The following is a 114,036-nucleotide window of genomic DNA, read 5'->3' as shown; positions in this document are numbered from 1 at the left end:
CCGACCAGCGACAGCGTCTCGCCGCGCGCGACGTCGAAGGAGACGCCGTTCACCGCCTGGATCGACGGCCTGGCCGGCCGCAGCCAGCGCTTGGGCGTGGTGTAGTGCTTGCGCAGGTCACGCACTTTCAGCAAGGGCGTTGCAGCGGTTGTCGTCATGCGGCGATCTCCTCGGCACCGGCCCAGTTCTCCTCGACGGCGAAGCAGGCCACCACGTGGTCGCCGCCTTGCTGCGTCAGCCGCGGCGTTTCGGCGCGGCAGCGTTCGCGCGCCTGGCTGCAGCGTGCCGCGAAGGCGCAGCCTCGGCCCAGCTCGTGCGCGGCCGGCACCAGCCCCGGAATCTCGGTGAGCCGCGTGCTCGCGGTATTCATGGCGGGCATCGAGGCCATCAGTGCACGGGTGTAGGGGTGCAGCGGGCGGTCGAACAGATCGACCACGTCGGCTTCCTCGACCTTCTTCCCGGCGTACATGACGACCACGCGGTCGCAGCTCTCGGCGACCACGCCGAGGTCGTGCGTGATCATCACCACGCCCATGCCCAGCTCCTTCTGCAGCCGCTTGATGAGGTCGAGGATCTGGGCCTGGATGGTCACGTCCAGCGCGGTCGTCGGCTCGTCGGCGATCAGCACCTCGGGGTTGCAGGCCAGGGCCAGCGCGATCATCACGCGCTGGCGCATGCCGCCGGAGAGCTGGTGCGGGTACTCGTTCACGCGGCGCTCGGGCTCGGGAATCTGCACCACCCGCAGCATCTCGACCGCGCGCTTCATCGCGTCGGCGCGGTTGGCCTTCTGGTGCAGCTGCACTGTCTCCGCGATCTGCCGGCCCACGGTGAGCACCGGGTTCAGCGAGGTCATCGGCTCCTGGAAGATCATCGAGATGCGGTTGCCGCGGATCTGGCGCATCTCGCGCTCGCTCAGCCGCATCAGGTCGGTGCCGCGCAGCCGCACGGCGCCCATGTGACGGCCGGGCGGCGTGGGCACCAGCCGCAGGATCGACAGGGCGGTGACGCTCTTGCCGCAGCCCGACTCGCCGACCACGCCGAGCGTGCGGCCAGCGCGCACCGTATAGGAAACGCCGTCGACCGAGCGCACCACGCCCGCGAGAGTGTGGAAGTGCGTGCGCAGGTTGTCGACTTCGAGCAGCGGCTCGCCGGGTGCGAGCGCGATGTGGGACATGGGGATCGTCATGGCCTGCCGTCCTTCACAGTTGCCGTGCCAGGCGCGGGTCCAGCGCGTCGCGCAGGCCGTCGCCCAGCAGGTTGATGGCCAGCACCGTGGCCGCCAGCAGCAGGCCCGGGTACAGGATGATGTGGAACGCCACCGCCACGAAGTTGCGGCCCTCGGCCATCATGTTGCCCCAGCTCGGCGTCTGCGAAGGCACGCCCACGCCGAGGAAGGACAGCGCAGCCTCCGTCAGCACGGCGGCGGCGGCCACGAAGGTGGCCTGCACGATCAGCGGCGCTACGGTGTTCGGCAGCACGTGGCGCACCAGGATCACCGGAAGGCGCGTGCCCACCGCGTGCGCGGCCTCCACGAAGAGCTGCTCGCGCAGGGTGAGCGCCAGCGAGCGCACCAGCCGCACCACGCGCGGTATCTCCGGCACCGTGATGGCGACGATCACCGTCGTCAGGCTGGCGCGGGTCACGGCCATCAGCGCGATCGCCAGCAGGATGCCCGGGATGGCCATGAGCCCGTCCATCACCCGCATGATCGGCCCGTCCGCCCATCGCACGAAGCCCGCCACCAGCCCCAGCGCGACGCCGAAGAAGGTGGCCAGCAGCGCCACCGAGGCGCCGACGATCATCGACACCCGTCCACCCCACACGGCGCGGCTGAACACGTCGCGCCCCAGCGCGTCGGTGCCGAACCAGTGCTCGGCCGAGGGCAGCTGCATGCGCGCGAGCGGGTCGATGTCCTGCGGGTCGTGCGTTGCGATCCACGGCGCGGCGATGGAAAGCGCCGCCACCGCGATCAGCAGCAGCGCGCCGACGATCAGCGTCGGGTGCTTGCGCAGCCAGCGCAGGCGCGGCGGAACGAAGGGGGCCTCGGCCGGCGGCGCGACTTCGGCTTGGGCAGGCGTCGCGGGCACGTCGATGTCGCTCATGGGAAGTACGGAGGACATTGCGGGTTCAGTACTGGATTCGCGGATCGAAGAGCCGGTAGCTCAGGTCGATCAGCAGGTTGATCAGCACGTACACGCCCGCCGACAGCAGCAGCACGCTCTGGATCACGGGGTAGTCGTGCCGCTGCACCGAGTCGATCACCAGCCGGCCCACGCCGGGAATGGCGAACACCGTCTCGGTGACCACCACGCCGCCGATCAGCAGCGCGATGCCCGCGCCCACGGTGGTGGCGATGGGAATGGCCGCGTTGCGCAGCGCATGCCCCAGCACCGGCAGCACGCCCAGGCCCTTGGCGCGCGCGGTGCGGATGTAGTCCTCGTGCAGCACTTCGAGCACGGTGGCGCGCGTCATGCGCGTCACCAGCGCGATGTAGACCAGGGCCAGGTTCACGCAGGGCAGCACCAGCGAGCGCAGCCACTCGCCCGGGCCCTCTGCGAAGCGCACGTAGCCCTGCACCGGAAACCACGGCAGCTGGATCGCGAAGCTGTAGACCAGCAGGTAGCCCACCAGGAAGACGGGTACCGAGAAGGCCAGCACCGCGAAGAGCATCACCAGCCGGTCGATCCAGCTGCCCGCGCGGTAGGCCGCGAGCGTGCCCAGCGGCACCGACACCACCAGCGTGATGAGCATGGTCAGCGCGGCGATCGACACCGTGGGTTCCAGCCGCTGGCCCAGCAGCTGCGTGACGGGCATCTGCGTGAAGATCGAAGTGCCCAGGTCGCCGGTGAAGAGCTTGCCGATCCACAGCCCGAACTGCTGCCACAGCGGCAGGTTCAGGCCGAGCGCGGCGCGCAGCTTCTCGATGTCTTCGGTGGTGGCGAGGTCGCCCGCGATGAGTGCGGCCGGGTCGCCCGGCGAGAGGTGGATCAGCAGGAACACCACCACGGCCACCACCGCCATGACGGGCAGGGTCGCGATGAAGCGTCGAACGATGTAGCCCATGGCGGTGTCCTTCCGGCCCTTACTGCCTGTCGAGCGCCCAGACCGTCGGCATGCCGGACCAGAGCTTGTCCAGGCCCTTCAGGCTGGTGCGCGCTGCGAAGGCGGCCGAGTACTGGCCGGCGTTGATGTACGGCACGGCCTCGTAGGCGCGGGCCTGGAAGGCGTCGAGCAGTTCCTTGCGCTTGGCGGGCACGGTCTCCTTCAGCCAGGCGGTGCGCAGGTCGTCGAGCTGCTTGTCGCAGGGCCAGCCGGGCAGGGTGTTGCCGCAGGCTGCGCTCAGGTAGGCGTTGCTGATGGGCGAGTTGGCGTCGAACTCGCCGGCCACGGTGACGTAGATGTTCCAGCCGCCGGCGTCGGGTGCATCGCGCTTGGCGCGGCGCGCGCCGATGGAAGCCCAGTCCATGGTCTGGGCATCGACGTTCAGGCCGATGCTCTTCATGGTCTGCGCGGCCATCAGCGCCTCGGCGTTCAGGTAGGGCACGTCGCTGGGTACCAGCAGCACCACCTTCTCGCCCTTGTAGCCGGCGTCGGCGAGCATCTTCTTGGCCTTGGCGACGTCGGCCTTGCGGTAGGGCTCGGCGCCGGCCGCGGTGTCGTTGGGACTGCCGCAGATGAAATAGGTGGCGCAGTAGGCCATGCGCATGTCCAGCGGGAAGCCCATGGCCGCCATGAAGCGCTCCTGGCTCACGGCCTGCAGCAGTGCCTGGCGCACCTTCGGATTGTTGAAGGGTGGATGCAGCTGGTTCATCACCAGGAAGCCCTGGTAGGCGCCGCCGGAGCCGATCTTCACGCCCGTGTCGGTGCGCAGCGGCGCGATGTAGTCGGGCGGCAGCTGCTCGATGATGTCGACCTCGCCGCGCTTGAGGGCTGCCACCGCGCTGTTGGCGTCGGGCAGGTAGAGCCACTCGACGCGGTCGAAGTTGCTCTTCTTGCTGCCGGCCAGGCCGCTCGGCGGTTCGCTGCGCGCCACGTAGTTGGGGTTGCGCACGAACACGGCCTTGTTGCCCGGCACCCATTCGTCGCGCTTGAACACGTACGGGCCGGAGCCCAGCACTTCGGTCAGCGGCGCGGTGGCCGGCAGCTTCGCCAGCCGCTCGGGCAGCACCACCGGCGGAAAGCCCGAGGGCTTCGCCAGCGCGTCGAGCACCATGCCGAAGGGTTCGGCGAGCGTGAGCGTGAAGGTGCGCGCGTCCGTCGCCTTCCACTCGGCGCCGCTGGCCGCCATGGCGCGGCCGAGGCTGTCGCGCGCGGCCCAGCGCTGCAGCGACGCGACCGCGTCGGCCGAGGTGACGGCGCTGCCGTCGGAGAACTTGAGGTTGGGGCGCAGCGTGAAGCTCCACTGCTTGCCGTCCTTCGAGGCGGTGTACTTCTCCACCATCTGCGGCTGCGGCTTGCCGTTCGCGTCCTGCGCGAAGAGCGTGTCGTACACCATGTAGCCGAAGTTGCGCGAGATGTAGGCGGTGGTGAAGGTCGGGTCGAGGATCTTCAGGTCGGCATGCGCCACCACCTTCAGCGTCTTGGGCTGCGGCGTCTGGGCATGCGCGGGAAGGCTCGCCGCGAAGGCGGTGGAAAGGGCCAGGGCGGCGAGAGCGCCAAGCGTCCGTCGTTTCATCGTCGGTTCTCCGGTGAGGGAAGGCAGCAGGAAAGGAAGGCGAAAGAAGGAGGCCTCAGGCCGCGACGCCGATCGGCCATTTCGGCAGGCGGGCCTTGCGATAGGGCAGCGTGTTCAGGTCGAGTGTGACGGCGCCCGGCGCGCCCGCATAGATGACGTGCTTCGCCACCTTGGAGTACGACGCGTAGAAATGCTGCGACGACTTCACGACGATGATCTTCTTCGCAGCGAGGTCGCAACCGAGCTGCGTGAACAGGTCTGTGCCCATCGCCTGGTTGCGCAGCGTGATCAGCACGATCTCGATGCCGTTGGCCTCGACGAGCGCGCTGTCGCCCATCAGCGTGGGCGTGCCGGCCAGGCCGGTCATCACCAGGTCGTGCTTGAGCGCCTTCACGGTGCATTCGAGGTCGAGCGGGTCGCCGGACAGGGGGCTGATCTTGCCGCCGATGCGCATCGGCAGCTTCGCGCCCACGCCGGCGTCGAAGGCGATGCGCACCGCGATCGGGTCCCACAGCGGGCCCAGCGCCGCGTTGGCGATGCCGCGTTCGACCATGCGTCGCAGGATGAATGTGGAGTCGCTCGCGGCGCCGCCGCCGGGGTTGTCGGCACCGTCGGAGATCACCACCGGGCCGCCCTCGAAGGCCAGCGCCTCGTCGAGCGATGCATCGATGCCGGGGTAGTTCACGGTGAGGCCGTCGCGCATCGCGATGACCTCGTCGGCGAGCTGGCGCGCCAGCATGTCGGCCTTGGCCTTGTCGCCGTCGGTGTAGACCAGCACCTTGGTGCCCATCTCGGGCACGTCGCCCCAAGAGAACCCGTGCGTGAGCGAGATAGAGAGCACGCCGTCCTTGCCCTCGAGCGACTGCATGCGCTCGACGAAGCCGCGCGCCGGCTGGCGCGAGGTGTGGACGGTGACGATCATGTCGCAGTCGACCACCGCCGCCACCGGACGCACCTTGCCCTCGACCGCGGCGGCGCAGATGTCGACCAGCTCCAGCCCGCGTTCGAGCACGTCGGTGTGCGGGTACTCCTTGAAGGAGATCATGACGTCGGCGTTGGAGATCATCTCGGGCGTGAGGTGGTTGTGCGGATCGAGCTCCGCGCCGATCACCACGTCGGGCCCGACGATCTGCCGCACGCGCGCCAGCAGGTCGCCTTCGCAGTCGTCGTAGCCGTCGGCGACCATCGCGCCGTGCAGGCCGAGCAGCACCATGTCGACCGGCAGCACGGCGCGCAGGTCGTTCAGCAGCTCGTCGCGCAGCGTCTCGTAGGCGTGGCGCGTGGTGGTGCCGCTGGGCTGCGCGCCGGCCACCATGCCTTCGAACAGCGTCCAGCCATTGTCGGCGCCGCGCATGCGGGCGGCCCACAGCGGGCCCGAGAAGAGCGTCATCGCCTCGGGGTGCTTGCCGGCGGGGAAGTAGCCGCGGTCCTTGAAGGAGGCGAGACCCGTCGGCATCGGGCCGAAGGTGTTGGTTTCGGTGGCCAGGGAAGCACTGAAGACGCGCATGGTCGGACCTCGTGGAGTGTTTGTGTGGTTGTTGTGAGAAGCAGGCCGGGCTCAGCCCGCGGCCGCACGCAGCCGCTGCGGACCCAGCATTTCCGCCGTGAGCCCGAAGGAGGCGATGCGCTCCGGCAGCGGCAGCCCGCGCGCGAGCGCGGCGCAGGCCTCGCCCATGGCAGCCGAGGTCTGGATGCCGTAGCCGCCCTGTGCCGCCACCCAGAAGAAGCCGGGCACGCCGGGCTCGAAGCCGCCGACCAGGTCGCCGTCGGGCACGAAGGAGCGCAGGCCGGCCCAGGTGCGCGTGGGGCGGCGGATGGAGAGCGTGGTCGCCTCCTCGATGCGGTGCATGGCGATGGCGATGTCCATCTCCTCGGGCTGCACGTCCTGCGGCTCGACCGGGTCGGCATTGGCCGGCGAGCCCAGCAGCATGCCGGCGTCGGGCTTGATGTACCAGCCTTCGTCGGCGCCGAACACCATCGGCCAGTGCGCCACGCTCTGGCCTTCGGGCGGAGCGAAGATGAAGGCAGAGCGCCGGCGCGGCTCGATGCCCAGCGGAGGCACGCCGGCCATGCGGGCGATGGTGTCGACCCATGCGCCGGCGGCGTTGAGAACCACGGGCGCTTCGTAGACTGAGCCGCCGGCTTCGACGCGCCAGCGTTCGCCCACGCGCTCGATGGCCGTCACGCCCGCATCGCACACCAGCCTGCCGCCCGCGCGGCGCATGCCGCGCAGGTAGCCCTGGTGGATGGCGTGCACGTCCATGTCGGCGGCGTCGGGCTCGTACACGGCGCCCAGCACCTGTTCGGGGCGCAGCGCGGGCACCATCTCGCGCGCCTGCTCGCCGCTCAGGCGGGAGGCGCCGGTGTCCATGGCGCGCAGCACTTCCCAGTGGGCTTCGAGCTCGGCCATGTGTTCTGCGCCCGCCACCATCATCGCGCCGCGCGGCGTGAGCAGCGGATGCTCGCTGAAGCCTTCGGGCGGGTGTTCGAGGAAGGCGCGGCTCGCCATGGTGAGGGCGCGCACCTGCGCTGTGCCGTAGCTTTCCATGAAGAGGGCGGCGGATCGGCCGGTGGAGTGATAGCCCGGTTGCGATTCGCGTTCGAGAAGGATCACGCGTGCGTGCGGAGCGAGCCAGTGGGCCACCGAGGCCCCGGCGATGCCGCCGCCGATCACGAGGAAGTCAGCCACGACGGGCTCTGCAGTGCTTGAAGTCATCGACGAAAAGTGTAGGAACAATTTTGCGTATACGCAAATTGATTCGGCAGCTCCAAGGGGAAACCATGATGCACCGACCTGGTGAAATTTGCGTTCGCGCAATTTGCGTATACGCAACTTCCGGGCCCGCCCAGCGCGGGTCGGCATGGATGAGGCGCGCCCCGGCTGGCAGAATTGCCGGCACCACAAGAGAAAGCCAAGCGTGAATCCACACACAGGGACCAAGACGGGGACGAAGCCCAGGGAAGAGCCGCCCACGCTGGACCGCGCCACCTTCGGCAACCGCCTGCGCAGCGCGCGCAAGCGTTTCGGCTGGACGCTGGCGCAACTGGCGGAGCGCTCGGGCGTATCGATCACCACCATCTCGCGCGCCGAGCGTGGCCAGCTCGCGCTGGGCTACGAGAACTTCACCGCGCTGGGCCGCGCGCTCGAGATGGACATGAACGCGATGTTCGCCGGCGCAGGCGTCAAGCCCGCGCAGCTCGACGGGCCGGTGGTCACCCGCTCCGGCAAGGGCGTGGTCTACAAGGGGCTTTCCATCGCCTACGAATTCCTCGGCACCACCGCGGCCGGCAAGCAGATGAGCCCCATCGTCGGCACGGTGCACGCGCGCAAGATCCACGGTCCGGAAGACTTCGTGCGGCATGGCGGGGAGGAGTTCGCCTATGTGCTGTCGGGCGAGATCGAGGTGCACTTCGACAACGGCGAGGTGGTGCGCATGGCCAAGGGCGACTCGCTCTACTTCGACAGCCGCCTGGGCCACGCGTACATCAGCGTGAGCCGGCAGCTCGCACGCATCGTGGGCATGACCATCGGCGAGAGCGGGCACATGCAGTCGGCGCGGGAGGGAGAGGAGCGTCCCATGCCGGCACCAGCCGCCCGGCAGGGCGAGGAGCCCGTTGCGTCGGCGTTGCCCGCGAAGGCGTCGAAGGGGCAGTCGAAGCCCTCGCGGAAAGCCGCGGCGGCAAAGAGCGCGTAGCCGCCCCTGCGCCGTGTCTCCGATTTGCTCGCCGCGCGGGGCCGCATGGCTATGCTGTGCGCCGTCATCCACTCCAGAGAAAAAACCATGACCTCGCGTCTGCCTTCATTCCCGCTTCGCTCCATGGCGCTGGCCTGCGGCCTTGCGCTCGGCGCCGTCGCCGGCGCCCACGCGGCCCCCGATGCGAAGCTGCTCGCTGCCGCCGAGAAGGCGCAGCCCGCGGTGATCGACAACCTCAAGGAGATGGTGCTGATCGAATCGGGCAGCCTCAACGTCGACGGCCTGCTCAAGATGGCCGACGTGGTGGAAGGGCGCCTGAAGGCTGCCGGCTTCAAGACCGAGCGCCGCAAGGCCACGGCCGGCGCGGGTGCCGACATCGTGATCGGCACGCTCAAGGGCACGGGCAAGCGCAAGATCATGCTGCAGGGCCACATGGACACGGTGTACGCGCCGGGCATTCTCAACAGCCAGCCCTACAAGATCGACGGCAACCGCATCTACGGCCCCGGCATCGCCGACGACAAGGGCGGCCTCGCGGTCATGCTGGCTTCGCTGAAGATCCTGGCCGACGCCGGCTGGCGCGACTACGACACGCTCACCGTGCTGATGAACCCCGACGAGGAAGTGGGCTCGGTCGGCTCCGGCGAGCTGATCGCGACCATCGCCGACCAGCACGACACGGTGCTGTCGTTCGAGCCGACGGTGGCGAAGTCGGTGGTCAAGGGCGAATCGCTGCTGCTCGGCGCGGCCGGCATCGCCACGGCCACGCTCGAGGTGAAGGGTCGCGCGTCGCACGCTGGCGCAGCGCCCGATCTGGGCCGCAACGCGCTGTACGAGCTCTCGTACCAGATGCTGCAGACCAAGGATCTCGCCAAGGACATTCCGGGCGTGACGCTCAACTGGACCGTGGCGCGCGCCACCGGCCCGCTCAACCAGATCACCGAGAAGGCGCAGGCGCAGGGCGACGTCCGCATCACCCAGCCCGGTGCCGAGAAGAAGCTGGCCGAGGCGCTGCAGGCGAAGATCGCATCGGGCAAGCTGATCCCCGACACCGAGACCACGGTGAAGGTGGAGGTGGGCCGCCCGGCCTTCATCGCGGGCGACAAGGGTCGCGCGCTGGCCGAGAAGGCGCAGGCCATCTACAAGGAAATCGACCGCGAACTCGCGCTGACGCCGATGACCGGCGGCGGCACCGACGCGGGCTACGCAGGCCGCTCGGGCAAGGCCACGGTGGTCGAGAGCTTCGGCCTCGCGGGCTTCGGCTATCACGCACGCGACGAGTACATCGAAGCCGATTCGATCGTGCCGCGCATCTACCTCGTCACGCGGCTGCTGACGGAGATCGGCAAGAACTGAGGTTGAAGGGAAGCGGCGCCGCCGCGACGTTTCCGTCGCGGCGGGGCGCGGGCGTCGCTGCGCCCGTTACTGCTGCCTCGGGTCCCCGGGGCGATGCTGCTGGTGCTGCTGGCGTTCCGCCGCAGCGGCTGCCATGCGTTGCTGTTGTTGCTGCTGAGCCTGCTGCTGCTGGTGCGCCATCTGCTGGGCCTGCTGCTGCGCGCGAGCCTGTTGCTGCTGCATCTGCTGCTGGCGCTGTTGCTGCATGGCCTGCATCTGCTGTTGTTGCTGTTGCTGCTGCATGCGTGCGGCCTGTTGCTGTGCCTGTTGTTGGGCCTGCTGCTGGCGGCGCATCTGCTCCTGCTGGGCCATCTGCTGTTGCTGCTGTCGGGCCTGCTGTTGCTGCATCGCCTGCTGGCGCTGAATCTGCTCCTGCTGTCGCTGGGCCTGCTGCTGAGCACGCGCCTGTTGGTCGGCCTGTTGTTGGCGACGCATCTGCTCCTGCTGCGACTGCTCCCTGCGTGACTGGTCGAGCTGGGCCTGCTGCTGGCGTCGCTGTTCCTGAGCTGCCTGCTGTTGCTGTTGCTGGCGCTGCTGCTGTTGCTGTTGCTGTTGCTGCGCGAGCTGTGCCTGCTGCTGGGCTTGCTGTTGCTGCGGCGGGGGCTGCATCAGGCCCCGAGCCTGGCGTGCCTGCTGGTCGCGCGCCTGCTGCTGGGCCTGCTGTTGAGCCTGTTGCTGCCGGCGCATCTGCTCCTGCTGCGCGATCTGTTGCTGCTGGCGGGCCTGGTTCTGGGCCTGCTGTTGCTGCTGCATGGCCTGCTGGCGCTGAGCCTGTTCCTGTTGCCGCTGCTGGGCCTGCTGTTGGGCTCGCGCCTGCTGCTGTTGTTGCTGAGCCTGCGCGAACGCGGCCTGCTGCTGGACGCGCTGCTGTTGCTGCTGTGCCTGCTGCGCTTGTTGAGCCTGCTGCTGGGCGAAGAGGGCCCGCTGCTGCTGTTGCTGCACCTGCTGCATCGCGCCCGGGTTCGCCGCGAAATTGGCAGGCGCTCCAGGGGGCAGTACGCCGCGCGGTCCGGCATTGTTGTTGTAGACGTTGACGTTGCGCACGTTGTTGACCACGGTGGTCGAGCGCGAGATGTAGGTGCTGTTGTTGTAGACCACCGCAGGCCGCGCGAAGGCCGGCTGCGGGCCGGGGCCACGGTCGCGATCACGCCAGCGCGGAGCGCCCCAGTTCATGTTCCACGAATGCCAGCCCCAGTCGTGGCGCTCCAGTGCCGCGCCCACGATCACGCCGGCACCGAACGCGAGCGCGCCTGCCGCCAGCACCTGGCCGCCGCTATAGCCCGGCGACGACACCACCTGCACCGGAGGTGCGTAGGCGTAACCCGGATACACCGGCTGCGGCTCGCCGTAGATCACCTGCGGGTCATAGGCGGGCACGTACACCACGTCGGGCTGCACCGGCTCGATGGTGATGAACTGCTGCGGCGGTTCGACCACGACGGGTCCTGCATACACGGGCTGCACGTCGGGGGCCGGCGCGTAGTTCGGTGGCGGCGCGGCGGTGACCACGCGCAGCTTGTCGTTGTTCTTGAGGCGGCCGGCCTTGGCGGCGCGCTGGCGCATGACCTGGATCGCGTTCATCACGTCGGCCGGGTCGTTGTAGTAGGCCTGGCCGAGTGCCTGTGTCCACGGAATGTTGCCGGCCATCTGGTCGACCACGGGACGGAATGCGGTGAGCGACTTCACGCTCGGGTCCCAGGGCTGCTGGTTGGCCGCGTCGGCCAGCGGGCCGGCCTTGAGGTTGCGGTTCTGCGCGAGCCATTCGTGCGCCGCGGTGATCTGGTCGGGGTAGGTGGCGCCGGCCAGGATCTGCGCGACCAGCTTGTCGGGGTACAGCGCGATGGGCGCGACCAGCTGGTAGAGCTGCTCGGCGCTGGGTGGCGTGTGGGCGGCCTGTACGGGTGCGGCGACAGGGGCCTGCTGCTGCGTCTGCGGTACCGACGGTGGCGGGATGGAGCCCGCAGGGTCCTGCGTCGATGCGAGAGGGGCGGGGGTGCTGGTGGGAGCCTTGTCGCAGCCTGCGAGGACGAGGGCACTGATGCACAGCGAGATCGTCAACAGCCGCGGGGCGGTAGAGAGGTTTTTTGTCATCTGGATTTCCATGAAGACGCCCGGGGGCATACCCGGACTTCTTCAACGGAACTCGGCATCAAGCGATGACAGAGCTTGCGCCGCGGATGCAACGGTCTGTGTCGGTTCCGTGCCGCCAAGCCTGTCGGCGCAGAACCACACGGCGCGGAGGCCGCGGCCTTACTTCGAGCCGCCGGTGTACTTGGTGACGGTGGCCGCGCTCACGTGGTAGCCGCTCACGCCCATCATCGAATCGTTGCGCAGGGTCTGCAGCTTGCCGGTGACCCATACCGTGTCCATTGCGCGGAACTTGGCACCCTTCTGCGGCACCACGTGCAGGATCTGGTTGGCAGGCGGCGGCGGCGTGTGGATGCAGGCGCCGAAGTAGGGCACCAGCAGGAATTCGGTGACCTCGCCCTTGGCTTCCTCGAGCGGCACGATGAAGCCGGGGATCTTGATCTCCGCGCCGTTCATCGCCGGATTGGTCGGTGCGTTGTTCGACACCTCCTGCATCTTCATGAGCAGCTCGTTGGCGCGCGGGTCGCCGTCGTCGAGCGCGCTCAGGTCCATGCCCTTGAACTCCTTGGCCGGGTCCCAGTCCTTGGGCACCAGCTCTTCCCAGGTGATCTGGCGCGGCTGGCCCGGTGCGGCCTTGGAGGCCGCTGCGGGAGAAGCCTTGCCGCCCAGCGGATTGGCGGCGGTGGTGTCCTTGGGGGCGGGTTCGGCGGCCCAGGCAGCGGCCGCGAGGCCGGCACCTGCGATCAGCATCGAAAGCCGAGTGAAAGCTTTGCTCGTGGACAAGGTCTTCTGTGCGATGGGCATGGTTCAAATCCTCGGTGAGAGGCCGTCTGCAAGAGAGAGTCGATAGGCGCGGATGCCGGGCAAGAGGCTTGCCAGCCAACCGGCGGCCAGCAGGCTCGCCATCAGCAGCCATTCGTTCAGTGTAGGTTCGGAAAGGCTCAATGTCAGCCCGAACTGCGACTGCAGCCATGGCGAGAGCAGGGCGATGCCGAGCACCGCCATCACCACGCCCAGCACCACGCCGAGCACGGTGACCAGCGCACCTTCGAGGGCAAGCAGCGCCAGCACATGGCGCAGGCCCGCGCCCACCGCGCGCAGCACCGCGAGTTCGCGGCGCCGCTCGTTGAGGCCCGCCATCACCACCGACACCAGCCCCGCGAGGCTCACCAGCGCGACCAGTGCCGACATCAGCAGCAGCGCGTTCTCGCCGACGCCGATCACGCTCCACAGCTCGTCGAGCGCCACGCCGGGCAGGATGGCCATCAGCGGTTCGCCGGTGTAGGTCGAGATCCAGCGCTGCACGCCGAACACGGCAGCGCGGTTCTTCAGGCCCACCAGCACGGCCGTCACGTTCTTGGGCGTGAGGTCGAACTTGCGCACCTGCTCGGGCGAGATGTGCACGCCCGGCATCGGCGCGCCGCCCACCCATTCGAGGTGGATGGCTTCCATGGCCGCGAGGCCGATGTGCACCGTGCGGTCAACCGGCGTGCCGGTACGTGCGAGCACGCCGACCACGGTGAAGGGCTTGTCCGCATGCTCGGCCACGTTGAGCTCGCCGCTGCCGTGCGCGAGCGTGATCTTCTGGCCCACGTGGTAGTTGAGCTTGTCGGCCACCTCGGCGCCGACCACCGCGTCGAAGAGCTCGCTGAAGGGCTTGCCCTCGCGCAGCTTCAGCGTCTGCCTGTCGCCGTAGCGGAAGCGGGTGAAGTAGTCGGTGGAGGTGGCCAGCACCGAGAAGCCGCGATGCGAATCACCAAGCGACAGCGGCACCACCCAGTCGACGCCCGGGTGCGACGAGAGCGCCTGCACGCTCTTCCAGGAGATATTGTTGGTGGCCGCGCCGATGCGGAACACCGAGTAAAGCAGCAGCTGCGTGGAGCCGGTACGCGCGCCCACGATCAGGTCGGTGCCCGATACGGACGATGCGAAGTTCTCGCGCAGCTCGGTGCGGATGCGTTCCACGCCCAGCAGCAGGAAGGTGGAGAGCGCGATGGAGAACACCGTCAGCGCGAGCGTGAAGCGCCGGTTCCAGGCGCTGCGCCATGCAATGGAAAAGAGTGCCTTCATTGGCAGGCCTCCGCGCGTCGCGCCGCGGTATTCGCCTTGGGAGCGGACCGGCGGCTCATGCGTCCACCGCCATCGCGCTGGTGGCCGCGCGGTTGATCTCGGGCAGCAGCACATGCCGCGCGAAGCGTTGGGCGATGCGCTGGTCGTGGCTCACGAACACGAGCGCGCTGTGGTGCTCCGCGCAGGCCGTCAGCAGCACGTCGAGGAAGGCCTCGCGCCGGTCTTCGTCGAGCGCGGAGGTGGGTTCGTCGGCGATCACCACTTCGGGTTGGCCGATGAGCGCGCGTGCCGCGGCCACGCGCTGCTGCTGACCCACGGAGAGCTGCAGCGCCTGCCGGTTCCACAGGTTGCGGTCCAGGCCCATCTGGTCGAGCAGGTGCTCGGCCTCGCCGCGCGAGCTGCCGTTGCGCGACGCATTGGCCTCGCGCCGCTGCGAGAAGCGGCAGGGCAGCAGCACGTTGTCGATCACGCTCAGGTACGGCAGCAGGTTGAACTGCTGGAAGATGTAGCCCACGTGCGCCACGCGGCTGCGGTCGCGCTGCGTGCCCGAGAGCTTCGACCAGTCGTGGCCGAGCAGCGTGACGCGGCCTTCGTCGGCCACCAGCACGCCGGCCAGCAGCGACAGCAGCGTGCTCTTGCCGCAGCCGCTCGGCCCGTGCAGGAACACCGATTCGCCGGCCGTGATCCGGAAGGCCTCGATGTCGATGCAGGGGGTCTTGGCCGATGGCCATGTGAAGCGCAGCGCCTCGGCTGCGAGCACGACGCGCAGGGCCGATGAGCCCTGCGCCGAAGGAAGGTCGCTCACGGTGTCACTTGCCCCAGCTCAGGCGCGCGGGCTGCGAGGCCTGGGCGCCGGCGGGGCGCTTGAGCTGGCGCTTGAACTGGCCCTGCGCGGTGGCGATCTGCGAGTCGATCTGGCGCAGGCCCTTGAAGGCGCCGAACAGGTTCAGGTCGATGAACTTCGCGGCGGCTGCGTTGGTGCAGTTGAAGGAGAAGGTGGCGTCGAGGTCGGCGTGGCCGACGGGCTCGTTGGGGTCGGGGTTGCCGAGGCCCAGCGCGCCTGAGCGCAGGTCGACCGGGCCCAGCTTGCAGTTGGCGGCGGGGTCGACGACGAAGAGCTTGTCGGCCGCACGCAGCTGGGCGACCGCGTCTTCCACGATCTTCTTCTCGGCGTCGGTCTTGGGGGCGCGTTCGAATCCGACGATGTTGTCCAGCGGCGATTCCATGTCGATCACCACCGTGGGGCCGTCGACGGCCACGTCGAGCTTGAGCTGGCCGTGCACGTGGGCGTGCTGCTGCTGGGCCTGGGCGGTGAGGAAGGGGGCTGCCGCGAACATCGCGGCGGCTGCGATTGCAAGACCGGTGGTACGTCGGAGTCGGATGTGCTTCATGGTTCGGCGCCTTGCCGGGTCGGCAGCCCCGGCGTGTTGCTCCATTCGCTCCAGCTGCCGGCATAGAGCGCGGTCGTCCCGAATCCCGCGATCTGCATGGCGAGCAGGTTGGGCACGGCGCTCACGCCGCTGCCGCACTGGTGGACGACGGTCGCCGCGTCGCGTCCCGCGAGCAGCGCTTCGAACTCGGCACGCAATTGCGATGCCGGCTTGAACCTGCCGTCGGGACCGATGTTGTCGGCGAAAGGCCGGTTGAGGGCCCCGGGGATGTGACCGGCGATCGGGTCCAGAGGTTCCACCTCGCCACGGTAACGTGCACCGGCGCGTGCGTCGATCAGGTTCTGGTCAGGCTGGCCGAGCCGGCGCAACACCGTTTCAGTGGTGACCAGCTTCGCGATGGGCTCGCCCGCGACGAAGTTCGACTGGAAGCGCGCGGGCTCCTCGCGGCTCGTGACTTCGCCGCCTGCGGCCTGCCATGCCTGCAGTCCGCCGTCGAGCACGGCCACCGCGTCGTGGCCCATCCACTTGAGCATCCACCACAGGCGGCCGCAGTAGTTGGCGCCGTTGCGGTCGTACACCACCGCCTGCATGTCGTTGGCGAAGCCGACGCTGGAGAGCCAGGCGGCGAACTTCTCGCGGCTGGGCAGCGGATGGCGCCCGCCCGATGCGGGCACGCCGTCCTCCTGCGCCACGACGACTTCGCCGTGCGCGCCTGGGGCGCCGTGCTTCGCGCTGAGGTCGGTGTCGAGGTTGGCGTAAAGCGCGCCCGGAATGTGTGCGGCCGCATATTGCTGCGCGCCGGCTTCGGGCTTCATGAGGTCGAAGCTGCAGTCGAACACCATGAAAGGCTTGCCGCTGGCCTGCAGCTGCTGCAGTTGTTCGACGGAGATGAGGGTGTCGTACATGGCGCTTGCTCCTTCGGGAATCTGGAAATGCACGCTGCGCGCGTCAGTGTTCCTCGGCCGGGGCCTTGGGCACGGCCCGTTGTCGCAACACGGTTGCAGCAATGCCGCTCGCGATGATAAGTGTCATGCCGGCCCAGCCGGCCGCGTCGATGCGGTCGTCGAACAGCACCACGCTGTAGAAGGCCGCGAACACGATGCCCGAATACTGCAGGTTCGCGACCACCAGCGTGCCGGCCTGCGTCTTCGCGGTGGCGTAGGCGCGCGTCATGCACAGCTGGCCGAGCGCGGCGAGCAGGCCGATGGGCAGCAGCCACAGCGCGTGCTGCCAGGTCCAGGAGCCGCCGCCCGAGAAACCGGTGACCGCCGTGGCGATGCCGCCGGCCACCGCAGAGCCGACCGCGAAGTAGAAGACGGTGCGCAGCTCGGGCTCCCCGATGCGGGAGAGAGCCACCACCTGCATGTAGGCGAAGGCGGCCGTCAGGCCCGAAAGAAGCCCCAGCAGGCCCGCGAAGCCCTCGTTGCCGTTCACCGTGGGCTTGAGCATGAGCACCACGCCCACGAAGCCCGCAAGCACCGTCATCGCCAGCGCGCCCTGCAGCGGCGGGCGCTCCACGCGGCCGTCGCGTCCGGGCACCGGCACCCAGGCCAGCAGCGCGCCGCCGACCAGGAAGGCCGCGACCCACACGCTGCTCATGTAGTTGAGCGTGACGGCGGTGGCCAGCGGCATGTGGGCGATGGCATAGAACCACGCGCCGAGCGAGACCACGCCGATCGTGCTGCGCCACGCGTGCATGCCCGGGTACCTCGTGCCCAGCGGCACGCCGCGATTGCGCGCCAGCAGCCACAGGAACACGATGCCGATCAGGCCGCGCCCGAGCACCATCTCGCCGCTGTTGAACCACGCCGAGGCGACCTTCACGACCACGCTCATCGTCGCGAACAGGAAGGCCCCCAGCACCATCCAGAGCGCTTGCACTATTGGTTCTCCCCCAGGCTTCGCGCACTTCGTGTCGCTTCTCCCGCCCCCTCGCCGGGGGCAACACCGCAGGCCCGGCAAAGCCGGTTCCTCGGTGTTCCCAGAACACCCGTGGATGCCGCGTTCATCGGCTCAGGCGTTCTGCATCGCGGCGCGGTACCACTCGTGGAACTGCTGCATGCCGTCTTCCATCGGGCTCTGGTAGGGACCGGTCTCGTTGTCGCCGCGCAGCATCAGCGCGCGGCGGCCGGCATCCATGCGCTCGGCGATCTCGTCGTCTTCCACGCAGGTCTCCATGTAGGCGGCCTGCTGGGCTTCGACGAACTCGCGCTCGAAGGCGACGATTTCCTCGGGATAGAAGAACTCGACCATGTTGAGCGTCTTCGTCGGGCTCACGGGGTGCAGTGTCGACACCGTGAGCACGTGCGGATACCACTCGACCATGACGTGCGGGTAGTAGGTCAGCCAGATGGCGCCGTACTTCGGCGGCTTGCCCTCGCGGTACTTGAGCAGCTGCTCCTGCCACTTCTGGTAGACGGGACTTCCGGCGCGGCCCAGGCGGTTGGCCACGCCCACCGTCTGCACCGAATAGCGCGGCTTGAACTCCCAGCGCAGGTCGTCGCAGGTGACGAAGCTGCCCAGGCCGGGGTGGAACGGGCCGACATGGTAGTCCTCGAGGTAGACCTCGATGAAGGTCTTCCAGTTGTAGTTGCACTCGTGCAGCTCGACGCGGTCGAGCGCGTAGCCGCTGAAGTCCAGGTCGGCCTGCGGGCCGAGGCCGGCCATGTCGGCCGCCACGTCGGGGCCGCAGCCGTCTGCGTTCTTCTCGAACAGCAGGCCGTTCCACTCGGTGAGCGGGTAGTTGTGCAGGTTCAGGCAGGGGTCCTGCTGGAAGTGGGGGGCGCCGATCAGCGTGCCGGTGGTGCGCGGGTCGGCCGCGGCGTAGGTCCAGCGGTGCAGCGGGCAGACGATGTTGCCGCCCGACTGGCTCTCGAGCTTGCCGCGGCCCTGCAGGATCAGGGCCTGGCGGTGGCGGCAGACGTTGGAAATCAGTTCCACGCCCTTGGGCGTGTGGACGAGTGCACGGCCCTGGTGTTCCTGGGGCAGGGTGTGGAAGTCGCCCATCTCGGGCACGGCCAGGCGATGGCCGACATAGCGGGGCCCTCGCGAGAAAAGGTTCTGCATCTCGCGGGCGAAGAGCGCCTCGTCGAAATACGCGGAAACTGGAAGTTGGCTCGCGGCCTGCTGCAGTTGAAGACTTAAATCAGACATGGAGGACCTGACCAAGCTCCCCACAGGGAGGAAAGGAAGAAAAAGAACGGAAGGCGCCGCCGCAAGAGGTGGCTGGGCGGCCCGAAGCGGTGTTGAACGTCGTCAACGAGAGAAGTTCGCATTGTACCCGGGGGGGCGCTCGGGGTTCCCCCGAGGTTTTCCATGCCATTTCGCGATGTGCGATGGGCCTTTCGCCATGGGAAGCGCGAAAGGCGCCGCGGCCGCTCCGGGGAAGGGCGGTCCCGGAAGGGGCGCCATTGTTCCGGTCACGGTCCTAAAATGCCTCGTTTCACCCAAGTTTCGCTTGCATGCCCAAGGTGCCTCCCCCTTCCTCGTCCAGCCCGGCGGCAACGCCCGACACGGGTCCGCTGCCAGCCAGTTACGAAGCCGGACTCCAGGAGCTGGAGCAACTGGTCGCGGAACTCGAGTCGGGCCAGCTGCCGCTGGACCAGCTGCTCGTCAGTTACCAGCGCGGCGCGGCGCTGCTCGCCTTCTGCCGCGACAAGCTGCAGGCGGTCGAAGACCAGATCAAGGTGCTCGATTCGGGCAGCCTGAAGGTCTGGACGCCTGAATGAGCGCCGCCCCGCTGAATACCGCCGCCCACTGGGACGCCCGCACGCTGGCCGGCTGGAGCGAACCCCACCTGGCGAATGTCGAAGCGGCGCTGTCGCGCTGGGTCGGCGTCGATGCCCCCGTGCTGCTGGGCGACGCCATGCGCTACGCCGTGCTCGACGGCGGCAAGCGCCTGCGGCCGCTTTTGGTGCTGGCCGCGAGCGAGGCCGTGGGCGGCAACAAGGCCGCCGCCCTGCGTGCAGCCTGCGCCACCGAGCTGATCCATGCCTATTCGCTGGTGCACGACGACCTGCCGTGCATGGACAACGACGTGCTGCGCCGCGGCAAGCCCACGGTGCACGTGAAGTTCGGCGAGGCCGATGCCCTGCTGGCGGGCGACGCCTTGCAGGCCCTGGCCTTCGAGCTGCTCACCCCCGAGGGCGACGAGATTCCCGCCACCACCCAGGCCATGCTGTGCCGCCTGCTCGCGCGCGCCGCGGGCAGCCAGGGCATGGCCGGCGGCCAGGCGATCGACCTGGCCAGCGTCGGCATCGCCTTGAACGAAGCGCAGCTGCGCGAGATGCACCGCCTGAAGACCGGCGCGCTGCTGCAGGGCAGCGTCGAGATGGGCGCCGCCTGCGGCACCGTGAGCGCTGCTGCGCTGGCCGCGCTGCGCGACTACGGCGCAGCCATCGGCCTCGCGTTCCAGGTGGTCGACGACATCCTCGACGTCACGGCCGACTCGCAGACCCTAGGCAAGACCGCCGGCAAGGACGCCGCGGCCGACAAGCCCACCTATGTGTCGCTGCTGGGCCTCGACGGCGCCCGCGCCCAGGCCCGCCAGCTGCTGGCCGATGCGCTCGCCGCGCTGGAGCGCAGCGGCCTGGACGACACCGCGGCTCTTCGCGCGTTGGCCCACATGGTGGTCGACCGCGACCGATGAAATGAGACCACCCCCGAATCTCCGCGCACTTCGTGTCGCTTCGGATCCCCCCTCGAGGGGGCGCACCCCGATGGCCCGGCAAAGCCGGTTCCATGGGTGCCCCGGCATGGCCTGCTTCGCGGCCTTCGGCTCCGTGGCCATCTACTAGAAGAAGATTTTTCCAATGGCTGCTCCGCTGCTTCCCACACTCCACGATCCTTCGCCCATCCGCAAATACGACCGGGCCCAGCTGCGCCAGCTGTCCGACGAGGTGCGCGCCTGCGTGCTCGACAACGTCTCCCGCACCGGCGGCCACCTGAGCTCGAACCTCGGCACGGTGGAGCTGACGGTGGCGCTGCACCACGTCTTCAACACGCCGCACGACCGGCTGGTGTGGGACGTGGGCCACCAGACCTACCCGCACAAGATACTCACGGGCCGGCGCGAGCGCATGCCCACGCTGCGGCAGATCGGCGGCATCTCGGGCTTTCCGCAGCGCACCGAGAGCGAGTACGACACCTTCGGCACCGCCCATTCGTCGACCAGCATCTCGGCCGCGCTCGGCATGGCCATGGCCGCCAAGCAGAAGGGCGAGGACCGCCACACGGTGGCCATCATCGGCGACGGCGCGCTCACGGCCGGCATGGCCTTCGAGGCGCTGAACAACGCGGGCGTGTGCGACTGCAAGCTGCTCGTGATCCTGAACGACAACGATATGTCGATCAGCCCGCCGGTGGGCGCGCTCAACCGCTACCTCGCGCAGTTGATGAGCGGCAACTTCTATGCCGCCGCCAAGAACGTCGGCAAGAGCGTGCTGCGCAACGCGCCGCCGCTGTTCGAGCTGGCCAAGCGGCTGGAGCAGCATGCCAAGGGCATGGTCGTGCCCGCCACGCTGTTCGAGCAGTTCGGCTTCAACTACGTCGGCCCGATCGACGGCCACGACATCGATTCGCTGGTGCCCACGCTCGAGAACCTCAAGCACCTCGACGGCCCGCAGTTCCTGCACGTGGTCACCAAGAAGGGCCAGGGCTACAAGTTGGCCGAGGCCGACCCGGTGGCCTACCACGGCCCCGGCAAGTTCGACCCGCAGGTGGGGCTCGTCAAGCCGGCCTCCGCGGCCAAGCAGACCTTCACGCAGGTGTTCGGCCAGTGGCTGTGCGACACCGCCGCGGCCGACGGCCGCCTCGTGGGCATCACGCCCGCGATGCGCGAGGGCTCGGGGCTCGTCGAGTTCGAGAAGCGCTTCCCCGACCGCTACTACGACGTCGGCATTGCCGAGCAGCACGCCGTGACCTTCGCCGCGGGCCTTGCATGCGAGGGGCTGAAGCCGGTGGTCGCGATCTACTCGACCTTCCTGCAGCGCGCCTACGACCAGCTGATCCACGACGTTGCCATCCAGAACCTGCCGGTGGTATTCGCGCTCGACCGCGCGGGCCTGGTGGGTGCCGATGGCGCAACGCACGCGGGCGCATACGACATCCCGTTCCTGCGCTGCATTCCGAACATGAGCATCGCCTGTCCGGCCGACGAGCGCGAGACGCGCCAGCTGCTGACGAGCGCCTACGAGCAGAACCACCCGGTGGCGGTGCGCTATCCGCGTGGGTCGGGTGCCGGCGTGGCGCCGCATCTCACGCTCGACGCGCTGCCCTTCGGCAAGGGCGAGGTCCGCCGCGAGGGCAAGCGCATCGCCATCCTGGCCTTCGGCACGCTGCTGTACCCGGCGCTCACGGTGGCCGAGTCGCTCGACGCCACGGTGGTCAACATGCGCTGGGCCAAGCCGCTCGACGTGGAGCTGCTGCTGAAGGTCGCGGGCACGCACGATGCCATCGTCACGCTGGAAGAGGGCGCGATCATGGGCGGCGCTGGCAGCGCGGTGCTCGAGGCGCTGCAGCATGCCGGCGTGCAGAAGCCGGTGCTGCAGCTGGGACTGCCCGACCAGTTCATCGAGCATGGCGATCCGGCGAAGTTGCTGGCCGGCATCGGGCTCGATGCGGCGGGTATCGAGAAGTCCATCGTGGACCGCTTCGGCCGCGGCTGATTTGGATTCGCTCCTTCCCCGCTGGGGGAAGGCTGGGATGGGGGCAGACGGCGCTTCAGGCGCCACGGCCGTTCGAAGGCTGCCGTGCCCCCACCCCGACCCTCCCCCAGCAGGGGAGGGAGGAAGACAGCTCAGCTTCCCAGGTAGGCGTCCTGCACCTTCGGATTGCCCAGCAGCTCCCGCCCGGTGCCCGACAGCACGATGCTGCCCGTCTCGATCACATAGGCCCGGTCGGCGATCTTCAGAGCCTGGCGCACGTTCTGCTCCACCAGGAAGATCGTCAGCCCTTGCTTGTTGATCTCGCGCAGCGTGCGGAAGATGTCCTGCACGATGATCGGCGCCAGGCCCATCGAGGGCTCGTCCAGCAGCAGCACGCGCGGCTTGGCCATCAGCGCGCGGCCGATGGCCAGCATCTGCTGCTCGCCGCCCGAGAGGTTGCCGGCCAGGCCGTCGGCCCGGTCCTTCAGCACCGGGAAGAGGCCGTAGATGCGTTCCAGGTCGGCCGCGCGGGCGGCGGCGCCGTCACGGCGCGTGTAGCCGCCCAGCTCCAGGTTGTCGCGTACGGTGAGCGTGGTCAGCGTGGCGCGGCCTTCGGCCACCTGCACCACGCCGCCGGACACGATCCTGTGCGGCGACAGCCCCGTGATGTCCTGGCCGGCAAAGGTCACTCGACCGGACGTCTTCTTCACCAGCCCCGACAGCGCCAGCAGCGTGGTCGACTTGCCTGCGCCATTGGCGCCGACCAGCGTGGTGATCTGCCCTTCGTGCAGCTCGAAGTCGATGCCCTTGACCGCCTGCACATGGCCGAAGTTCACCTTCAGGTCCTGCACCTGCAGCAATGGGGTCGTCGTGCCGGCGCTCATGCAGCGGTCTCCTGGTCGTTCGTGGCTTCGTCGTCTTCGCGGCCGAGGTAGGCCTCGATCACCTGCGGGTCGTTGCGGATCTGCTCGGGGCCGCCGCGCGCGATGATGCGTCCGAAGTTCAGCACCGCGATCTGCTGGCACAGGCCCATCACGAAGCGCATGTCGTGCTCGATCATGAAGACCGTGAAGCCGCGCGCCGCGATGTTGTCGATCTCGACCATCAGCTCGCTCTTCTCGGTGCTGTTCATGCCGGCCACCGGCTCGTCCAGCAGCAGCAGCGTCGGCTCGGTGGCCAGCGCGCGCGCCAGCTCCAGCTTGCGCTGGTCGCCGTACGAGAGGTTGTCGGCCACGTCGTCGGCCTTGTGGTCGAGCTTGACCCAGCTCAGCAGTTCGCGTGCGCGGTCGCGGGCGCGCTTTTCCTCGGCGCGGAACAGGCCGGTGCCCGCCAGCAGGCCCAGGGGGCCGTAGCGCAGCTTGGAGTCCATGCCCACGGTCACGTTCTCCAGCAGCGACATCTCCTTGAAGATGCGGATGTTTTGGAAGGTGCGCGCGATGCCGCCGCGGGTTATCTGGAAGGGCTTGCGGCCCGCCAGGTCCTGGCCCTGGAAGTGGATCGTGCCGCTTGTGGTGGGCAGCAGGCCGGTGATCAGGTTGAACACCGTCGTCTTGCCCGCGCCGTTCGGGCCGATGAGCCCGAAGATGCCGCCCTTGGGAATGTCCAGGTTCACGTCCTGCAGGACCTTGAGGCCGCCGAAGTGGCGAGACACGCCCTTCAGAGTCAGAAGCGTCTGTTCGCTCATGCTGCGCCCCCCTTGCGGCCGAACCACTGGCGGATGCGTGCCGGGTCCCAGATGCCCTTGGGCAGGAACAGCACGATCAGCACCAGGATGAAGCCGTTGACCACGAGGCGGAACGCGCCCAGGCCGCGCAGCGTTTCCGGGAGCAGCGTGAGGATGGTGCTGCCCAGCACCGGGCCGGTGAGGCCGCCGATGCCGCCGAGAATCGTCATCGTCAGGATGTCCACCGCGCGGTTGAAGCCGTATTCGGCCGGGCCGATGAAGAAGGTCAGGTGCGCGTTCAGCGTGCCCGCCAGGCCGGCGATGGCGCCGCCCAGCACGAAGGCCAGCATCTTGTGGCCTGCCACGTCGATGCTCATCAGGCCGGCGGCGGTCTCGTCCTCCTTGATGGCCTCGAAGGCGCGGCCCACCTTGGAGCGGCGGATGCGCCACAGCACCAGCAGCGTGAGGACCAGCGCCAGCGCCACGTGCCACCACTCGGTGGATTGCGGAATGCCGTTCAGGCCCAGCGCGCCGCCGGTGAGCGGCTCGGCGTTGAGCACCGCGATGCGCACCACCTCGCCGAAGGCCAGCGTGGCCATCGCGAGGTACACGCCCGACAGCCGCAGCGTCGGCTTGCCGATGATGAAGGCGACCAGCGCCGGCGCGGCCATGCCGGCGGCGATGGCCACCGGGAAGGGCGCGCCGTAGTTCAGCGTGAGGATCGACGCGGTGTACGCACCGATGCCCATGAAGGCGGCGTTGGCCAGCGCGAGCATGCCGCAGGCCAGCGTGAGCCAGATCGAGAGCGCCAGCAGGCCGTTGATGCCCAGCGAGAGCACCAGGTTGCTGTAGACCGACCAGAAGTTGTCGAAGGCTTCCATCTCAGACGGCCCTCCGCCGGGCAGCCCTAAGGTGGGCCAGCGCCGCAGCGCAGGTGCAGGCGTGGCGGCTCATACCTTGCGCTCCTTGAGCGAGCCGAACAGGCCCTTCGGACGCACCAGCAGCACGAGGAACAGCAGGCCGAATGCCACCGCGTCGCGCATGTTGGAGCCCACGTAGGCCACCGACAGCACCTCGGCGAAGCCGAGGAACAGGCCGCCGAGCAGCGCGCCGCGGATGTCGCCCATGCCGCCCAGGATGATCACCGCGATGCCCTTCTCGAGCATCGGCTGGCCCATCAACGGGAAGAGCGCGTTCGAATACAGGCCGATCAGCACGCCCGCCACGCCGCCCAGGCCGGCGGCCACGAAGGAGGTCAGGTAGAACAGGCCCTCGACGTTCACGCCCACCAGGTACGCCGCCTTGGGCGATTCGGCGATGGCGCGCAGCGCGCGGCCCAGTTGCGTGCGCTGCAGCGACAGCATCAGCACGCCCATCAGCACGAAGGACGCGAGCACGATGCCCAGTTCGAGCGCGGTGACATGGATGCCGGCGATCACCAGAGCGTCGTCGGGAATGGTGCCGGGCGGAAAGCGCAGGTTCTCCGCGCCGAAGATGCCCTGGATGCCGTTGTTCAGGATGATGGCCACGCCGATGGTGGCGATCATCGGGATCAGGTGGGGCGCGTTGCGCTTTCGCAGGGGCTTGAGCACCAGCACGTCGATCAGCAGCCCCAGCATGCCGCACAGGACGAAGGCGAAGGGCAGGCCGGCCCAGAGCGGCAGGCCCGACAGGCGCATGAATTCGGCCGCCGCGTAGGCACCCACCATGAACACCGCGCCGTGCGAGAGGTTGATGACGCCGAGCACGCCGAAGATGAGGGTGAAGCCGAGCGCGAAGAGTGCGTAGACGCACCCGAGCGACAAGGCATTGACTAGCTGCTGATCGAGCACGATGGGCTTTCGTCAGGCCGCGACACGGGCGTGCTGCGGCAAATCAAAAAAGAAAACGGCGCAGTGACTGTCCTGCGCCATGTGGGGAAAGCAAGGCGGGCCGCCCGGCCCGCCATCGAGACGGTTTGCCGTGCTTACTTCTCGATCACGAACGCGGTGCCCTTCGTGACGCTCACGATGGCTGTCTGCTGCGCGTCGTAGCCGGCGGGCTTGCCGGCCTTGTCCTTGGCGCGCGCGAAAGCGAAGGCGCCGGTGGCGCCGGTCCACTTCACGTTGGGCAGCGCGTCGCGCAGCGCGGTGCGGTCGGCGGCCAGGTTGCCCGACAGCTTCACGCCCTTGAGCGCCTGGGCCACCACGTACAGGCCGTCGTAGGCCTGCGCGGCGAACTGGTCGGGCGCCATCTTGAACTTGTCGTTGTAGGCCTTCTGGAACTTGGTGTTCTCGGGCGTCGCGTTGCTGGCCGACCAGGGGCTGCCGACGTACAGGTTGTCCGAGCTGCCCTTGGCCAGGTCGAAGATCTTGGTCGAGTTCATGCCGTTGCCGCCGATGACCGGCACGTTCAGGCCGAGCTGGCGGGCCTGTACCATGATCGGTGCGCCTTCGGCCAGCAGGGCCGACAGCACGATGGCGTCGGGGTTGGTGGCCTTGATCTTGGTGAGCTGGGCCTTGAAGTCGACGTCGCCCTTGGCGAAGGTCTCGGTCGTGGTCACGGGCAGCTTCAGGTCTTCGAGGGCCTTCTTGAAGTTGTCGTAGCCGCTCTTGGTGAACACGTCGTCGTTGCCGTAGAGCACCGCGACCTTCTTCACGTTGGCGTGCTTGATGGCCACGCGCAGCGTCTCGGGCAGCACGTCGGCTTCGGTCACGGAGTTGCGGAAGACGTAGTCGCCGATCGAGGTGATGCCGTCGGCGGTGTTCGAGGTGCCGAAGGCCACCGTCTTGGCGGCCTGGGCGATCGGGTCGGCCGCCTGGGCCGAGTTCGACAGCGTGGGGCCGAAGGTCATGAGGACCTTGTCCTGGAAGATCAGCTTCTTGAAGACGTTGATCGCGTCTTCCTTCTTGCCCTGCTCGTCCTCGACGGCCAGGACGATCTTGTCGCCGTTGATGCCGCCGGCGGCGTTGATTTCGTCTGCCGCCAGCTGGAAGCCGTTGCGGATGGCGGACCCGTACTGCGCGGCGCCGCCGGACAGTGCGGCGGCGACGCCGATCTTGATGTCGGCGGCTTGAGCGCCGAGGGCGGTGGCCGCGGCGAATGCGAGCAGCGCGGGCTTGAAGGAATTGGAGAGTCTCATGTCTTGATGTCGAAGTCGGGATATGTGTAAGGCGATTAACATTTTATGCCTCGTCCCCGGATGCGCTGTTTCGGCCGCGCATTCCCTCTTCCCGGCCTTATTGCGGCGCAGGGTAAACCCCCGCCGATCGCTGTAAGCGCGTTTTTACAATTGCCCCGGACTCACGCCAAAGTCCTCAACGCGGTCACAAGCCGCGTTTCGTTTTTTCAAAGAACTCGGAGAGCTATCTAATGGATCGTCGTTCCCTCATCAAAAACGCCGGCATCGCCGGCGTTCTGGCTGCCGGCATCGCCCCCGCGGTTCACGCGCAAGCCGCAGTTCGCTGGCGCCTGGCGTCGAGCTTTCCCAAGTCGCTGGACACCATCTTCGGTACCGCCGAAGTGTTCGCGAAGAGCGTCAGCGACATGACGGGCGGCAAGTTCCAGATCTCCGTGCATGCCGGCGGCGAGCTGATGCCCGCGTTCGGCGTGGTCGACGGCGTGCAGAACGCCTCGGTCGAAATGGCCCACACGGCTCCGTACTACTTCTACGGCAAGGACCCGACCTTCTGCCTGGGCTGCGCGGTGCCCTTCGGCATGAACACCCGCCAGCAGAACGCCTGGATGTACGAAGGCAACGGCCTGAAGCTGATGCGCGCCTTCTACGCCAAGTACAACATCATCAACCTGCCGGGCGGCAACACGGGCGCGCAGATGGGCGGCTGGTTCCGCAAGGAGATCAAGTCGGTCGCCGACCTGAAGGGCCTGAAGTTCCGCACCAACCCGTTCGCCGGCAAGGTGCTCGAGCCCTTCGGCGTGATCCCGCAATCCATCCCTGGCGCCGACCTGTACCCCGCGCTCGAAAAGGGCACGCTGGACGGCCTGGAATGGGTCGGCCCGTACGACGACCAGAAGCTGGGCTTCAACAAGATCGCCCCGTTCTACTACTACCCCGGCTGGTGGGAAGGCGGCCCCGAGCTGGACTTCTACATCAACACCAAGGCGTGGGAAGGCCTGTCGGCCGAGTACAAGGCGATCGTCGAGGCGGCTGCCGCGCATGCCAACATCACGATGACGGCCAAGTACGACTCGAAGAACCCGATCGCGCTGAAGCAGCTGGTCGGCTCGGGCACCAAGCTGCGCCCGTTCTCGCAGGACGTGATGAACGCCGCCTTCAAGTCGGCCCAGCAGATCTACTCGGACCTGAACAACACCAACCCCGAGTGGAAGAAGATCTACGGCGACTGGTCGAAATTCCTGGCCGACCAGAACGCCTGGTTCCGCTACACCGAAGGCACCTTCGACCGCTTCATGCAGCAGCAGAAGCTGTAAGAGGCTTCGTCTCCTCGCACAGGAAGCCCTGCCGGTCCCGGCGGGGCTTTTTTTCGTCCATGCTCCGCCTTCCGATTTCCTGCAGGTCCCGCCCGATGCTCCGAACGTCGTCCTTCGCCACGTTGCTCTTCACCGCCGTGCTCGCGCCGAACGTCCACGCCGCCGGCGGCACGGGCGGCTACGCGCTGCCGTGGAGCACGCACGGCGAGGTGCTCGAATACCGCTCCTGCGGCTGCGGTGATTCATGCTGGGTCGCCGAGCTGCGCGATGCGCGCACCAAGGCGCTGAAGGCACGGCTGCGCTGCGACTGCGAGCGGCTGCACGCCACGGTGGGGCCGAGGGGCAAGGAGAGGGCGCAGGCTGCGAGCTGTCCGGTGGGCGGAGACGGCATCGACAAGCCGCAGGCCATCGGCGAAGCGATGCAGCGGCTGCTTCGCCGGTAGGGTTCGCTACGCCTGCGGCGGCGCGGGCGATATCGTCCGCTTCGCCACCTGCTCGCCGAAGGCGACGAGCACGGCCGCGTCGGCCGAGTGGAACCAGGTCATGCCGCCGAATCGCCGGCGCACCAGCAGGCGCGGCGCGATCACGCGTTCGAGCATGCGGATGTGCACCAGCTTGAGCTGCGCCACGTCCTGCGCGCTCACGCGCTTGTCCCAGAGCCAGGTCTGCACCAGCACGTCGCCTTCGAGCCGGGTGCGGCTGTAGACGATCCAGTAGCCGACCCACACCACGCAAAGCGCCGCGATGCCCATCACCACCAGCGCGCTGGTCGACCAGTCGGCCGAGCGCAGCGAGGGCAGGCTCCAGATGCCGAATGCGAAGAGATCGATGACCAGTACCACCGCCAGCGTGCGCAGCAGAGGGGGGAAGGCGGGGCTTTCGATGATGGCCCTGGCCGTGTCGCCGCCAGGGCTTCGGTCGTCGTCTTGTTGTTGTCGTTCTTCAGCGGGGCCGTGGGCTTGGTCGCTCACGGCTTGGTGGCTTCGCCGGAGGCCGGCGGCGCGTCGGTGGACGGCGGCGGCGTGGAGGATTCGTCCTTCTTCTCGTTGCCGAAGGGGTCTTCCATGTTCACGCCGTTGCTGTCGGGCGAGGTGGGCTGCTCTTCCACCGGCATGTCGAGGTTGACCTTGTCGATGTCGACGACCTTTTCCTTCTCGAGGAACACGGTGACCGTCTGCGGGAAGAAGATCACGATGGCCACCAGCAGCAGCTGCATCGCCACCCACGGCACCGCGCCCAGGTAGATGTCGCGCGACTCCACCTTCTTGGGCAGCGCCCCGTTCTTGAAGAGCGTGTCCGCGATGCCCCGCAAGTAGAAGAGCGCGAAGCCGAAGGGCGGGTGCATGAACGAGGTCTGCATGTTCACGCACAGCAGCACGCCGAACCACACCATGTCGATGCCCAGCTTGTGGGCCACCGGGCCCAGCAGCGGCAGGATGATGAAGGCGATCTCGAAGAAGTCGAGGAAGAACGCGAGGAAGAACACGAAGATGTTCACCGCGATCAGGAAGCCGACCTGCCCGCCGGGCAGGCCCGAGAGCATGTGCTCGATCCACTTGGCGCCGTCCACGCCCTGGAACACCAGCGAGAACACGCGCGAGCCGATCAGGATGAACACCACCATGGCCGTCAGGCGCATCGTGCCTTCCATGGCGTCCTTCAGCAGCTGCCAGTTCAGGCGGCGGTGGACCAGCGCCAGGATCAGTGCGCCCACCGCGCCCATGGCGCCGGCTTCGGTCGGAGTGGCGATGGCCTTGTCCATGAAGGGCAGGCCGCCCATCGAGCCGAGCACCGCGAAGATCAGGATGGCCGAGGGAATGATGCCGCGCAGGCACTTGCCCCACAGCGCCCAGCCGTTGAGCGTGCGCGCGCTGGCCGGCAGGCCCGGCACGTAGCTCGGGTAGATGCGCCCGATCAGGAAGGTGTAGATCGCGAAGATCAGCACCTGCAGGATCGACGGGCCCCATGCGCCCTTGTACATCTGGCCCACGTCGGTGCCGAGCTGGTCGGCCATGACGATCAGCACCAGCGATGGCGGCACCAGCTGCGTGATGGTGCCCGAGGCCGCCAGCACGCCGGTGGAATAGCGCATGTTGTAGCCGTAGCGCATCATGATCGGCAGCGAGATCATCGCCATCGCGATCACCTGGCCGGCCACCGTGCCGGTGATGGCGCCGAGGATGAAGCCCACGATGATCACCGAGTAGCCGAGGCCGCCGCGCACCGGGCCGAAGAGCTGGCCCATGGAGTCGAGCATGTCCTCGGCCAGCCCGCATTTCTCGAGCACCGCCCCCATCAATGTGAAGAACGGAATGGCGAGCAGCGTTTCGTTGGAGAGGATGCCGAAGACGTTCAGCGGCAGGTTGGCCATGAAGCCGGCCGGGAACCAGCCCATCTCGATGGCGAAGAAGCCGCAGATCAGGCCGAGGGCCGAGAGCGAGAACGCGACCGGGAAGCCGATCAGCATGATCACCACGAGCCCCGCGAACATGATCGGGGCGAAATTTTCCATGTGCATTTCTACTTGTCCTGCGGTGCGGGAGAGGGCGATGGCATGAGGGCGCGGAGAACTGCGCCCGTCACTGCACCGGCTTCTCGTAGTGCGTGTCCATCTCGATCAGGCCGCGCAGGTAGGCGATGCGCTTGATGATTTCCGAGACGCCCTGCAGGAACATCGCGCCGAAGCCCACCGGCATCAGCAGCGCCGCGGGCCAGCGGATGAGGCCGCCGATGTTGCCCGACATCTCGCCCGTGACCCACATGTTCCAGAAGAAGGGCCAGGTCAGGTAAGCGAAGAGGCCCATCACCGGCAGCAGGAAGAAGATGAGCCCGAAGAGGTCGACGTAGACCGGGCCGTAGCCCTTGAGCTTGCCGTAGATGATGTCCACGCGCACGTGCTCGTTGAAGCGCAGCACCACGGGGGCGCCCAGCATCACGGTGGCGGCGAAGAGATACCACTGGATCTCGAGCCAGGCGTTGCTGCTGAAGTCGAGGCCGTAGCGGATGAGGGCGTTGCCGGCGGAGATGAGCGATGCCGCCAGGACGGCGTAGCCGGCGATCTTGCCGAGTTTTTCGCTGATCCAGTCCATGCCGGTCGCGAACTTGAGGAATGCAGACAAGAGGGTGTCTCCCACGAATCCCGATGATGGAGCGCCGGCCCCTGGTGGGGGCTGCGCAAAGCCCGCGATGTTACCCCCGTGAACCTTTGTATTGACTCGCAACAAGGGGCGGGGTTTTCCCGGAATGCGGGCCTGGCGGCAGGCCGCGAAAGCCCGTCCGGCGCGGCGGTCGCCATAATCGTCCATGTCCTCGCGCCTTCCGCCTTCCACGCCCTCGGGCGCCGCCGGCCAGCCCCATTCGATCGATTCGCCCGACATGTGCAGGGCCGGGCGGGAGCTTCTTTCGCTGGCGCTGATTGACGCGCGCAACCACACGCTGCACCTCCTCTCGCTCTACGAACAGGCCCTGGGCGCCCAGGCGCTGGCCCGGCCGCCCGGCGCGGACGACGAGGGCGTGGTGCCCGCCGCCTGGCTGGCCGGCCACATCGGCTGGTTCGCCGAATGGTGGATCGGGCGCAACACCCAGCGAGCCTTCGGCGCCGACTGCCCGATGCGGCCGACGCGGCTGGCGCCCATCGATCCCGGCGCGGACGACTGGTGGAACCCTGCCCATTCCGGCCCCGGCCGCCGCTGGCCGCCCGACCTGCCGGACCTCGCCCAGACCAAGGCCTACCTGCTCGAGACGCTGGAAAGCACGTTGGAGCTGCTCGACAACGCCGCCGAGACCGACGCCGGCCTGTACTTCTATCGCCTTGCGCTCTTCCATGAGGACATGCGCGGCGAGCAGTTCGTGGTGATGGCGCAGACGATGGGCCTGCCCCTGGGCGTCGAGCAGGCGCCCATCGCCGTCACGCGCGAGCCGCTGCTGCTGCCGGCCACGCGCTGGGAGCTGGGCATGCCTGACAGCGGCTTCGCCTTCGCGCAGGAGCGTGCCGCGCACCGCCTGGACGTGCCCGAATTCGAGATCGACGCCCAGCCCGTCACCTGGAACCAGTACGTCGAGTTCGTCGAGGACGGCGGCTACGACCGCGAGGAGCTCTGGCACGGCGAAGGATGGCGCTGGCTCAACGCGCAGATCGAGGGCCGGCGCGGGCCGCGCCATGTCGAGCAGATCGGCGCGGCGCGCAACGGCACCGGCGGTTCGGTGCTGCAGCAGCGCTTCGGCGCCACCGTGCGCGCGGCCGGGCACCACAGCGCCGTGCACCTGAGCTGGTGGGAGGCCGACGCCTGGGCGCGCTGGGCCGGCCGGCGGCTGGCGACCGAGGTCGAATGGGAGATCGCCGCGCACACGGCGTCGCGGCGCGGCTTCCGCTGGGCCGACGTGCACGAGTGGACCTCGGGCACGCTGCAGCCCTGGCCCGGCTACCGGGCCGATCCATGGAGCGCGGGCACCGAGTTCGATCCGGCCGCCGCCTTCGGAAGGGCGCGCGTGCTGCGCGGCGCATCTTTCGCGACACGTGCGCGCCTGCGCTCGCCGCGCCGCCGCGGCTTCGCGCTGCCGGATCGCGACGACGGCTTCTTCGGCTTCAGGACCTGCGCGCTCTGACCTGAAGGACGCTGGCGCTCAGCGCTCGCTGCCTTCCTCGGAGGTTAGGGGCGGCGCCACCTCCTCGAGCGGCTTGCGTTCCGCATCGGCCGCATGTCGCAGCGCCAGCAGCCCCGCCACGATGACCAGCCCGGCGCCGATGCTGTAGCCCACCATCACCGCTCCGCGGCTGCCCGTCTCGATCAGCAGGCCGAACAGCAGCGGCGCCGCGAAGCCGCCCGCGCCCATGCCGATCGCATAGAAGATCGCGATGGCGAGCGCGCGCATCTCCAGCGGAAACACCTCGCTCACCGTGAGGTACGCCGAGCTCGCCGCGGCCGAGGCCAGGAAGAACACCGCCGACCAGCACAGCGCCTGACCGCGTGCGTCGAGCCAGCCCTGCATGAAGGCCCAGCCGGTGAGCGCGAGGCCGATGCCCGCGAGCACATAGGTCAGCGCGATCATCCGGCGACGGCCCACGGTGTCGAACAGCGGCCCCAGCAGCAGCGGCCCCAGCACGTTGCCCAGCGCGAACGGAAAGATGTAGAGCGCAACGTTGCCCTCGGGCACGCCGTAGAACCGGGTGAGTACCAGCGCGTAGGTGAAGAAGATCGCGTTGTAGAAGAAGGCCTGGGAAATCATCAGCGCCAGCGCGACCACGCTGCGTTGCGGATAGCGCTTGAACAGCACGCGCGCCACCTGGCGCATCGGCGGGCTCTCGGGACGCGCGGCGGTGTAGTTCACGACGAAGTCCCGCGGGGCCGGCAGCGGGCCGTGCTGCGCCTCGACCTCCGCCTCGATGCGCTCGACGATGCGCCGCGCCTCGTCGGCGCGCCCGTGCGCGACCAGCCACCGCGGGCTCTCGGGCACGTGGCGCCGCACCAGCAGGATGGCCACCGCCAGCACGGCACCCAGTGCGAAGCCTGCGCGCCAGCCCCACACCGGGCCGATCACGCGCGCGTCGAGCAGGACGAGGCTGAGCGCCGCGCCCAGCGCCGCACCGATCCAGAAGCTGCCGTTGATCGCGAGGTTCACACGCCCGCGCACGCGAGCCGGAATCAGCTCGTCGATGGCCGAGTTGATGGCCGCGTACTCGCCGCCGATGCCCAGCCCGGTGACGAAGCGGCACAGCGCGAAGAAGGCGAAGTTCGGCGAGAAGGCCGTCGCCAGCGTGCCGACCGTGTAGACGGCGAGGGTGATGAGAAAGAGCTTCTTGCGCCCGAGCCGGTCGGTCATGCGCCCGAAGAGCAGGGCGCCGAGCACCGCGCCCGCGACATACACCGACCCCGACAGCCCGATCTCCCCGGCCGTGAGCCCCAGCGTGTCGGGCCGCTCCAGCACTGCGCCGATGGAGCCCACCAGCGTGACCTCGAGCCCGTCGAGCACCCAGGCCACGCCCAGCGCGATCACCACGCGCCAGTGCCAGCGCGACCATGGAAGTCGGTCGAGGCGGGCGGGGATGTCTGTCTGCAGCGTGGTCATCGGCGGCCCGACAGATTCTGGGAACCTGTGGACCGCCGGGGTGTAGGACCGCGCCGCTCGCGCGGCGACGCCTGCTGCCCCTCAAGGGGGCTGAAAGGGCGCTGAAGGATCAGGCCGTCTCGGCCAGCGCGTCGGCCAGCGCGTTCACCAGGCGGTCGATCTCGGCCTTCTCTGCGATGAAGGGCGGGGCGAGCTGGATGGTGTCGCCGCCGTAGCGCACGTAGAAGCCCTTCTTCCAGCAGTTCATCGCGATCTCGTACGGGCGGCGCGCGGGTTCGCCAGGCAGGGCCGCGATGGTCAGGCCGGCGGCCAGGCCGTAGTTGCGGATGTCGGTCACGTGCTTGCTGCCCTTGAGGCTGTGCACCGCGTTCTCGAAGTGCGGCGCGAGCGCCTGCACGCGGCCGATCATGTCTTCCTTCTTCAGCACGTCGAGCGCGGCGATGCCGGCGGCGCAGGCCACCGGATGCGCGCTGTAGGTGTAGCCGTGCGGGAACTCGAGCATGTAGTCGGGGCCGCCCGCCGCCATGAAGGTGTCGTAGATGTCCTTGCTCGCGACCACCGCGCCCATCGGCTGCGCGCCGTTGGTGATCTGCTTGGCGATGTTCATGATGTCGGGCGTCACGCCGAAGGCTTCTGCGCCGGTGAGCGCGCCGCAGCGGCCGAAGCCGGTGATGACCTCGTCGAAGATCAGCAGGATGTTGTTGGCGGTGCAGATCTCGCGAAGGCGCTTCAGGTAGCCCTTGGGCGGGATCACCACGCCGGCCGAGCCCGCGAAGGGCTCGACGATCACGGCCGCGATGTTCGACGCGTCGTGCAGCGCGATGATGTCCAGCAGGCGGTCGGCCAGCTCCACGCCGTTGTCGGCCATGCCGCGCGTGAAGGCATTGGAGGCGAGCTGCGTGTGCGGCAGGTGGTCGGCCTCCACGCCCTGGCCGAAGAGCTTGCGGTTGGCCGCGATGCCGCCGACCGAGATGCCGCCGTAGTTGACGCCGTGGTAGCCCTTCTCGCGGCCGATCAGGCGGGTCTTGCTGGCCTGACCCTTGGTGCGCCAGTAGGCGCGCGCCAGCTTCAGCGAGGTGTCGGCAGCTTCCGAGCCCGAGCCGGTGAAGAAGACGTAGTCGAGGCCGGCGGGCGTCATCTCCTTGATCTTGTTGGCCAGCTCGAAGGACAGCGGATGGCCGAACTGGAAGGCCGGCGAGTAGTCGAGCTTCGCGATCTGGCGGCTCACCGCCTCGGTGATCTCGGGGCGGCCGTGGCCCAGGCCCGAGCACCACAGGCCCGAGAGGCCGTCGAAGATCTTGCGGCCGTCGGCGTCGGTGAAGTAGGCGCCCTTGGCCTCCACGATGAGCCTCGGATCGGCCTTGAAGTTGCGGTTGCCGGTGTAGGGCATCCAGTGCGCTTCGAGCCAGGCGGCGTCGGTGCGCACGGCGGACGTCGGTTCGATGGCGGGCGTGGCGATGGTCATGGCGTTTCCCGCGCGCGGCGGGCTCCGGAGGTGATGGAATGCGCCGATTGTTCGCAAGCCGTTCAGTGTGGAGAATGGCGCAATATCAATGTTCACTTGACGTTTCATGCAAGTAAAGGCGAAAGCCCGAAATGGTGCCTCCGGCACCCGCAACCGCGCCGTCCTGGGGCAGCTCAGCGACATGGACCTGCGCCTGCTCAAGGTGTTCAAGAGCGTGGTCGACTGCGGCGGCATGGCGGCCGCCGAGCTGGAGCTGAACATCGGCACTTCCACCGTGAGCCGCCACGTGAAGGACCTGGAAACGCGCCTCGGCCTCGTGCTGTGCCGGCGGGGCAGGGCGGGCTTCGCGCTCACCGCCGAGGGGCAGCGCGTGTACGACGAGACGCTGCGCCTGCTGGCCTCGGTCGACGCCTTCCGTGGCAGCATCGACGACATCCACAACCGCATGGGCGGCCAGCTCGACGTGGCGCTGTTCGACAAGACGGCCACCAACCCGCAGGCGCGCATCGGCGAGGCGATCGCGCGTTTCACCGAGATCGCGCCCGAGGTGCGGCTGGCCGTGCACGTGGGCTCGATCAACGCCATCGAGCAGGGCGTGCTGGAGGGCAACTTCCAGATCGGCATCATCCCGGCGCACCGCGCCTCCAAGAGCCTGGTGTATGCCGACCTGTTCGACGAGACCATGCTGCTGTACTGCGGCGCGGGGCATCCGCTCTTCGGCGTGCGCCACGACAAGCTCACCTGGGCCAGGCTGCGCGAGCACCATTTCGCGGGGCTGGGCTACCACTCGCCCAACATGGAACTGAGCCACCGCGCGAAGCTGTCGCGCATGGCCACCGGTTTCGACCAGGAGGCGATCGCGACGCTGATTCTTTCGGGGCGCTTCCTGGGCTTCCTGCCCGACCACTACGCGCAGGTGTTCGAGGCGCGCGGGCTCATGAAGGCGGTGCTGCCGGCGCGCTTCAACTACGCGTGCCGCTTCGTGAGCCTGCTGCGGCGTTCGCCGAAGCCGTCGCGGGCGGTGCTGGCGTTCCAGGAATGCCTGGAGCAGGCGCACCGGAAGTAGATGAAGTAGCAGGGGAAGTCAGCGCTGCCCGCTCGGCAGCAGCAGGTGCTTGGCGCCGATGTGCGCCTCCATCTCGTGCATGTGCTGCTCGGCGTCGACCATGTGCTCGGCCATCAGCCGGCGCACCTCTGCGGCGTCTTCCCTGCGGTAGGCCGCCAGCAGCTGCGTGTGGTAGTCGACGTTGGCCTCGCCGAAGTGGTGGTGGTCGAGCGCCTTCTTGTAGACCACGAGGTCGCGCAGCAGGTCGTTGAGGAAGCGGCACATGAAGGAGAGCACCGGATTGGGGCAGCTCTCCGCCAGCATGGTGTGGAAGGCCAGTTCGGCCTCGCGCTGGATGCGCAGCTCGTCCTCGCTGGTCGGCTCGACCGTGCACAGCCGCACGTTCTCTTCCAGCTTCTCGAACTGCTCCGGCGTCAGACGGCCCACCACGCTCACCGCCAGCTCGGGCTCCAGCGCCTTGCGCAGCTGGTAGATGTGGTGGCCGTCGAGATGGTGGAAGTGCAGGAAATTGCGCAGCGGCTCCGAGGCATGCTCCACCGACACCTGCTGCAGGTAGGCACCGCCGCCGGGGCCGGTGCGGATGGAGATCAGGCCGCGCACCTCCAGCGCCTTGAGCGCCTCGCGCACGGTGCTCTTCGAATAGCCGAAGAGCTCGATCAGTTCCTTCTCGTTCGGCAGCCGGTCGCCGGGCTGCTTGCGCTCCGCCACGATCCATCGCTTGACGTCTTCGACGATGACGTCAGAGAGCTTCTGCCGCTTAGGACGGTTCTGCCCCACTTTCATTCGCTCACCCCCAGGCTTCGCGCACTTCGTGTCGCTTCGCCCACCCCCTCGCCGGGGGCAATGCCAGCGGCCCGGCAAGGCCGGTTCCGCGGCATTTCACGATCAGATGGAGACGAATTCATGCGTTCGGAGCGATGGAAAAACAGAAGGTGACCTGTAAGCAGGTATTGGGCCCCAAGGGAAGGGCAGCAGATTTTGGCACGGCTGTTGCTAGCGGGTTTTTACCAGCATATTAATCCTATTTATCCGCTTAAATTTGCCGGCGATCGCGAGCAGCTCGTTTGCCACCTCCTTCCCCCTTCCTTCTTCTTTTTTCTTCCCACCACGACCGGAGAACTCATGCAACGCAGACAACTTCTTCAGCTGGCCGCCCTGTCGGCTGCCCCCGCCTCGCTCCTGGGCGGCCGCGCCGCCTTCGCCCAGTCGGCGGACGCGATCCGATTCGGCTGCCCGGTGCCGATGTCGGGCGCCTTCGCGGCCAACGGCAAGTTCGCCGACCTGGGCATGAAGCTGGCGATCGAGCAGTACGGCAGCGTGCTGAAGCGCCCGCTGGCCTACACGGTGCTCGACACCGAAGGCAAGCCGGCCACCGCCGTGCGCAAGGTGCAGGAAGCCTCGCAGCAGCAGGGCGCGAAGTTCTTCGCCGGCGGCATCCTGTCGTCGGAAGCGCTGGCCATGGGCAAGGAGGCGGAGAAGGCCGGTGGCCTGTTCATCACCACCGCGGGCGCCGACGAGATCACAGGCAAGGACTGCAACCCCGCCACCTTCCGCTGGTCGGTGCCCACCTTCGGTGCGATCGAGCAGACGGTGCGCCCGCTGATCGCCTCCATGCCGAAGGCCAAGCGCTGGTACACGATCACGCCGCAGTACGTGTTCGGCGACGGCCTGCTGAGCGCCGCCAAGAACATCTTCCAGGAGAAGGGCATCGAGCACGTGGGCAACAGCTACCACTCGCTCAACGAGAAGGAGTTCAGCGGCTATCTCACCAACGCCATGGCCGCCAAGCCCGACGTGCTGCTGCTGCTGAATTTCGGCGCGCAGTCGTCGGCCGCGCTGCGCCAGGCGGTGAGCTTCGGCATGCACAAGAACACGACGATCCTCATGGCCTGGGCCTCGGGGCTCGAACAGTTCGACGAGCTGGGCGCCGACCTGTGCGACGGCGTCTATTTCGGCGCGCAGTACTGGCACACGGCCGACACGCCGCTCAACAAGGACCTCGTGAAGCGCACCGCCGACAAGCTCAAGATCGTGCCCAACTACAGCCTCGCCGGCTCGTACATCTGCACCAAGATCCTGATCGACGGCATCGTGAAGGCCGGCTCGGTCGACCAGAAGGCGGTGATCGCCGCGCTCGAAGGCATGAAGTTCGACGGCCTCACCGGCAGCGAGGAGATCCGCAAGGCCGACCACCAGGTCATCAAGGACTACTACCTGCTCAAGGGCAAGGCCAAGTCGAAGATGAAGGACGCGGCGGACTACGTCGACGTGGTCAGCTCGGGCAAGTCCTTCCTCGCCGTGGACAAGACAGGCTGCAAGCTGGGCTGACCCCCAGGCTTGCCCACTTCGTGTGGCCGCCAACCCCCTTGCAGGGAGCGACACCTGCGGCCCGGCGAAGCCGGCTCCGCGGTGTTCCCGAAAGGGAGCGTGCCCGAGCGTCTGCCATTACCTACACCTATGTCCGTCTACCTGCTACAGACCATCAACGGAATCGGCATCGGCATGCTGTATTTCCTGCTGGCGGTCGGCCTGTCCATCGTGTTCGGCCTGCTGCGCTTCGTGAACTTCGCGCACGGTGCCTTCTACCTGCTGGGCGCCTACCTCTGCTTCCAGGCCCTTCAGTGGGGCATGAACTTCTGGCTGGCGCTGCTGCTGGTGCCGCTATTCGTGGGCGCGCTGGGCTGGCTGGCCGAGAAGCTGCTGCTGCGCCGCGTGTACGCCAAGGCGCACGAGTTCCACATCCTCGTGACGGTGGGCCTCGCGCTCGCGGTGCAGGAGATGGTGATCGTGTTCTGGGGCCCGCTGGGCAACAGCGTCGCCACGCCCGACCTGCTGCAGGGCGTGGTCATGTGGGGCTCGTTCGTCTATCCGAAGTACCGGCTCTTCGTGATCGGCTTCACCGCCGTGCTCGCGGTGCTGCTGTGGTGGGTGCTAGAGGGCACGCGCCTGGGCAGCGCGGTGCGCGCGGGCAGCGAGTCGACCGAGATGGTGTCGCTGCTCGGCATCAACGTGTTCCGCGTGTTCAGTCTGGTGTTCGCGCTCGGCGCGGCCACGGCGGCGCTGGCCGGTGTGCTGGCCGCGCCCATCCGCGGCGCCGAGCCCTTCATGGGCGTCGAGGCGCTGGCCGTGGCCTTCGTGGTCGTGGTGATCGGCGGGCTCGGCAGCTTCGGCGGTGCGCTCGTGGGCGGCCTGCTGATCGGCATCGTGCAGAGCCTCATGAGCACCATCTGGCCGCCGGGCGCGAGCCTGATGATCTACATCGCGATGGCGGCCGTGCTGCTGCTGCGCCCCCACGGCCTGCTCGGCCGAAGCGTATGAGCCACCCCGACTCTCGCCCACTTCGTGTGGCTCGCATCCCCCTCGAGGGGCGCACCCGCCGGTCCGGCAGAGCCGGTTCCGCGGGTGCCTGCGAACGGACCCGTTCCCGGCCGCGCATCGCTCTGCCCGTTTCGGGGCCGATGCGCCGCAACATGAACCATTGAAGGAGGGATCCATCGTGTCCCGCAATACCACTTTCCTCTTGGCGCTCATCGCGGTGCTCGGCCTGCCGCTGGTGCTGAGCTCGGGTTCGCTCGCGAGCGAGGTGCTGATCTACGCGCTGGCCGCGCTGGGCTGCAACCTGCTGCTGGGCTATACTGGGCTGCTCTCCTTCGGGCAGGGCATCTTCTTCGGGCTGGGCAGCTACACCATCGCCATCCTGCTCACGCGGCTGAGCCTGCCGATGCCGCTAGCGCTGCTCGCCGCCGTGGCGATGGGCGCACTGGGCGCGGCGGTGGTGGGCTGGGTTGCCATCCGGCAGCGCGGCACCTACTTCGTGATGCTCACGCTGGCCTTCGCGCAGATGTTCTATTTCATCGCCTACACCGCCACCGGCCTCACCGGCGGCGACAACGGCCTGCTCGACGTGCCGCGCCCCGGCTTCATGGACACGCCCTGGAAGTACTACGCCTTCGTGGCCGTGGTGTTCCTCGTCGCCTTCGGCCTGCTGCTGCGCGTGACCGATTCGGTCTTCGGTCGCACGCTGCTGGCGATCCGTGACAACGAGGACCGCGCCGCCGCCGTGGGCTACGACCTCAAGCGCTTCAAGCTGCTGGCCTTCGTGATCTCGGGCGCCGTCACCGGCCTCGCGGGCGGGCTGCACGCCATGATGACCGGCATCGCTCCGCTGTCGAACGCCGAGTACCACACGAGCGAGATGATCCTCGTCATCACCGTGATCGGCGGCACCGGCAATCTGTTCGCCTCGGTGCTGGGCTCGGCGTTCTACGTGCTGCTGGCCGACTGGCTCTCCACGCTGTGGCCGCGCTGGCTGCTGCTGCTGGGGCTGCTGCTGATCGGCGTGAGCATCGGCATGCAGCGCGGGCTCTGGGGGCTGGGCGAGAGTGCCTGGAAGCGCATCTTTCGCAAGTCACCGGCGGCCCCGGCCCCGGCCGCGCCTGCCGCAGCTGTCTCGCCTGCCGCGGAAGGAGAAAAAGCATGAGCGACGTTCTTATAGAAGCCGTCGGCGTCACCAAGCACTACGGCAAGTTCGCGGCGCTCGGCGGGGTCGACCTGAAGATCCGGCGCAACACGGTGCACTCGGTGATCGGTCCCAACGGCGCGGGCAAGACCACGCTGTTCCACATGCTCACCGGCACCGGCATGACCACCGGCGGACGCATCCTGTTCGACGGCCATGACGTCACGCGCGAGCCCGACCACAAGCGCGTGCAGCGCGGCATGGCGCGCTCGTTCCAGGTCACGGCGCTGTTCGCGAGCCTTGCGGTGCGCGAGAACCTGCGCGTGGCGGCCCAGGGCGTGTCGCCGCGGCAGGCCATGAACTGCTGGCGCGCGCCGGTCGGCGAACTGGCCTGCACCCGGATCGTCGACGAGGTGCTGCAGCGCATCGGGCTGGAGCGGCTGGCGGACACGCCGGCCGGCGAACTCTCGCACGGCCAGCAGCGCCGGCTCGAGGTTGGCATGGCGCTTGCGGCGAGACCGAAGGCGATCTTCCTCGACGAGCCGACATCGGGCATGGGCATCGACGACCTGGACGACATGAAGCAGCTGATCCGTGGCCTGCGCGACGCGCACACCGTGGTTCTCATCGAGCACAACATGAACATCGTGATGGACATCTCCGACACTGTCACCGTGATGCAGCTGGGCCGCGTGCTGGCCGAGGGGCTTCCGGGCGACATCCGGGCCGATGCGCGCGTGCGCAGCGCCTACCTGGGCAACATGATCACCGGAGGCAAGGCATGAGCGGCGCCCGCGACAACATCCTCGAAGTCGAGAAGCTGCACGCCCACTACGGCAAGAGCCACGTGCTGCAGGGCGTGTCGATGACCGTGGGCGAGGCCGAACTGGTCACGCTGCTTGGGCGCAACGGCGCGGGCAAGTCGACCACGCTCAAGAGCATCGCCGGGGCGGTCACGCCCACCAGCGGGCGGGTGCGCTTCCAGGGTGCGGACATCGCCGGCATGCCGGCGCACCGCATCGCCACGCGCGGCGTGTGCCTGGTGCCCGAGCACCGCGGCATCTTCAAGCTGCTGACGGTGGAAGAGAACCTGCTGCTCGGCCTGCGGCGCCAGTCGCCCTGGCAGCTGGACGACATCTACCGGATCTTCCCGCGCCTGAAGGAGCGCCGGCGCAACGGCGGCGGGCAGCTCTCGGGCGGCGAGCAGCAGATGCTGGCGATCGGCCGGGCGCTGATGAACCATCCGCGCCTGCTGATCCTCGACGAGCCGGTCGAGGGCCTGGCGCCCGTGATCGTCGAGGAGATCGTCGCGCAGCTCAAGACCATCAAGGCCGCGGGCGTGGCGATCCTGCTGGTCGAGCAGAACCTCGAGGTCTGCGTGCAGCTGGCCGACCGCCACTACATCGTGGAGCAGGGCGTGATCGTGCACGAGGCCGGCAATGCCGACTTCATGGCCGACCACGAAGTCAAGGACCGCTACCTGGGCGTGGGCCTCGCCTGAGCGCCCTCCCTACGCAACGCATCAACCGTTTTCGAAAGCCATGAAAAACTCTCACAACGAACTCCGCATCGACGGCCAGCGGCTCTGGAACTCCTTGATGGAACTGGCGCAACTGGGCGCTACCGAGAAAGGCGGCGTCTGCCGCATCGCGCTGACCGATCTCGACCGCCAGGGCCGCGACCTGTTCTCGCGCTGGGCCCGCGAGGCCGGCTGCGAGGTGCGTGTCGACGCCATCGGCAACATCTTCGCGCGCCGCGCCGGCCGCAACAACGCGCTGCCGCCGGTGGCCACGGGCAGCCACATCGACACCCAGCCCACGGGCGGCAAGTTCGACGGCAACTACGGCGTGCTCGCCGGGCTGGAGGTGATCCGCACCCTGAACGACGCCGGGGTGCAGACCGAGGCGCCGCTCGAGGTGGCGGTGTGGACCAACGAGGAAGGCTCGCGCTTCGTGCCGGTGATGATGGGCTCGGGCGTGTTCGCCGGCGCGTTCACGCTGGAGCATGCGCTGGCGCAGCGCGACAACGACGGCATCAGCGTCTCCGAGGCGCTGGCCGCCATCGGCTATGCGGGCAGCGCGCCCGTCTCGGCAGAAGCGTCGCCGGTGAGCGCGTACTTCGAGGCGCACATCGAGCAGGGCCCGGTGCTCGAAGCCAACGAGCGCGTGATCGGCGTGGTCGAGGGAGCGCTGGGCCAGCGCTGGTACGACGTGGTGGTGCAGGGCATGGAAGCCCATGCCGGTCCCACGCCGATGGAGCTGCGCAAGGACGCGCTGCTGGCTGCTTCCGAGCTGGTGATCGAGGTCAACCGCATCGCGCTGGCCCACGCGCCGCACGCGCGCGGCACGGTCGGCTGGATCGACGCGTACCCGAACTCGCGCAACGTGATTCCGGGCCGGGTGAAGCTCAGCGTCGACCTGCGCGCGGCCGACGACACGGTGCTGTCGGCGCTGGACGCCGCGCTCAAGGAAACCGTGCAGCGCATTGCCGCGAAGGCCAAGGTCGAGATGTCGGTGGAGCAGGTCGTGTACTTCCCGCCGCAGCCCTTCACGCCCGGGCTTGTTGCGGCCGTGCGCGACGCCGCGCAGGCGCAGGGCCTGAGCTGGATGAACGTGATCAGCGGCGCGGGCCACGACGCGGTGTACCTCGCGCGCGTCTGCCCCACGGCGATGATCTTCGTGCCCTGCCGCGACGGCATCAGCCACAACGAGATCGAGGACGCGCAGCCCGATCACCTGGAGGCAGGCTGCAACGTGCTGCTGCAGGCGATGCTGCAGAGCGCGGGAGCGGCGCAATGAAGGTGCTGATCGCGCGTCTGAACCACGAGACCAATACCTTCTCTCCGGTGCCCACGCCGCTCGCGGCCTTCGGGCCCGACGGCCCCACCTTCGGCGAGCAGGCCTACCGCGACAACAAGGGCATGCGCACGGCGATGTCCGCCTTCATCGATCTCGCCGAGCAGGCGGGCGCGACCGTGGTCACGCCGGTGTCGGCCTCGGCCAACCCGAGCGGCCCGGTCGATGCGCAGGCCTACACGCTGCTCACCCAGTTCATCGTCGACGCGGCCCCGGGCTGCGACGCCATCCTGCTCGACCTGCACGGCGCGATGGTGGCGCACAACAGCGCCGATGGCGAAGGCGACCTGCTGCTGCGCCTGCGCGCGGCGGCGCCGGGCGTGCCCATCGGCGTGGCGCTCGACCTGCACGCCAACGTCACGCCCGCGATGGTGGAGAACGCCGACGTGATCGTCGGCTTCAAGACCTACCCGCACGTCGACATGTACGAGACCGGCGAGCATGCCGGCCGGCTGCTCTTCGACATGCTCGCCGGACGCAGCAAGCCGCACATGCGCTGGCACCGGCTGCCGCTGATGGCGCACACGCTGCGCAGCGCCTCCTTCACCGGCGCGATGAAGCAGGCCATCGAGGCGGCGCGCGAGGCGGAGGAGTCGGAATCGCTGGCGGTGTCGATCCTCGCGGGCTTCTCGCTGTCGGACATCGAGGCGCCTTGCATGAGCGTGATCGCGGTCGACGCGCATTCGCCCGAACGCGCACAGGCCACGGCCGACCGCATCGCGGCGCAGATGTGGGCGCAGCGCGAGGCCTTCGTCTACCGCAGCGAGCCGCTGGCGGAGTCGATCGCGCGCGCGAAGCTGATCGCCGAAGGTGCGACGCGGCCGGTGCTGCTGCTCGACCATGGCGACAACTGCATGTCGGGCGGAAGCTGCGACACCATGGACGTGCTGCAGGAGGCGCTGGCCCAGGGCCTGCACGGCATCGGCGTCGGTCCGCTGTGCGACCCCGAGGCGGTGGCGCAGCTCGTCGCGGCGGGCGAGGGCGCGCAGGTGACGGTCGCGCTGGGCAACAAGGTCTCGCTCGCGGGCATCGGGCTCGAGAAGACGCCGGTGCGCCTGACGGGCATCGTGCGCACCATCGGCAACGGCGAATACGTTATCACCGGGCCCACCTACACCGGCCAGCGCAGCAGCATGGGCCGCACGGTGCTCTTCGACATCGGCGCGGCGCGCATCGTGGTGACCGAGCGAACGCAGGAGCCGTGGGACATCGGCGTCTTCGAGTGCGCGGGGCTCGATCCGCGCAAGGAGCGCTTCCTGCTGCTCAAGTCGCGCATGTACTGCCGGCCGGTTTTCGAGCCGCTCTCGGCAGCGCTGGTGGAGTGCGACAGCCCGGGGGTCACGAGTTCGGACTACGGGCTGTTCCCGTTCGGCAAGGTCAGGCGGCCGGTGTTTCCGCTCGACGCCATGTGACTGCCTGGAACGGGGGGCGGGCGGCCAGGCGCGGAGGTTTCGCGAAGGGCTGCGTTCGGCCGTCCGATCCCGCATCTCATGACCTGCCACGTCATCGACGCGCATCGCGTGCGGGGCGACCATTCCTTCACCCCGCGATGTTGCGGGTCGACACCCGGAAAGGAATGGTCACCATGAACACTGCCACACACGATGCCACCGCCATTGCCCAACACTACATCGCGGTCTGGAACGAAACCGACGCCGAGCGCCGCGCCGCGCTGATCGAGGCCGGCTGGACCGCCGACGCGCGCTACGTCGATCCGCTCGCCCAGGCCATCGGCCGAGAGCAGATCAGCGCGCTGGTGGGGGTGGTGCACCAGCGCTATCCGGGTTTCCGCTTCAACCTGCTGGGCAAGGCCGATTCGCACGGCGACCATCTGCGCTTCTCGTGGACGCTGGGGCCCAGCGGCGCAGAAGACCTGATCCAGGGCACCGACTTCGCGCAGGTCGATGCGGGCAAGCTGCGGTCGGTGACGGGCTTCCTGGACAAGGTGCCGGTCGGCGCCTGAGCGCCGCAGTCTGAACGAAGGCTGAACGGACTGGCGGTGTTTCAGTCCGGCGCGCCGGCAGGCCGCCCGCGCCACAGCTTGCGGTAGACGGTCGCGCGGCTGATGCCCAGGGTCCGCGCGGCCTCCGCCACGTTGCCGCGGGCATCGGCCACGGCCTTGCGGATCAGCGCGGTTTCCACGTCGCGCAGCCTCGGCCTGTTGTCGGGAGACGGGCTCGCGGAAGCCGCCACGCCACTGCCGCCGGGCTGGGGCCGCACCTGCACCCGCAGGCCCGACCACAGCGGCACCTCGAGCATCGCATCGCCGCGGCGGGCCGCGTCGAACATCATGTGCAGAGGCAGCGCGAAGAGGTCGTTGAAGTTCAGGGCGTGCCCGCCGTGCGGCAGCGGCTGGTGCAGCATCTGCCGCGCCGCTGCGTTGGCGCCGGTCACGCCGCCCACCGCGTCGATGCACAGCAGCCCTTCCGTGGCTTCGCCGCCCGAACTGCCCGGCCACGCCAGGCGCAGCAGCAGTTCGCAGGGCTCGCGCTTGACCAGCATGTTCTCGATGTTGCGCGCCGACAGGGTCGCCAGGTGGCGCAGCTCGGGGCGTTCGGCCACGTGCACCCCGGTCAGGTCGAGCATGCCGATGCAGTCGCCCCGGGGGCCGAAGAGCGGCGCGCCGGCGCAGCTGTAGACGCTGGTGTCGTCGAAGAAATGTTCGCCGCGGTGCAGCCAGACCGATTCCTGCTCGGCCAGGGCGGTACCGATGGCGCTGGTGCCGATGGCGCGCTCCGACAGGTCGACGCCGATGCGCCCGATGTCCCGCGCATAGCGGCTGGCAGCATCGGTGCCGTCGGGCAGGTTGCCCACGTCGACCACGATGCCCTCTGCATCGGTCAGTACGGCGAAATAGCGGGTGTCGGCGATGGCGCGGGAGAGCTGCTCGATCACCGGGCGGGCCGCGGCGACCAGCGCGCGGTTGCGCTCGACGATGTCCTTGCCGGCCGAGCGGCTCACGGGGTCGAACTGGACGCGCTGCTGCGGCCGGCGGCCGGCCTCGATGCAGCGCTGCCAGGAGCGGGTGATCCAGGAGTCGATGCGGGCGGCCCCCCGCGCTCTTTGGGGTGACTCGCCTTCTATCAGTTCGCGGCGGGCTTGGGCGATTGCCAGGGAACGCTCAGGAGGCTGCGAAACGATTGATACAGACATCGTGGTTTTTCGCGCATGTATGCAGGCTTTTCCCAGCCCGCCGGACGGCAGGCTGTTTCATTTTGAGAATTTCGCGCGCTCTGTGCAAGTGTCAAGGGTTTTGCCTAGGATAGTGCGAAAGGCCGGCATCCAAGATGCTTTTGCTCAAACAGCCATCACCTTTTACGGAGACAGCCAAATGCAGGTCGCTTTCAAGGTCAACGGCCGCCCGGTCACGGTCGACGCTCCTCCCAACACCTTTCTCGTACACGCTCTGCGCGAGCATCTCCATCTCACAGGCACCCACGTCGGCTGCGACACCGCCCAGTGCGGCGCCTGCACCGTCCACCTGAACGGTCGGGCCGTCAAGTCGTGCAACATCCTGGTGGCGCAGGCGGCGGGCGCCGAAGTCACCACCATCGAGGGCATCGCCGAAGCCGACGGCACCATGCACCCCATGCAGGCGGCATTCAAGGAGTGCCACGGCCTGCAGTGCGGCTTCTGCACCCCGGGCATGGTCATGAGCGCCATCGATCTGTGCACCCACCATCCCAAGTCGAGCGAGACCGAGATCCGCGAGCTGCTCGACGGCAACCTGTGCCGCTGCACGGGCTACCAGAACATCGTCAAAGCAGTGAAGATGGGCGGCGAGGCCATGGCCTCGGGCACTCCCGTCAAGGCAACGGCAACGGCCTGAGGAGAGCGACATCATGGGCGCTTCCGATTTCTCGAACCTGCCGCACATCGGCGAGGCGGTCCGCCGCAAGGAGGACTACCGATTCCTCACCGGTTCGGGCAACTACACCGACGACATCACGCTGGCCAACCAGAGCCATGCGGTCTTCGTGCGCTCGCCGCACGCCCACGCCGTCGTCAAGTCGGTCGACACCGCCGAGGCGCTGAAGATGCCCGGCGTCATCGGCATCTTCAGCGGCAAGGACATCGAGGGCAAGATGGGCGGGCTGCCCTGCGGCTGGCTCATCAACAACCCCGACGGCACCCCGATGAAGGAGCCGATGCACCCGATCCTGGCCATCAAGAAGGTGCGCTACGTGGGCGACCACGTGGCCATGGTGGTGGCCGAGACGGTGGAGCAGGCCAGGAATGCCGCCGAGGCGGTGGTGGTCGACTACGAGGTGCTGCCCGCGCTGGTGAGCGTGGCCGACGCCGCGAAGAAGGCCGGCGGCGTCACGCTGCACGACGAGGCCCCCGACAACCAGTGCTACAAGTGGGCGCTGGGCGACAAGGCGGCGGTCGATGCGGTGTTCGCCGGCGCCGCGCACGTGACCAAGCTGGACCTCGTCAACAACCGGCTGGTGCCCAACCCCATCGAGCCGCGCGTGGCCATCGGCAGCTACAACCGCGCCGGCGACGACTACACGCTGTACGTCTCCAACCAGAACCCGCACGTCGAGCGCCTGTTGATGACGGCCTTCGTGCTGGGCCTGCCGGAGCACAAGGTCCGGGTGATCGCGCCCGACGTGGGTGGCGGCTTCGGCTCCAAGATCTTCCTGTACGCGGAAGACGTGTGCCTGACGTGGGCCGCGAGGCAGCTCAACCGCAACATCAAGTGGACGGCCGACCGTTCGGAGTGCTTCCTGTCGGATGCGCACGGGCGTGACCACGTGAGCCACGCCGAGATGGCGATGGACAAGGACGGCAAGTTCCTCGCGATGCGCGTGCACACCGACGCCAACCTGGGCGCCTACCTGTCGACCTTCTCGACGGCGGTGCCCACCATCCTCTACGCCACCCTGCTGGCCGGCCAGTACACCACGCCGCAGATCTACGTCGAGGTGGATGCCTGGTTCACCAACACCGCGCCGGTGGATGCCTACCGCGGGGCGGGGCGGCCCGAGGCCACCTACCTGCTGGAGCGGCTGGTGTCGCGCTGCGCCTGGGAAATGAACCTGGGGCAGGACGAGATCCGCAAGCGCAACTTCATCACCGCGTTCCCGTACCAGACGCCCGTGGCGCTGCAGTACGACACGGGCGACTTCCATGCCTGCATGGACAAGGCGCGCGTGCTGGCGGAAGTCGATGGCTATGCGGCGCGCAAGGCTGCGAGCGAAGCCAACGGCAAGCTGCGCGGCATCGGGTATTCGAGCTACATCGAGGCCTGCGGCATCGCGCCGTCGAACATCGCAGGCGCCCTCGGCGCACGTGCGGGCCTGTTCGAATGCGGCGAGATTCGCGTGCACCCGACCGGCAGCGTGACGGTGTTCACCGGCTCGCACAGCCACGGCCAGGGCCACGAGACCACCTTCGCGCAGGTCGTGGCGGCGCGGCTGGGCATTCCGGTCGAGAACGTCGACGTGGTGCACGGCGACACCGGCCGCGTGCCCTTCGGAATGGGCACCTACGGTTCGCGCTCCATCTCGGTGGGCGGCGCGGCCATCATGAAGGCGCTCGACAAGATCGAGACCAAGGCCAAGAAGATCGCCGCGCACCTGATGGAAGCCAGCGACGCCGACGTCGAGTTCGCCAACGGCGAGTTCACGGTCAAGGGCACCGACAAGAAAATCCCGTTCGGCCAGGTGGCGCTGACGGCCTACGTGCCGCACAACTACCCGCTCGACAAGCTGGAGCCCGGCCTGAACGAGACCGCCTTCTACGACCCGACCAACTTCACCTTCCCGGGCGGCACCTACATCTGCGAGGTCGAGGTCGACAAGCAGACCGGCGAGGTCCGCGTCGACCGCTTCACCGCGGTGGACGACTTCGGCACCATCATCAATCCGATGATCGTCGAGGGCCAGGTGCACGGCGGGCTGGTGCAGGGCATCGGGCAGGCGCTGCTCGAGAACTGCGTCTACGACAAGGAGACCGGCCAGCTGCTCACCGGCAGCTTCATGGACTACGCCATGCCGCGCGCCGGCGACTTCCCTCAGTTCAAGCTCGACACCGTGTGCACCCCGTGCACGCACAACCCGCTGGGCACCAAGGGCTGCGGCGAAGCGGGGGCCATCGGCTCGCCGCCGGCCGTGATCAATGCGGTGCTCGACGCGCTGGCGCCGCTGGGCGTCAAGGATTTCGACATGCCCGCATCGCCCGCCCGCGTCTGGGAAGCGATGCAGGCTGCAGCCGCCAACCCCTGAACTAGAACAAAGAAGGAACCACACCATGTACGCCTTCACACTCGAACGGCCCGCCTCGGTGGCCGACGCGGCAAGACTCGTGGCCTCCGGCGCCAAGCCGCTGGCCGGCGGACAGACCCTGCTGGCTTCCATGAAGCTGCGGCTTTCGGCACCCGAGCAGCTCGTGGACCTGAGCGGCATCAAGGAGATCGCCGGCATCACGAAAAGCGGCGACGCCATCACCATCGGCGCCATGTCGCGCCACCTGGACGTGGCGAACAACGCCGACGTGAAGGCCGCCTACCCGGCGCTGGCCGACCTGGCCTCGCGCATCGGCGACCGGCAGGTGCGCGCGATGGGCACCATCGGCGGCTCGGTGGCCAACAACGACCCGGCCGCCTGCTACCCCAGCGCCGTGCTGGCCTCGGGCGCGACCATCGTCACCTCCAAGCGAGAGATCGCGGCCGATGACTTCTTCCAGGGCCTCTTCACCACTGCGCTGGAAGAAGACGAGCTCATCACCGCCATCCGCTTTCCCGTGCCGAAGCGTGCGGCCTACGAGAAGCTGCGCCAGAAGGCGTCGCACTTCCCGCTGGTCGGCGTGTTCCTCGCACAGTACGACGGCGGCGTGCGCGTGGCTATCACCGGCGCGGGCAATGGCGTGTTCCGTCATGCAGGGCTGGAAGATGCGCTCAACAAGAGCTTCACCGCCGCGGCTGCCGCCGCCGTGAAGATCGACGCGAGCGACCTGAACAGCGACCTGCATGCATCGGCCGCCTACCGTGCGAACCTGATCAGCGTGCTGACGCAAAGGGCCGTGACCAAGGCGCTGGGCTGACGCAGTCGGGCGCGGAGGGTTCGGACCGAACCGGACACGTGAAGGGTGCGAAGGTTTCGTGAGAGGCGCAAAGGAACAGCCAGGAATTTTTTTCGGTTTCTCTTTCGCGTTCTTCGCGCGATCCTCGCGCCCTTCGCGTCCGGATGTCCGCCTCCGCCTTCGCAACGGCCATCCATTACCCTAGGCCATGATCTTTCCCAGCATCGACTCCCTCTCCGCCGGACTCATGCAGGCCGGCTATTTCGCCGACCGGCGACTGGCCACGGCCGTGTTCCTCGCGCTGAAGCTGCAGCGTCCCCTGCTGCTCGAAGGCGAGCCCGGCGTGGGCAAGACCGAGCTGGCGAAGGCGCTTTCGACGGCGCTGGGGCGGGAGCTGCTGCGGCTGCAGTGCTACGACGGCCTGGAGCAGCGCGAGGCGCTCTATGAATGGAACTACGCCGCGCAGCTGCTGCACATGCGCGCCGCCGAGGCGACGGGCGCGGCCCGCGACGTGGAGGCCGAGGTCTACCAGCCGCACTACCTGATCCGCCGTCCGCTGCTGCAGGCGCTGCAGACGCCGCTGCCGGGTGCCGTGCTGCTGATCGACGAGGTCGACCGCGCCGACGAGCCCTTCGAGGCCTTCCTGCTCGAGTACCTGGGCGAGTACCAGGTCAGCATTCCCGAGCTGGGCACGGTGCGCGCGGTGGTGCCCCCGGTGACCATCCTCACGAGCAACCGCACGCGCGAGCTCAACGATGCGGTCAAGCGCCGCTGCCTCTATCACTGGCTCGACTACCCCGAGCGCGAGCGCGAGCTGGCCATCGTGCGTGCACGTGTGCCCGAAGCCGGCGAGAAGCTGTCGGCGCAAGTCGCCGCCTTCGTCGCGCGGCTGCGCGAGGCACCGTTCGCCAATGCCTTCCAGCGCGCGCCCGGCATTGCCGAGAGCGTCGAATGGGCGAGGGCGCTGATCGCGCTCGACACAGTCGAACTCGACCCCGAAGTGGTGGTCGACACCGCCGGCATCCTCTTCAAGCAGCGCGACGACGTGGCCGCCCTGACGCAGGAGCTGGCATCGGACCTGCTCAAGCCGGAGGCGTGAACTGTCGATGGCCACCACCGGCGTGCAGCAACTCGGCGACGTCCGCAGCGGAAAGCTCGCGGGCAACATCACCGCCTTCGGCCGTGCGCTGCGCCGCGCGGGCGTGCGCACCGACGCGATGCGCATCGCCCTCGCGGCCGAGGCCGCTTCGCTCGTGGGCGTGGAAGACAGGCTCGACCTGAGCGCCGCCATGGAGGCGGTGATGGTCAGCCGCGAGCAGGACCGCATGGTGTTCCGCGAGCTCTTCGACGCCTGGTTCCGCGACCCGGAGCTTGCGAACAAGCTGCTGGCCCAGATGCTGCCGAGCGCCGAAGGCAAGGCCGAGCCGTCCAAGCGCCGGCCGCGCGTACGGGAGGCCCTGAGCGCACCGCGCGCGCTCGCCAGGCCGGTGGAGCCGGCCAAGCCCGATCGCGAGGTCGAGTTCGACGCCGCCATGACGTCGAGCGACAGGCAGCGCCTGCAGCATGCCGACTTCAACGCGCTCGGCGCCGCCGAGTACCGCCTGGTGGAGCGGCTCGCGCGCGACATCCGCCTGCCGATTCCCGAACTGCCATCGCGCCGCCTGCGCGTGGCCGGCGAGGCGGGCCGCCAGCATGCGCGCATGCACTGGCCGGGCGTGCTGCACGAGGCGGCGCGCACCGGCGGCGAGATCATGCGGCTGCCCCGGCTGGCCCGGCGCGAGCAGCCGCTGCCGCTGCTGGTGCTGGTCGACGTCTCGGGCTCGATGGAGCGCTATGCGCGCCTGCTGCTGGCCTTTCTGCATGCCGCGACGCGCCGTGCCGGCCGCCGCGACGTGTTCGCCTTCGGCACCCGGCTGACCGACCTGACGCCCGCATTCCGGCTGGCCGACACGGACGAGATGCTCGGCGCCGCCAGCCTCGCCATCGACGACTTCGCAGGCGGCACCCGCTTCGGCGCCTCGCTGGCCGAGCTGAGGCGTGCCCATGCCCGCCGGCTGACCGGCCGCCGCACGCTGGTGCTGGTGATCAGCGACGGGCTCGATACCGGCGAGCCCTCGCTGCTGGAGCATGAGCTGCTGTGGCTCAAGCGCCATTCGCGCCGGCTCCTGTGGCTCAACCCGCTGCTGCGCTTCGAGGGCTACGCCCCTCTGGCGCGTGGGGCCGCCGTGCTGCACCGGCAGGCGGACGCGATGCTGGCGGTCCACAATCTCAGCGCACTCGAACAGCTCGCCGCGAGCCTCGCCGCACTGATGCGGTCCGGCCGCTAGCGGCGCCCAGGAAGGAAGACAAAGGAACCCCACCATGGAAATGCTCGGAAACCGCCGCCTAGGCATCACCCAACAACAGGCATGGGAAGCGCTCAACGATCCCGAGACGCTGAAGAAGTGCATTCCCGGCTGCGACAAGTTCGAGCTCACGGGCGAGAACCAGTACAGCGTCGCGCTGGCCCTGAAGATCGGCCCGGTCTCGGCCAAGTTCAACGGCAAGGTGCAGCTCTCGGACATCTCTGCACCGCATGGCTACAAGCTCACCTTCGAAGGGCAGGGCGGCGTGGCGGGCTTCGCCAAGGGCTCTTCGAGCGTCACGCTCAAGCCGGTCGCCACGGACGCGGCGGCCACCCCTGCCGGTGATGCCGTCGTGCACGAGGCCGATGCGGCGACGCCGCCTGACGCCGCCCCCGCCGGCTGCGAACTCGACTACACCGTGCAGGCCCAGGTCGGCGGCAAGATCGCCCAGCTGGGCCAGCGGCTGATCGACGGCGCGGCCAAGTCCACGGCCGACGATTTCTTCAAGCGCTTCGAGGCCGAGATGCAGAGCCGCTACGGGCCGCCGCCTGCGCCTGCCGAGGAAGCCGCCGAGGCGCCTGCCGAGAAGAGCGGGATGATGTCCGGCCTCATGAAGAAGATCGGCCTCGGCAAGAAGGACGACAAGGACGCGCCCGCCGCTCCCGGCGGCGACGCGGCCTGAACCCGGGACTGCAGCGTCATGGAAAACCTCGACGTCATGGTGCTGCGCACGCTGCGCGACTGGCGGCGTGCCGGCAAGCGCGCGCTGCTGGCGACGGTGGTGCGTACCTGGGGTTCGTCGCCCCGGCCGGTGGGTTCGATCATGGCCCTGGCGGAAGACGGTGCGGTGGTCGGCTCGGTCTCTGGCGGCTGCATCGAGGACGACCTGATCGCGCGCTACAGCCATGCCCACGGCAAGGCGGAAGACGTGCCGCTGGGCGCGCCGCCCTCGCTCGTGAAATACGGCATCACCGCCGACGAGGCACACCGCTTCGGCCTGCCCTGCGGCGGCACGCTGGAGCTGCTGCTCGAATACGCGCCCGACGCCGGCTCGCTCGAGCAGCTGGTAGCGCAGCTGGAGCAGGGCAAGCTGATGCAGCGCACGGTGACGCTCGCCACCGGCGCGGTGCGGCTCGCCGAAGCCAAGGCGCCCGACGAACTCACGGTGAACGACACCGAGCTGACCAACACCTTCGGCCCCGAGTACCGCATGCTGCTGATCGGCGCCGGCCAGCTCGCCGAATACCTGGCCACCATGGCCAAGTTCAGCGGCTTCGCCGTCACGCTGTGCGACCCTCGCGCCGAGTACCGCACCGCATGGTCGCTGCCCGGCGTGCACATCACGACCGAGATGCCCGACGACGCCGTGACCGCCTTCAGGCCCGACCGCCGCAGCTGCGTGGTCGCGCTCACGCACGACCCCAAGCTCGACGACCTCGCGCTGCTGGAGGCGCTCCAAAGCGACGCCTTCTACGTCGGCGCCATCGGCTCGCGGCGCAATGCCGATGCGCGGCGCGGTCGCATGATCGAGCACTTCGACCAGACCGAGGAGTCGCTCGCGCGCCTGCGCGGGCCCATCGGCATCTACATCGGCAGCAAGACGCCGCCGGAGATCGCGGTGAGCGTGATGGCGGAAATCCTCGCGGTGAAGAACGCGGTGACGCTGCCGCGCGAGATGGAAGTGGCGCAGGCCAAGGAGCGGCTGCTGTCCTCGTGACCTTTGTGGCCCCGGTGCCCCTCGTGACCCGTATGACCGCGCGGCTCGATCAGCCCTCGTAGGGCGGGATCGGCCCCTGGTCCGATGGTGCCGGCGGCGGCACGTCGCCGTTCTTCTGGCGTTCCCGGAACAGCGCGGCGCGCATCAGGAAGATGGTGGTCACAGGCGTGGTCAGCGCCACGAACAGCACGATCAGCACCGCGTGCATGAAGAGGCTGTGGCCCTGCGCCGAGAAGTACACGATGGTAGCGACCGTCATCGACCACACGCCGCCGGTGGCACCCAGCGTGGGCGCATGGATGCGTCGGAAGAAGGTCGGCAGCCGCACCAGCCCGAAGGAGCCGATGGCGGCGAAGGCCGCGCCCAGCACCGCGAAGACGGCGGTGACGATCTCGGCCCACAGCGGCATCGGGCCCACGATGAAATCGCTCATCGGAATACCTCCGTGCTTCGCACCGCGGTGCGAGCTTGCTTGGGGCGGCCCGGCGCGGCGCTCATTCGATCACCTCCCCGCGCAGCAGGAACTTGGCCATCGCCGTCGAGCTCACGAAGCCGAACAGCGCGATCAGCATCGCGGCGGCGAAGTACACGTCGCTCGCGTAGACGATGCCCAGCACCAGCATCATCAGCATGCCGTTGATGTAGAGGCAGTCCAGCGCCATCACGCGGTCTTGGGCGGAAGGGCCGATCAGCAGGCGCGCGACGGCGCAGAGCATCGCCACCGCCAGCAGGAACAGCGCGAACTTGAGCGACCAGAAAAGGATGGGCGTCATGATTCGAAGATCTCCATCAGCGGACGTTCGTAGCGGCTCTTGATCTGCGCGATGAAGGCTGCTTCGTCGTCGAGGTCGAACACGTGGATCAGCAGGGTGGTGCGATCGAAGGCCACCTCGCCCCAGGCGGTGCCGGGCGTGAGGCACATGATCATCGAGAGCACCGCGAGGCCGTTGGGGTCGCGCAGGTCGAGCGGTATGCGCAGGAAGCTCGCATGGATGCTCTCGCTGCGGCGCGTGAGCAGCGCACGCGCCACCGCGAACACCGACACCGACATGTCGTAGAGCACGATGCAGCACAGCCGCAGCGCCACGCCGGGCCGGCGCATGCGTACCGTGGCCGGCCGCAGGCCCTTGGTCAGCAGCGGCACGGCAATGGCGAGCAGCACGCCCGAAAGGAGCGTGCTTGCCTCGAGCGACTGGTTGAGCAGCAGCCAGATGACGAACAGCGCGAGCGACAGCGGCGGAGATGGGATCAGGCGTCTCATTGCGCGCCTGCCTTTCCTTCGGCCTTGGCGGCGGGCACCGGGTTCGGAACCTGCCGCGCTTCCATCACTGCAGCGCGATAGGCCGTGGGCGTGCGCAGGCCCTTGGCGGTGGCCATCGCGTGGCGCATCACCGGTTCGGCCCAGATCGTGAGCGCGATGCCGGCGACGATGAGCCCCGCCACGGGCAGCACTTCGAGCGCCGGCAGCGAGGGCAGGTTGCCATGCGGCTGGGTCCAGAAATGGCGGATGCCGGTGCGGCTCAGCGCGATCAGCGCGAGGAAGCCCGATGCGATCAGCAGCACGAGAAAGGTCCAGCCGGCCATGCCGACGGCGCCGCTGCCATTCATCAAGCCGGAGAGCATCGCGAACTTGCCGACGAAGCCCGAAAGCGGCGGCAGGCCGGTCAGCAGCAGCGTGCAGATCATGAAGCTCAGGCCGAGAAAAGCGACGCCCGCCGGGATGGCCCGGCCGTAGAGCGCCTGCGCGTCGTCGTCGAGGTTCACGTCGCTCAGCGCGCTCAGGTCTTCGGCCAGGAAGGGCGCCGTGCCCGCGACCTCGTGCGGCGCCACGCTCATGCCGGCATTGCGCCAGCGCTCGATCATGTCGGTCAGCAGGAAGAAGGCGCTCACCGCGAGCGTGGAGCTCAGCAGGTAGAAGAGGGCGCCGGCCCACACGGCCGGTTGGCCCAGCCCCACCGCGGCGAGCAGCGTGCCGGCCGACATCAGCACGCTGAAGCCCGCGAGGTTGGAAAGCCGCTGCGTGCCGAGGATGCCCAGGGCCGCGACGAAGAGCGTGGCGATGCCCGCGCCCACCAGCACCGGCTGGCCGAAGGCGGCCGAGGCGCCGGTGTCGGGCGCGAAAAGCACCGTCCACAGCCGCAGCACGGTGTAGACGCCCAGCTTGGTGAGCAGCGCGAACACCGCGCCCACCGGAGACACCGCCGCGCTGTAGGCCGGCACCAGCCAGAAGTTGAGCGGCCACGCGCCCGCCTTGGCGAAGAAGGCGGTGAAGAGGATGGCCGTGGCCGCGTGCACCAGCCCGCGGTCGCCCGGCGAGAGCTCGGCGATGCGCATGCCCAGGTCGGCCATGTTGAGCGTGCCGGTCACGCCGTAGAGGATGGCCGCGCCGATCAGGAACAGCGAGGAGGCCGCGAGGTTGATCGCGATGTAGTGCAGCCCCGCCTGCACGCGCAGCCGGCCCGAACCGTGCAGCAGCAGGCCGTAGGAGGCCGCGAGCATCACCTCGAAGAACACGAACAGGTTGAACAGGTCGCCAGTGAGGAAGGCGCCGTTCAGCCCCATGAGCTGCAGCTGCAGCAGCGGATGGAAGTGCACGCCCGCGCGGTCCCAGCGCGAGGTGGAGTAGATCGACGCCGCGAAGGCGATCACGCCGGTGAGCGCCACCATCATGGTCGAGAGCCGGTCGGCCACCAGCACGATGCCGAAGGGCGCGCGCCAGTTGCCCGGCAGGTAGACGCCGATGGAGCCGGGTCCGCCGCCCGTGTCGGGCGCGTTCACCCAGCGCAGCAGCGCCAGCGCGGCCAGCAGGCCGACCAGGCCGGAGATCACGCTCAGGGCCGACTTGGCGCGCCGGCGGTTCTCGCCCAGCAGCAGCATGAGTGCGGCCGTGAGCATGGGCACGAGGATCGGCACCGCCACCAGGTGCGGCATGCTGAACTCGAGCAGCTGGTCGAGCAGGTGGAAGATCTCTTTCATCGGCCTTCCCCCGGGCTTGCCGCTGCGTGCGCCGCGCCGACCCCCTCAAGGGGGCGCGCGCCTTCGGGTGCTTGCGCGTCGCTCATTCCGCCTCCTGCCGTTCTTCACCGTCCACGTGGTCGGTGCCGGTGAGGCCGCGCGAGGCGAGCATCACGACGAGGAAGAGCGCCGTCATCGCGAAGCCGATCACGATGGCGGTGAGCACCAGCGCCTGCGGCATCGGGTCGGCCGTGTTGGCCAGCGTGGCGGTGAGGCCCTTGACGAGCACCGGCTCGCTGTCGACCTTGAGCCGTCCCATGCTGAAGATGAAGAGGTTGACCGCGTACGAGATCAGCGTCAGGCCCATGATGACCTGGAAGGTGCGCGGGCGCAGCAGCATGTAGACGCCAGAGCCGGTGAGCACCCCGATGGCGAGTGCGAGCACGATTTCCATCAGGCGGCCCCTCCCTCGGAGGTGGGGGCGGCGGTCGCCTCCGCGTCTTTTTCTTTTTGCTCGTCGGCCCAGCGGTGGCTTCGTATCGACTGGTGGGCCAGCGCGGTCAGGATCAGCATGGTGGCGCCGAGCACCAGCGCGAACACACCGGTGTCGAAGAAGAGGGCGCTGGGCACGTGCACCTCGCCCAGGATCGGCAGGTGCAGGTGCGCGGTGTGCGTGGTCAGGAAGGGGTAGCCGAGGAACACCGCACCGGCGCCGGTGGCCAGCGCCAGCAGCAGGCCGATGGCGATCCAGCGGCGCGGGTAGATGCGCAGGTGCTCCTCCACCCATTCGGTGCCCGAGACGATGAACTGCAGCACCAGCGCGACCGACATCACCAGCCCCGCGACGAAGCCGCCGCCCGGCGCGTTGTGGCCGCGCATGAAGAAGTAGACCGACACCAGCACCGATACCGGCAGCAGCAGGCGCACCAGCACGGCCGGCACCATCAGGTAGCCGACGGCCGTGTCCTTGGCGCGGCGCGGGTTCAGCAGGTCGCTGCTGCCGTCGTCGGCCTGCAGCCGCTGCTGGATCGGCAGGGCCATCGATTCGATGGCCGGGCGGAAGCGCCGCAGCAGCGCATACACGGTGAGCGCGACGATGCCGAGCACGGTGATCTCGCCGAAGGTGTCGAAGCCGCGGAAGTCGACCAGCATCACGTTGACCACATTGGTGCCGCCGCCCTCGGTGAGCGCGCGTTCGAGGAAGAAGGGCGAGATGCTCTGCGGAAAGGTGCGCGTCATCATGGCCCAGGCCAGCGCGGCCATGCCGCTGCCGGCGATGGCGGCGATCAGCAGGTCGCGGCCGCGCCGGCCCCAGGGCTTGAGCCGCGCGCGCGCGGGCTGAACCACGTCCTTGCTGCGCATCGGCAGCCAGCGCAGGCCCAGCAGGATCAGCACGGTGGTGACGGCCTCGACCACCAGCTGCGTCAGCGCGAGGTCGGGCGCAGAGAACCAGATGTAGGTGACGCACGAGACCAGCCCCGCGGCCGCGGCCAGCATCAGTGCCGCCAGCCGGTGGAACTTGGCCTGCCACGCGGCGGCCACCGCGCATGTGCCGCCGATGAGCCAGGTCATGGCGAACATCGGCGAGAAGGGCAGCAGCTCGCGCGTGCCGGGCGCGGCGGGCGTGAGCTGCAGGGAGGCTGTCGCGCCCGCCACCGCCACGACCACCAGCAGCAGCAGTTGCCACTGCATGCGCTTCGTGCCGAAGAGACGGCGGCTGCGCCGGCCAGCCTCGCTCAGCAGCGCGATCAGGTGCTCGAAGATGACCTGGCCGTCGAAGCGGTGCAGCAGGGGCGTGTTCTCGAGGCCGCCGCGCGCGCGCTGGCGGCGTTGCAGCAGGTAAAGCGCGGCGCCGCCGGCCAGCGCCACGAAGCTCATCAAGAGCGGCAGGTTGAAGCCGTGCCACACGGCCAGGCTGTACTCGGGCAGCGTGCCGCCGACCACCGGTGATGCAGCCGCGGCGAGCATCGGCCCGACCGACCACGCTGGCGCCACGCCCACCACCAGGCACACCAGCACCAGCAGCTCGACCGGCACCCGCATCCAATGCGGCGGTTCGTGCGGATGCTTGGGCACCTCGTCGCCGCAGGGCGGGCCGAAGAACACGTCGAAGACGAAGCGCGCCGAGTAGGCCACGCTGAAGATGCCGGCCAGCGTGGCGATCAGCGGCAGGCTGAGGTCGACCCACGGCGTGGCCTGGATGAACACCGTCTCCGCGAAGAACATCTCCTTCGAGAGGAAGCCGTTGAGCAGCGGCACGCCGGCCATCGAGGCGCTCGCGATGATGGCCAGCGTGCCGGTGATCGGCATGAGCCGCATCAGGCCGCTGAGCTTGCGGATGTCGCGCGTGCCCGTCTCGTGGTCGATGATGCCGGCCGCCATGAAGAGCGACGCCTTGAAAGTGGCGTGGTTCATCACGTGGAAGACCGCCGCCACCGCCGCGAGCGGGCTGTTCAGCCCCAGCAGCAGCGTGATGAGCCCGAGGTGCGAGATGGTGGAGTAGGCCAGCAGCGCCTTCAGGTCGCGCTGGAACATCGCGATGAAGCCGCCGAGCAGCAGCGTGACGGCACCGGCACCGCCCACCATCCAGAACCACTGCTCGGTGCCCGAGAGCACCGGCCACAGCCGCGCCATCAGGAACACGCCCAGCTTCACCATGGTGGCCGAGTGCAGGTAGGCCGACACCGGCGTGGGCGCTGCCATGGCGCGCGGCAGCCAGAAGTGGAAGGGGAACTGCGCGCTCTTGGTGAAGGCGCCCAGCAATATCAGCGTGAGAGCCGTCGGATACAGCGCGTGCGCGCGGATGAGCTCGCCCGAGGCCAGCACCGTGTCGAGCTCGTAGCTGCCGGTGATGCGGCCCAGCACCAGCACGCCCGCCAGCAGGCACAGCCCGCCCGCGCCGGTGACCGTGAGCGCCATGCGCGCGCCGCGCCGCGCGTCGCGGCGGTGGTGCCAGTAGCCGATCAGCAGGAAGGAGAACAGGCTGGTGAGCTCCCAGAACAGCACCATCTGGATCAGGTTGCCCGAGAGCACCACGCCCATCATCGCGCCCATGAACGCGAGGAAGAACGAGAAGAAGCGAGGCACCGGGTCGGAGGCCGACATGTAGTAGCGCGCGTACAGCACCACTAGCGCGCCGATGCCCAGCACCAGCATGCAGAAGAGCCACGCGAAGCCGTCCATGCGGAACACGAGGTTCAGGCCCAGTGCGGGCAGCCATTCGATCTGCTGCCGCAGCACGCCGCCGTTGGCGATCTTGGGGAAGAACCATGCGGCCTGGATGGCGCAACCCAGCGCGACCAGCCCTGCCAGCGTCGACTCCCTGTTGCGCGCGTTGGAAGGCATCAACGCGGCCAGCACGCTGGCGATGAAGGGGAGGGCGACGAGAAAGACCAGGGGCATTGGGGTCGATTCTATCGGGCGACCCTATGGAATGCCTTATCTATAACCGCAAGACATAAGGCAGTTTTAGTGCGGTTTTCATCTGCTTCAGGAAGCGAAAGCCTGCACGCTGCGGATGCCGAGCCAGGTGAGGAAGAGCGACCCGCCCAGATGGGCGGCTGCAGTCACCATGGCCACGCCGAGCCTGCCTTCCAGCAGCATGGTCGTGACCTCGGCCGAGAAGCTCGAGAAGGTGGTGAGCCCGCCCAGGAAGCCCGTCACCAGCGCGAGCCGCCAGACGGGATCGAGATCGGGCAGCAGCTGGAAGGTGGCGACGGCGATCCCTATGAGGTAGCCGCCGATCAGGTTGGCCGCCAGCGTGCCCCAGGGGATGAGGCCGCCGACGCCGAACCACAGGGCCAGGCCCCAGCGGGCCAGGGCGCCGATCGAGGCGCCGATGCAGATGGCGATGATTGGAAGGAGCATGCCCTGATTGTCAGGGCGCCATCTGCTGAGGCAGCCAGGTCACGAGTTGCGGCACGAAGTAGATGATGAGCACCGCCGCCACCATGAGGAAGAACATCGGCAGCGTGACGCGCGCGATGTAGAGCAGGTCCTTGCCCGTCATGCCCTGCAGTACGAACAGGTTGAAGCCCACGGGCGGCGTGATCTGCGCCATCTCGACCACAAGCACGATGAAGATGCCGAACCAGACCGGGTCGATGCCCGCCGCGTTCACGGTCGGCATGATCACGCCCATGGTCAGCACGACCATCGAGATGCCGTCGAGGAAGCAGCCGAGAACGATATAGAACGCCGCCAGCATCAGGATCAGCTGGAACTTCGACAGGCCCAGCGAGCCGATCCATTCGGCCAGGTGCCGTGGCAGACCGATGTAGCCCATGGCCAGCGTGAGGAAGGCAGCGCCCGCGAGGATCAGCGCCATCATGCAGTACAGGCGCGTGGCGCCAAGCAGCGCCTCCTTGAAGCTGTTCCACGTCAGCGAGCCCTGCGCGGCCGAAATGACCATCGCGCCCACCACGCCGACCGCAGCCGCCTCGGTTGCCGTGGCGATGCCCGCGTAGATGGAGCCGAGCACCGACAGGATCAGCAGCGCCACCGGGATCAGCGACATCGAAGCCCTGAGCTTCTCGGCGAAGGGCAGCTTCGCGTCGGCCGGCGGCACCCGGTCGGGATTGCGCAGCGCCCAGAAAACGATGTAGCCCGAGAAAAGCAGCGCCAGCATGATGCCGGGGATGACGCCCGCGATGAACAGCCGCGCGATCGACACGTCCGCGCTCACGCCGTAGACGATCATGATGATCGAGGGCGGGATCAGCAGCCCCAGCGTGCCGGCGCCGGCCAGCGTACCGATGACCATGTCGTCGGGGTAACCGCGCCGCTTGAGCTCGGGCAGGCTCATCTTGCCGATGGTGGCGCAGGTCGCGGCGCTGGACCCGGACACCGCGGCGAACACCGCGCAGCCCGCCACGTTGGTGTGCAGCAGCCGGCCGGGCAGGCTCTGCATCCACGGGGCGAGGCCCTTGAACATGTCCTGCGAGAGCCGCGTGCGGAACAGGATCTCGCCCATCCACACGAACAGCGGCAGCGCGGTGAGCGTCCAGCTGGATGCCGATCCCCAGATGGTCACGGCCATGGCGTCGCCCGCCGGGCGCGAGGAAAAAATCTGCATGGCGATCCACGCCACGCCCGAGAGCGTGAGGCCGATCCAGACGCCGCTGCCGAGGATGAGGAACAGCGCGGCGATCAGCACGCCCGCGATGGCGATGTCACTCATGGCGAAGCGCCTCCGTTTCGGCCGGCTTGGCGGGGCGGCCGCGCCACTCGATCACGAACTCGTCCAGCGACGCGACCGCGAAGACGATGGCGCCGAGCGCCATCGACAGCTGCGGAATCCACAGCGGCGTGGCGTCGTTGCTGGTGGAGATGTCGTGGTAGTCGTAGGACTGCCAGGCCAGCCGCATGCTGTACCAGGCGAACAGCAGCGCCAGCAGCGCCGCCGCGCCCATCGCCCACCGCTCCAGCCACCGCTGTGCCGCGGGCGGCAGGTTCTGCAGCACCAGCGTCACGCGGATGTGTTCGCCGCGCTTGAGTGTGTGCGCGAGCGCCATGAAGCCAGCGCCGGCCATCAGGTAGCCGGCGTAGGCGTCGATGCCGGGGATGTTGAAATGCAGCTGCCGACCGAGGATGGACAGCAGCACCATCACCAGCAGGCCGATCATGAAAAGCGCCGCCAGTGCGGCGGCGCTCATGTAGAGAAAGTCGAGCGTCTTGCGCATCGGGTGCGTTCGGTTCGAGTCCGCGTCACATCTTCTTGTAGGCGTCGATCACGGCCTGCCCTTCGGCGCCGGCCTTCTCGGTCCACTCCTTGATCATGGTGTCGCCGACCTTCTTCATGTCTGCCTTGAGCTGTGCGGAGGGCACGTGCACCGTCATGCCGTTCTTCTTGAGCAGGTCGAGGTACTCAAGGTTCTTCTTCTTCGACAGCTCCCAACCGCGCTTCTCGGCGTCGGCCGCAGCCTTCAGCACTGCGTCCTGCGTAGGCTTGTCGAGGGCGTCGAAGGCCTTCTTGTTCATGAGCACCGCATTCTTCGGCAGCCAGGCCTGCGTGTCGTAGAAGTTCTTGATGTACTCGTAGGTCTTGGTGTCGTAGCCGGTGGAGCCCGAGGACATGTACGACTCGATCACGCCGGTTGCCATGGCCTGGGAGAGCTCGGCCTGCTGCACCGTGACCGGCTGGGCGCCGACGAGCTCGCCGATGCGCGCGGTGGCGGGGCTGTAGGCGCGCCACTTCACGCCCTTCAGGTCAGCGGCCGACGCGATCTCCTTCTTCACGAAGATGCCCTGCGGCGGCCATGCCACCGTGTAGAGCAGCACGATGCCCTGTTCGCCCAGCTTCTTCTCCAGTGCAGGCTTCTGCGCCTGATAGAGCTTCCACGCCGCGTCGTAGCTGTCGGCGAGGAAGGGAATGCCATCGGCTCCGAACATCTGCCATTCGTTCTGGTAGTTCACGAGCAGGATCTCGCCGAGCTGGGCCTGGCCACCCTGCACCGCGCGCTTGATCTCCGGCGCCTTGAACAGCGAGGCATTGGCATGCACCGTGATCTTGAGCTTGCCGCCGCTGCCCTTTTCCACGTCGCCCGCGAACTGCGTGATGTTCTCCGTGTGGAAGTTGGTCGCGGGGTAGGCGGTGGGCAGGTCCCACTTGGTCTGCGCGAAGGCTGCGGCGCCGAGGGTCAGGCCAGCGAGGGCGATGCCGAACTTGTGATTCATGAGCTCTCCGGAACGTATGGAATTGATGACGCAAATGAGCTTACGTGCAAATTCCGGGCCACTTGCTGAGGCCTTTCCCTGCCATCTCCCCGGTCGTCTCCCTGACATGGCGCGCATGAAAAAGCCGCCCGAAGGCGGCCTTGCATATTTCTACCGGAGCGAGATCAGGGCTTGGCGGCCTTCGCTTCCTTCGTTCCTTTGGAGGAGGCCGGTGCCGCGTCGCCGAAGCCCTTGCCATTGACCGTCAGGCCTTCGGCGGACAGCTTGGCCGCCTTCTTCTCCTTGACGCCCTTCACGCGCTGCATGAAGTCGGGCCAGTCCTTGAACTCGCCCTGCTTGCGCGCTTCGAGGATGCGCTTGGACATCGACGGGCCGACGCCCTTGATGCCGTCGAGATCGGCTTCCGTGCCCTTGTTGACATCGACGGCCGCGGATGCGGCGATCGCGAACAGCATGGCGGTGGTGGCCAGGATCTTCTTGAACATGATTGTTAACTCCCTCTATTCGTTGATGAATGACAGCCGACGCAATCGTCGGCCCGCGCTCAACGAGGTACTGAAAGAGGGCGTTGACCTATGAAGGCCCCGCAGGCCTTCATGTGACCATTGTTCAGGAACGTGATCAGAGTTCTTCGACGCGGCGAGGCGGATAGCTGTCCCAGGCCTGGCAGCCGGGGCAATGCCAGAAGTACTGGTGCGCCTCGAAGCCGCAGGCCGCACAGCGGTAGCGCATGAGCGGCCGCGTGGCCTGGTCGAGCGCGCGCTGCACCTGCGGGTGGAACTGCTCGTGCTCGAAGCGTTCGCCCGCGAGCCAGCGCGAGGCGGCGACTAGCGAAGGCTGCTGCGCGAGGTGGGCGATGTAGCCATCGCGCGGCGTCGGGTTCGGCTCCTCGGCCGTGGCGCTCGGCTTGCCGCCCAGTGCCATCAGCGCCTCGAGCACGTCGATGGACGGCGACTCCACGTAGCGCCGCTGCAGCAGTTCGAGCGCGTCGGCTTCGCGGTGTGCGGCCACAGCGGCCTGCTGCAACGCGGCGGCATAGAGCGGCAGCGCCAGCGGCGCGGTGTCGCTGAGCGCCACGAGCGTGTCGAAGGCCGCGCTCGCCTCGCCCTTGCGCAGCTGCAGGTTGGCGGTGTCGATGGCCGGGCGTGGTGCCTGCGGTGCCAGCTCGACGGCTTGCGCCAGCAGCTTTTCGGCGCCGGGCAGGTCGCCCGCCGCCACGCGCTCCGTCGCCTGTTCGCAGAGATGGTGCGCGCGGCGCGTGCTGTAGCTGGCCTGGTCGGACTCGTCGAGCTTCTGCGCCACGTCGGCGGCCTGCGCCCATTCGCGCGAGCGCTCGTAGATGGCCAGCAGCGCGAGCCGTGCCTCGTTTTCGTAGCGCGTGCCCTCGAGCTTCTGCAGCGCGGCTTCGGCGCGGTCGAGCAGGCCGGCGCGCAGGAAGTCCTGCGCCAGGGCGTGCTGCGCGCGCTCGCGGTCGCTGCGGCTGAGGTCGCCGCGGCCCAGCAGGTGCTCGTGCACGCGCACCGCGCGCTGGTACTCGCCGCGGCGGCGGAACAGGTTGCCGAGCGCGAAGTGCAGCTCCTGCGTGTCGGGGTCGTTCTGCACGGCCTCGATGAAGGCGTCGATGGCCTGGTCCTGCTGCTCGTTGAGCAGGAAGTTGAGGCCGCGGAAGTAGGCCTTGGGTGCCTGGCGGTTCTCGAGCTTGAGTTGCCGGATGTCGAAGCGCGATGCGAGCCAGCCCAGCACGAAGGCGACGGGCAGGCTGATCAGCAGCCAGCTGGGATCAAAGTCCATGTTGACGTACGGCGGGGAGGTCGGTGGCGGAGATGGTCGGTGCTGCGGTTGCCACCGCAGCGGCCGTGGCAACAGGTGTTGCGGGCGACTGGGCTTCGCTTGCGGCCGGCATCTGTGCCGCCGCGGCGACGCGGTGCTTCCACCAGCCCGGCAGCATGCCCAGCGCTCCCACCACGAGGCCGCCCGCGAAGGCAGCGAGCACGACCAGCACCAGCGGTGCGCGCCAGTAGGTACCGAAGAAGAAGTAGACGGTCGCGTCGTGCTGGTTGTTCAGCGCGAAGGCGAAGAGCGTAAAAAAAATGGCTGCCTTGAGCAGCCACAGGAGGTATTTCATAGCCGTTCCCGTTGCCGGGAGCATTCTACGTTTGCGGGCATTCCGATCGTCCGCGCGTCAGGCCTTGCGGCCCTTGGCTTCCTTGCCCGCGTCGAGCTCGGCCGTCTTTGCGTCGACGGCTTCGCGCAGCGCCTTGCCGGGCTTGAAGTGCGGCACCCGCTTCTCGGGGATCTGCACGCTCTCGCCCGAGCGCGGGTTGCGGCCGATGCGCGGCGGGCGCCTGTTGACCGAGAAGCTGCCGAAGCCGCGGATCTCGATGCGGTGGCCGCGCACCAGCGCGTCGCTCATGGCGTCGAGGATGGTCTTGACGGCGTATTCGGCATCGCGGTGCGTGAGCTGTGCAAAGCGGGCTGCGAGTTCTTCGACGAGGTCCGAGCGTGTCATAGGCCAAACATAAACGAAAAACGTGGGCGAAAAAAAAGACAGAGCGGCCCCAGGGCCTGCTCTGTCTTCCGGTTCAGCTTACTTGCTGTCGTTGCTGTCCAGCTTGGCGCGCAGCAGGGCGCCCAGGCTGGTCGTGCCCGCGTTCTCGCGTGCCGACTGCTGGCTCAGGCTGGCCATGGCGCCTTGCTCGTCGACCATGTCCTTCTGCTTGATCGACAGCTGGATGTTGCGGGTCTTGCGATCCACGTTCACGACGATGGCCGTGACTTCGTCGCCTTCCTTCAGCACGTTGCGGGCATCTTCGACGCGGTCGCGCGAGATTTCCGAAGCACGCAGGTAGCCGACGATGTCTTCGCCGAGGTCGATTTCAGCGCCACGGGCGTCGACCGTCTTGACCTTGCCGGTCACGATCTGGCCCTTGTCGTTCACCGTGGTGAAGGTGGTGAACGGGTCGCTGTCGAGCTGCTTGATGCCCAGCGAGATGCGCTCGCGGTCGACGTCGACTGCCAGCACGATCGCTTCGACTTCCTGGCCCTTCTTGTAGTTGCGAACGGCAGTTTCGCCGGCTTCGTTCCACGAGAGGTCGGACAGGTGAACCAGGCCGTCGATGCCGGCAGCCAGACCCACGAACACGCCGAAGTCGGTGATCGACTTGATCGGGCCCTTGACGCGGTCGCCGCGCTTGGTGTTCTGCGCGAATTCCTGCCACGGGTTGGCCTTGCACTGCTTCATGCCCAGGCTGATGCGGCGCTTGTCTTCGTCGATTTCCAGGACCATGACTTCGACTTCGTCGCCCAGCGAGACGATCTTGTTCGGAGCGATGTTCTTGTTGGTCCAGTCCATTTCGGAGACGTGCACCAGGCCTTCGATGCCGGGCTCGAGCTCGACGAACGCGCCGTAGTCGGCGATGTTCGTGACCTTGCCGAACAGGCGGGTGCCTTGCGGGTAGCGGCGCGAAACGCCCATCCACGGGTCGTCGCCCATCTGCTTCAGACCCAGCGACACGCGGTTCTTCTCGGTGTCGAACTTGAGGATCTTGGCGGTGATTTCCTGGCCGGCCTGAACGACTTCGCTCGGGTGGCGGACACGGCGCCATGCCATGTCGGTGATGTGCAGCAGGCCGTCGATGCCGCCGAGGTCCACGAACGCACCGTATTCGGTGATGTTCTTGACCACGCCGCGCACCACTGCGCCTTCCTTCAGCGTTTCCATCAGCTTGGCGCGTTCTTCGCCCATGCTGGCCTCGACCACGGCGCGGCGCGACAGCACGACGTTGTTGCGCTTGCGGTCCAGCTTGATGACCTTGAATTCGAGGGTCTTGTTCTCGTAGGGGGTCAGGTCCTTGATCGGACGCGTGTCGATCAGCGAGCCCGGCAGGAATGCGCGGATGCCGTTGACCAGGACCGTCAGGCCGCCCTTGACCTTGCCGCTGGTGGTGCCGGTGACGAAGTCGCCCGATTCCAGCGCCTTCTCGAGGGCCAGCCACGAAGCCAGACGCTTGGCGGTGTCGCGCGAGAGGATGGTGTCGCCGTAGCCGTTTTCAACGCTGCCGATGGCAACGGAAACGAAGTCGCCGGCCTGCACTTCGAGTTCGCCCTTGTCGTTCTTGAACTCTTCGATCGGCACATACGCTTCGGACTTCAGGCCGGCGTTGACGACGACGTGGTTGTGTTCGACACGCACGACTTCGGCGGTGATGACCTCGCCCGTGCGCATTTCGGAACGCTTCAGGGACTCTTCGAACAGATCGGCAAAAGATTCAGACATTTAGTTTCCTTCCGTCAGGCAGGGTTGGCAGGCGCTCTTGCGAAATTGCGTGCGGCTGCTGTGGGTCTGTAGACGGCGGTTTGGTGGGCATGAGCCCGGTTGGTTGAACAACCAGCAGGCCGGTGCGCTGTCGCGCGGAAGGAGCCTGCTGGAGCGGTATGCACCTACGGATATGCCGTTGGGCGCCAGCTTTTCAAGCGGACCTGAAAGGCTGTCACTTCAAGCCGCTCAAGCGGGCTTGAACGGCTGAATTTCCTGCCACCAGGCCAACACCGTGTCGATCGATTGCTCGATGGACAACTGCGAGTTGTCGAGATGGCGGGCGTCCTGCGCCGGCTTCAGGGGGGCGACGCTGCGGGACGAATCCCTGGCGTCACGGGCCTCCAAGTCGGAGCGAAGACTGTCGAGTGTAGTCGAAATCCCCTTTGAAATCAACTGCTTATGCCGCCGTTCGGCGCGCTGGGCGGCGCTGGCCGTGAGGAAGACCTTGAGCGCGGCATCCGGGAAGATCACCGTGCCCATGTCGCGGCCGTCGGCCACCAGGCCCGGCAGCTGGCGGAAACGCTGCTGCAGGGCCAGCAGCGCCTCGCGCACGGCCGGCAGCGCGGAAACGCGGGAGGCGTCCATGCCGGCGGCTTCGGTGCGGATCTCTTCGCTCACGTCCTCGCCGTCGAGCAGCACCTTCCCTTCGGTGAACTGCAGGGGCAGGGCGGCCGCCAGGGCGGCGACCTCGGCCTCGTGTTCCAGGTCGGCGCTCAGGCCCGCGCGGCGCACGGCCAGGCCGGTCACGCGGTAGAGCGAGCCCGAATCGAGGTAGTGGTAGCCCAGCAGGCGCGCGACTTCGGCCGCCAGCGTGCCCTTACCCGAGGCGGTCGGGCCGTCGATGCAGATCACCGGCACCTCGGTGGCCTGCGCCACGGAGAAGAGCGTCTCGAAGTAGTCGGGGAAGGTCTTGGCGACGCAGTGCGGATCGAGGATGCGCACCGGCACGCCGGCCGGGTTGAACGCCGCCAGCGAGAAGCACATGGCCACGCGGTGGTCGTCGTAGGTGCGGATGCTCGCGGGGCGCCAGCCGGCCTGCGCCAGCGGATGCACCCGGATGAAATCGGGCCCGGCCTCGACCGTGGCGCCGAGCTTGCTCAGCTCGTTGGCCATGGCGTCGATGCGGTCGGTTTCCTTCACGCGCCAGCTCGCGATGTTGCGCAGCGTGGTGGGGCCGTCGGCATAGAGCGCCATCACGGCCAGCGTCATCGCGGCATCGGGGATGTGGTTGGCGTCGAGGTCTATGGCCTTGAGCGGCCAGGCGCCCCGGCGGATCTCGAGCCAGTTGGGCCCGCTGTCGACCAGCGCACCCATCTGGCGGGCGGCGTCTATGAACCGGATGTCGCCCTGGATGGAGTCGGCGCCCACGCCTTCGATGCGGATGCCCTCCTTGCCGGAAACGCCGGTGGCGATGGCGCCGAGCGCGATGAAATAGCTGGCGGAGGAGGCATCCGCCTCCACGTGGATCTCGCCGGGCGAGCTGTAGCGGCTGCCCGCGGGTATGGTGAAGCGCTCCCAGCCGTCGCGGTGGACCTGGATGCCGAAGCGCGCCAGCAGGTTCAGCGTGATCTCGATGTACGGCTTGGAGATCAGCTCGCCGACCACCTCGATCACGATGTCGTTGGCCGCGGCCAGCGGCAGCCCCAGCAGCAGGGCAGTGAGGAACTGGCTCGACACGTCGCCGCGCACGCGGATCGGGGCGTCGAGCGCCAGGTCGCCGTGCGGCACAGGATGGATGCGCAGCGGCGGATAGCCGGGGTTGCCGAGGTAGTCGATGCGGCAGCCGAGCTGCGTCAGCGCATCGACGAGGTCGCCGATGGGGCGCTCGTGCATGCGCGGAACACCGCTGAGCTCGAATTCGCCGCCCAGCAGCGACAGCGCCGCCGTCAGCGGGCGCATTGCCGTGCCGGCGTTGCCGAGGAAAAGCGGCAGCAGCGTTTCGCCGGACTTGAGCCGTCCGCCCAGCCCGGTGACGCGCAGCGTGCTGCCCGCCTGTTCGATGCCGCAACCCAGGGCGCGCAGCGCGTCGAGCATCACGCGGGTGTCGTCGGAATCGAGCAGGTCGTGGATGGCGGTGGTGCCGCTGGCGAGTGCCGCGAGCAGCAGCACGCGGTTCGAAATGCTCTTGGAGCCCGGCAGGCGCACCGTACCGGCCGCGCCGGCGAGCGGCGGGAGGTCGAGGAAGGTCGTCGAGAACATCTCAGTTGTCCTGCTGCTGCGACGCGCTGTCGGCGGCCGGCTTCCAGGCCGCCCGCGTCTTGCTGGCTGTGGCAATCGACAGCTCCAGGCCCTGCAGGTCGTTGGCGGCCATCAACGCCTCGAAGTCGTCGAGCGCCTTGCGGAAGGCTCGAGACTGCTCCAGCACATGCTCGCGGTTGGCCAGCAGCACGTCGCGCCACATGACCGGATCGCTCGCGGCGATGCGCGAGAAGTCGCGGAAGCCCGGGCCCGCAAGGCTCAGGAAGCGCTCGCCCTGCGGCTGCGCGGCCAGGCCGTTGATGTACGCGAATGCCAGCAGGTGCGGCAGGTGGCTCACGGCGGCGAAGGCGCCGTCGTGCTCCTCGTGCGTCATCGTGACGACGTTGGCGCCGATGCCGCTCCACACCTGGGTGGCCCGCTGCACGTTGGAGCGCAGCGTGGTCTTCACCGGGGTCAGCACGACCTGGCGTCCGGCGAAGAGCGACGCCTCCGCGTGCTCGATGCCCGAGAGCTCCTTGCCCGCGATAGGGTGCGCCGGCACGAAATTCGCGAACTGGCGCTGCAGGCCGTTGCGCGCGGCCTCGATCACGTCGCCCTTGGTCGAGCCCACGTCCATCACCAGCGTCTCGCTGGAGATGCCGTGGCGGATGGCCTTGAAGGTGGCTTCGGAAGCAGCCACCGGCACCGCCAGCAGCACGATGTCGGCGCCCGACACCGCCAGCAGCGCCGAGGGCGCCGCCACGTCGATCACGCCGAGCTGGCGCGCCCGCTCGGTGGTGGAGGGCGACTTGCTGTAGCCCACCACGCGTTTCACCAGCTTCGCGCGCTTGAGTGCGAGCGCGAAGGAGCCGCCCATCAGGCCGCAGCCGATCAGTCCCAGTTGTTCGAACATGCTGTCTCTGTGTGTCTGCCTGCCGGTCAGGCCTTGACGGGGTAGGCGCCGAGCACCTTGTAGAAGGCGCAGAGGCCGCGCAGCTCGGCCAGCGCGGCAGCCACGTTGGGCTGCGAGGGATGGCCGTCGAGGTCGATGTAGAAGTAGTACTCCCACTGGCCGGTGCGCGCGGGGCGCGACTCGAAGCGCGTCATCGAGACGTTGTTGAGCTTCAGTGGTACCAGCAGGTCGTGCACTGCGCCGGGCCGGTTGGGAACCGAGACGATCAGGCTCGTGCAGTCGCGGCCCGATGCCGGCGGCATGGCCAGCGTCTGCGGCAGGCAGATCACCGAAAAGCGGGTGCGGTTGTACGAGTCGTCCTGGATCGCGTGCGCCACGATGTGCAGGCCGAAGCGCGTGGAGGCACGTTCGCCCGCCAGCGCAGCCCACTTGGGATTGGTGGCCGCGAGGCGCGCGCCCTCGGCGTTGCTCGATACGGCACGCCGCTCGGCATTGGGCAGGTGCTTGGACAGCCAGGTCTGGCATTGCGCCAGCGCCTGCGGATGGGCCAGCACCGCCTCGACGCCTTCGAGCGAATTGCTGCTGCGCAGCAGGTGGTGGCGGATCAGCAGGCTGACCTCGCCGACGACGTGCGTGGGCGAGTGCAGGAACAGGTCCAGCGAGCGCGTGACCACGCCCTCGGTCGAGTTCTCGACGCCGACCACGCCGTATTGGGCGCTGCCCGCGGCGGTGGCATGGAACACCTCGTCGAAGCTGGCGCAGTAGATCAGGTCGGCGGCGCCGCCGAAGTATTCGATGGCGGCCTGCTCGCAGAAGGTGCCTTCGGGGCCGAGCACGGCAACGCGCTGCGGCGACTCGAGCGCCAGGCAGGCCGACATGATCTCGCGCCAGATGGCGGCAACGTGGAGGTCCTTGAGCGGACCGCCATTGCTCTTCTGCATCTTGTCGATGACCTGCGCCACGCGGTCGGGGCGGAAGAACGGCGTGCCCTCGCGCTTCTTGACCTCGCCGACCAGTTCGGCCACGTGGGCCCGCTCGTTGAGCAGGCTCAGCAGGCGCTGGTCGAGCGAGTCGATCTGCACGCGCAGATCGGCCAGGCTTTCGGAATTGTCGGGAGAGGAGGAGGGCGGTGTGGGTGCGGAGGCGGTCATCGGTGCGAGCGGCTGGGCATGCGCCTAGGCATGCGATCGCTCGAATTCTCGCATGTAGGCCACCAGAGCCTGCACCCCTGCCAGCGGCATGGCGTTGTAAATGCTCGCGCGCATGCCCCCGACCGACTTGTGGCCCTTGAGCTGCAGCAGCCCGGCTTCGCGAGCGCCGGCGAGGAAGGCCTCGTTGCGGCTCTCGTCAGCCAGGAAGAACGGCACGTTCATGCGCGAACGGCAGCCCGGGTCGATGCGGTTGGCGTAGAAGTCGGAGCCATCGATGAAGTCGTACAGCAGCTTCGCCTTGGCGATGTTGCGCTGCTCCATGGCGGCGACACCGGTGTACTCGCCCTCGGTCTGCTCCAGCAGCCACTTGAACGTGAGCCCTGCCATGTAGATGCCCCAGGTCGGCGGGGTGTTGTACATGGACTGGTTGTCGGCCACGGTCTTGTAGTTGAAGGCGCTCGGGCAGATCTCTAGCGCATGGCCGATCAGGTCGTCACGGACGACCACGATGGTCAGCCCGGCGGGGCCGAGGTTCTTCTGGGCGCCGCCGAAGGCCAGGCCGACGCGGCTCCAGTCGACGCTGCGCGAGGCGACGTGCGAGGAGAAGTCGATGACCAGCGGCGCGCTGCTGCCGAGAGCGGCCAGATCGGGCAGTTGCTGGAATTCGATGCCGTTGATCGTTTCGTTCGAGCACACGTGCACGTACGAGGCATCCTTGGAGAGCTGCCAGGTCGCGGGATCGGGCAGCTTCGTGTGCTGGTTGTCGGCATTGCTGGCGGCCACGCGCGCATTGCAGTAGCGCTGGGCTTCCTTGTGCGACTTGGTGCTCCAGCTGCCGGTGATAACGAAGTCGGTGGTCTTGCCGCGCGAGAGGTTCAGCGGAACGATGGCGTTCTCGCCAAGCCCGCCGCCCTGCATGAACAGGATGTGGAAGTTCGAGGGAATCGCCAGCAGCGTGCGGAGGTCGGCTTCGGCCTGCGTGCAGATCGAACCGAACTCCTTGCCGCGATGGCTCATCTCCATCACGCTCATGCCGCTGCCCTGCCAGTCGAGCATTTCGGCGGCGGCGCGTTGCAGCACCGCCTCCGGCATGGCAGCCGGACCGGCCGAGAAGTTGTAGGGGCGCTTGCCGGCCGGCGTCTGCTGCTGGGTCACGTTTCTCTTACTTCTTTGCTGGGGCCTTGGCAGGCGCCTTGGCGGGGGCTGCGCCACCGTCGGTCGGTGCGCCGAGGGCCTTGGCGACGGCGGTGTCGAGCGCCTGCATCTTGGGCTCGACCGTGGCACGCGTCTCGGACACGAGCTTTTCCGTCAGGGCGGTCTGCATCTTGGGATTCAATTCCTGGTACTTCTTGCTCAGGGGCGAGTTGATCCAGGCCAGCAGCTGCTTGAGCTCGTCTTCGCTGAAGTTCTGTTCCATCAGCGGGGTCAGGGCGCCGGGGGCCAGTTGCACGGCCTTGTCGCGGACGATGGGGTAGGTCTCGTCGAAGTACTTCTTCAGCTCGGCGTCGGCGGCCTTGGCGGCGGCTTCGCGCTTGGCCTCGGGCACTTGCGTCTGCAGGTACTGCGAACCCGCCTGCGCGATCGGGGCACTCGACTGCTCGACCAGGCCACGAGCCAGCGACTCGATTCCGGGGCGCTGGATGTCGATGAACTGCTTGATGAGCGTGGCCTTGTCCTGGGCCAGGGCGGCCATCGAGCTGCTTGCCAGGGCGACCGTCAGAAGTGCGAGTTTGATTTTTTTCACTGAGGATTCTCCGTTGAAGATGAGGAAGTATCGTCTGCTTCAGGCTCGGATTCGCCGTTTGCGTCGTTTTCGACGATACGTTGTAGCCCGCTGAGTTTGGCGCCTTCGTCGAGCCCGATCAGCGTGACGCCTTGCGTCGCGCGACCCAGTTCACGAATCTCGGCAACCCGGGTGCGCACCAGCACGCCCTTGTCGGTGATGAGCATGATCTCATCATCCGCATGCACGAGAGTGGCGGCAACGACCTTGCCATTGCGCTCACTCTGTTGAATCGCGATCATGCCCTTGGTTCCCCGCCCATGACGGGTGTATTCGGTAATGCTTGTTCGCTTTCCGTAACCATTTTCCGTGGCCGTGAGCACGCTCTGCTGCTCGTCCTCGGCCACCAGCATCGCGATAACGCCCTGTCCGGCCTCGAGCGACATGCCGCGCACGCCGCGTGCATTGCGGCCCAGCGGACGGACGTCCTCCTCGTCGAAGCGCACGGCCTTGCCGCCGTCGCTGAAGAGCATCACGTCGTGCTTGCCGTCGGTGAGTGCGGCGCCGATCAGGTAGTCGCCCTCGTCGAGGTTGACCGCGATGATGCCGCCCTTGCGCGGGTTGCTGAATTCGTCGAGCGCGGTCTTCTTGACCGTGCCCATCGAGGTCGCCATGAATACGTACTGGTCGGCCGGGAAGTTGCGCTTCTCGCCGGTCAGGGGCAGGACCACGTTGATCTTCTCGCCTTCCTGCAGCGGGAACATGTTGACGATCGGTCGGCCGCGGGAGCCGCGCGATCCCACCGGCACCTCCCAGACCTTGAGCCAATAGAGTCGGCCGCGGTTCGAGAAGCAGAGGATGTAGTCGTGCGTGTTGGCGATGAAGAGCTGGTCGATCCAGTCGTCGTCCTTGGTGGCGGTGGCCTGCTTGCCGCGGCCTCCGCGCTTCTGGGCCCGGTATTCGCCGAGGGGCTGGCTCTTGATGTAGCCGCTGTGCGAGAGCGTGACCACCATGTCGGTCGGCGTGATCAGGTCCTCGGTCGAGAGGTCGTAGGCGCTGTGCTCCACCTGGCTGCGGCGCGCGCCGATCTTCGATTGGCCGAACTCCTGCTTGAGGGTGCCGAGTTCATCGCCGATGATGGTCGAGACGCGCTCGGGCTTGGCCAGGATGTCGAGCAGGTCGTCGATCTCGGCCATCACTTCCTTGTACTCGGCGACGATCTTGTCCTGCTCCAGGCCGGTCAGGCGCTGCAGGCGCATCTGGAGGATTTCCTGGGCCTGCGTCTCCGAGAGGCGATAGAGGCCATCGCTGCCCATGCCGAAATCGCGCTCGAGGCCCTCGGGACGGTAGTCGTCGGCGTTGACCACACCGCCGTCGGCGCGCGTGCGCGTGAGCATCTCGCGCACCAGCTTGCTGTCCCAGCTGCGCGTCATGAGCTCGGCCTTGGCGACCGGCGGAGTGGGCGATTCGCGGATGATGCGGATGAACTCGTCGATGTTCGCCAGCGCCACCGCCAGGCCTTCGAGCACGTGGCCGCGCTCGCGCGCCTTGCGCAGGTTGAAGACCGTGCGGCGGGTGACCACTTCGCGGCGGTGCTGCAGGAAGACCTCGATCAGGTCCTTCAGGTTGCAAAGCTTCGGCTGGCCGTCGACCAGCGCCACCATGTTGATGCCGAAGGTGTCCTGCAGCTGGGTCTGCTTGTAGAGGTTGTTGAGCACCACCTCGGGCACTTCGCCGCGCTTGAGCTCGATGACCAGCCGCATGCCCGACTTGTCGGACTCGTCCTGGATGTGGCTGATGCCCTCGATCTTCTTCTCGTGCACGAGCTCGGCCATGCGCTCCTGCAGCGTCTTCTTGTTGACCTGGTAGGGGAGCTCGTCGACGATGATCGCCTGGCGCTGGCCGCGGTCGATGTCCTCGAAGTGGCACTTGGCGCGCATCACGACCTTGCCGCGGCCGGTGCGGTAGCCGTCCTTCACGCCGTTGATGCCGTAGATGATGCCGGCGGTGGGGAAGTCGGGGGCGGGGACGATCTCCATCAGCTCGTCGATGCTGGCTTCGGGGTTGCGAAGCAGGTGCAGGCAGGCGTCCACCACCTCGTTCAGGTTGTGCGGCGGGATATTCGTGGCCATGCCGACCGCAATACCGCCGGAGCCATTGACCAGCAAATTCGGCAGCTGGCTCGGCAACACCTTGGGCTCTTTTTCGGAGCCGTCGTAATTGTCCTGAAAGTCGACGGTTTCCTTGTCGATATCGGCCAGCATTTCGTGCGCAATTTTCGCCAGCCGGATTTCCGTATACCGCATTGCGGCCGCGTTGTCTCCATCGACGGACCCGAAGTTGCCTTGGCCGTCGACCAGCATGTGGCGCATGGAGAAGTCCTGGGCCAGGCGGACGATGGTGTCGTAGACCGACTGGTCGCCGTGCGGGTGGTACTTACCGATCACGTCGCCGACGATACGGGCCGACTTCTTGTACGGGCGGTTCCAGTCGTTGTTCAGCTCGTGCATCGCGTAGAGCACCCGGCGGTGCACCGGCTTGAGGCCGTCGCGGGCGTCGGGGAGTGCTCGGCCCACGATCACGCTCATGGCGTAATCGAGGTAGCTGCTGCGCATTTCCTCTTCGAGACTGATGGGCAGGGTTTCTTTTGCGAAGGAGGTCATGAGCAAGGGACTGGCGGCAGGAAGGCGAAATTTTACGCTGTGAGGGGTGTCGCACCGCCGCAACACAAGGCGCCTATTCCGCCTCCGTCCTACGCTTCCGGGCCGTCCCGCGGGCTGTTTGCCAAAGACCCTATGGCACAATCGCCTCAACGTTTTGGGTGGTGGTCACTTAAAGCGTCCTTGATTCGCAGCGCGGCTGCGGCTTTTTCCCCAAGAGGAGAACCATGAAGAAACTGAATAAAGTGGCGATGATGTTTGCAGTCGCTGCGCTCGCCACTGCCGCCGGCGCGCAGACCCGTGTCACCGCTGCGGACGGCGGTCCTACGATCGACAACTGGCAAAACGGCACCGGCGAACTGGTTTGGAAGAACGGCACGAACGAACTGTGCTGGCGCGATGCCAACTGGACGCCTGCTACGGCTGCCGCTGGTTGCGACGGTGCTCTGGTTCCTGCAGCTCCGGTTGCTGCCACCCCGACTCCTGGCGCGCCGACCCCCCCGCCCGCTCCGCAAGTCGCCGCTTCGAAGGTGACCTTCGCTGCTGACGCCTTCTTCGACTTCGACAAGTCGGTTCTGAAGCCCGAAGGCCGCGCCAAGCTGACCGACCTGGTCGAGAAGATCCGTGGCGTGAACCTGGAAGTCATCATCGCTGTCGGCCACACCGACTCGATCGGTACCGACGCCTACAACCAGCGTCTGTCGGTGCGTCGCGCCGAAGCCGTCAAGGCCTTCCTGGTCTCGAAGGGCATCGAACGCAACCGCGTCTACACCGAAGGCAAGGGCAAGAAGCAGCCTGTGGCTGACAACCGCACCAAGGAAGGCCGCGCCAAGAACCGTCGCGTGGAAATCGAAGTGGTCGGCACCCGCGCCAACTAATCGATCGATTCCATCGACAATGAAACCCCGCTTCGGCGGGGTTTTTTTATGGCTGCCGAATTCGCGATTGATCTTCGGCAAAGGCTTGCGGTGTTTATCGGACATCGACCGTTTCATAATCGCTTCATGACAGAAAACCTGAATGCCGATCCGGCCGAACTGGCCAAGTTTTCAGAACTCGCACATCGCTGGTGGGATTTGGAAAGTGAATTTCGGCCGCTGCATGAAATCAATCCATTGCGTCTGGAATGGATTGACGGTATTGCGCCGATTTCGCAGCGTCGTGTGCTCGATATCGGCTGCGGCGGCGGAATCCTGGCGGATTCGATGGCCCGCAAAGGGGCTGACGTTCTGGGCATCGATCTCGCCGGCAAGGCGCTCAAGGTCGCCCAGTTGCATGCGCTCGAGGCTGGCACCCGGGGAGTGAAGTACCGGGAGATCAGTGCGGAGGCGCTGGCTGCCGAGCAGCCGGGCAGTTTCGACGTCGTGACCTGCATGGAGATGCTCGAGCATGTGCCGCAGCCGGCTTCGGTGATCCAGGCCTGCGCTGCGCTCGTGAAGCCGGGTGGATGGGTGTTCTTCTCGACGATCAACCGCAACCTGAAGTCCTTCATGCTGGCGATCGTGGGAGCGGAATACGTGCTCGGCATGCTGCCCCGCGGTACCCATGAATATGCAAAGCTGATCCGGCCCAGCGAGCTGGCCGGGTACTGCCGGGCGGCCGGCCTGGATCTTCGCCATACGCGAGGGATGGAACACAACCCCCTGACCCGCCGCTACTGGCTCAGCGACGACACCAGCGTCAATTACATGTTCGCCACGCAAAAGCCTGGGCCGCAGGAATGATCGGCCGCGAAACAAGGGCCGTGCTGTTCGACCTGGATGGCACCCTGATCGACAGTGCACCCGACCTCGGCGCCGCCGCCGACAAGATGCGCACCGACCGCGGCCTCGATTCCTATCCGCTGGAGCGCTATCGTCCCATGGCCGGGGCAGGGGCGCGCGGCATGTTGGGCGTGGCGTTCGGCATCACGCCCGAGTCGCCGGAGTTCCCCGAGCTGCGCGAAGAGTTCTTCGTAGCCTACGAGCGCCGCATGCTCCTCAATACGCAGGTGTTCGATGGAGTGCAGGCGCTGATCGAGGCGCTGCGGGAGCGTGGCCTTCTGTGGGGCGTGGTCACCAACAAGTCGATGCGCTTCACCGATCCGCTGACCCAGGCCCTTCCGCTCTTCGCCACTGCCGGCGCGGTCGTGAGCGGCGACACCACGCCGTTCGCGAAACCGCATCCCGAGCCTTTGCACGAGGCTGCACGCCGGCTCGGCGTGCCTTCCGACGCCTGCATCTACGTCGGCGACGACGAGCGCGACATCATCGCGGGCCGCGCCGCGGGAATGCGCACGGTTGCGGCAACCTACGGCTACATGGGCTCGCAGGCCGATTCGACGCTTTGGCAGGCCGACGCATCGATCTCTTCACCCCTCGAGCTCTTGAAGTTGCTCATTAGCGCCTAAAATACGTTCTCCAGGGGCTGCACTGGTTTCGACGTGGGTTCGGAGTCGCAGCGGGGCATGTCGAGCTGAATGCGCTCGTAAAACAGATTCAAACAAACTAACTGCAAACGACGAACGTTTCGCACTCGCTGCTTAATTGCCAGTGAGCCTTGCAACAGTTGGCCGATGGGCTGGGCAAGGGGGTCTGGAGCAATCCTGACCTCCCGGCTGCAAGGATAACTACATGGGCTGGCTCCGATCCGGGTACCTTGGGTCGGGGCGAGAAAATAGGGTACTGGCGTCCGGTTTAGCGTGTGACTGCGCGACTCCGGAAGCGAGACTCAAAACAGATCACTAAACATGTAGAACTGCGCGATGAAGGCTTGCGGACGGGGGTTCAAATCCCCCCAGCTCCACCAACATAACGTCCGAGGGCGTTCACTGAAGTCCGGTGAACGCCCTTTTTCATTGGGGAATCGCCTGCTGGTGGTCCGATGAAATCCGATGAAGTCCACTGGCAGCCGAGCCAAAAGCGGGGAACAGACCGGGGAACATAGGGCAGAATTTGAGACTTTCGGGGTATTGTTCCCCGGTTTTCCTGCTTTTTGGACTGCCCTGCCCATGTTGACTGACAAACACTGCAAGAACGCCTCCTGTTCGCCAGACAAGAAGCGTGCACGCTTCACCGATTCCTCTGGCCTGTATCTGGAGGTGAGCCCTGCCGGTTCGAAGCGGTGGTTCTGGAAGACCTATGCTAATGGGAAAGAGGGGCGAATGGCTCTGGGCAGCTATCCGACGATGAGCTTGGCGGAGGCGCGAAAGGCCCGAGACACCGCCAAGCTTCAGAAGGCGGGCGGTATCGATCCGATCCAGGCGCGTAAGGTGCAAAAGCTCAAGGCGACCAACGCCGCCGGTGACACCTTTAGTGTGGTTGCCATGGAGTGGTACGGGAAGCAGAAGGATCAATGGAGCGCCGGCCATGCGGAGCGTGCGCTGCGCCAGTTCGAGCGTGACCTGTTCCCTTGGCTGGGCGGGCGTCGATTGGCTGAGATTGAGCCTGTGGAGCTTCTGGCTACGCTTCGCAAGGTGGAGGAGCGTGGTGCGATTGAGACGGCTGATCGAGGCCTGATGCTGGCTCGACAGGTGTGGCGTTATGGAGTGGCTACCGGTAGGGCGAGTCGCGACATCACGGCCGACCTGAAGGGGGCGCTACAGCCTTACAGGGGCCGACATTTCGCAGCAGTAACCGATCCGACCGAGCTAGGCAAGTTATTGCGTGCGATCCGCGCTTACAAAGGCGGTCCTATCGTTCGGGCTGCGCTGCAGCTCGCCCCCATGTTGTTCCAGCGGCCCGGCGAGTTGCGCGCAGCCGCCTGGGCGGAGATGGATCTCGACACAGCGCTCTGGACAATCCCTGCCGCGAGGATGAAGCGGGAGAAGGCTGGCAAAGAGCATGGCAGTCCTCACCTGGTTCCGCTTCCGACGCAGGCGGTGAGGGTGCTGCGCGACTTGCACCCCTTAACGGGGCATGGCGCTCTCGTTTTCCCCGGAGAGCGCAGTCATGAGCGGCCGATCTCCGAGAATTCCGTTCGAACGGCACTAATTGCCATGGGCTACACCGCGCAAATTCAGACATGGCATGGCTTCCGGGCCACGGCGCGCACAATGTTGGCGGAACGGCTGGATTGTGACCCGCTGGTCATTGAGGCCCAGCTTGCGCATGCAGTGAAGGATGCCAATGGCCGGGCCTACAACCGCACGCAGTACATGCAACATCGCACTCGAATGATGCAGCAGTGGGCGGACTATCTGGACCAGCTTCACGAAGGAGCGCCCTGATTCGATTCCTGGCGGCGACCAGCTACTAAGCCGGACACATCCAAAGGTTTCCGGCTTTTTTATTTTCTCCTCTGAAGAGAGCCATTCTTCAGTCCGATAGGGTCCGCCTCAATCCGACGCATGTTGGGGGTATCTGGAGGGGTATCGAAATGGCGGTTTTGGGGTATGCGAAACCGGCTCAGGTACCCCTTGGTTAGAGCGGCATGGGCAGCCGTATTTTTCACGTGCGACTGTCCCAAGGTGAACAGCCGATCTGCTTCTAGAGGGCTGTACGCATGGGTATTCAGGCGCGCGCTGGCTGTCCTTCAGAAGGTGTAGTGCATGACGACCTGCATCAGCCGTAATAGTCCGCCCAAGGCCATCATTGACGGCTGAGCGTTTTAGGACGTGACGTCTGCAACGTGCTGGAGCAGGCCGAACCCTACGCGCCATGCTCGGCCATCGCAGTGCACGGTGGCCGTGCGCTGGTTCAGGCGCACGATCTGTCCAACGTGACGCTTGAGGCTCTGGTCCGGGAAGCTGACGCGCTGGCCGATCTGGAAGTCCTGCTTGCGGTTGATCTCCGGCGGCGGCCGCAGCGGCGTTGCAGACGCCGGTGAGGATGACGTGGCGGTCGATCCATTCGGCTGCTCTTCGGCCGGGACGATGGCGGCGTACAGCACGCTGAAGCGCTGCTTGCTGAGTTCATCGATAAGAGTGGCCTGACGGTCCTTCATGGCCACGATGCGGGCCTCGCGCAGCTTGCCCGTGCCCCAGTCCCAGTACTGCACCAGTTGGCCCATGTGCAGCTGCGAGCGTGCCTGCACGATGCGTCTTGGGTCAGCCATGAGTTGCTCGATGACCCAACTGAGCTGGTACAGCTCGGCGCTGGTGGCCATGGGGAGATCTTCGATCTGCTTGACACGCATGCTGGCGATTTTGCCAGCGGCGATGCGCTCAGGCAGCGAGCTTTTCGGTCCTGGCGAGCTCGCCGGCGACCGCCCACGGCAGCAGTTCGTCGATGCGGTTGATTGGGTGGTCAGCGATGCGGTCGAGCACGTGGCGCAGGTAGGCTTGCGGATCAATGCCGACGAGCTTGGCCGAGCCGATCAAGGTGTAGATCACCGCCGCGCTGTGCCCGCCGGTGTCGGAACCGAGATGCAGATAGTTCTTGCGCCCGATCGCGACACCTCGCAGCGCGCGCTCGGCCGCGTTGTTGTGCGCTTCGATCCGCCCGTCGTCGACGAAGCGCGTCAGCGCGGTCCAGTTGCTCAGCGAGTACCCGATCGCCAATGCCATCGGCGATTTCGCCGAGACCTGCGACAGCGCTGCGTTGAACCACTCCTTCAGTTCGCCCAGCATTGCAGCGGTGCGTTCCTGGCGAACCCGCATTCGCTCGTGTGGCGGCTTGCCCCGGATCTCGGCTTCCACACCGAAGACCTTGCCAATGCGCTGCAGCGCCTGGTGCGCCAGCGTTCCGCCGAGCTTGTGCTGGCGCTCGTGGATGTCCCACACCTTGCGGCGTGCATGGCTCCAGCAAGCCGCCTCGACCACCCGGCCGTCTTCGTACAGCGGGTGGTAGCCGGCGAAGGCATCGGCCTGCAGGATCCCCTTGAAGTGCCGCAGGTGGCGCACCGGATGTTCGCCCCTGCGGTTTGCCGAGTACTGGAACCACACGGCCGGCGGCGCCGTGTCGCCGCTGGGTCGGTCGTCCCTCACGTACACCCACAGGCGTCCGGTACGCGCCTTGGCCCCCGCGCCGCCGAGCACGCGGATTGGCGTGTCGTCGCCATGGATCTTGTCGGCCGCCAGTACGTAGCGGCCAATGGCTTCGGCCAGCGGACTTAACAGGCGTGCCGCTTGGGCCACCCAGTCCGCCAGTGTCGAGCGCTGCAGCTCCACACCTTCACGCGCGTAGATCTGGCACAGCCGATACAAGGGTGTGTGATCGCAATACTTGCTCACCAGCACGTGTGTGAGCAGTCCGGTGCCGGCCATGCAGCGATCGATGGGGCGGCTCGGCGCTGGCGCCTGGGTGATCGTGCTGCAGCTCGCGCAGGCGAGCTTGGGCCGAACGTGGCGCACGACATGGAAGCTGCCCGGCTCGTAGTCGAGTACCTCCGAGACGTCCTGGCCGATCTCGCGAAGGCCACGGCCGCAGGCCTGGCAGTTGCACCCGCTGTGCGGCGTATGCATCACGGTACGCCGCGGCAAGTGCTCCGGCAGATCACGCACGCCGGTGCGCTCGCGGGCCTGCCGCTTCTTGCGACCTTGCTCGATGGGCGTGACGTTAGAAGACTGCTCATCGTCGTCGACACTCTCGGCTTGCTTCGCCGATGTCACTGCCGGTTGCGTGAGCTGCCCGCCCACGAGCTCAAGTTGAGCGTATTCAAGCTGCTCGCTGGAGCGGCCGTACCTCATGCGACGCAAATACGCCACCTCGACCTTGAGCTTCTCGACGGTGAGCAGCGCGATCTTCAGTGCCTCCTTCGAACGCTCCACTTCGCCGCTGAGCATGGCGTTGGTGGCAAGCAGTTCCTGCGAGGTCATCGGTGCGACTGTGCTCGCCGGCGCCAACTCCCGCCACAGTAGTTGCTCTGTCAACGTCGGGCAGCCGGCTAAGCCGCCGCGCGTGGCTGCCAGGTGCGTTCGGGTCTTCGCCAGTCAATGCCTTCAAGCAGCATCGATAGCTGTGCAGTGCTTAGCGAGATCACTCCGCCCTCGGCTTGGGGCCAGACGAATCGACCTCGCTCCAGCCGCTTGGCCAGCAGGCACATACCGTCACCGTCGCTCCACAGGAGCTTGATCAGGTCGCCCCGGCGGCCACGGAAGACGAAGACGTGGCCGGAGTACGGATCCTCGGTGAGCGCCGTTTGCACCTTCGCCGCCAGCGTGTCCATGCCGCAGCGCATGTCCGTCACGCCAGCGGCCAGCCATACTCGGGTGCCCGCACGCGGGCCGATCATGCACTCTGGCGCAGTGCGCGCAGGACAAGGCACAGGCTGTCCTCGTCGACGGCCCCGCGCAGGCGCAATTGCGCGCCTGCGAACTCCAGCTCGATGACGCCGTTGCGCGGTGCCGGCCTCGATGGCGACGGGGTGGGTCCAGTCGACGTTGGAATCGCCACAACCGCGGCTGCTGGCGTCACCTCTATCGGCAACAGCACCGCGGCTGGCGCTGCGCCTACGGCCCGGAGATGCTCCCTGCGCCACTTGAAGAGCATATTGGCGTTGACGCCACCGCGCAGCGCGATCGCCGACACGGAAGCGCCCGGCGCCAGGCTCTGTCGCACCAACTCTTGCTTGAATGCCTGGTCATGATGCCGCCGGCTGGTCTTCCCTGTGTCTTGCTCACTCTTCATGGTGTGCACCATCTCCGTTTAGCGCACACCTCCAAGCGGGTCTGCGATTCGGGTCAGATGCTTCCCGCGGCCCGCGCCTCAGGCAAGGACGGCCTTCGCCGGACTATTACCATCAGCCATGGGGGCGCTCTCGATTTCTCTCGCACCGCATCTCAGGATGTCCAGTGCCACCGCGTTGCACACGCTAGCGACGGCGGCTTCAGACTGTGAGCAGTCGGTCGCGCATCCGGAGTCGAAAGCCTCCTTCCAGCAAGAGGAGGCACTCGGACTCACCGACCGAGCCTGACGCGTTTCAGCAACGGCCGAGCAAACGGGAGAGGGCCCATCGCTGCCTTTCAATTCGCAGATTCATGTGTGCGCTCAAAGATAGTTAGCAGACGCAGCCTTCTGAGCCGCTCCGAGTCCGCTCAATGAGACAAGGGCCCTTCCTCTCTGGCGCTTTCGCGCAATAAAGGGCAACCGCCACGTGGATCACCTCCTTGATGGATCGGCCCCCGGTACAGCGCCAGCGTCACCGCTTCCGGGCTAGGGCCGCGCCCACGGTCTCGCTTCGCGTGCGCCATCGTCTTTCGTCCAAGCCAGCGCTCGTGCCCCTCGACGGGTGTCACGCCCTTAAGGAAGGCAGCAATGGCGTGCGTCAAAGGCATCGTGGCTCACTCCTCATTGAGTGGCTTGATGCGGCTGTAGGTCTTGCCAGCAAGAACGCGTTGGACTTGCTCCACGTTCCTTGCCCCGACCACCTCGAAAATCTGCTGGGCCGTCTGCCCCTTCGCCGCCAAGTCGCGGATCGCCAGCACCTGCCCAGGCGACAGGACGTCCGACCGCCCTCCCAGGACCTTCAGGTAGAAGTCGTCGTCACGCCACAACTCGGCAAGGAAGAGATTGGGCACGCCAGCCCGCACACCCACCCGGCAAGCGAACACCGCAATGGCCCGGTCACGCTCTTCCAGGCTGACCTCGAGCTGGCCGGTGAGCCGTTGCTCATGGAGGAATCGCAGGCCCTTGAATCCCCCTGAAATCATGTTGAGGGACTTGCCGGCCTCCATCTGCTCGTCGACCATCTGCTCTTCCCAGGCCATGATGCCCTCGTAGCTGTGGTTCAGGACGACCAGCTCTGAGCCAAGCATGACGTTCGCATCCCCCGTGTACGACCGCCATGCTGCGTGGAAGCGCTTGTTGCTGCCGCCCCGTATCTCAGCCAGGTGCTCTTCCATCCGCACCAACCAGTTCCGGCTGGTGATGCCCACGTAATACACCTGGTTCAAGATGTCGCCGCTGTGGTCCATGAACGTCAAGCTGTGCGCGTATCCCTGGTGCCCTTCGGAGACATCGCCGTAACCCATCATCAAGACCTGGAGCGGGATACTGATGGACCTAGTCAGCCCGGTGGCCTCCTTCACGACGATGTGCAGAACGACCCGCTGCTCGTGCGCGGGGCGCGTGAATTGCGGGTGCTCAAAGTACGCGTTCCACCGCATGTCGGTGTGCTTCGTCGCGGCGTCGTACTTGAAGACGACATCGGCGTCGATGACAGCGAGCTCGCAGAGGTGAAGCTTGCGTGGCTGCTTGTTGTGCTCAAGAAGGCGGCGGGGAATGCTGCCGACTGGCTGTGCATAGTTCTTCTCAGACCTCTTCAGGAAGGCTTCGAGCTGGAAGTACAGCAGTGACACAGGCAAGGAGCCAATTTTTCCGTGCTGGACGTGACCCAGCAGGTGGTGGATGGAGTGGAGGTCGAGATACCGCACGGCGGGCGTGCTCAGCGCCTTTTTCGCGGGTAAGGGCTTCTTGGGCGGTGGCAGCTTCATCGTTTCAGTCTTGCTCCAGTGACCGTTGTCACGTCCGTCGGAACGACAGCTGATAGCGGAAGTAGCCCGCGAGGTCAAGCAAGATTGTGTCTAACATGACGCGATGCAAGCCAACACCGACCAATACCAGCCGCTCGAAAATCTTCGCCCAGAGGGGGAAAACCCGCTCGCCTGCCTCGCCGTCTATAGTCAAAGTGAGGCAAGGTGATCCCGTCCCAGTGTGCCGCTATCCACCAAGTGTTGGTACGCGCACGCGTCAACTTTAAGCACAGAGGAGAGCATGATGGCACTCAAACCTGGACCTAAGCCGATTGCCAAATCAACGGGCAAGCCTGATCAGCGCCGCCGTGATAACAAAACGACGCCAGGAAATAACTCGTCCCTCAAACCGAGTAAATCGAGCAACCCCCCAAAGAACAAATGACAGGAGTTCTCGTTACTTTGACCTTCTGAGCCAGCAGTCATCGGATGGGGCTGGCGTTGGCGTCGGGCCAACCGCTTGCGGCCGCGCCGCGCCTGCTGATCGGCGGGTGCATGGGCCATCCGCTGGTCCTGCAAGAAATTTCGCGCAGTCGGCTCACCGTTCATGCTGGATGGCGCCTGTGGCGGATGCTCCGACCGGCTGCTTCTGGCCGATGCCTGGCCCTTCAGCGTTGCAGTCGCCCTGATGCTTTGCGTTCACAGCAGCCGGCCGATGGAGACTGGGTGCAGCCGGTCGCTTCATATCGTGGACTGTCGGCAATCGAAGAAAGCGGACCTTGGCCTGCCGCCGTAGTCAGGCATCTGCAGGCTTGCAAGTGCTGCTGTGCTTCACATGAGATTGGTCGAAGACGAGCGCATTTGGCGCAGACCTTGGAGGCGATTTGGCCGTGGCGCAGCCTTGCTCTAACGGGAGGGCGTTGCTCCGACCTAGCGAAGCGGCCTCCCGAGCAATTGGTCGGCAAAATTAGGCCTCCGTTGCCGACGCGAACTTTGTCTCATCCACAAGGCCGAGCCGGCGCAACTCGCCCAGGATGATGGGTCCTAGCGCAGTCTTGGTAGGGTCCAGGTCCGTCAGCAACTGCCTTGCGCCGGCAGCGGTCAAGTTTTCGCCAGGTGGTGCAAGAGCCTCAAGTGCTGCGGCCGCGATTCTCGAAAGGCCCAGCTCCACGTAGGCGGTTCCAGCTTCCGTTGAGACTCCCAGTTCAAGAGCGAGCGCGAACGGATAAACGTCAGGCACTAGGGCCTCGTTCCCCGTAGCGCGCAGCGCCAGGAGTAAGACGTCTCGATAAGCCTTGCCGAGCTGCACAAATTGGAATCGAACGACATCTTCGATGAGCGAGAACGCCTCGTAGATGTGTTGATTGATGGTCTTCGGCTTTGGCGGTTCTTTACCTTCTTTTTTGGCTGCGGCGGCCTTGCGCTCTTCCGTTCTCTTGCGACGGTCTGCCCAGAGCTTCAGCATCACGGGATAGGGCATGCCCTTCATCCACCAGAGGGCCAATGGAGCAGCGAGCATTCCGAATTTCATCGATCTGCCAGTCACCAGTTCGACCATACGACCGAAAATCTTCTCATAGTGCCCGGTCGGTGCTTCAGCCGGCAGGACGGGGATTAGCTCGCGGACTGCACCCTCGTCAATCTTGGCTACGAGGAAGTCGTAAAGCTTGCGAAGCCCGAACGGGTCGATGGTCCAGTTCTCCGCCAGGATGTCGTCCGGTAGTCCGATATTTGCGCGCGCGCTTTCCGCAGCGCCCACCAGATCTTCGACAATCATGCTGTCCGATGTCGGCAGAATGTGGGCGAGATAGGGCCTGAGGTCCTTTCGAGCGGCATGTGCGACCAGTAGACCGGCGCAAGCTCGAATGCGAAACGTCTCTGGTTTGCTGACTTGTTCTGCTGGCAGCACACCGTCGAGCAACGCCTGCGTGACCGCTGCTCCATCGTTGACGAGAGTCTCAGCGAGAGCCGGCTTGACTCGGAACGGCACGAACTGGTCCATCGGCTTGGTGTCCCACTCTTCATAGTTGAGGAGGAACACATTGCCGACAATGTCGTGGTTTAGCCTGCCGGCCCGGCCGGCGAAGTTCCAGAGCACGGCTGGGTCTAGTGGCTTGCCTGCCCCCCGAGTCGGAGTGTCGATGAACACGTTGCGAGCCGGGAGGTTGACCCCCTGGGCAAGAGTCGTGGTGCAGACTAGATACTTGAGGCCGCCCTCGTCTTGCTTGAACGAGGTTTCTATCGCTTCGCGAAGCAAGCTCGGCATCCGACCGTAGTGATAGGCGACGCCTTGCCGCACCATGGACGCCAACTGGTACTCAGGGTGGACGTGCTCTTGAATGAACGTTGACAGATCCTCCAGCGACCCATCTCTGAGCTCCCCGTCCTTTGATTTCAGGAGGGTGGTGAGCAACACAGCAGTCTTCTCGGCTTCTCGCGCTCCTGTCTCGTAAAGGAGTGACCCGTCGTTGCCGCCCAGTTCAACAGCCACGTTGGCAAGGCGGCTGGCCTTGTTTTGAAGCGAACGCTCAACTCGTACGTTGCCCATCGGCATCCGAACGCCGTCGCGCCCCATGAGGGCAATGTTTAGCTGGAAGTGCTTGCCTTTGACCTTGCTGAGAACAATGCGGTTCTGCTGGACCGGCGACAGCCTGGTTGAGAGGGACACCAGGTCTGCGACGCCAAAAGACCTGGCCACGGCCGGCATCCCCTCAGCGCCAGGTGCTAGCAAGATGACCTTGGTTGTCGAGGACCGTTGCGCGATCCTTTCCAGGCAGTCCTGAAGAATCATGCCTCGCGCGTCGTCAGCGATGTTCTGGGCCTCATCGACAACTACGATGTCGAAAGACAGGTCGTCTTGCGCCAGTGAGAGAAGGCTGCTGAGCCGTTCCTGGGTGAGCACGAAGATTTGCTTCGGCCTCTGAAGCTGGTCAAGAGATGGAACCGCCGAGATTCTGGTGTCAGAATGCCCGCCGAATCGGGCGTGCAGCTTGCTCTGAACTTCTGACAGCAAGGCGCGCGTCGGCGTCAGGTACACCGCTGTGAAGTGCTCGCTGCTCTCGGCCTGCCGGCAAATGTGTTCAAGCACCAGGAAGGACTTGCCAGCCGACGTTGGCGCGGTGATGACTTGTGCAGCCTTTGCTGGCAGGTTGTTCCAGACCCTGCGCTGATACGCAGTGAGCGCGCGAGTCTCGTTTCCAATTTGGACACTGCTGGCCCGTTCGGATATCCGGCGATTGACAAGCCCAAGCAGGGTGTCATCACCTTTGCCGATATTCTGCTCAGCGAACTTCAGGCTAGGGAAATTTCCCAGCTCACCCAGAAGGCGAAGCGCGCGCTCACGGGCACCTCCATCCTCGGTGACCAGCAGCGACTGGATGGCAATCTCTTGAGCTTGACGGTGCAGCGTTTCGTCTTCGGTTTGGACGAAGACCTCAGCACAATACAAAAGCTTGGCAACGTCGTCGGCGCTGACATCCTCGGTCTCAGGGGCTTTCGCTAGCGTCTTGGCGACGCCAGCCGACTGCAGGCCGGCCAGCAGCGTCCAGTACTTGTCATTGCTTGTGAAGCGCTGTGACAGCTCAAGGGCAAACGAGCTCATGGCTGTACCTTCTTGGGCATATATCCCATGGCGCCGTAGAAAAGCTCGCGCACCTCATCCGCATCAGGGACGACGACGAAGTAGACGAGGCATTTATTGGGGTCTGCACCGTGCTCGGTGAGGTGCTTCATGGCAGCCTTCTGGTGGTGTTCAAGTTCCTGTGCATAGGCGGCGGCAAGCGCCTTCTCATGAAAACCAGGTTGTTGCTGGTTGTTCACTGGGGGGAGGCCCTTGAACAGCTTGTCATCCGAGTACAGCACCACGCCCACGTAGCGCTCGCGTTTGGGAACATCGTCGGGCGACGCCATGATGTCGAAGTAACGCAAAGCGACCTTGCGGCTCTTCTCGTCCAGCGTGTCAAGGTTGCCCAAGTCTCTGACGATGGAGTACTCGCGTCGATATTGCTTCTTGTTGGAAGTGAAGTCCGCAACCGACTCCGCGAAGTCAGCGGCGCCGGCGTTGGCGGTTTTGCTTAGCTTCGACTCCAAGAAATAGATCACCAACCAGCCGCCCTCGACGGTGGCATGAATACCGTCGAGGCCATGCACAGGCATGTTGTTATTGGTCTTCAAGGACATCTTGGCGGCCAGCTGCGCCGCGCCAAGGTGCTCGATGGCCACGCAGTAGGCAAGCACCTCGCCCACCTCGCTCGAGCGGTGGGGGTACTTCTCGTTAAATTCAAGGAAAGCATCGCGCGTCGCGCCTGCAATTGAGAGGGCAATGCTCATGTCGCCAGGTGGGAGGGCGGCCTGCTCGGCATCAAACTCAAGCCTTCGCTTGCGAGATAGGGCGTAGTTTGCCGTACAGCTCCAGAGGTATCGAGCGAGGCTTTGCACGTTCGCCAGGTTCTCTTGGAGTCGCACGTGCATGAGGCTGGTCGGTGGCTGCGACGGATCTACAGAGGCGGCCGCTAGTGCGACGTACTTAGAAAGCTGGACGTAGTCTTTGAGCGCGACCAAGTCTGCTTCGAGCTTTTCCAGCCCTTCATTGGACTCTCCCATCTCGCGATTCCTCCCCCTGTGGCGATGGTCTTTTGTTGAGCACCGATTGTTGCTTGGAATTCGTCACCAGTAGTGTCGAGCTTGTCATCTGGTGCCGATCAGTATGGAGGCAGTCCAGCGTGCTGCAGTCCGGTACACCAAAAAGTCCGATAGAGCGGCCTCGCGCATCACACAGATTAGTGATGAGGCTAGGCGCGTCCACCGAGCGCAGGCGGCGACGGAGCAACCAAGGTGCGCAAAAAGGCGAAGACAGCGCATCGACGAAACGCAAACTACTTGGCGCCGTAAGCCACGAACTCAGCTCCAGCCGCCATCGCGGAACTGCGCGCCGTGAGCATCAAGGCGTTTAACTGCTTGAAGCGAAGCCGTTCGCCCTCGCTAACCTTGGGCTTGGGCGTGACGACCAAGCAGTCGTCATGGCGGGCCTTGGTTAGACGGGGCTGTAAGATTGCCAAGACAGGCGCTACGCGTGTCGCAGCGCGCAATGCGGCGACCAACCCTTTGCGATTAGGCTGAAGGACCCCGTCCCGCCAGATCGCGCGGGCCATGGCTTTGCCTTTGCCCTCTTCTAGGCGCTGCGCCAGCTTGTCCTTATTGAGGTGGCGGATGTTCTTGATGCCCTGTGCCACCACCACCTCGTAATCGGATACAGAGACGCGGCGGTTGGGGTCGACCCTGCCGGTAGTCTCATCCGCAGCGGTGGCCTTGGCATGAATCAACGTGAGCTGTTGTGTCTTTTCGTCGAAATGGATGAAGTCGGCCGCCTCCATCGAACCGTCGTCACAAGCCAGCCAGCCCGTTGTGTAGGACTTCTTGATGTATCCGAATAAGGACGTATCGACGGGATCCAGGATGCAGTCGACCAGCGTCGAGCCCGCCGGCACTGGGGGTTTTTCGTTGTGCAGGTCGTACCCGGTGAAATCAACAAACTTCCAGGGCAGTACCTGATCGGTGTGGCCTCGAAGGAAGCAGCGGCCATCAGCAACAGCGTGCCCGCTGTCGTAGGACAGAACTAGCGTGTGGGGATGGTCAAGGAACTCCCTGCACTCGTCCGCCAGTTCCTTATCGGCGCCGCGCTTGTGCCAAGCCAACACCACCTCCATCTTCTCCGGATCGCTCTTGGTAGGGGCCGATGAGACAGTTATGCCCAGCTTTCCCACCACATGGCCATCAAGGCTCACCTCGACCAACAAGTTCGGGGACTTGGGAATGGCTGTGACGGCATACCGGGCCTGTCGAGCCCACCGCTCGGCTTTGTCGAGCTCCGCCTGCGGCGCATCGTGGTCCAGAAGTACACTGGGACGTACAGCAACGGCATATGCATCGCGCACGCCGCCCAGGGAAGTGACAGGTTGCGCGAGGTAGGAGAAGCGGTCGGAGACCGCGGGCGGGCTCGACAGGTGCGCCAGCAAATGCCCGATCTGCTCGGTGAAATCGTTCCAGGAAGCGGGTCGTCCCAGCCAGATGCGCCCGACACCTGGGGCGACACCTATGGTCTTGGCCTCCTTGGTGATTGCATTGGCCAGGCCGCCAATCTCTGGACGGCTGCGCAAAGCAGACAGCGTGTAGGTCTGGTCCCCCAGCGGGTCCAGCGCGTCCTCCAGCGCTGAGCCGGTCAAGGTCTTGCTGTCGGGTTTGACGCTGACCTGGGCATGTACGCCGTTCAGCCAGACGACGCTGGCTTGGTCACCGATGAAGGCGCGGGCCATGAGGTCGCGACTGACCACCCGGGCATGCGTGATCGACATTTCCATCGTGCGACGCAGCGCGCTGTCGGAGACGACCAGCGCCACCTTGTCAGCCTGCACGGCGACGACGGCCAATTGATGCGTGATGTCCGCTAGCGCATTGCCAGTTAACCAGGCGGGCGCGCGGGTCTCGCGAACGATCAGCGAGGCGAAGGTCAGGCCGTTGAACCTTGCAGGCGGGTTCGCGTGCACCTCGGTACGCGTGTCGGACAAGGCCGATTTCATGTCCTGAAGGACAGCCTGGACCAAGGCTTGATCCTTGAGCTTCCCGGATGCCTCGAGGAACACAGCGGCCACGTAGGGACGCAGGTGGTCAGGGACCAAGTCTGCCGGCGAGACAACCGAGGCCCCCGCAGCAGCGGCCACAGCCCCTGCGCCGGCTGTGCCTACTGCCGGTGCGGCAGCACTGGTGAGCGGGCGCTTTGCCTTCGCGCTCGTGGTCTTGGCAGCGCTGGCCTTAGCCGATGCCGCCTTCTTGCGCGCCATGCGTGCACCATTCGTTGTCAAAGCGTTCCCCTGCGGTCGTGTCGCGCGACATGTTAGTGAGAGGGCTCGACAGCCGCATCCCTAGTTTTAGGGAGAAAGCGCCTGTGCGTCAGAGTACGGAAGGTAGCTTCCCGGGGGGCGTCCTCGCTAGAGGACAAGCGCAGCGGCACGGAGCTACAACAACGGCAGCACCACTTTAAACAGTCGCAATTGACGACGGAAACGTTCGCTGGTGCGAACGGCAGCTCTGGGGCGGCTAGCGGGAGTACAGATCTAGCGGTCGAAGGACAGCAAGCGCGTAGCCGCCCTTCAGGTGTGCCCGCTCCAGACTGACAACAGTCGTTGACGTCCAAGGTTCGAGCGACCGGTATTCGTGAGACCGGGCATCTGCGCCGCTAGCATTGCCGTCGTCAACCGCTTGCGGCGACGCGGAGCAGGACCACACGGATTGTTTCGTGCCTCGCAACCGCGGCATCCTGGCAACGACAATCCTAGACGCTCGGCAAAGCTCTGCCGCTGCAAATGATCGTCAACGACTTCGCTCCCCTGGTCATGGCGACATAAAGGTCTTTGGTACCGAGCGAGTCGGCGTCCAAGATCACCGCATGGTCGTACTCGAGCCCCTTGACCAGCAACGTCGTGCCAATGAGCTTCCGGTGCCTGATCGGCCTGCCCGTGTACCGCATTTCCCTCTGGTACAGGTTCGCCGCTTCAAGGAACGTTGCCCCTGCCCCGTCTATGTGCAGCTTCAGGACGTTCATGAAGCGGTAGAGCAAATCCCGACGGTAGGCCGCAGTCTCAGGGTTGTCCCTCAGCAGCAAGACAAAGGCTTTGAGGTTCTTGCTCGTCGGAGTCGTGAGATACAGGTTCGCGGCCGCCAGCAACTCGGGATACTTCGTGGCCTTCGTCTCCTTGGCAATGTTGCCAAGCTTGGTGCCAGCAGTCAGCGCCTTGTCGACGGCGGTGAAGCAGTCCTTGGCGAAGTCCAGGACGTGCAGGAACCTGGCCTTCGTGGTCTTCGCCGAGTCAAGCTTCTTGACGAACGAGAAGAGCGCCTTGCCTTCCACTTCCTCAATGGAAGAGAACCGGCCTGACATGGTCCGAGCCAGGCGGTGGGTCTTGTTTTTGGACTCCTGATCCCCACCGTGCAGGGCAATGACGGAGGCGGTGTTGCCTAAGTGCTCGCACAGAAGTGCATACTGCTTGTTGGGTAGGTACTGGGGATCGGTGTAGGCCCGTTTGACGCATGCAGGCAGGCCGTTCATGAGGTCAATCTTCTGACCCCGCTCCAAGCTCTCTCTGGCGGCCTTGAGCCAAGCGCCCAATAGCGGCTGTCCTGCATTGTCCCAACGCCATGGCTTCTCCAACTGGCCCAAGCAGCCAAAGTGCGGATAGATGCTGGCGTCCCAGTCCACGGGCTTGTCGTCGTCGAAGTCAAAAATGGCCTGCATGGGATCACCCAGAATGCGGCTTGGCAGCACTTCGGCCAAGGCACACACAAGACCATGCTGCAGATCCGAGCAGTCTTGGTACTCGTCCACGTAGACGCCCGCGTAGGTGGCCTTGACTACACGGCGAACGAAGTCCTTTTTCAGCAGGCTTGAACATGCCTCGTAGAGCGTCGCCCACTGCTTGCTCGTCGGGTTTTCAATCTTCCACCCAGAGTTCTTCGGGTAGGCGAGGCACAAGCGAAGGGACCAACTGGCAATGGTGTCAATCTGGTATCGGGACGGAGGAACACCGAGGGTGCTCATCTTCGTCTTGATGGAATTGACCCCGGCGAACGTGTGCGTCAAGATCAACTGACGGTGAGCGCCCGCCTTCACCGCCATGGCAATCAGGTGCGTCTTGCCGTAGCCAGCGGGAGCGATGACATACCCCTTGCCGGTGCACTCATCCAGCTTGATTGCCAGTTCCTCAGACATGCGCAGCCCATGCCCAAAGCTTGGAGAGCTTGATGGCGATGTCTTTTTCTGAGAAGCCTGGATCCGCGAAAGCAGGCGTCAACGTCTTGAACCACTGATCACCGCGGGTTGTGTCTTTGAACCAACCTGCCTTCTTCGCCGCCAACCCAATGTCGGCTCGCAGCTTGGCACTCTCAACCCACTTTCCAATGTCTTGATCCAAATCGGCCATGAACCGCGAGCGTACCTGGTCGTATGCGGGGAAACTCAACACATCCTGCGCAAGCTTGACGCTATCGATCACGCTGGCCCACGGCAAGTCCTGAAAAGCCCGTTCCTCCAACGACAACTTGCCGTCCCATACCGTCACGGGAATGCCAAGAGCAACGAGCTCGGCCACGTCAGCCGGTGAGAACTGGTCGTCAGCGTCGGCGTCGGCAAGAACCGCCACTTCATAGCAAAGCGACTTGAAGGCTTTCGCCAGTGCCTTGACCTTGTTGCCGCTGGCCGCATTGAGCAGGGACAGGCCGTGGTACGAAAACGGATCTTTGCCCCTTCCTAGCTGGTAGTCGTCAAAGCCCCTCAAGAAGCCCACCTCCGTGGCCCCCTCGCAAACGAGAACCTTCTTTGCCAAGAACGCTTCCGTGCTGGACCGAATCTTCCCCTGAACTTCGTGCTCTTTGAGACTGTCGGATGCGGCCGAAATGATCTGAACACTTCCGCCCTTGCGGTGGACTATGTAGAGCTCGCCCACGGTGAGTTCACGAAGCACGACAGGTGAATGGGTCGTCAGGAAATACTGACCCCGCTTGTCCTCTCGCACGTGCTTCAAGAGCCGAGAAATGCGGTGAGGCTCAAGCCCGAATTCAACCTCGTCAAAGAGTGTCACATGGCCTTCTTCAAGGCCCATTTTCTGAATGCCGCACAACAGCATTCGCCGTGACCCCAGACCCAACTGGCGAAGCGGAATGTCGCCGTCATGAAGAGCGAGGCCCCCGACCTTCAGGTTCACCGAACTCAGATCCAAGTGGGCCTTATAGGCGTCCACCACAGGCACACCCAAAATCTTTGCCACCTCCTGAGACTTCACTGCAGCAGCGTCAAAGTTCTTCAAGGTGTTGGGCCTGTCAGCGTCAAGTGAGGTCCGGGCCGTTCTTGAAGCATTGGCAAGCAACTCGTTCAAGCTCTGGGCTTCAGTGAGCTTCGCCAAGGCCGTGCCTGTCGCCCACGAAAGCTGCCTCTCGCTGTAGGCTCCGATCAGACCCACACTGACCTTGTTGCGATCAGCTTGCTTGAAGGGCACACCGTCAGGATTGCGATCACAGACGACGAGCCACTTGGGCTCCAGATCCTTGCCGACCGCAAGGCGGATTGTCAGGACGGATTCAAGGGCGTCATCGGCCTCGTCAACAATCTTCCCGGTCTTGGCGTCCCAACCTCGCAGGTACTGGCCGTACTTGTTGAGGGAGAGAAAGTCTTCAACGAGATCGCCGATGGACACCTCAATGACGATAGCGTTCTCTACCTTGCCGTTGTAGAAATCCGAGTCGCTGAGGGTCAGGTTCCACTGAGGATAGAAGGCATACCTGATCGCCTCAAGGATCGTGGACTTGGACGAGTCGCCCTTCCCAATGAGACAGAAGATGTCCGCTGTTGGAAGGCTCCAGTCAAGGTCTTTAACTCCGCGAAAGTTCCTGATTGATATTTCTCTGATTCTCACGAAGCCTGCTCCCTATATTTTGTTCAAAACGAAGAGGCCATGTGCCCAGTGATCTCAGCCCCCATGCACATAGCGCGCCTCCAGTTGCTCCAGATAAAACTCCACATTGCTGCTGATCTTTTCGATGACATTGGGCAGGTAAAAAACCATGTCGTCCATGGTCAGATCTTCGCCGTCGTAGCCATGGTAATTTTTTAAGTACTGAGCAATCTCTTGCCTCTCATGCTCGCTCAGGTTTTTCACGGGGTCGCTGACCTGGTAGGCATGAAGATCGGACAAGTGAATGGCCTTGCAACCAAAGTCGTAGGCAACTTGCTCCCAGCCACCCAAGAAGTGGGCGAAGGCCACCATGCTCTTGTCGCTCAGCGTGATCTTCTTGCCGTTCTCCTGATATGACCACCTTGCACCGCTCGTGACGGTCTTTTCCATAAGGGACACAGCAACGTCCTTGGCTGTCTCAGGACGCCAGAGGAAGGACAGGCGAAGCAAGGTATCAAGCTCTTGGCGCATTAGGCCAATGCACACACCGTGGCAACCCTGGTCGTACAGCAGACCGAACGACTTCCTGTTCTCAAGACTTCTCGCCTTGGCACCAGCAAGGAACGCTCTAGACACCTGCCCACTATCCATCTTGCTTGTCATGGTGCGGAGCCTAAACGGCCACGACCGTTCTCAGCACGTGAAGCCCCTTGGGGCTGGCGACAGCCGGGGGTTTGGGCAAGGTGAATCATGTTGTGTAGCGAGCTATGCAGTTCCCACACATCCACTCGCCATCGTCATAGATTCCACCTGTCATGTCCGTCTTCTGATGGCACCAACCACACTCAGCAATGATCCCGCCATCGTCTTCCCAAGCAGGTTCGGCCTCTACGAAACGCGGTTGGTTTGAAGGCAGGAGCTTCGGATCTGGTGGGGTGGCGAACCGACCACAGTTGGAACACCACAGGCCACCATGGTGTTCAATCGCGCTGTCCTTCTTGCAGTGCCTGCATACGACAAGATCAACCTGCACGGCAGGCACAACAGCGACGGGCACGAGCTGCGCAATGCTCTCTATCCTGCGGCAACGCATGCCGTTATTCTGGAGGTGCGTCAGCAACGGATCAAAACCCTTGTCGCCGCTCAAGACGAAGCACTGAGTGTCCGGGGCCGTCTCAAATGTCCTGCCAAGCTCAAAGGCAATGTGAAAATCCAAGGCGTTCTTGCCGGTGCCTGAAATCTTCAGGAAATCCACCCGACTGAACCTATGGGCCGTGGAAGGCTTCTTGGAAGCCTTGGGCAGGTTCTGGTTGGCACCTACGAAGATGATGGCCCGGTAGCTCTCGTCCAGCAGAGACAGATCTACCTTGTGCTTGTTCTCAAGGTCAACGAGAAGCAGCTTCTTGCTCATGCCGCCTCACATGACGTTGAGCATGAGCCGACCCACCGAGTTGGTCAGGTCACGAGCAAAGAGGGCAAACCAGCGCTGCGAATCGTCTCCGAAGTGCGACTCCGAAAATCCGTTCCTTGAGTTCGCAATCGCATTGGTCAAGGTGGGCATGGCGTTGACGATCTGCGAGCAGTTTGCGGACGTCTTGATGCAAAAGCCACAGCCCTAGGCGAGCGACAGTTCGAGGCGTTTCCCGAGAGCCAACAAAGCAGCTGCAACCGTGTCGATTTTCGTTGCATGGTGCAAATCAAGAAGGCGTGTCACTTCTTGCGGCTTCGCATCCATTCGGCGCGCCAGCTCAGCTGGTCGCGCTCCCTGGGCAATCATTTCATTCAGCAAAAGAACTTTTGCTGAAACACTAGCGGGGAGATCGATACCGACCTGTCCACGCTTCAACGGAGAAGGCAACGGCACAGCACGCCGGTCTTCAAAGTAGAAGTCCATCGCAGTGGTCAGGGCATCCACCGCAAGGTTAAGAACTTCAGACCGGGTTTTTGCACCCGTCAGAGCTTCTGGGATGTCAGAAAATGACATCACAAATCCGTCACCGTCCCGCGCAATTGTTGCGGGGTAACTAAACATTCATTTCACCTTTACTTCACACCTAGTTGGCGGAGGATGAGCGTCCGAAGGCCAACACCCAATTCTTCCGTTGTGTGGCGTGGAAGAGTTGTTTGCCTACCGTTTAAATAGACTTTGGTATGTCTCTTGCCTTCAAGGAAGGTGGCGCCGAGCGAGCGGAGATACCGCTTGAATTCCGAAGTTCGCATAACTCATCCGTTTCAAAAATCGTGTTTGTTGCCGGGACATAAGTGACTTCCTTTGAGTTCGCAAAATTGCGTGGTTGATGCACTTCCCCCATGAAGGGCAAGCGAGACAAGGTGTAGAGGGTCGGAGGGGGCGAACCCCTGCACACTGTCCGGTGTAGAGTATAAACAAAAATGTTGATGACTGCAATGTCTCACCAGGGCGGCGGTCATTGCGTTCGCTGACGGATTCGGGTAGCGGAGGAGCTACGCCTTGGCGATAGGCACCTGGCGCCAGTCAGTGGAGTGTTGCGGAGTCCGACGCTGCTGTCTCATGGTCCATTCGCGCCGATCACCGGCCGTCCCTGTGCTGGCGATTTACAGCGTTCCTTTGCCGTATCGATCGTTGACAACGTCGACGGCACGCAGCCATACAAGATGGGCCTGCGAATGAAATACGTGCGTGGATAGTGGCTTGCCAGTCCAGCGGAAATGCCCGTGATTTTGGATGGGTGTGATGCAGGGCGCTGGACTGCGCTGCCTCAACAGGCTGCTCCGTTAGAAAGAAGCCGTTTCGTTAGAAACACGCCGCACAGAGAAAAACGGCGGCAGTGCCTAAGTCACTGTCACCATTCAATTTTTTGGTCGGCCCGAAAGGAATTAAACCTTCGGCCCTCTGGTCCTAAACCAGATGCGCTGCGCATCCCTATGGGTTCATCCCAGCCCGACGAACAGGTCGTTTCGCGCTGCATCGAAAATGCGCTCAGCTATCCTTCGCACCAGGAGGTGCAAGAGATGGCTTGGCAATGGATATGGAGTATTTTCGGGAGCGGCGCTGTCGCGGCTGTCCTGCTGTCCATCGCTGGCTTCCTTAGTAGGGCCCAGCTGGCGCATTGGCTGAACAAGGACATTGAAGCCATCAAGGCGAGGCATCAGCATGACTTGGCTAATCAGCTCGCGGAGTCTCAGCGCGCGCTTGAGACACACAAGGTGGGATTGATCGCGGAGGCGGAACGCACGCGAGCATCCCAGGACGTGCGCAAATCGATTGCTTTGATGATGGCTGAGAAGAAGTTCAACGCTCTAAACCGCATGCACGCCGCCGTGCAGAACTTCGCATCGGAAGTGCTGCAGTTGCTCCAATCGTCATCCCCAATGCGCAACCGCACTGATTTGGATCAGGCCGACGTGCGGGCGCGCGAGCTTCGTCAGGCGATGCGCGACGCCTCAATGTTCTTCACGCCAGACGAAATGGAGTCGTTCTACCGACTCCATAACCGGGCTCAAGGGGCGATCGCGTCCGCACGCATGAACGAGCACCGTTTGCCGGAAAAATCTGTAGAAGCCCAAGAGCAATCACTGCTGCCAGCTCAACTGGCGGTAAACGAGATCATCGCTCGACGGTTGAACGCGATGTTGGGGATGGACGAGTAGCGACAGCTGGTCGGACCAGTAGGCCCTAGCCGTGAACCTGGAACCCATCAGAGGTCGTGACGATTTACGACGCCCTCGTCGCGAACAAGTCATACGACAAGCTCTGACCGCTGGGAAAGTCGTTGGAGGCGGCTCGCAGTTTCGATGTCGGCGAATCGCTCCTTTCCTGTCGTTTGCGCCGCTCGAGTCGTGGAGGCGCGATGGCAGCAATGTGGCCGTGACCATGCGCTCGACTTTCAGGAACCAGCGCCCGCAATCGCTGCACAGCTGTCCTTCTCGTACGCACGCTTCAGACTGCCTGAGGTCGTTCGGCACCGGACGATCAATGACGGTGAAAGGCATGAAGGGGTCTCTGGCCTTAGTCTGCGTCGTGACCGTTCTACAGAGAGATCGGACGCTAGTCTGGACCACCACCGAGTCACGTCGTAAGCGTTTCAACAGGCTAAGTCTTTAACTCCATTGCGTCGTGCGCAAAGCGCGCCTTTAGATCGTCGACTAACCACCTGGCCGCGGGCCCGGGCGGCTCCGAGGCGCGACGGAACGCCGCCATCGTCAGTGAAAAGCCGGCAGGCAGCATGTCCTCGACATCGAGTGAAACCAGCGCGCCGCTCGCAAGGTCGCCCTGCACCATGTGCATCGGCATGTTGCCCCAGCCCACGCCGTCCCTGAGAAATGCGTGCTTGGTGGAAAGATCTGCCAATCTCCAGGTCGAAGCCGACTTGACGCCGAAGTCCCGGCCCGCGCTCAACTCCGATCGGTCAGTGAGAACGAGTTGGACGTGCTTGGCCAAGGCAGCCTTTGGAATTCTTCGCTTGAAGCTCGCCAGCGGGTGGTCAGGTGCGGCCACGGTGACCAATGTCACCTGGCCAATGCTCTCGCTGCTCAGCGACGGAAACTCGACCGCCAGCGGCGCCAGTATTCCCAGGCTGCAGCGTCCGTCCAGCACCGGCTGGTATCCCGCACCCAGACCTTCCACGAACAACCTCAACGGAGTGAGCGGAAATCGGCTCACAAACGCCTTCGCGGCCGCACTGACGAGCGCCGTCGGAAAAAAGACGTCCACCACGACAGAGAGTTCCGCTTCCAACCCGGCAGACATCAACCTTGCGCGGGCCTTCATCGTGTCGACGCCGGACACGATGTTGCGTGCGTCCGCGAGCAAGAGAACGCCTTCGGGTGTCAGCTTGGGGTACCGGCCTGACCTGTCGAACAGAACGACGCCGATTTGGCCCTCCAGGCTGCTGACCCACCCGCTCACCGCGGACTGGACGCGATTGAGCCGCCGGGCCGCCGCCGAGAAGCTGCCTTCATCCACGGCCGCGATGAAGGTTCGCAGCTGGTCCAGGGACACGCCATCGAGCATTTGAACTCCTTCCATCTCCAGGGCAGATGGATTAAATCTCAATATACCGGCTTCTCAGAATGATGCCGCGTCCCCACCATTCAAGCCACGGGAAAAGACTTCCCGAGGCCCTGTACGCCGAAGCGGACAGGTCGGACTTCTTCATCAATCTTTCGAGGCTCTCATGCAACTCCTTCATCTCGACTCCAGTGTGCTCGGCGGCGCGTCCGTCAGCAGGCAACTTTCAGCCGAACTCGTCGCGCGCCACCGCGCCCTGCACCCCGGCATCCAGGTCGTGTCCCGCGACCTGGCGGCCGACCCGGCGCTGCACCTCTCCGGCGCCCACATGGCCGCCTTCAACGGTGCAGCCACCGAAGACGCGACCATCACGGCGGATCTGGTCAAGGGCAACGCGTACATGGACGAACTCTTCGCGTCGGACATCCTCGTCATCGGCGCGCCCATGTACAACTTGTCGATTCCGACGCCACTCAAGGCCTGGATCGACCGTATCGCAGTCGCAGGCAAGACCTTCCGCTATACCGCCACCGGCCCCGAGGGCCTGCTGAAGGGCAAGAAGGCATTCATCGCCTCAGCGCGAGGGGGTGTGTATTCGGCTGGAAGCCCGGCGGCGGGTCTCGAACACCAGGAGAGCTACCTCATCGGCTTGCTTGCGTTCCTGGGAATCACCGACGTGACCGTTGTGCGAGCTGAAGGCATCGCCATGGGCCCCGAGGCCAAAAAGGCTGCCGTCGCAGAGGCGCTTGCCGACATCGCAGCCATCTCGGCCTAAGGCCCCGACGTTCAATCAATCATCAATTAAGGAATCTTCATGACTTACTCAATCATCGGCTCGGGCAACGTCGGTTCGACGCTGGCCCGTCAGTTCGCGCGCAGCGGCATCGCTGTCGGCGTCGCCAACACGCGTGGACCCGACACCATCGAAACCCTCGAGAAGGAACTCGCTGGCTACGTCACGGCATTGACCTTGCAGGATGCGGTCAAGGCAGACGTGGTCATTCTCGCGGTGCCCTTCAGCGCACACGTCGATGTCGCCCGCGCTGCAGGGCAGTGGACCGACAAGATCGTGGTCGACGCCATGAACACCTACGGCGTTCCGCCGGAAGCGCTGAAAGGTCAGCCGTCCACGGTCGTGGTGGCGTCTGCCTTCCCTGGTGCACGCGTGGTCAAGACGTTCAATCAACTTCCCGCCAGGCTGCTGGCGATGAATCCGGTTGAGCACGGCGGACGGCGGGTCATGTTCGTGGCCGGTGATGAGACGCAGGCCACCGCCGTCATCTCGAAGCTGGTCGGCGACCTGGGCTTTGCACCGATCGTCCTCGGGACACTCGCGGAGTCCGGTACGTTGCTGGACAAGGGCGGCGCGCTGGTTCTGCAGAACCTTATCAAGCAGGGGTGACTCTCGCTCGCGCTTCTGCTTGAGACCTTCGAATAGCTCATCGCATCACGGCACGTCCGACGACTGCGATGAGTCGCGAAGCAGTCATTCAAAAATCTGCGGCCAACGACCGTAGTCGCTGCAGAGCTGTCGGCGCCGAAGTAAAAGTGGCTCAGATTCCGGTCGACGCCAACAGGTCATAGAGGTTTGTTAACCGGCTCGACGGATGATCAGAATCCAGATGCGATCCGTCGCTTCAGGCCAAGAGCTGATCGATTTGGTCGAGGAACATCGCCAGTTCGCCCTGTTTGCCCGTACTCGTTGACCGCCATTCGTCAATCGGTCTGACCATCGCAAGTTGGCGAGCATCAACTGATAGCTTCTCCAACTGCTGATCAACCAGACCACGCCCTTGCAGGTAATACTGCCCCCATCGGGCGAAGCTCAGAACCCACATCGAAACCGTCAAGGCGTCGTCCCATCGAGCCCAGTTTGACGTGCTTGCGAGGGGCTGATGCAAGATCCGCTTCTGTCGTGCCAAGTGTGCTCGCATCAAGCTCAGGCTCTCTTGCTGCCGAGCAGGGCTGCTGTACGCAAACAGGAATGCAGCGACATTGGTTGTCTGACCCTCGCGTGCCGCAACAAACAGCCGGGGCCCGTGCCTCGGGTCCGGCTCCAGCAAAGCATCCAGCTCCTGAATCCAGATCTCGCATGCGTCGTCGTTCTTGGCGCGTTCACTCTCGAGCAACGGTAAGAGCACATCCCGGAAAAGCCAAGGTTCGGCCCATGCCAATCTCTTCATATGACCGCGCATGGAGTCGACGAGACGGCTCAGATCAGCGGCAAGCATTTCTGCCGGCAATGCCTCGTGCAATGCAATGATCAATGCCTTATAGATTTCAGCCCGCACCGGATCTCCCGCGGCATGATTCACCATCCAGCCCAAGGCCCGCACCTTCTCGAAGTCCGGGAGGGGGGCGACGGATCGAACCACGGTGGCTGTCCCGTTAGGCTCTTCAAGTTGCCGCTCAATCGCATTCAAACCCATCCATTGCAGTAGGCCGCTGCTACTTCGAATGAGGTGATTCAGTTGTACCGAACTCGTATCGAATTGAATCGACAATGAAACCTCACTGGCGATCTGGCTCAACAGAGATAGTCTTACAACATCTGCGGCGTCCGCCTCTACCGGAACCGCAACGACTTGGGTCTCGAACATCGCCAGCAATGCGTCTGGAGCAAACCACCATAGAAATTTGATGGTGTAGAACTCTGCCCATGTCAATGCTACGAACTTTGTCGCATGGATCAAGCTGTGTGGGCGATAAGAGCTGTATAGCAGGGACTCGATCGGCTCTCGAAAGAACCAGGCTCTCGTCACAGCCAGTTCCTTTTCTCCTTCGTCATGTGTGCGATTGAAGGATGCCTCGAGGAATCGCGCCAGGAAGTTCAGGAATTCATGCTCCGACGCGAGTTCACGAAATCGCGGGTCTTCTGCGTGCGAGTGAGCGAGCACCTCACCGATAACCTCCCAGTTCGCAGAGAAATCTGCGAGGGTGCTGGCATCCTGGCGCAAGCAGTTGCGCAGACCGTCTGCCTGGGGAAGTGCGAGCGAGTTTTCCTTGAGCAGCCCCAGCGCATCCATCCTTTCTTTCAAGAGATCGCCGCTCAAACCCCGCAGCGACGGCTCACCGGACCACGCGCCGAGCACATCGCCTGCTTGGCGTTTCTCGAGAAAGCGCAGGGGTTCGTAACGCCGCATCGCAGTAAGCGGCAACGCCGAGTCAAAGAGAAGTCCGATGGAAGGGCCATCGGCTTCGCTGTCGAGCTGCGTAGCCTGGGCTTCCTGCATCAATCCTGACTTGTATTGCTCCACCTTGAGCAGAACATCCGCAGGAATTGGAGTTACCAGTAACGGATGGTTTTCGGTCGCCTTTTGGAGTGAGTTAGACAGGTTGAAACCTGCGACCGGTAGTCCCTCCTGCCCGAGTACCAGGATATAGCGATCATGCAGCCGGCCTTCCTTCAGGCCGAAGATGCGCAGCTTGATGCTTCTGAGCAAGGGCCGGCTCTGCTCGCAGCCCGCCATCAGGTTGTTGATCCGTCCCAAAGCACGGTCTCCGGACTCCTTGCAGGTCTCCTCTTTGTCCTTGGATACCTTGGGCAGGGAGGTGAAGACGATGTAGTCGGCGTCCGGTGCTGCAGATATCGTGATCAAGCCCAGACCGGCCGCTTCGAAATAGGGATCGAAGATCACCACTTGATGTTGTCGATACTTCTGCAGCAGCGTCTTGAACCACTCCACGAACTGCAACCTTCCATCGCCGTCACCCTGATTTCGACGCAGGAAGAACTGTCCTTCCGATCTGGGTGGACGGAGCCGCGTAAAAAGCGAGGCAAGATCGCGGTTGACTGGGACCCAGGGGTCCGCTTTGCGTTCACCGATACGGTTGGCGAATCCCAAGCTGCCGCGATTGATCGTCAAGGCGGCCTTCACACGGTCAGCGGCAGAAGGCCTAACGGCTCTCTCGAGCCAGTCGAACTTGACCGCATTCCTGCTATGCCCCAGCGCGTGGCTTTGAATATGGATCTCCCGGACGTATGAAACACGCCAACGACAGCACAAGAGACTCTCGCGTGGATTCTCGACATTGAAGCCGAAGATCTCCAGCTCAGTGCTGTCTGTCCTGCTTCGAATTTGTTCGCTCAGTTCGAACCGCCCTTCGAACGCTCCTTCTGCATCTTGCTGTGCCGACGTGAGGCTGGCGTAAATGAGCTGGTCGCCGTTCGTGATGCTCAGCTTGAATTGAAAGCCTTTGAAGTTCGGCACTTGCGACGGGGTGAACCGCACGACCAGCGTAGGCGGAACATCAATCCAGCTCACGTCGAGCAGTTGCCGCTCTTCTTCGTCCAGGGCAGGGAAGACCAGCAGTTCAAGGTCGCCGAGTCTAGTGATGTCGACTCCCCCAAAATCCAAGCCCGTATCGGTGTCGAGTTGCTTCACCGCCAATGTCGTCAGAGCGGAATCGTAGTCTTGGCCAATGCGAAACAACGCCTGCTTGGTCGTCTGGGTGATTGAAGCGCTGAAGGCTCCCGATCCGCCATGCGGGCTCGACGGCGAACCTCGTTCATAGGCGTCTTTGTTAAGCAAATATGCCACTGGTCGGTAAACCAGTCCCGCGGCATCGAGCGCAGTGGTTCCAAACCGTTTCTTGAGCTGATCGGACAATCTGAGCTTGAGTTCTTCGCTGATCGCGGTGACGGGCTGGCCAGCGCTCAGCTGCCGCAAGAGTTCTGGGCATTGGATGCTGCTGACATAGAGGGTGAGCCGAACAACTTGCGCGTGGAAACCCTCGAACTTCTCAAAATAGTCCTTGTGCCCTGCGGCCCATTGCTCGTCGGCATAGGTGTAAGGCAGCAAGCGGCCATAGATCACGCGGTTCTCGATGGACTGGTCCGTCTTGATCTGCAAGACCCACAACTGCAGAGCACACGGGAGGGCCTCTCGCGAGAAAAGACGTGCCAATCTGTCGTCATTGAGGAGATCATCGAGTACAGGAGACATTGATTTCGGCGCCTTTCAATAAATCTTCAAACCTCATGCTCGCGCTGATGCGCCGAGCGCGACGTCCCCGACAGGGGCGAGGGACATGGAGCATCAGTCAAACGTCGTGGCCAGGGTGGACTGCCTCGTCCAGAAATGGACAGCTAGGGCCGCAGAAGCTGCCGTGGCTCCGGTGCGACGCCTCCGAAGATGGAGCCGATGAACAGCAAGGCAACACCGATGGCAGACACGTGGATGCCGCGGCAGGTGCGAATTGGCTGGGATCCGGTTCGAAAAATGCAGATACCGGCAGATCTGGGCCTGACTATCCGCTGGCTCGTAACAACGCACGATCCTGACTTTCCGGCCGCCAGGCGAAGCGCGTGAACCTGCGTTCTCTATCCAGTTCACTCAGGCAAATATCCTGGGCTGTCACATCAATGACGACGCTGAACTGGGGTGGGTTGGAATAGGGAACATACATCAGATCGCCGGCTTTGATTCCTTCTTGATCCGGGTAGGCAGCAGCCGGGGCTGTGGCGACTTCCCAGCCGATCTTGAAGTGATAGTTGAGCCAGTTCTCGCCGTTAGCACCTTCGTCAGCGGTTGGCGTATTGGTCATTCGCACGCTAGAGGAAAGTTGCATTGCATCTTCTTCGTCGACGGCAATGGCTGGCAATAGTTCGTAAAGGTAGGCGTAGGCCGCAACCAAGTGGTCTTTTTTTGCCTTCTGCGCCATGGGCTCAATGCGTTTCAAAAGGCTGTGGCCAATGTCCCAGGCTAGCCATGCCAGCAGTGCTCGCACTTGTCCGAGCTCTTCAAACTCCTGGACCTCGCTGTCGTCGGCGCGAACATCGCAAGCGATGCCTTGGGAACGCCCGAAAAGGATGACCATCGACTGTGACAGGAGATCCTGGCGGGTTTCCGAGTCGATGAATCCGCCCATCTGCCGCCATTGGGGGAGGTGCCGAAGACGCCGGAATTCCCTCACCAACGAGAGCACCGCGACGAGTTGCACCGCGCAGGTACGAGTCTTGGCCGCTCGAAGGTCAGGACGGGTCTCGTTTTGCGCCGCTTTGAGCTGCTTGATCATGCGACTGACGACTTGCTTTAGTCGCTTTCTCACTGCATCGACCGCTTGCAGGGGCAAGGGAGCAACAGGTTCTTGGCTGGCCTCCTCGTGTTCTGTGCCGACAAGCTCTTCTTCCGAGAGCGGCTGTGACTCGGTGATCGATGCCGCAGATCTTGGCAGCCCTTGGCCCAATCGGTAGATGAGTGCATCGAGCACCTCAAGAAGGCTTCCTGATTGCAGAAGGCGCTTTCTTCTGCTATTTCTTGTGCCGACGGTTTCACCGATGTGAACAGCGAGCGATGCTGGCCGCACTGGAGCCGTCGTGGCTTGTTCGCTTGAGCCTGGCCGCCCGATGCTGGAGGGAGGCAATACCACCTGTTCAGGATCGTCAAAAATGGCCTTCTCTATCTGCTGGATAAGAGATGCAATGTTGGCGCCGCTAAAGTCCAAGCCGGCCAGCGCGTCCCGAAGCGCTGTTCTGTACGAGCGCGCTACACCACGGCTCAGAGCATCATCATGGTGCACGATGATGCGCAGGAGCCTGCCGCCGCGGCCGCTGAGCTCTAGCCATCGCACTGCAGGCGCCTTCTCGCCCAGTTCTGCGATTGCCTCCCTATCCTCGGAACGCTCAAGGGCCGCAGGGGTTGTGTGGGAACCATCCTCCATGTGCACTACGAACTCAGCGAATTCTTCAGACTCGGACCTTGGGATCATGACTTTTGAAGTCCCCGCGGCGAGAGCAACGATCCGCACTGGAGCGCTCGGAGTTTCGTCGTCGTTCTCGCTTTCTTGGTGCGTGATTGGTATTGCGCGCAACTCCGAGTCATCCATCGCAGGAGCTGAAAAACCCAGTGCAAGATCCCTGGCGAAGCGCGAACTGGCAAGCTCGATGTTGGGCCGAACGAGCATGGCCTCGAAGTTTGCGCGCTCGCCTCCAAGCCAGGCCGGTCGGCTTGGGTTCGCACTGCCTGCGACGAGCATATGGGAGTCGCCGAAGTCGAGCAGGAGTGCCTTGGCGTGAAGATAGTGTGCAGCCTGCTCCGACCAGAGCTCTCGCGCGTCGACGAACTGCGAACGAAGTCCCTTGGGGCGACCGCCGAGCGCTACGGTCTTGGGATCGATGATCACTTTGATCGCGGCTCCAGGCCAGCGGGCCTCCAACGACTTCAAAAGTGCATGCTGAGTGTCGAAGAATGCGCCAGTGACCACCACGCGTTCGGGCATCGCCGGCATCGCTCGGTCGAGCTGTTCGAGCAATGAAGGCCCGCTGTTGGATTGCCCAAGCAAGCGGATATCGGAAAGCTTCGATTCAACGCCAGTTGCTTGCGGAACAAGTTCGCCGATCCTGTGTGCGGCCTCCAGCACGGACGGCGCCAGTTTGTCCTCCTGGGTCCGAAGCCACTCGCGGATCAGGCTCCAGACGTGGCTAAGCACTAGCTTGTGCGCCGGATCGGCATCTGGCCCCACGTCGATGTACGTCGTGACCTCCCGATTGAAGCCGAAGCCTGAAAGCGTGAGGTTGTGGCTGCCAATGAACAGGGCACAGCGCTTCTTGCTGGCGAGCAGGCAGATCTTTGGGTGGAAAGCACCAGGCGCGGCCATGGGGATGAGCGCATACGCCGAACCGGCCAGACGCGGCCTCAAAGATGGCGTGGCCCATGAACGAGCGCACTGGACGCTGTCCATGAGCACTACGTTGTGCCTCGACTCGGCCGCCTGAAGACGCCGAAGTACTACTTCCTCGTAGAACGGGAGCGTTGCATTGAAGGTCGTTATCAGAGAAGCGTCAAATTTCGCACCTTTGAGAGCTGGCAGTAGGGAGATGCCGTCGTTGGTTTCACTCATGGGCAGCCTCGAAGAGCTGGATGCCAAGTGTGGTGGCCCGTAGGTCTCCACTGCTGTCGGTCTCGCGAGCTAGGGCGCCGACATCCCGCAAGATCCGGATCGCCTGGCGGATACGGGGATTGGTCTTCGCGGGCACGGGAATGTCGCCGCGCGCCTCGATTCCCCGCTCAGTTGGATGAACGCGAAAGGTGGCAGTCGAACTTTGTCGCAGCTTGCGTAGTGCGACATGCAAATGAGTTTTCAGGATCCAAGCAATAAGGTCTGCGACGACGGCTGACAACGTCATGCCGTTCCACTTTACGCAGCGCTCGCGAAACGATCCCAAGTTGATCGGGGAATCTTGAAGCTGCGCCTGGTCCATGGTCAGAGAGCCATAGGCTGGGGCTTCTTGGTTCTCCCGCATGCGAAGAAGTGCCAACATGTTCACCACAGACGCCAGAAATGCAGGCTCCTGATCCAGTTGCAAGCGCTCCCTGGAAATGCGAGCAGCAGCCCAGGACAACTCATGCTCATTCGCCATGAAGTCGCCAAGTGCAGGGGCGCCAGACTCCAGGGAACTGCACAGCGCACCGAAGGTTTTTGCCTTCAACTTGCCCAGTGCTTTGAGAAGCTCTGGGCGCTTCGCCAGCGACTGGCTGAACTCCTCTATGGAGCTTGGCGGCACTGGCTCCGTTACCAACGCGGTGAGCGAGATGGAAAATGCCTTCTGCATCGCAACGGATACCAGGTCATTGCGGACGTAGTAGGCCCAGGCCAAGCGGGTGTGGGCCAAGGATGCTGGAGGACGCCATGCTGTCCCGTCCACGAGGGACTCTGTGTAGGTGGCGGCGCGGAAGGTCGCTTCGTCAAGTGCGGAGAGTCCGGCGGCTTGCAATGCGCCGGCCAGATGCAGCAAGAGCGCCAGGCTCTTGCGTCGTTGGGCGCCTTGTGCCTCGAACTCAGACTTCCGGTCGAAGAAAATGTCGAGCAAAGCCGCTTGTTCGCCCTGCCGCTGAGGCAGGCAACAAGGGCAGAAATCTTGGAGCGCATCCAGCGTCTTTGCCGAGACGATATCCGCGTCCACAGCTTGCCAGAACGAGCGGCCGTCAACGCCCATGTTGAACGCCTGTGCGATCGGCTCGCCGCGCTCGCGCGTGTAGCTCAACCACGGCTTCTCGACCGTGGCCAAGATGCCGAGTTGCGTCAGTGTTCCCGCGTAGTACTGACCGAGGCCGCCTAGCTTGTTGGCAAAGTAGCGTTCGGTCGATTGCTCTCGGGTCGTGTAGGTCGATAGCCGGATCGACTTGCCTTCTCCGACCAGCCTGACAGCATCGTTGAGCGTTTCTCGCCCAACCATCGCGGGTCCGTGGCGTGCCGCGTCGTCACCCATGACTTGCGCATGGCGCTCGGCAATCATCGTGAAAAGACAGTCGGCCCTTCTGTAAGCCTCAAGGAAGGCGTTGAAGTCCTGGCGGCGAATGTCTCGCTCCTCATACGAGCGGATCAACCATGGATAAAAGCTGTAGTACCGTGCCCTGTCTGTGACATTTGTAATGCCGGGAAGCAACTGAGAATAGATCTGGATGCATGGTCCTTGAGTACCAATATGGTCCAGACCTCCAATGGTGTGGGGAGGCGTTACCCAGCTGGTTTTTATCGACATGGTTTTTAATTCAGCTCAATACTGGTGATCTAGTCCGTTCGCCTTTGCGCTGACACGGTGCTATTTACGCGGCGCGCGGCCAGTCATCCGGCACGAGCTTCAATCCGTCGCGCCAGCGCTCGCGCAGCGCCTCTTGAAACCGGGCGTCGTCACTGAAGTCTGGGTGATCGGTAATGAGCACCTGGAACTTGCCTTGCAAGGTCTCGACGACATCGAAGATCAGGCCGAAGAGCCTTTTGACGGCCCGGCGGTCCGTGTCGATCTTCTCCTGTGTCACGCCATTGTCGGGTACGGTGTCGGGGGAGAAATGCGCCTGCGATAGTTGGTCCAGAAGCAGGAAGGAGGGTACCGGGCGGCCACGGCTCGCGAACCATGTGTGCAAGGCGAGGTGTGCGACGATGTGGTAGCCAACGTGGTTTTCCCCGCTGCCGATCTCGCGCATGGGCACCGGCCGCTCCGGCGTGTCGGCCACGACGGTCAAGTTGCGCGAATCGAGGCGCAGTGGCGAATCAGAGTATTCCAAGTCGATCTGCTTGGCATAGTTGGAGAGGTATCGGTTGACATTGGACAGACAAGAGTCCAACTTCGCCTGAATCGTGTCCGTACTAACGGCCTCGTCGAGCTGGACCTCTTGCATCCGCAGCGCTTTCAGCCGTGCCTGTTGCTCGCTGATGTCCGGCATCTGAGGGATGTTCTCCATGTACAAGCTGATGCGTCCTAAAACCATGGCGCGCCGTGCTTCGGTGTCGGCGGCCAACTGCAGGCGCTGGCTGCCGCGCTTGACGGCCGTGAGCAGCGTTCGGTTGTCGTCGAGGCGGCGGCGTACGTCGGCGAGCTGGGTCTCCACTTCTTGTATCGCGGTTGCGATGCGCGGGGTCGCGGCATCCATCGCGCCGCTGCGCTCACCGATGTAGTCCTGCGCGGCGCGCAGATCACCGATCGACGGCACCTGTGAGGCTTCGGGCAGGTCCTGCAGGCACAGCGGGCAAGCATGCCCCGGCGCATCATGCTCAAAAACCGTCACCGCCTGGAGCCGGGCCGTATGTTCGCGAGCCTCTGCGGCATAGCCCCTGGAACTGCCTTCGAAGCTGCGGGCGCGCTCGAGCGTCGACTGGAGCGTGCGCTGCTGTCGTACAAGTTCGCTACGCACGTCGGAGAGGCGACGGAACTCGACATCGTCGCCAGCTTCCGATGTGGCAGATGGCACGGGGGTGTTTTGTACTACGCGCAGAGCCTCGATCTTCTCTTGCCAGGAGGCGTTGTCGTCAAGCGTGCTCAGGCCGATTGCCTTCGCCTCGGCTAGCAATGTGTCGGCGCGACTTAGACCCTCCCCGCGAATGGCTGCTGCCTCCGCGAGCTTGCGCTCGATCTGCCGGATCTCAGCGCGCACGCGCTTGAGTTCCTGCTGCTGAGCGACGTATTCGTCGGTGACGGCACCAAGGAAGTAGGGGAGGGTGTCCTTGATCGACTGCGCCACGAAGCGATCATTTGATCCGTGAAACAGGTACTTGCGCTGCGCGATCTCGGACTGCGATTGGAAACAGAAGGTGAGCGCGTGACTGATCGTGGCGGCCAACGGATCCCGAGTCTGGCCTGGAGGGGGCTCGTGCAAATAATCGGAGATGCCAGCCCAAGACGCCAGCAACGCGCGCAGACCGTCGCGATTGGTGGTCGCACGTAGCATATCGGCGGTGGGGATCGGTACCTCACCGTCGGCTTGCACATATATCACTTCGTTGGACTTCCCGTCGCCTTTTGGCAACTGGCGCGCCACGAATGCTTGACCGCGACCGGTCTCAAGAAGCAGGCCGAACCACGCGACATTGCGTCGCACCTTGCCTTCCGGTACGTCGATTTCCTTAGCGCCCAAGGCGTAGTCGATGATGCCCAGAAGAGACGACTTACCGGTGCGTGGATCGCCCGAGATGATGTTGACTCTGCCCGGCTTGAAGGGCACCACTCGGTGCCGGCCATCGTGACTGTAGACTACGACGGCGCGAATCTGGATCATGCTTGTACTCCCAACAGCGCCAGTACGGTTTGCGGCGCGCCCGCTTTGCACAGCCAGCGGCCGACAAACGTCGCCTGCCGCATGCAGTCCCTTACCTCGGCGCTTGAATCACGCAAGTAGGCATTGATTTTCTTCAGAGATGCCGCGTTGGCCTTGA

Annotated in this window: 100 protein-coding genes and 1 other RNA gene (2 of these 101 only partly in view); 32 read left to right on the top strand and 69 right to left on the bottom strand. The window is 65.4% G+C overall.

Annotated features, from left to right (window positions below):
- The 7 genes in view from FHY06_RS14285 to FHY06_RS14255 are tightly spaced (at most 55 nt apart) and all read right to left on the bottom strand, a layout consistent with a single transcriptional unit that may run on beyond the window.
- Positions 1-158, bottom strand: the start of a protein-coding gene (locus FHY06_RS14285) for an ABC transporter ATP-binding protein (RefSeq protein ID WP_019654705.1). It extends 835 nt beyond the left edge of the window; 158 of the gene's 993 nt are visible here — the first part of the coding sequence; it begins with the start codon at positions 156-158; the stop codon falls past the left edge of the window.
- Positions 155-1,186 (bottom strand): ABC transporter ATP-binding protein, encoded by a 1,032-nt coding sequence (locus tag FHY06_RS14280; protein ID WP_184605546.1) that lies wholly within the window; start codon positions 1,184-1,186, stop codon positions 155-157. The genes FHY06_RS14285 and FHY06_RS14280 overlap by 4 nt, the downstream gene beginning before the upstream one ends.
- 13 nt (positions 1,187-1,199) lie before the next feature.
- The gene (locus FHY06_RS14275) at positions 1,200-2,120 is read right to left on the bottom strand and encodes an ABC transporter permease (protein WP_409327454.1); all 921 of its coding nucleotides are present in this window, start codon (positions 2,118-2,120) and stop codon (positions 1,200-1,202) included.
- A gap of 7 nt (positions 2,121-2,127) precedes the next feature.
- Positions 2,128-3,063 carry an ABC transporter permease gene (locus FHY06_RS14270; protein WP_007831166.1) on the bottom strand — a complete coding sequence of 312 codons (936 nt, stop codon included), beginning with the start codon at positions 3,061-3,063 and terminating at the stop codon, positions 2,128-2,130.
- Between the two features lie 19 nt (positions 3,064-3,082).
- Positions 3,083-4,675 (bottom strand): ABC transporter substrate-binding protein, encoded by a 1,593-nt coding sequence (locus FHY06_RS14265; protein WP_184605545.1) that lies wholly within the window; start codon positions 4,673-4,675, stop codon positions 3,083-3,085.
- 55 nt (positions 4,676-4,730) lie between these two features.
- The gene (locus FHY06_RS14260) at positions 4,731-6,182 is read right to left on the bottom strand and encodes a M81 family metallopeptidase (RefSeq protein WP_184605544.1); all 1,452 of its coding nucleotides are present in this window, start codon (positions 6,180-6,182) and stop codon (positions 4,731-4,733) included.
- A gap of 51 nt (positions 6,183-6,233) precedes the next feature.
- The gene (locus FHY06_RS14255) at positions 6,234-7,391 is read right to left on the bottom strand and encodes an NAD(P)/FAD-dependent oxidoreductase (protein WP_145760389.1); all 1,158 of its coding nucleotides are present in this window, start codon (positions 7,389-7,391) and stop codon (positions 6,234-6,236) included.
- 202 nt (positions 7,392-7,593) lie between these two features.
- Between FHY06_RS14255 and FHY06_RS14250 the strand changes: the two genes are divergently transcribed.
- Together FHY06_RS14250 and FHY06_RS14245 are read left to right on the top strand one after the other, a co-directional pair.
- Positions 7,594-8,370, top strand: a complete 777-nt coding sequence (locus FHY06_RS14250; RefSeq protein ID WP_184605543.1) for a helix-turn-helix domain-containing protein — start codon at positions 7,594-7,596, stop codon at positions 8,368-8,370.
- Positions 8,371-8,457: 87 nt separating this feature from the next.
- The gene (locus tag FHY06_RS14245; protein WP_184605542.1) at positions 8,458-9,726 is read left to right on the top strand and encodes a M20/M25/M40 family metallo-hydrolase; all 1,269 of its coding nucleotides are present in this window, start codon (positions 8,458-8,460) and stop codon (positions 9,724-9,726) included.
- 66 nt (positions 9,727-9,792) lie between these two features.
- Here FHY06_RS14245 and FHY06_RS14240 read toward each other — a convergent pair whose 3' ends face one another.
- The 8 genes from FHY06_RS14240 to FHY06_RS14205 all read right to left on the bottom strand — a co-directional run bounded on the left by FHY06_RS14240 (position 9,793) and on the right by FHY06_RS14205 (position 18,467).
- Entirely contained in the window at positions 9,793-11,856 is a 2,064-nt protein-coding gene (locus FHY06_RS14240) for a DUF3300 domain-containing protein (protein WP_184605541.1), read from the bottom strand.
- A 159-nt stretch (positions 11,857-12,015) separates the two neighbouring features.
- Positions 12,016-12,657 (bottom strand): DUF3299 domain-containing protein, encoded by a 642-nt coding sequence (locus tag FHY06_RS14235; RefSeq protein WP_126185437.1) that lies wholly within the window; start codon positions 12,655-12,657, stop codon positions 12,016-12,018.
- A 3-nt stretch (positions 12,658-12,660) separates the two neighbouring features.
- Positions 12,661-13,923: an ABC transporter permease gene (locus FHY06_RS14230; protein WP_019654714.1), complete on the bottom strand. Its 1,263-nt coding sequence runs from the start codon at positions 13,921-13,923 to the stop codon at positions 12,661-12,663.
- A 55-nt stretch (positions 13,924-13,978) separates the two neighbouring features.
- Complete coding sequence (locus FHY06_RS14225) at positions 13,979-14,728, bottom strand: ABC transporter ATP-binding protein (RefSeq protein WP_184605540.1); 750 nt, start codon at positions 14,726-14,728, stop codon at positions 13,979-13,981.
- A 4-nt stretch (positions 14,729-14,732) separates the two neighbouring features.
- On the bottom strand, positions 14,733-15,314 hold the full coding sequence (locus tag FHY06_RS14220; RefSeq protein WP_026346374.1) for a DUF2796 domain-containing protein: 582 nt from the start codon (positions 15,312-15,314) through the stop codon (positions 14,733-14,735).
- Positions 15,311-16,219 (bottom strand): sulfurtransferase, encoded by a 909-nt coding sequence (locus tag FHY06_RS14215; protein ID WP_132797315.1) that lies wholly within the window; start codon positions 16,217-16,219, stop codon positions 15,311-15,313. The genes FHY06_RS14220 and FHY06_RS14215 overlap by 4 nt, the downstream gene beginning before the upstream one ends.
- 43 nt (positions 16,220-16,262) lie before the next feature.
- Complete coding sequence (locus tag FHY06_RS14210; RefSeq protein WP_019654718.1) at positions 16,263-17,180, bottom strand: DMT family transporter; 918 nt, start codon at positions 17,178-17,180, stop codon at positions 16,263-16,265.
- Between the two features lie 147 nt (positions 17,181-17,327).
- Positions 17,328-18,467: an aromatic ring-hydroxylating oxygenase subunit alpha gene (locus tag FHY06_RS14205; protein WP_019654719.1), complete on the bottom strand. Its 1,140-nt coding sequence runs from the start codon at positions 18,465-18,467 to the stop codon at positions 17,328-17,330.
- A 308-nt stretch (positions 18,468-18,775) separates the two neighbouring features.
- Between FHY06_RS14205 and xseB the strand changes: the two genes are divergently transcribed.
- From xseB to dxs, 3 genes are all read left to right on the top strand, one after another.
- Complete coding sequence (xseB, locus tag FHY06_RS14200; protein WP_007829283.1) at positions 18,776-19,042, top strand: exodeoxyribonuclease VII small subunit; 267 nt, start codon at positions 18,776-18,778, stop codon at positions 19,040-19,042.
- The gene (locus FHY06_RS14195; RefSeq protein WP_132797317.1) at positions 19,039-19,962 is read left to right on the top strand and encodes a polyprenyl synthetase family protein; all 924 of its coding nucleotides are present in this window, start codon (positions 19,039-19,041) and stop codon (positions 19,960-19,962) included. The genes xseB and FHY06_RS14195 overlap by 4 nt, the downstream gene beginning before the upstream one ends.
- A gap of 163 nt (positions 19,963-20,125) precedes the next feature.
- The gene (gene dxs, locus FHY06_RS14190; protein WP_221404242.1) at positions 20,126-21,979 is read left to right on the top strand and encodes a 1-deoxy-D-xylulose-5-phosphate synthase; all 1,854 of its coding nucleotides are present in this window, start codon (positions 20,126-20,128) and stop codon (positions 21,977-21,979) included.
- 131 nt (positions 21,980-22,110) lie between these two features.
- Here the strand turns inward: dxs and FHY06_RS14185 are convergent, their stop codons facing one another.
- The 5 genes from FHY06_RS14185 to FHY06_RS14165 form a co-directional block, all read right to left on the bottom strand.
- Entirely contained in the window at positions 22,111-22,842 is a 732-nt protein-coding gene (locus tag FHY06_RS14185; RefSeq protein ID WP_019654722.1) for an ABC transporter ATP-binding protein, read from the bottom strand.
- Positions 22,839-23,642: an ABC transporter ATP-binding protein gene (locus tag FHY06_RS14180; protein ID WP_184605539.1), complete on the bottom strand. Its 804-nt coding sequence runs from the start codon at positions 23,640-23,642 to the stop codon at positions 22,839-22,841. The genes FHY06_RS14185 and FHY06_RS14180 overlap by 4 nt, the downstream gene beginning before the upstream one ends.
- Entirely contained in the window at positions 23,639-24,502 is an 864-nt protein-coding gene (locus FHY06_RS14175; protein ID WP_184605538.1) for a branched-chain amino acid ABC transporter permease, read from the bottom strand. The genes FHY06_RS14180 and FHY06_RS14175 overlap by 4 nt, the downstream gene beginning before the upstream one ends.
- 69 nt (positions 24,503-24,571) lie before the next feature.
- Entirely contained in the window at positions 24,572-25,453 is an 882-nt protein-coding gene (locus FHY06_RS14170; protein ID WP_184605537.1) for a branched-chain amino acid ABC transporter permease, read from the bottom strand.
- Positions 25,454-25,587: 134 nt separating this feature from the next.
- Positions 25,588-26,742, bottom strand: coding sequence for an ABC transporter substrate-binding protein (locus tag FHY06_RS14165; protein WP_019654726.1), 1,155 nt, complete (start codon positions 26,740-26,742; stop codon positions 25,588-25,590).
- A gap of 230 nt (positions 26,743-26,972) precedes the next feature.
- Here FHY06_RS14165 and FHY06_RS14160 point away from each other — a divergent pair, with 230 nt between their 5' ends.
- Positions 26,973-28,052: a TRAP transporter substrate-binding protein gene (locus tag FHY06_RS14160; RefSeq protein WP_019654727.1), complete on the top strand. Its 1,080-nt coding sequence runs from the start codon at positions 26,973-26,975 to the stop codon at positions 28,050-28,052.
- Between the two features lie 95 nt (positions 28,053-28,147).
- Positions 28,148-28,495: a hypothetical protein gene (locus FHY06_RS14155; RefSeq protein WP_019654728.1), complete on the top strand. Its 348-nt coding sequence runs from the start codon at positions 28,148-28,150 to the stop codon at positions 28,493-28,495.
- Positions 28,496-28,501: 6 nt separating this feature from the next.
- On the opposite strand, the gene FHY06_RS14150 is transcribed toward FHY06_RS14155, so the two are convergent.
- From FHY06_RS14150 to FHY06_RS14140, 3 genes are all read right to left on the bottom strand, one after another.
- Positions 28,502-29,023: a hypothetical protein gene (locus tag FHY06_RS14150; RefSeq protein WP_019654729.1), complete on the bottom strand. Its 522-nt coding sequence runs from the start codon at positions 29,021-29,023 to the stop codon at positions 28,502-28,504.
- Complete coding sequence (locus FHY06_RS14145) at positions 29,020-30,570, bottom strand: TRAP transporter large permease (RefSeq protein WP_019654730.1); 1,551 nt, start codon at positions 30,568-30,570, stop codon at positions 29,020-29,022. Before FHY06_RS14145 ends, FHY06_RS14150 begins: the two co-directional genes overlap by 4 nt.
- A gap of 61 nt (positions 30,571-30,631) precedes the next feature.
- Entirely contained in the window at positions 30,632-31,171 is a 540-nt protein-coding gene (locus FHY06_RS14140; protein ID WP_019654731.1) for a TRAP transporter small permease subunit, read from the bottom strand.
- A 184-nt stretch (positions 31,172-31,355) separates the two neighbouring features.
- Here FHY06_RS14140 and FHY06_RS14135 point away from each other — a divergent pair, with 184 nt between their 5' ends.
- Positions 31,356-32,657: an SUMF1/EgtB/PvdO family nonheme iron enzyme gene (locus FHY06_RS14135; protein ID WP_126185446.1), complete on the top strand. Its 1,302-nt coding sequence runs from the start codon at positions 31,356-31,358 to the stop codon at positions 32,655-32,657.
- 18 nt (positions 32,658-32,675) lie between these two features.
- Here FHY06_RS14135 and FHY06_RS14130 read toward each other — a convergent pair whose 3' ends face one another.
- Both FHY06_RS14130 and FHY06_RS14125 read right to left on the bottom strand, forming a co-directional pair.
- A complete protein-coding gene (locus tag FHY06_RS14130) occupies positions 32,676-34,118 on the bottom strand; it encodes an MFS transporter (RefSeq protein ID WP_184605536.1) in 1,443 nt (480 codons plus the stop codon).
- A 109-nt stretch (positions 34,119-34,227) separates the two neighbouring features.
- The gene (locus FHY06_RS14125) at positions 34,228-35,583 is read right to left on the bottom strand and encodes an omega-aminotransferase AptA (RefSeq protein WP_019654734.1); all 1,356 of its coding nucleotides are present in this window, start codon (positions 35,581-35,583) and stop codon (positions 34,228-34,230) included.
- A gap of 106 nt (positions 35,584-35,689) precedes the next feature.
- On the opposite strand from FHY06_RS14125, the gene FHY06_RS14120 reads away from it, so the two are divergent.
- Positions 35,690-36,649 carry a LysR family transcriptional regulator gene (locus FHY06_RS14120; protein ID WP_019654735.1) on the top strand — a complete coding sequence of 320 codons (960 nt, stop codon included), beginning with the start codon at positions 35,690-35,692 and terminating at the stop codon, positions 36,647-36,649.
- An 18-nt stretch (positions 36,650-36,667) separates the two neighbouring features.
- Here the strand turns inward: FHY06_RS14120 and FHY06_RS14115 are convergent, their stop codons facing one another.
- Positions 36,668-37,432, bottom strand: a complete 765-nt coding sequence (locus FHY06_RS14115; RefSeq protein WP_019654736.1) for a FadR/GntR family transcriptional regulator — start codon at positions 37,430-37,432, stop codon at positions 36,668-36,670.
- Positions 37,433-37,771: 339 nt separating this feature from the next.
- Here FHY06_RS14115 and FHY06_RS14110 point away from each other — a divergent pair, with 339 nt between their 5' ends.
- From FHY06_RS14110 to FHY06_RS14075, 8 genes are all read left to right on the top strand, one after another.
- Positions 37,772-38,977: an ABC transporter substrate-binding protein gene (locus FHY06_RS14110; protein ID WP_184605535.1), complete on the top strand. Its 1,206-nt coding sequence runs from the start codon at positions 37,772-37,774 to the stop codon at positions 38,975-38,977.
- A 129-nt stretch (positions 38,978-39,106) separates the two neighbouring features.
- A complete protein-coding gene (locus FHY06_RS14105) occupies positions 39,107-39,967 on the top strand; it encodes a branched-chain amino acid ABC transporter permease (protein ID WP_019654738.1) in 861 nt (286 codons plus the stop codon).
- A 178-nt stretch (positions 39,968-40,145) separates the two neighbouring features.
- On the top strand, positions 40,146-41,129 hold the full coding sequence (locus FHY06_RS14100) for a branched-chain amino acid ABC transporter permease (protein ID WP_184605534.1): 984 nt from the start codon (positions 40,146-40,148) through the stop codon (positions 41,127-41,129).
- Positions 41,126-41,893: an ABC transporter ATP-binding protein gene (locus tag FHY06_RS14095; RefSeq protein ID WP_019654740.1), complete on the top strand. Its 768-nt coding sequence runs from the start codon at positions 41,126-41,128 to the stop codon at positions 41,891-41,893. The genes FHY06_RS14100 and FHY06_RS14095 overlap by 4 nt, the downstream gene beginning before the upstream one ends.
- Positions 41,890-42,609, top strand: a complete 720-nt coding sequence (locus FHY06_RS14090; RefSeq protein ID WP_019654741.1) for an ABC transporter ATP-binding protein — start codon at positions 41,890-41,892, stop codon at positions 42,607-42,609. The genes FHY06_RS14095 and FHY06_RS14090 overlap by 4 nt, the downstream gene beginning before the upstream one ends.
- Before the next feature lie 40 nt (positions 42,610-42,649).
- The gene (locus FHY06_RS14085; protein WP_184605533.1) at positions 42,650-43,906 is read left to right on the top strand and encodes a Zn-dependent hydrolase; all 1,257 of its coding nucleotides are present in this window, start codon (positions 42,650-42,652) and stop codon (positions 43,904-43,906) included.
- Positions 43,903-45,375, top strand: coding sequence for a M81 family metallopeptidase (locus tag FHY06_RS14080; RefSeq protein ID WP_184605532.1), 1,473 nt, complete (start codon positions 43,903-43,905; stop codon positions 45,373-45,375). Before FHY06_RS14085 ends, FHY06_RS14080 begins: the two co-directional genes overlap by 4 nt.
- 173 nt (positions 45,376-45,548) lie before the next feature.
- Entirely contained in the window at positions 45,549-45,926 is a 378-nt protein-coding gene (locus tag FHY06_RS14075; protein WP_026346379.1) for a nuclear transport factor 2 family protein, read from the top strand.
- A gap of 41 nt (positions 45,927-45,967) precedes the next feature.
- On the opposite strand, the gene FHY06_RS14070 is transcribed toward FHY06_RS14075, so the two are convergent.
- Positions 45,968-47,116: a helix-turn-helix domain-containing protein gene (locus FHY06_RS14070; RefSeq protein WP_184605531.1), complete on the bottom strand. Its 1,149-nt coding sequence runs from the start codon at positions 47,114-47,116 to the stop codon at positions 45,968-45,970.
- A 178-nt stretch (positions 47,117-47,294) separates the two neighbouring features.
- Here FHY06_RS14070 and FHY06_RS14065 point away from each other — a divergent pair, with 178 nt between their 5' ends.
- From FHY06_RS14065 to FHY06_RS14035, 7 genes are all read left to right on the top strand, one after another.
- Positions 47,295-47,792 (top strand): (2Fe-2S)-binding protein, encoded by a 498-nt coding sequence (locus FHY06_RS14065; RefSeq protein ID WP_019654746.1) that lies wholly within the window; start codon positions 47,295-47,297, stop codon positions 47,790-47,792.
- Between the two features lie 13 nt (positions 47,793-47,805).
- The gene (locus tag FHY06_RS14060) at positions 47,806-50,193 is read left to right on the top strand and encodes a xanthine dehydrogenase family protein molybdopterin-binding subunit (protein ID WP_019654747.1); all 2,388 of its coding nucleotides are present in this window, start codon (positions 47,806-47,808) and stop codon (positions 50,191-50,193) included.
- A 25-nt stretch (positions 50,194-50,218) separates the two neighbouring features.
- The gene (locus FHY06_RS14055) at positions 50,219-51,010 is read left to right on the top strand and encodes an FAD binding domain-containing protein (protein WP_126185454.1); all 792 of its coding nucleotides are present in this window, start codon (positions 50,219-50,221) and stop codon (positions 51,008-51,010) included.
- Positions 51,011-51,197: 187 nt separating this feature from the next.
- Entirely contained in the window at positions 51,198-52,088 is an 891-nt protein-coding gene (locus FHY06_RS14050) for an AAA family ATPase (protein WP_126185455.1), read from the top strand.
- A gap of 7 nt (positions 52,089-52,095) precedes the next feature.
- On the top strand, positions 52,096-53,316 hold the full coding sequence (locus tag FHY06_RS14045) for a vWA domain-containing protein (RefSeq protein WP_019654750.1): 1,221 nt from the start codon (positions 52,096-52,098) through the stop codon (positions 53,314-53,316).
- A 34-nt stretch (positions 53,317-53,350) separates the two neighbouring features.
- Entirely contained in the window at positions 53,351-54,016 is a 666-nt protein-coding gene (locus FHY06_RS14040; protein ID WP_019654751.1) for an SRPBCC family protein, read from the top strand.
- An 18-nt stretch (positions 54,017-54,034) separates the two neighbouring features.
- Complete coding sequence (locus FHY06_RS14035) at positions 54,035-55,051, top strand: XdhC family protein (protein WP_019654752.1); 1,017 nt, start codon at positions 54,035-54,037, stop codon at positions 55,049-55,051.
- 49 nt (positions 55,052-55,100) lie between these two features.
- Here the strand turns inward: FHY06_RS14035 and mnhG are convergent, their stop codons facing one another.
- From mnhG to gyrA, 21 genes are all read right to left on the bottom strand, one after another.
- Positions 55,101-55,484, bottom strand: a complete 384-nt coding sequence (gene mnhG / locus FHY06_RS14030; protein WP_019654753.1) for a monovalent cation/H(+) antiporter subunit G — start codon at positions 55,482-55,484, stop codon at positions 55,101-55,103.
- 61 nt (positions 55,485-55,545) lie between these two features.
- Positions 55,546-55,824 (bottom strand): K+/H+ antiporter subunit F, encoded by a 279-nt coding sequence (locus FHY06_RS14025; protein WP_019654754.1) that lies wholly within the window; start codon positions 55,822-55,824, stop codon positions 55,546-55,548.
- Positions 55,821-56,312 carry a Na+/H+ antiporter subunit E gene (locus tag FHY06_RS14020; protein ID WP_019654755.1) on the bottom strand — a complete coding sequence of 164 codons (492 nt, stop codon included), beginning with the start codon at positions 56,310-56,312 and terminating at the stop codon, positions 55,821-55,823. The genes FHY06_RS14025 and FHY06_RS14020 overlap by 4 nt, the downstream gene beginning before the upstream one ends.
- Positions 56,309-58,027 carry a monovalent cation/H+ antiporter subunit D gene (locus FHY06_RS14015; protein ID WP_184605530.1) on the bottom strand — a complete coding sequence of 573 codons (1,719 nt, stop codon included), beginning with the start codon at positions 58,025-58,027 and terminating at the stop codon, positions 56,309-56,311. The genes FHY06_RS14020 and FHY06_RS14015 overlap by 4 nt, the downstream gene beginning before the upstream one ends.
- 82 nt (positions 58,028-58,109) lie before the next feature.
- On the bottom strand, positions 58,110-58,460 hold the full coding sequence (locus FHY06_RS14010) for a Na+/H+ antiporter subunit C (RefSeq protein ID WP_019654757.1): 351 nt from the start codon (positions 58,458-58,460) through the stop codon (positions 58,110-58,112).
- Positions 58,460-61,408: a monovalent cation/H+ antiporter subunit A gene (locus FHY06_RS14005; protein ID WP_019654758.1), complete on the bottom strand. Its 2,949-nt coding sequence runs from the start codon at positions 61,406-61,408 to the stop codon at positions 58,460-58,462. Before FHY06_RS14005 ends, FHY06_RS14010 begins: the two co-directional genes overlap by 1 nt.
- Before the next feature lie 87 nt (positions 61,409-61,495).
- Complete coding sequence (crcB, locus tag FHY06_RS14000; RefSeq protein WP_184605529.1) at positions 61,496-61,873, bottom strand: fluoride efflux transporter CrcB; 378 nt, start codon at positions 61,871-61,873, stop codon at positions 61,496-61,498.
- A gap of 10 nt (positions 61,874-61,883) precedes the next feature.
- Positions 61,884-63,185 (bottom strand): TRAP transporter large permease, encoded by a 1,302-nt coding sequence (locus FHY06_RS13995; RefSeq protein ID WP_019654760.1) that lies wholly within the window; start codon positions 63,183-63,185, stop codon positions 61,884-61,886.
- Positions 63,178-63,687, bottom strand: coding sequence for a TRAP transporter small permease (locus FHY06_RS13990; protein ID WP_019654761.1), 510 nt, complete (start codon positions 63,685-63,687; stop codon positions 63,178-63,180). Before FHY06_RS13990 ends, FHY06_RS13995 begins: the two co-directional genes overlap by 8 nt.
- Before the next feature lie 25 nt (positions 63,688-63,712).
- On the bottom strand, positions 63,713-64,681 hold the full coding sequence (locus FHY06_RS13985) for a TRAP transporter substrate-binding protein (protein WP_184605528.1): 969 nt from the start codon (positions 64,679-64,681) through the stop codon (positions 63,713-63,715).
- A 164-nt stretch (positions 64,682-64,845) separates the two neighbouring features.
- Positions 64,846-65,166 (bottom strand): ComEA family DNA-binding protein, encoded by a 321-nt coding sequence (locus FHY06_RS13980; RefSeq protein ID WP_184605527.1) that lies wholly within the window; start codon positions 65,164-65,166, stop codon positions 64,846-64,848.
- A gap of 136 nt (positions 65,167-65,302) precedes the next feature.
- Positions 65,303-66,472, bottom strand: coding sequence for a lipopolysaccharide assembly protein LapB (gene lapB / locus FHY06_RS13975; RefSeq protein WP_126185463.1), 1,170 nt, complete (start codon positions 66,470-66,472; stop codon positions 65,303-65,305).
- The gene (locus FHY06_RS13970) at positions 66,462-66,806 is read right to left on the bottom strand and encodes a LapA family protein (protein WP_126185464.1); all 345 of its coding nucleotides are present in this window, start codon (positions 66,804-66,806) and stop codon (positions 66,462-66,464) included. The genes lapB and FHY06_RS13970 overlap by 11 nt, the downstream gene beginning before the upstream one ends.
- A 57-nt stretch (positions 66,807-66,863) precedes the next feature.
- Positions 66,864-67,190 (bottom strand): integration host factor subunit beta, encoded by a 327-nt coding sequence (locus FHY06_RS13965; RefSeq protein WP_019654766.1) that lies wholly within the window; start codon positions 67,188-67,190, stop codon positions 66,864-66,866.
- 78 nt (positions 67,191-67,268) lie between these two features.
- On the bottom strand, positions 67,269-68,957 hold the full coding sequence (gene rpsA / locus FHY06_RS13960) for a 30S ribosomal protein S1 (protein ID WP_145760373.1): 1,689 nt from the start codon (positions 68,955-68,957) through the stop codon (positions 67,269-67,271).
- Positions 68,958-69,185: 228 nt separating this feature from the next.
- Positions 69,186-71,198 (bottom strand): bifunctional 3-phosphoshikimate 1-carboxyvinyltransferase/cytidylate kinase, encoded by a 2,013-nt coding sequence (locus FHY06_RS13955; RefSeq protein ID WP_184605526.1) that lies wholly within the window; start codon positions 71,196-71,198, stop codon positions 69,186-69,188.
- A gap of 1 nt (position 71,199) precedes the next feature.
- Entirely contained in the window at positions 71,200-72,090 is an 891-nt protein-coding gene (locus FHY06_RS13950) for a prephenate dehydrogenase (protein ID WP_184605525.1), read from the bottom strand.
- 26 nt (positions 72,091-72,116) lie between these two features.
- Positions 72,117-73,241, bottom strand: coding sequence for a prephenate dehydratase (gene pheA, locus FHY06_RS13945; RefSeq protein ID WP_019654769.1), 1,125 nt, complete (start codon positions 73,239-73,241; stop codon positions 72,117-72,119).
- Between the two features lie 24 nt (positions 73,242-73,265).
- Positions 73,266-74,333: a 3-phosphoserine/phosphohydroxythreonine transaminase gene (gene serC / locus FHY06_RS13940; RefSeq protein WP_260310451.1), complete on the bottom strand. Its 1,068-nt coding sequence runs from the start codon at positions 74,331-74,333 to the stop codon at positions 73,266-73,268.
- A gap of 70 nt (positions 74,334-74,403) precedes the next feature.
- Positions 74,404-74,985 carry a DUF2059 domain-containing protein gene (locus tag FHY06_RS13935; protein WP_019654771.1) on the bottom strand — a complete coding sequence of 194 codons (582 nt, stop codon included), beginning with the start codon at positions 74,983-74,985 and terminating at the stop codon, positions 74,404-74,406.
- The gene (gyrA, locus tag FHY06_RS13930; RefSeq protein WP_132754576.1) at positions 74,982-77,627 is read right to left on the bottom strand and encodes a DNA gyrase subunit A; all 2,646 of its coding nucleotides are present in this window, start codon (positions 77,625-77,627) and stop codon (positions 74,982-74,984) included. Before gyrA ends, FHY06_RS13935 begins: the two co-directional genes overlap by 4 nt.
- Positions 77,628-77,851: 224 nt before the next feature.
- On the opposite strand from gyrA, the gene ompA reads away from it, so the two are divergent.
- The 5 genes from ompA to FHY06_RS13905 all read left to right on the top strand — a co-directional run bounded on the left by ompA (position 77,852) and on the right by FHY06_RS13905 (position 81,831).
- Positions 77,852-78,502: an outer membrane protein OmpA gene (gene ompA / locus FHY06_RS13925; RefSeq protein ID WP_019654773.1), complete on the top strand. Its 651-nt coding sequence runs from the start codon at positions 77,852-77,854 to the stop codon at positions 78,500-78,502.
- Positions 78,503-78,628: 126 nt separating this feature from the next.
- Positions 78,629-79,348 carry a bifunctional 2-polyprenyl-6-hydroxyphenol methylase/3-demethylubiquinol 3-O-methyltransferase UbiG gene (gene ubiG / locus FHY06_RS13920; RefSeq protein ID WP_019654774.1) on the top strand — a complete coding sequence of 240 codons (720 nt, stop codon included), beginning with the start codon at positions 78,629-78,631 and terminating at the stop codon, positions 79,346-79,348.
- Positions 79,345-80,013 carry an HAD family hydrolase gene (locus tag FHY06_RS13915; protein WP_184605524.1) on the top strand — a complete coding sequence of 223 codons (669 nt, stop codon included), beginning with the start codon at positions 79,345-79,347 and terminating at the stop codon, positions 80,011-80,013. The genes ubiG and FHY06_RS13915 overlap by 4 nt, the downstream gene beginning before the upstream one ends.
- A 13-nt stretch (positions 80,014-80,026) precedes the next feature.
- Positions 80,027-80,411: a transfer-messenger RNA gene (gene ssrA / locus FHY06_RS13910) on the top strand.
- A 202-nt stretch (positions 80,412-80,613) separates the two neighbouring features.
- A complete protein-coding gene (locus FHY06_RS13905) occupies positions 80,614-81,831 on the top strand; it encodes a tyrosine-type recombinase/integrase (RefSeq protein ID WP_184605523.1) in 1,218 nt (405 codons plus the stop codon).
- Between the two features lie 380 nt (positions 81,832-82,211).
- Here the strand turns inward: FHY06_RS13905 and FHY06_RS13900 are convergent, their stop codons facing one another.
- The 15 genes from FHY06_RS13900 to FHY06_RS35150 all read right to left on the bottom strand — a co-directional run bounded on the left by FHY06_RS13900 (position 82,212) and on the right by FHY06_RS35150 (position 99,968).
- On the bottom strand, positions 82,212-82,739 hold the full coding sequence (locus FHY06_RS13900) for a hypothetical protein (protein ID WP_184605522.1): 528 nt from the start codon (positions 82,737-82,739) through the stop codon (positions 82,212-82,214).
- A 28-nt stretch (positions 82,740-82,767) separates the two neighbouring features.
- Positions 82,768-84,360: an IS66 family transposase gene (tnpC, locus tag FHY06_RS13895; RefSeq protein WP_126184713.1), complete on the bottom strand. Its 1,593-nt coding sequence runs from the start codon at positions 84,358-84,360 to the stop codon at positions 82,768-82,770.
- Positions 84,361-84,428: 68 nt separating this feature from the next.
- Positions 84,429-84,776 (bottom strand): IS66 family insertion sequence element accessory protein TnpB, encoded by a 348-nt coding sequence (gene tnpB / locus FHY06_RS13890; protein WP_126184714.1) that lies wholly within the window; start codon positions 84,774-84,776, stop codon positions 84,429-84,431.
- Complete coding sequence (tnpA, locus tag FHY06_RS13885; RefSeq protein WP_164713529.1) at positions 84,773-85,171, bottom strand: IS66-like element accessory protein TnpA; 399 nt, start codon at positions 85,169-85,171, stop codon at positions 84,773-84,775. Before tnpA ends, tnpB begins: the two co-directional genes overlap by 4 nt.
- 653 nt (positions 85,172-85,824) lie before the next feature.
- Positions 85,825-86,976: a GIY-YIG nuclease family protein gene (locus FHY06_RS13880; RefSeq protein ID WP_184605521.1), complete on the bottom strand. Its 1,152-nt coding sequence runs from the start codon at positions 86,974-86,976 to the stop codon at positions 85,825-85,827.
- Positions 86,977-87,922: 946 nt separating this feature from the next.
- Positions 87,923-90,556, bottom strand: a complete 2,634-nt coding sequence (locus FHY06_RS13875) for a DEAD/DEAH box helicase (protein ID WP_184605520.1) — start codon at positions 90,554-90,556, stop codon at positions 87,923-87,925.
- Entirely contained in the window at positions 90,553-91,557 is a 1,005-nt protein-coding gene (locus FHY06_RS13870) for a HamA C-terminal domain-containing protein (protein ID WP_184605519.1), read from the bottom strand. The genes FHY06_RS13875 and FHY06_RS13870 overlap by 4 nt, the downstream gene beginning before the upstream one ends.
- A 272-nt stretch (positions 91,558-91,829) precedes the next feature.
- Complete coding sequence (locus FHY06_RS13865; RefSeq protein ID WP_184605518.1) at positions 91,830-93,791, bottom strand: hypothetical protein; 1,962 nt, start codon at positions 93,789-93,791, stop codon at positions 91,830-91,832.
- A gap of 491 nt (positions 93,792-94,282) precedes the next feature.
- Complete coding sequence (locus FHY06_RS13860) at positions 94,283-95,716, bottom strand: UvrD-helicase domain-containing protein (RefSeq protein WP_184605517.1); 1,434 nt, start codon at positions 95,714-95,716, stop codon at positions 94,283-94,285.
- On the bottom strand, positions 95,709-97,415 hold the full coding sequence (locus FHY06_RS35045) for an ATP-dependent nuclease (protein WP_184605516.1): 1,707 nt from the start codon (positions 97,413-97,415) through the stop codon (positions 95,709-95,711). Before FHY06_RS35045 ends, FHY06_RS13860 begins: the two co-directional genes overlap by 8 nt.
- Before the next feature lie 54 nt (positions 97,416-97,469).
- Positions 97,470-98,057 carry a hypothetical protein gene (locus FHY06_RS13850; RefSeq protein WP_184605515.1) on the bottom strand — a complete coding sequence of 196 codons (588 nt, stop codon included), beginning with the start codon at positions 98,055-98,057 and terminating at the stop codon, positions 97,470-97,472.
- Between the two features lie 85 nt (positions 98,058-98,142).
- Positions 98,143-98,805 (bottom strand): PIN domain-containing protein, encoded by a 663-nt coding sequence (locus tag FHY06_RS13845; RefSeq protein ID WP_184605514.1) that lies wholly within the window; start codon positions 98,803-98,805, stop codon positions 98,143-98,145.
- 6 nt (positions 98,806-98,811) lie between these two features.
- Positions 98,812-98,955, bottom strand: a complete 144-nt coding sequence (locus FHY06_RS13840; RefSeq protein ID WP_184605513.1) for a hypothetical protein — start codon at positions 98,953-98,955, stop codon at positions 98,812-98,814.
- A 54-nt stretch (positions 98,956-99,009) separates the two neighbouring features.
- Complete coding sequence (locus tag FHY06_RS13835) at positions 99,010-99,426, bottom strand: type II toxin-antitoxin system HicB family antitoxin (RefSeq protein WP_184605512.1); 417 nt, start codon at positions 99,424-99,426, stop codon at positions 99,010-99,012.
- A 431-nt stretch (positions 99,427-99,857) separates the two neighbouring features.
- Positions 99,858-99,968 carry a DUF4113 domain-containing protein gene (locus FHY06_RS35150; protein WP_184605678.1) on the bottom strand — a complete coding sequence of 37 codons (111 nt, stop codon included), beginning with the start codon at positions 99,966-99,968 and terminating at the stop codon, positions 99,858-99,860.
- 330 nt (positions 99,969-100,298) lie between these two features.
- Between FHY06_RS35150 and FHY06_RS13825 the strand changes: the two genes are divergently transcribed.
- A complete protein-coding gene (locus tag FHY06_RS13825) occupies positions 100,299-101,024 on the top strand; it encodes a hypothetical protein (RefSeq protein ID WP_184605511.1) in 726 nt (241 codons plus the stop codon).
- Positions 101,025-101,466: 442 nt separating this feature from the next.
- On the opposite strand, the gene FHY06_RS13820 is transcribed toward FHY06_RS13825, so the two are convergent.
- Positions 101,467-102,387: a LysR family transcriptional regulator gene (locus FHY06_RS13820; RefSeq protein ID WP_184605510.1), complete on the bottom strand. Its 921-nt coding sequence runs from the start codon at positions 102,385-102,387 to the stop codon at positions 101,467-101,469.
- Between the two features lie 163 nt (positions 102,388-102,550).
- Here FHY06_RS13820 and FHY06_RS13815 point away from each other — a divergent pair, with 163 nt between their 5' ends.
- A complete protein-coding gene (locus tag FHY06_RS13815; RefSeq protein WP_028253982.1) occupies positions 102,551-103,159 on the top strand; it encodes an FMN-dependent NADH-azoreductase in 609 nt (202 codons plus the stop codon).
- Positions 103,160-103,198: 39 nt separating this feature from the next.
- Positions 103,199-103,786, top strand: a complete 588-nt coding sequence (locus FHY06_RS13810) for an NADPH-dependent F420 reductase (protein WP_184605509.1) — start codon at positions 103,199-103,201, stop codon at positions 103,784-103,786.
- A 235-nt stretch (positions 103,787-104,021) separates the two neighbouring features.
- Here the strand turns inward: FHY06_RS13810 and FHY06_RS13805 are convergent, their stop codons facing one another.
- The 5 genes from FHY06_RS13805 to FHY06_RS13785 form a co-directional block, all read right to left on the bottom strand.
- Positions 104,022-107,330, bottom strand: a complete 3,309-nt coding sequence (locus FHY06_RS13805) for a VPA1262 family protein (protein ID WP_184605508.1) — start codon at positions 107,328-107,330, stop codon at positions 104,022-104,024.
- Positions 107,331-107,634: 304 nt separating this feature from the next.
- Entirely contained in the window at positions 107,635-110,226 is a 2,592-nt protein-coding gene (locus FHY06_RS13800; RefSeq protein WP_184605507.1) for a phospholipase D-like domain-containing protein, read from the bottom strand.
- Positions 110,219-111,868, bottom strand: coding sequence for a hypothetical protein (locus FHY06_RS13795; RefSeq protein ID WP_184605506.1), 1,650 nt, complete (start codon positions 111,866-111,868; stop codon positions 110,219-110,221). The genes FHY06_RS13800 and FHY06_RS13795 overlap by 8 nt, the downstream gene beginning before the upstream one ends.
- Positions 111,869-111,932: 64 nt before the next feature.
- Positions 111,933-113,879, bottom strand: a complete 1,947-nt coding sequence (locus FHY06_RS13790; protein ID WP_184605505.1) for a DUF3732 domain-containing protein — start codon at positions 113,877-113,879, stop codon at positions 111,933-111,935.
- Positions 113,876-114,036: the final stretch of a three component ABC system middle component gene (locus FHY06_RS13785; protein WP_184605504.1), read on the bottom strand. The gene runs 355 nt beyond the window's last position; 161 of the gene's 516 nt are visible here — the last part of the coding sequence; the start codon falls outside the window, past its right edge — the gene reads right to left on this strand; the stop codon is at positions 113,876-113,878. The genes FHY06_RS13790 and FHY06_RS13785 overlap by 4 nt, the downstream gene beginning before the upstream one ends.

This window comes from Variovorax atrisoli, from assembly GCF_014195185.1.
GTDB lineage: Bacteria > Pseudomonadota > Gammaproteobacteria > Burkholderiales > Burkholderiaceae_C > Variovorax > Variovorax atrisoli.
Note: the sequence above shows the minus strand (reverse complement) of the source record. Positions and strands in the feature narration are given on the sequence as shown.

Excerpts from the sequence above, each read along its gene's own strand:
- FHY06_RS14280 (WP_184605546.1), bottom strand. The coding sequence starts at position 1,186 with ATGACGATCCCCATGTCCCACATCGCGCTCGCACCCGGCGAGCCGCTG.
- FHY06_RS14275 (WP_409327454.1), bottom strand. The coding sequence starts at position 2,120 with ATGTCCTCCGTACTTCCCATGAGCGACATCGACGTGCCCGCGACGCCT.
- FHY06_RS14270 (WP_007831166.1), bottom strand. The coding sequence starts at position 3,063 with ATGGGCTACATCGTTCGACGCTTCATCGCGACCCTGCCCGTCATGGCG.
- FHY06_RS14265 (WP_184605545.1), bottom strand. The coding sequence starts at position 4,675 with ATGAAACGACGGACGCTTGGCGCTCTCGCCGCCCTGGCCCTTTCCACC.
- FHY06_RS14260 (WP_184605544.1), bottom strand. The coding sequence starts at position 6,182 with ATGCGCGTCTTCAGTGCTTCCCTGGCCACCGAAACCAACACCTTCGGC.
- FHY06_RS14255 (WP_145760389.1), bottom strand. The coding sequence starts at position 7,391 with ATGACTTCAAGCACTGCAGAGCCCGTCGTGGCTGACTTCCTCGTGATC.
- FHY06_RS14245 (WP_184605542.1), top strand. The coding sequence starts at position 8,458 with ATGACCTCGCGTCTGCCTTCATTCCCGCTTCGCTCCATGGCGCTGGCC.
- FHY06_RS14240 (WP_184605541.1), bottom strand. The coding sequence starts at position 11,856 with ATGACAAAAAACCTCTCTACCGCCCCGCGGCTGTTGACGATCTCGCTG.
- FHY06_RS14235 (WP_126185437.1), bottom strand. The coding sequence starts at position 12,657 with ATGCCCATCGCACAGAAGACCTTGTCCACGAGCAAAGCTTTCACTCGG.
- FHY06_RS14230 (WP_019654714.1), bottom strand. The coding sequence starts at position 13,923 with ATGAAGGCACTCTTTTCCATTGCATGGCGCAGCGCCTGGAACCGGCGC.
- FHY06_RS14220 (WP_026346374.1), bottom strand. The coding sequence starts at position 15,314 with ATGAAGCACATCCGACTCCGACGTACCACCGGTCTTGCAATCGCAGCC.
- FHY06_RS14215 (WP_132797315.1), bottom strand. The coding sequence starts at position 16,219 with ATGTACGACACCCTCATCTCCGTCGAACAACTGCAGCAGCTGCAGGCC.
- FHY06_RS14210 (WP_019654718.1), bottom strand. The coding sequence starts at position 17,180 with ATGGTGCTGGGGGCCTTCCTGTTCGCGACGATGAGCGTGGTCGTGAAG.
- FHY06_RS14205 (WP_019654719.1), bottom strand. The coding sequence starts at position 18,467 with ATGTCTGATTTAAGTCTTCAACTGCAGCAGGCCGCGAGCCAACTTCCA.
- xseB (WP_007829283.1), top strand. The coding sequence starts at position 18,776 with ATGCCCAAGGTGCCTCCCCCTTCCTCGTCCAGCCCGGCGGCAACGCCC.
- FHY06_RS14195 (WP_132797317.1), top strand. The coding sequence starts at position 19,039 with ATGAGCGCCGCCCCGCTGAATACCGCCGCCCACTGGGACGCCCGCACG.
- dxs (WP_221404242.1), top strand. The coding sequence starts at position 20,126 with ATGGCTGCTCCGCTGCTTCCCACACTCCACGATCCTTCGCCCATCCGC.
- FHY06_RS14185 (WP_019654722.1), bottom strand. The coding sequence starts at position 22,842 with ATGAGCGCCGGCACGACGACCCCATTGCTGCAGGTGCAGGACCTGAAG.
- FHY06_RS14180 (WP_184605539.1), bottom strand. The coding sequence starts at position 23,642 with ATGAGCGAACAGACGCTTCTGACTCTGAAGGGCGTGTCTCGCCACTTC.
- FHY06_RS14175 (WP_184605538.1), bottom strand. The coding sequence starts at position 24,502 with ATGGAAGCCTTCGACAACTTCTGGTCGGTCTACAGCAACCTGGTGCTC.
- FHY06_RS14165 (WP_019654726.1), bottom strand. The coding sequence starts at position 26,742 with ATGAGACTCTCCAATTCCTTCAAGCCCGCGCTGCTCGCATTCGCCGCG.
- FHY06_RS14160 (WP_019654727.1), top strand. The coding sequence starts at position 26,973 with ATGGATCGTCGTTCCCTCATCAAAAACGCCGGCATCGCCGGCGTTCTG.
- FHY06_RS14155 (WP_019654728.1), top strand. The coding sequence starts at position 28,148 with ATGCTCCGAACGTCGTCCTTCGCCACGTTGCTCTTCACCGCCGTGCTC.
- FHY06_RS14145 (WP_019654730.1), bottom strand. The coding sequence starts at position 30,570 with ATGCACATGGAAAATTTCGCCCCGATCATGTTCGCGGGGCTCGTGGTG.
- FHY06_RS14135 (WP_126185446.1), top strand. The coding sequence starts at position 31,356 with ATGTCCTCGCGCCTTCCGCCTTCCACGCCCTCGGGCGCCGCCGGCCAG.
- FHY06_RS14130 (WP_184605536.1), bottom strand. The coding sequence starts at position 34,118 with ATGACCACGCTGCAGACAGACATCCCCGCCCGCCTCGACCGACTTCCA.
- FHY06_RS14125 (WP_019654734.1), bottom strand. The coding sequence starts at position 35,583 with ATGACCATCGCCACGCCCGCCATCGAACCGACGTCCGCCGTGCGCACC.
- FHY06_RS14120 (WP_019654735.1), top strand. The coding sequence starts at position 35,690 with ATGCAAGTAAAGGCGAAAGCCCGAAATGGTGCCTCCGGCACCCGCAAC.
- FHY06_RS14115 (WP_019654736.1), bottom strand. The coding sequence starts at position 37,432 with ATGAAAGTGGGGCAGAACCGTCCTAAGCGGCAGAAGCTCTCTGACGTC.
- FHY06_RS14110 (WP_184605535.1), top strand. The coding sequence starts at position 37,772 with ATGCAACGCAGACAACTTCTTCAGCTGGCCGCCCTGTCGGCTGCCCCC.
- FHY06_RS14105 (WP_019654738.1), top strand. The coding sequence starts at position 39,107 with ATGTCCGTCTACCTGCTACAGACCATCAACGGAATCGGCATCGGCATG.
- FHY06_RS14095 (WP_019654740.1), top strand. The coding sequence starts at position 41,126 with ATGAGCGACGTTCTTATAGAAGCCGTCGGCGTCACCAAGCACTACGGC.
- FHY06_RS14090 (WP_019654741.1), top strand. The coding sequence starts at position 41,890 with ATGAGCGGCGCCCGCGACAACATCCTCGAAGTCGAGAAGCTGCACGCC.
- FHY06_RS14085 (WP_184605533.1), top strand. The coding sequence starts at position 42,650 with ATGAAAAACTCTCACAACGAACTCCGCATCGACGGCCAGCGGCTCTGG.
- FHY06_RS14080 (WP_184605532.1), top strand. The coding sequence starts at position 43,903 with ATGAAGGTGCTGATCGCGCGTCTGAACCACGAGACCAATACCTTCTCT.
- FHY06_RS14075 (WP_026346379.1), top strand. The coding sequence starts at position 45,549 with ATGAACACTGCCACACACGATGCCACCGCCATTGCCCAACACTACATC.
- FHY06_RS14070 (WP_184605531.1), bottom strand. The coding sequence starts at position 47,116 with ATGTCTGTATCAATCGTTTCGCAGCCTCCTGAGCGTTCCCTGGCAATC.
- FHY06_RS14065 (WP_019654746.1), top strand. The coding sequence starts at position 47,295 with ATGCAGGTCGCTTTCAAGGTCAACGGCCGCCCGGTCACGGTCGACGCT.
- FHY06_RS14060 (WP_019654747.1), top strand. The coding sequence starts at position 47,806 with ATGGGCGCTTCCGATTTCTCGAACCTGCCGCACATCGGCGAGGCGGTC.
- FHY06_RS14055 (WP_126185454.1), top strand. The coding sequence starts at position 50,219 with ATGTACGCCTTCACACTCGAACGGCCCGCCTCGGTGGCCGACGCGGCA.
- FHY06_RS14050 (WP_126185455.1), top strand. The coding sequence starts at position 51,198 with ATGATCTTTCCCAGCATCGACTCCCTCTCCGCCGGACTCATGCAGGCC.
- FHY06_RS14045 (WP_019654750.1), top strand. The coding sequence starts at position 52,096 with ATGGCCACCACCGGCGTGCAGCAACTCGGCGACGTCCGCAGCGGAAAG.
- FHY06_RS14040 (WP_019654751.1), top strand. The coding sequence starts at position 53,351 with ATGGAAATGCTCGGAAACCGCCGCCTAGGCATCACCCAACAACAGGCA.
- FHY06_RS14035 (WP_019654752.1), top strand. The coding sequence starts at position 54,035 with ATGGAAAACCTCGACGTCATGGTGCTGCGCACGCTGCGCGACTGGCGG.
- mnhG (WP_019654753.1), bottom strand. The coding sequence starts at position 55,484 with ATGAGCGATTTCATCGTGGGCCCGATGCCGCTGTGGGCCGAGATCGTC.
- FHY06_RS14025 (WP_019654754.1), bottom strand. The coding sequence starts at position 55,824 with ATGACGCCCATCCTTTTCTGGTCGCTCAAGTTCGCGCTGTTCCTGCTG.
- FHY06_RS14020 (WP_019654755.1), bottom strand. The coding sequence starts at position 56,312 with ATGAGACGCCTGATCCCATCTCCGCCGCTGTCGCTCGCGCTGTTCGTC.
- FHY06_RS14015 (WP_184605530.1), bottom strand. The coding sequence starts at position 58,027 with ATGAAAGAGATCTTCCACCTGCTCGACCAGCTGCTCGAGTTCAGCATG.
- FHY06_RS14010 (WP_019654757.1), bottom strand. The coding sequence starts at position 58,460 with ATGGAAATCGTGCTCGCACTCGCCATCGGGGTGCTCACCGGCTCTGGC.
- FHY06_RS14005 (WP_019654758.1), bottom strand. The coding sequence starts at position 61,408 with ATGCCCCTGGTCTTTCTCGTCGCCCTCCCCTTCATCGCCAGCGTGCTG.
- crcB (WP_184605529.1), bottom strand. The coding sequence starts at position 61,873 with ATGCTCCTTCCAATCATCGCCATCTGCATCGGCGCCTCGATCGGCGCC.
- FHY06_RS13995 (WP_019654760.1), bottom strand. The coding sequence starts at position 63,185 with ATGAGTGACATCGCCATCGCGGGCGTGCTGATCGCCGCGCTGTTCCTC.
- FHY06_RS13990 (WP_019654761.1), bottom strand. The coding sequence starts at position 63,687 with ATGCGCAAGACGCTCGACTTTCTCTACATGAGCGCCGCCGCACTGGCG.
- FHY06_RS13985 (WP_184605528.1), bottom strand. The coding sequence starts at position 64,681 with ATGAATCACAAGTTCGGCATCGCCCTCGCTGGCCTGACCCTCGGCGCC.
- FHY06_RS13980 (WP_184605527.1), bottom strand. The coding sequence starts at position 65,166 with ATGTTCAAGAAGATCCTGGCCACCACCGCCATGCTGTTCGCGATCGCC.
- lapB (WP_126185463.1), bottom strand. The coding sequence starts at position 66,472 with ATGGACTTTGATCCCAGCTGGCTGCTGATCAGCCTGCCCGTCGCCTTC.
- FHY06_RS13970 (WP_126185464.1), bottom strand. The coding sequence starts at position 66,806 with ATGAAATACCTCCTGTGGCTGCTCAAGGCAGCCATTTTTTTTACGCTC.
- FHY06_RS13965 (WP_019654766.1), bottom strand. The coding sequence starts at position 67,190 with ATGACACGCTCGGACCTCGTCGAAGAACTCGCAGCCCGCTTTGCACAG.
- rpsA (WP_145760373.1), bottom strand. The coding sequence starts at position 68,957 with ATGTCTGAATCTTTTGCCGATCTGTTCGAAGAGTCCCTGAAGCGTTCC.
- FHY06_RS13955 (WP_184605526.1), bottom strand. The coding sequence starts at position 71,198 with ATGTTCTCGACGACCTTCCTCGACCTCCCGCCGCTCGCCGGCGCGGCC.
- FHY06_RS13950 (WP_184605525.1), bottom strand. The coding sequence starts at position 72,090 with ATGTTCGAACAACTGGGACTGATCGGCTGCGGCCTGATGGGCGGCTCC.
- pheA (WP_019654769.1), bottom strand. The coding sequence starts at position 73,241 with ATGACCGCCTCCGCACCCACACCGCCCTCCTCCTCTCCCGACAATTCC.
- serC (WP_260310451.1), bottom strand. The coding sequence starts at position 74,333 with ATGCCGGAGGCGGTGCTGCAACGCGCCGCCGCCGAAATGCTCGACTGG.
- gyrA (WP_132754576.1), bottom strand. The coding sequence starts at position 77,627 with ATGACCTCCTTCGCAAAAGAAACCCTGCCCATCAGTCTCGAAGAGGAA.
- ompA (WP_019654773.1), top strand. The coding sequence starts at position 77,852 with ATGAAGAAACTGAATAAAGTGGCGATGATGTTTGCAGTCGCTGCGCTC.
- ubiG (WP_019654774.1), top strand. The coding sequence starts at position 78,629 with ATGACAGAAAACCTGAATGCCGATCCGGCCGAACTGGCCAAGTTTTCA.
- FHY06_RS13915 (WP_184605524.1), top strand. The coding sequence starts at position 79,345 with ATGATCGGCCGCGAAACAAGGGCCGTGCTGTTCGACCTGGATGGCACC.
- FHY06_RS13905 (WP_184605523.1), top strand. The coding sequence starts at position 80,614 with ATGTTGACTGACAAACACTGCAAGAACGCCTCCTGTTCGCCAGACAAG.
- FHY06_RS13900 (WP_184605522.1), bottom strand. The coding sequence starts at position 82,739 with ATGCGTGTCAAGCAGATCGAAGATCTCCCCATGGCCACCAGCGCCGAG.
- tnpC (WP_126184713.1), bottom strand. The coding sequence starts at position 84,360 with ATGACCTCGCAGGAACTGCTTGCCACCAACGCCATGCTCAGCGGCGAA.
- tnpB (WP_126184714.1), bottom strand. The coding sequence starts at position 84,776 with ATGATCGGCCCGCGTGCGGGCACCCGAGTATGGCTGGCCGCTGGCGTG.
- tnpA (WP_164713529.1), bottom strand. The coding sequence starts at position 85,171 with ATGAAGAGTGAGCAAGACACAGGGAAGACCAGCCGGCGGCATCATGAC.
- FHY06_RS13880 (WP_184605521.1), bottom strand. The coding sequence starts at position 86,976 with ATGAAGCTGCCACCGCCCAAGAAGCCCTTACCCGCGAAAAAGGCGCTG.
- FHY06_RS13875 (WP_184605520.1), bottom strand. The coding sequence starts at position 90,556 with ATGAGCTCGTTTGCCCTTGAGCTGTCACAGCGCTTCACAAGCAATGAC.
- FHY06_RS13870 (WP_184605519.1), bottom strand. The coding sequence starts at position 91,557 with ATGGGAGAGTCCAATGAAGGGCTGGAAAAGCTCGAAGCAGACTTGGTC.
- FHY06_RS13865 (WP_184605518.1), bottom strand. The coding sequence starts at position 93,791 with ATGGCGCGCAAGAAGGCGGCATCGGCTAAGGCCAGCGCTGCCAAGACC.
- FHY06_RS13860 (WP_184605517.1), bottom strand. The coding sequence starts at position 95,716 with ATGTCTGAGGAACTGGCAATCAAGCTGGATGAGTGCACCGGCAAGGGG.
- FHY06_RS13850 (WP_184605515.1), bottom strand. The coding sequence starts at position 98,057 with ATGACAAGCAAGATGGATAGTGGGCAGGTGTCTAGAGCGTTCCTTGCT.
- FHY06_RS13845 (WP_184605514.1), bottom strand. The coding sequence starts at position 98,805 with ATGAGCAAGAAGCTGCTTCTCGTTGACCTTGAGAACAAGCACAAGGTA.
- FHY06_RS13840 (WP_184605513.1), bottom strand. The coding sequence starts at position 98,955 with ATGCCCACCTTGACCAATGCGATTGCGAACTCAAGGAACGGATTTTCG.
- FHY06_RS13835 (WP_184605512.1), bottom strand. The coding sequence starts at position 99,426 with ATGTTTAGTTACCCCGCAACAATTGCGCGGGACGGTGACGGATTTGTG.
- FHY06_RS13825 (WP_184605511.1), top strand. The coding sequence starts at position 100,299 with ATGGGTTCATCCCAGCCCGACGAACAGGTCGTTTCGCGCTGCATCGAA.
- FHY06_RS13820 (WP_184605510.1), bottom strand. The coding sequence starts at position 102,387 with ATGCTCGATGGCGTGTCCCTGGACCAGCTGCGAACCTTCATCGCGGCC.
- FHY06_RS13815 (WP_028253982.1), top strand. The coding sequence starts at position 102,551 with ATGCAACTCCTTCATCTCGACTCCAGTGTGCTCGGCGGCGCGTCCGTC.
- FHY06_RS13810 (WP_184605509.1), top strand. The coding sequence starts at position 103,199 with ATGACTTACTCAATCATCGGCTCGGGCAACGTCGGTTCGACGCTGGCC.
- FHY06_RS13805 (WP_184605508.1), bottom strand. The coding sequence starts at position 107,330 with ATGTCTCCTGTACTCGATGATCTCCTCAATGACGACAGATTGGCACGT.
- FHY06_RS13800 (WP_184605507.1), bottom strand. The coding sequence starts at position 110,226 with ATGAGTGAAACCAACGACGGCATCTCCCTACTGCCAGCTCTCAAAGGT.
- FHY06_RS13795 (WP_184605506.1), bottom strand. The coding sequence starts at position 111,868 with ATGTCGATAAAAACCAGCTGGGTAACGCCTCCCCACACCATTGGAGGT.
- FHY06_RS13790 (WP_184605505.1), bottom strand. The coding sequence starts at position 113,879 with ATGATCCAGATTCGCGCCGTCGTAGTCTACAGTCACGATGGCCGGCAC.